This is a genomic window from Vibrio paracholerae (assembly GCF_037672085.1).
Classification (GTDB): Bacteria; Pseudomonadota; Gammaproteobacteria; order Enterobacterales; family Vibrionaceae; genus Vibrio; species Vibrio cholerae.
The window spans coordinates 516156-624365 of sequence record NZ_JBBHLM010000001.1; the positions used below are offsets into that span (position 1 = coordinate 516156).

A 108210-nucleotide genomic window follows, 5' to 3' on the forward strand; every position below is an offset into this window, starting at 1 on the left:
TACGTTTCCGCTGGCACAAGGTAAGCCGCTGGCTTGTTGTGGTTTAAAATTGCAATTGCAGACCCATCAGCCTCATTCAACAAAGCTGTTGGGTTCTTCTTTAACTCTGAAATACTTGCAGAGCAATTCGCTAAAACTTGTCTCATAAAACACCATATAAGCATCAAAATAAGACCTAATTTTAGACCTTAATTTAATTCTGTGATAGTTGTTTTTTTGCGATTGCGGCACAACGCCCGCCTAAGGGGCTGGAAACGCATTACCACCAAACTCAAACACAACAACCGTAACCACCGCGGCTCAATGGGACTGGAAACGCCGCGCGTTGACAGTCCCTCTTGAGGCGTTTGTTAGGGCGCAAATTCTTTAAGGTTGACCACAAAGTCCAATTGAGCCAATATGTATAGACCATATGAACCAAAAGGATCACTATTATGGCTAATACTACACTCAAAAGCTTTAAACCTAAGCCATCTTACCAACCTAACTTTTGGTATACACTTGGCATTGAAGACGAAGACACATCAAAGAATACCGCTATACATCAAGGTTTTAAACCGATTGTCTATCGCAATATTGTTGAGAAAGCCAAATTGTCTCAGAGCGAGTTTCATAACGTTACTCTTATCCCAATCAGCACAATAAAGCGTAGACTCAAGAATGAAGAGCGGTTCAGCACTCAAGAGAGTGATGTTATGTATCGCCTTGCCATGCTTATCAAACTTGCCACTGACCTTTTTGGTAATGAACAGCGCGCATTAGAATGGATGCGTGAGAATATCTATGGTCTTAACGGAAAGCGTCCACTAGATATGATTGCAACAACTGTCGACTTCGAAACCGTTAAAGATCTCATTGGTCGTGTTGAGCATGGAGTCTTCTCTTAATGAAGATGTACAGGCTCACTCAGAAGAAATTTGCAGACACGCCTTTTAATCCCATGGGAGCAAAGCTATTCGGAGGACGATGGAATTCAAAAGGGATTGAAGCGCTTTATTTTGCTGAGTCGGAATCGTTGTGTGTTCTTGAGGTGTTTGTGCACATAAACAATGATCCGGAACTCATTCATAAATATGACCTTTATCGAATTGATGTGCCTGATGAGCTGATTGTGCAACTAGAAAATGAGGATCTACCAAACAACTGGAGGGCAATACCCGCCAATGAACAAACGCAAGAGATTGGAGACCAGTTTTTAAAGGCAGAAAACCCTGAATTTGCAGCACTTCAAGTTCCATCAACGATCTCCCCCAGAGACCGCAACTATGTCGTTAATCCAAATCATCCACTTATGTCCGAGATATTTAACAAAGCCGAGAAACTGGATTTCAGCTTTGATCAACGGATCTTCAAGTAGAAGATTTGAGCCCTAACGCCCGCCTAAGGGGCTGACAACGCATTAACACTAAACTCAAACACAACAACTGCAACCACCGCGGCTCATTGGGACTGGAAACGCCACGCGTTGACAGTCCCTCTTGAGGCGTTTGTTAGCTTCGTAGCCCATTGTTTACCAATGACTTTTTAAACACATTTGCTTGAAAGCAAAAGCATCACTCAAACACACGTCCAACGCCAAAAGCTGTGAAGTGAGCTGCCAAAACTTGCAGCGATCAAGGTTAAGTTGGCCACTTACTGCATTTCCGACAAAGAACGTGCGATTTCAGCGACGATGCTGCTTTTTGTGAAACCAAGCTGCCAGTGTTGAACATCCAACAACATTGAAGCATCGAGACTTGATGGTTTTCAGCGACTTTGAAACTGCTGAGCATTCAACACTTTCTACCAAGTCAGAATCAGACAAACTCGGAAGCCAACTTGTGCAATTTGAACGCTAAAAGCTTATTTTTCAGAACGATTGAGTTTGGATTTTGATGATTCCAGCCTTTAAGAAGCTAACGCCCGCCTAAGGGGCTGGCAACGCATTACCACTAAACTCAAACACAACAACCGTAACCACCGCGGCTCAATGGGACTGGAAACGCCACGCGTTGACAGTCCCTCTTGAGGCGTTTGTTATATTCGTAGCCTATTGATTAAAAAGTTGTTCTACCGTTTTCATCGGTAAGAACATACGAATACGCTCATTATGTTCGCACAATACTTCAAAGCCGAACTTCGTATAGAACGCTTGAGCGCAATCTGTCAGACAATCCACAACTATTGCGTATGCCCTCATGTGATGATTCACTTCCCATAAGTACTTCAGCGCACGAATTAGGCTGACCTTTCCAAGTCCAGAACCGTGAAATTCTTTGTGCACAGCTAACTGAGCCAACAGAAAAACAGGGATTGGATACCTCGGTAGTTTCTTTGCTAATTGTGCCGGTAATGTTTCTCGGCAGATTGAGCTCGGTGCAACACTATAAAAGGCACAAATAGCGAATTTTTGATTTAACAGTGGTTGAGCACTAGGTAAAACCATTGTTCGGCTAATACCTGCTTGCATGTGCTTTGCAGCTTGAGTTTTGATAAATGTGTTTAGCTCTTGCTCACCACAGTCAAATGAGTCGCGGTCATGCTTTGATTTACTAAGTTCTACAAACTCTTTGCCCCAACTCACTTGATACCGCTCTTCTCTGTAAATTTAACAGCTTCAAGCAAAGCTTGATTCGGTGCTTTTACTTTATTACACGCAGCAATAAACTCGTCAAAAACACTGTCTTTAACCATAATACTTTCATGCTCCTCAATAACATGAGTCGCATCTTCGTCCATAAGTCTCACCACATATTCAGTGAGACTTTTTAAACCAAGTAAAGCCGATGCCTTTTCGGCTTTTGCCTTGATCTCTTCATCAAGGCGGATATCTAAACGTGCCGTTGCCACAAACCCCTCCTACGTACGGATACATTCCGTCAGTTGGGCGATTATAGGCCAAACTTAAAGCACATTCAATTCGTACGGAAGGTTTACGGAACGAGAGAGAATATAACGCCCGCCTAAGGGGCTGACAACGCATTACCACTAAACTCAAACACAACAACCGAAACCACTGCGGCTCATTGGGACTGGAAACGCCACGCGTTGGCAGTCCCTTTGAGGCGTTTGTTATGCTTAAGCTTCAACACTTTACACTTGAAACAACTCAAAAATAAACCATTGAAATTATTAGCCAAACCATAGAGTTTCTCGAATTGGAACTGAATCAAAGTTTACTTATGAACTGACCAATGCAGAGTTTCATCCTACAAATCAGCCAATGTGGAAACCCTCTCCGACAAACCAACTCACCACACATGAGCACAACAACTCAATGAGGCAATGACACTGAAATTTACAGCGACAGACACATTGCCGTTTCATTAGGCAGCGAAAAACAATGCTCAATTGCCGACAGACTTTCAGCCCATAAGTAAAGGCACCAAATTGCTCAAAGCGACTTGAGAGAGCAAAACTCACCTCGTGTGGACGCAAAAACCCAATGAGGCAATCACTCAGAATTTACAACGCCAGACACATTGCTGCTTCATTAGGCAGCGAAAAACAATATTGAATTGCCGACAATACCTGAACGAAATGCCAGAGGAATCGACAGCGGCAAACTGCTGATTTTTATGGATTAAGCATAACGCCCGCCTAAGGGGCTGACAACGCACAAAAGCACTCAATGCATAGCAAATTCATCACAAAAACAAACGCATGGCAAAAATGCCACGCGTTGTGAGTCCCTCTTAAATGCTTTGTTAGCCGTTTATCTCACACTTGAATGATGAGACACGCTCTCTAACCTTTCTGCCAACCAAATTTTAATGATTGATTGACGTGTTACACCAATACGACTCGCTTCTCTGTCCAAGGACTCAAGCATCCAGGCTGGAAAATCCACATTGACTCGTTTTTGCTTATGCATCGGTCTTTTAGCTTGCGATAGATCCAAGTCCATTACGATATCATCGTCGTCACTTTCAAACTTGGCATCAAATTCATGCGCTTTCATAAAGGCTTACCTCCGCTTTCCGTGAACGCCGAACTGAGATGATCCTGATATTCGTACCTCGGTAGGTAATTACTCCTGACCAATGCTTACCGTTTAGTAAGCCGACAACCAAATATCTGGGCTCATCACTCGTGTTAGCAGGGATCTCGATAAGATCTGAATCATTCCACAACCCTTGAGCTGTATGAAAATCAATACCGTGCTTTTCGAGATTACTTCTGCTTTTGTTTTCATCAAATTCAAATTTAATCATGAGTAAAAACTACACCCTTTTTACTCATTAGGCAAACTTTGTTTATTGATGACGGCTAACGCCCGCCTAAGGGGCTGACAACGCATTACCACAAAACTCAAACACAACAACCGTAGCCACCGCGGCTCAATGGGACTGGAAACGCCACGCGTTGACAGTCCCTCTTGAGGCGTTTGTTAGTTTGCTTTCACCCAAATCATGCGATTTAATCATTTTAAACACTTCGCACCATGAGCTATACTCTTTCAAACTTTGAGTGAGGAGCCTAGCTATGCACACACTAACAGCAAATGATGCTAAACGAAATTTTGGTGAACTTCTTCTAAGCGCACAGCGCGAACCTGTCATCATCAGCAAAAACAGTAAAAATACTGTCGTTGTCATGTCCATTAAGGATTTTGAAGAACTTGAAGCCATGAAACTCGATTATCTCAAACACTGCTTTGAGTCTGCTCAGAAAGACTTAGATAATGGTGAAACCGTTGATGGTGCCGCTTTTCTAAACACCCTTTGATGGAGCGTTTACCTCGATATGCAAAGTAAACAATATAATCTCAGCCAATTAGCCCAAGAGCACTTACTCAAAATTAAACACTACACCATTGAAAATTTCGCTGAAGCGCAGTGGCAAAAATATAAGTCGACCTTGCTTTCAGGTTTCCAAACTCTAGCGGATAACCCAGGACTAGGAAAAAGCTGTGAAGATATTTACCAAAATGGTTTTTACTTTCCAGTTGGGAAACACATGGCTTATTACACCAAAGAAGCAGACTTCATTCTCATTGTTGCAGTATTAGGGCAATCACAGCTGCCCCAAAAGCATCTCAAACAGTCACGCTTTGTTTCTTAGTCTCCGATTGCAAACTAACGCCCGCCTAAGGGGCTGACAACGCATTACCACTAAAGTCAAACACAACAACCGAAACCACCGCGGCTCAATGGGACTGGAAACGCCACGCGTTGACAGTCCCTCTTGAGGCGTTTGTTATATTTTCGTTCTCAACTCTAACGTGATAGAACGTTGAGCATTGCCAAAAATCATTAAATAACCGATATTTCTCGGCTCTCTAAAACAGTCGCAGCTTCTGCTCGCTCAATAATTTTCAACAATACCGATTGAATCGCTTCATCTTCACGGGCATCTTTGTCACTCGTAAATCTCTGAATTTGTGGTTCAGCGTTTTCTTCAGGAACGAAAGTGATGACTACTTCGGTCGCCAAATCGGTCGTTTCACCGAAATACTCTAATGATATTTGCGGATAACCTCTGAAACCTCTTTGTACTCGTTTCAATATGCGTTTTTTCGCTTTATCCACGTTCATGATGAATCCTTTTGATGGTTGAACTGAAAAGAAATATAACGCCCGCCTAAGGGGCTGACAACGCACACCACAAAACTCAAACACAACAACCGTAACCACCGCGGCTCAATGGGACTGGAAACGCCACGCGTTGACAGTCCCTCTTGAGGCGTTTGTTATGCAGTTGGTTTACATAAATGCTGCTATTTTACGGTAAAACCAAACTATCGCTTGGTGGCAACTGTCTTTGTTGAGACAATCCTCACCGTTATTTCTACATCAACGGACAACTATGAAACTCTTAGTTCGCAACCTTGCTCGCACCACAACTGAGCACGACATTCGTAAACTGTTTTCTGAACACGGCTCTGTGACCGAATGCACTCTCATTTTAGACCAAGAAACTGGTCTATCGAAAGGCTTTGCTTTCGTCGAAATGCCAGAGGCTTCAGAAGCAAAAACGGCAATTGCAGCACTGAATATGGCAAACGTTGCCAAAAGAGCATTTAACCAATCCATCTTTTCTGGGGTAAGCCAATTTTTCACTTCTGCAGTTAACTCCCAAACTAATGGAAGACCAAGCTCGTATGAAGCCCCTGCTCCTAACAATAATGCTTTCATAACAACCTTATTTTTATCGAGAAAACTTTAGGCACTTAACGCCCGCCTAAGGGGCTGGCAACGCATGACCACTAAACTCAAACACAACAACCGAAACCACCGCGGCTCAATGGGACTGGAAACGCTACGCGTTGACAGTCCCTCTTGAGGCGTTTGTTAGCCGTTTTTTTTACACAACCAAAGAAAAATGATGGCAACCAATAATAAATCCTTCTCGAAGGTAAAATTTGTGCGCTAAAAAACGCTGTACACCGGAATCAAGATGAATTTGGCCACAGCCTTCTTCTATTGCATAACTTTTAAACCAATCTATGAGCAGTTTGCCGACACCTTTTGAACGAACTTCTGAATTTGTAACCAAGTCATCAATATAGATATGTTTGCCCCAGGCCAACTTTTCACAAATACAAAATCCAGCAACACCCAATACAGCATCACCTGATTTTACATACGCAACTTTATAGCCATTCGACTGCTGTTTAAGTATTTGTGCAGACAGAGATTCCAAATCAAAATCTGGACGAAGTGTCAGTAGTACTTCTGCAACTGACCTCAAGTCAGTGCTATCTTTCAATAGATGAACTTTCATATTTCCTCGATGACGGCTAACGCCCGCCTAAGGGGCTGACAACGCATAACACAAAACTCAATCACGACAACCGAAACCACCGCGGCTCAATGGGACTGGAAACGCTACGCGTTGACAGTCCCTCTTGAGGCGTTTGTTAGCTTCGTAGCCCATTGTTTACCAATGATTTTTTAAACACATTTGCTTGAAATGCATTTTACGCAAAAGCATCACTCAACACACGTCCAACGCCAAAAGCTGTGAAGTGAGCTGCCAAAACTTGCAGCGTTCAAGGTTAAGTTGGCCACTTACCGCATTTCCGACAAAGAAAGCGCGATTTCAGCGACGATGCTGCTTTTTGTGAAACCAAACTTGCCTTGTGGAACATCCAACAACCTTGAAGCATCGAGGCTTGATGGTTTTCAGCGACTTTGAAACTGCTGAGCATTCAACACTTTCTACCAAGTCAGAATCCGACAAACTCGAAAGCCAACTTGTGCAACTTGAACGCTAAAAGCTGATTTTTCAGAACGATTGAGTTTGGATTTTGATGATTCCAGCCTTTAAGAAGCTAACGCCGCATTAAGGGGCAGCCAACGCGACTACCGAGCTTCCGCATAACACTGTACCCACAAGAACCAACGCATACTAAAAATGCCACGCGTTGGCTGTCCCTCTTAAATGCTTTGTTATGTTTACTTTCTTGGCCATGGATTATCAGGCTCAACGTGTATCATAGGTTTATCATTAGAGCCTTTACCCTGACTGCGCTCTCTACCACTTGGGCTGCCCCGCCAGTGACCTTTGTCTGAATCACCACGAGATGCTTCACCACGCCAAGCACCGTCTTTATCGCTACCCTTTGAGGAGCCTTTATCTACATTGTTACTTTCTTTTTTTGCCATTTCAGATACCTTGGGGAACAAAGAAATTTTCAGGTGGATAAGCTTTGAGAACCTCATCAACACACTTTGTTTTTACAGTTTTATTTTCGGTATTCTCAGGAGATTTACAGACTAGAGTCGCATGTTTTTCCATAATCTCATGGAACTTGTCTTTGTGAGTTTCATTGTATTCTCTAGCAGTACTGACACCGACTTTTAGTCGTATCAATTCATATGACAAAGCTCGATATTCACTGAGAACCTCTTCATATAGACGCACTCTTTTGGTAATACCTAGGATTGGTTTCGCAACAGATATAACTGCGGAGATAACCAAAAATGATTGCCAAAAATAGCCAGCAAAGCCCTCATGCCATAAAGTCAAACTAGCTATAGCAGATGTCGAGGCCGTTGCAGCGATTGTGAATTCCATGAAATTGTTAATTCGCACATATTTTTGGAGCCTGTATCCAAAATATTTTTCATTCAACTTTGCTGTTCTTAGCAAATCATAAACTTCCCAAACGGGATGATCCTGTTTCAAGTTACCTCCTGTAAACATAACGCCCGCCTAAGGGGCTGACAACGCATAACACTAAACTCAAACACAACAACCGTAACCACCACGGCGCAATGGGACTGGAAACGCCGCGCGTTGACAGTCCCTCTTGAGGCGTTTGTTATGCTTAAGCTTCAACACTTTACATTTGAGCCAACTCAAAAGTAAACCACTGAAAATATTGACCAAACTTCAAATTTTCTTGAGTTAGAACTGACTCAAATTTTACCTATGAACTGACCAAAGCAGAGTTTCATCTATCAACTCAGCTAATGTTGAAACCCTCTCCGACAAACCCACTCACCACACATTGGCACAACAACTCAATGAGGCAATAACACTGAAATTTACAGCGACAGACACATTGCCGTTTCATTAGGCAGCGAAAAACAATGTTCAATTGCCGACAGACTTTAAGCCTGTAAGTAAAGGCACCAAACTGCTCAAAGCGACTTGAGCCAACAATACTAACCCCGCGCAGACTCAACAACCCAATGAGGCAATCACTCAGAATTTACAGCGTCAGATACATTGCTGTTTCATTAGGCAGCGAAAAACAATATTGAATTGCCGACAAAACCTGAACGAAATGCCAAAGAAATCGACAATTACAACCTGCTGATTTTTATGGATTAAGCATAACGCCCGCCTAAGGGGCTGACAACGCATAACACTAAACTAAAACACAACAACCGAAACCACCACGGATCAATGGGACTGAAAACGCCGCGCGTTGACAGTCCCTCTTGAGGCGTTTGTTAGCTGCCTTTAGTCAGTTGGTTCAATAATGGTAGCGACACGAAATAACCGTTATTGCATTATCATCAACAGCATAAACCAGTCTATTTGTATCATCGATCCGTCGAGACCAAAAACCAGATAGATTTTCCTTTAGAGGCTCTGGTTTACCAATGCCTTCAAACGGTGAACGCTTAACATCATTGATGATTTTATTGATCCGCTTGAGTGTTTTTTTGTCTTGTGTTTGCCAGTACAAGTAGTCATCCCAGGACTCATCTGTCCATGACAGTAAACGACTACTCATCAATCAGATCTCTTTGGGTAACTTTTCCCGCTTTGAACTGGGCAATGGAACGGTTTAGATGTTCAGCGTTCGCTGGAGAGCGAAGCAAATGTACGGTTTCCATTAGACTATTGTAATAATCCAGCGACATAACCACGGCATCTTCTGAATCACGTCGAGTGATGACGGTTGTATCCGCATCATTCACAACGGCATCCAAGACTGCTTTTAAACTATTCCTAGCTTCTGTAAAAGAAACGATTCTCATAGAACCTCCCACATGTACTGTTTACGGAACAATTATAGTATTTAGAAATCAACTTGTACAGCTAAAGGAACATATTCGCCAGTAGGCAGCTAACGCCCGGTTAAGGGGCAACCAACGCTACTACCAACTTACCGCATAACACCGTAATCACAAAAACCAACGCACAATAAAAATGCCACGCGTTGGTTGTCCCTCTTGAACCGTTTGTTATATTTTTTGATCATACCCCTGTTTATGGCTATGTTTTTCAAAGGCAGAAATATTCTTCACTAAATAAACCGTGCTTTCATCTATATTTTGACCAATCGAGATTCTTTTCAGAAAAAACAATATATTCATCCATGTTTTCATATGATCATAGCTTAGTTCCGTACACAGTTGAGTTACGGCCATTAATAAATCCAATTCAAAACCAGCCAACTTTTTTGCTTCTTCGTAAAAGTGGCTATCAACACTTTCTTCGGCAATTTTAGCGCCAAGCAAGTCAAATAATCTTTGATTTTCTATATATTTATCCGCATGAAACTTAAATTCAGCACAAGTTTCATCATGCTCAATTTCAACATCCTCAAAAATTCGGCGAATTAAAATTCTTAGCTGATGCCTTAAACGGTGTTCAATTTCAACTTTTCTTTGGAAATCCAGACGCTTTTGTTCTTTTTCTATACGACTTCGCTCAACTTCCCTTATGACATCGATTACAAATAGAAATAGTAGAACTTCGATCACCATGCCAGACAGCTCTGGCAATAAATTTCCTGTAAAATATTCCCATAATGGGAAAGCATTTCTATCGTCAATTACTACAACTGTTGGATATATTTCCAACGTTATTCTAAGCAAGCTTAAAAAGAGTAAAATTAAACCTATGTAAACATTCTGCATTCCTCTACTTGAATCAAGGAATAAACGGAGAATCATTTTTCTCACCAATTTACCTCATATATAACACCGAAGGCTGAACAAAAATATAACGCCCGCCTAAGGGGCTGACAACGCATTACCACAAAACTTAAACACAACAACCATCACCACTGCGGCTCAATGGGACTAGAAACGCCACGCGTTGGCAGTCCCTTTGAGGCGTTTGTTAGCACACACTGGTTACATAACGCACTCTTTCGCCGTTTTAGCTTGTGCCACACCTTTTTCGATAATTGCTAACACTTGATCGTTCTTTACTGATGATACGATTTTATCTAGCAAGTTCTCCGCTGTTGCTTCCGAAGAAACGTCAACTAAGCAACTGTAGGAATTAGAAATTTTCTCTGTAGCGGCAACAACTGCTTGGTGATCGTTGAAATCGGTCTTAATCAACGAATCTATTGATTGAGTAAACTCTTGTGCTTTTTGAGTCGCATCACCAAGAACGTCAAGATTAAGATCTTGCAAATTTAGTGAGTCCGCTTTCTGCTGCAAGCTATCTACAGCTTTATTTGCTGCTGCTTGAGCTTCATCAATCGCTTTAGTTGCATCATCGCAACCCACTAAAGCAGTCATAACAGTCAGTACCATTAACGATTTTTTCATTTTCAGCCTCTCAAATAAAGGTTACGTCTCGATACTAAACCAAGGCAAAAAGCCATTGAACAGAAATACCGTAACAGAATACAAGCTCCGGCTTATGAGATGTGTGTGCTAACGCCCGCCTAAGGGGCTGACAACGCATTACCACAAAACTCAAACACAACAACCGTAGCCACCGCGGCTCAATGGGACTGGAAACGCCACGCGTTGACAGTCCCTCTTGAGGCGTTTGTTAGTTTGCTTTCACCCAAATCATGCGATTTAATCATTTTAAACACTTCGCACCATGAGCTATACTCTTTCAAACTTTGAGTGAGGAGCCTAGCTATGCACACACTAACAGCAAATGATGCTAAACGAAATTTTGGTGAACTTCTTCTAAGCGCACAGCGCGAACCTGTCATCATCAGCAAAAACAGTAAAAATACTGTCGTTGTCATGTCCATTAAGGATTTTGAAGAACTTGAAGCCATGAAACTCGATTATCTCAAACACTGCTTTGAGTCTGCTCAGAAAGACTTAGATAATGGTGAAACCGTTGATGGTGCCGCTTTTCTAAACACCCTTTGATGGAGCGTTTACCTCGATATGCAAAGTAAACAATATAATCTCAGCCAATTAGCCCAAGAGCACTTACTCAAAATTAAACACTACACCATTGAAAATTTCGCTGAAGCGCAGTGGCAAAAATATAAGTCGACCTTGCTTTCAGGTTTCCAAACTCTAGCGGATAACCCAGGACTAGGAAAAAGCTGTGAAGATATTTACCAAAATGGTTTTTACTTTCCAGTTGGGAAACACATGGCTTATTACACCAAAGAAGCAGACTTCATTCTCATTGTTGCAGTATTAGGGCAATCACAGCTGCCCCAAAAGCATCTCAAACAGTCACGCTTTGTTTCTTAGTCTCCGATTGCAAACTAACGCCCGCCTAAGGGGCTGACAACGCATAACACTAAACTCAAACACAACAACCGTAACCACCGCGGCTCATTGGGACTGGAAACGCCGCGCGTTGACAGTCCCTCTTGAGGCGTTTGTTATGCTTAAGCTTCAACACTTTACATTTGAACCAACTCAAGAATAACCCACTGAAATCATTGACCAAACTTCGAATTCTCTTGAACTAGAACTGGCTCAACTTTTACCTATGAACTGACCAATGCAGGCTTTCATTTAGCAACTAGGCCAATGTGGAAACCCTCTCCGACAAACCAACTCACCACGAATGGGCACGACAACTGAATGAGGCAATGACACTGAAATTTACAGCGACAGACACATTGCCGTTTCATTAGGCAGCGCAAAACAATGCTCAATTGCCGACAGACTTTAAGCCTGTAAGTAAAGGCACCAAACTGCTCAAAGCGACTTGAGCCAACAATACTAACCTCACGCAGACTCAACAACACAATGAGGCAATCACTGCGATTTTTCAGCGCCAGATACATTGCCACTTCATTAGGCAGCGAAAAACAATATTGAATTGCCGACAAAACCTGAACGAAATGCCAAAGGAATCGACAATCACAACCTGCTGATTTTTATGGATTAAGCATAACGCCCGCCTAAGGGGCTGACAACGCATTACCACTAAACTTAAACACAGCAACTGCAACCACCGCGGCTCAATGGGACTGGAAACGCCACGCGTTGACAGTCCCTCTTGAGGCGTTTGTTATATGCCGCTACGACTTTCCCAGATATGGATCTAAAAAAGCGCTAACCTGACTGCTACATAACCCAATATCTACTTGTATGCCGGCTTGCTCAAGAATTTGAATCCCGCGTCCACTATTGCGTAGATCTGGATCAAGTATTGAAACTACAACATGTTTAATACCTGACTTTACGAGAGTTGCTGCACAAGCAGGTGTTCTACCAATAAATGAACAGGGCTCTAGTGTTACATAGGCTGTCACACTGTCCATATCGCCTGAGTATGCTTCAAGTGCTTGCACCTCTGCATGGTTACCGCCAATTTTTTGAGTGAAGCCCTCGGCTACAATACTGCCGCCTTTAACTAACACACAACCAACTGGTGGATTAGGTAGGCAATTTGGTAAAGCAAACTTAGAAACTTCCAAAGCTCTAAGCATATGTTCTTCTGACATTATTTTGGAGTTCCCATTTCAGGCATATAACGCCCGCCTAAGGGGCTGGCAACGCATACCACTAAACTCAAACACAACAACTGCAACCACCGCGGCTCAATGGGACTGGAAACGCCACGCGTTGACAGTCCCTCTTGAGGCGTTTGTTAAACTGCATTTTCAAGACTATAATGACCCAATTAAAGACCACATAAAGGACCGATTAAATGACCACTAGAATCCTAGCTGATGTTGCAGCAAGCATTACCGAATTTAAAGCAAACCCAATGAAAGTTGCAACTAGCGCCTTCGGTGCTCCTGTTGCTGTACTCAACCGAAATGAGCCGGCTTTCTACTGCGTCCCTGCAAGCACCTATGAGATCATGATGGATAAGCTTGAAGATCTTGAGCTACTGGCTATTGCCAAAGAACGCTTAAGTGAAGACAGCGTATCGGTAAATATCGATGACCTATAAGCTTGAGTTCAAAAAGAGTGCTTTGAAGGAATGGAAAAAGTTAGCCGTACCACTCCAACAGCAGTTCAAGAAGAAACTAATAGAACGCCTTGAAAATCCACATGTTCCATCAGCCAAACTGTCTGGCGCTGAGAACATTTATAAAATAAAACTTCGGCAGTCTGGTTATCGCTTAGTCTATCAAGTTGAAAATGACATCATCGTAGTTACTGTTTTAGCTGTCGGTAAACGAGAACGCAGCGAAGTTTACACTAAAGCGCTGCAACGGCTAGACGACTGATGCAGTTTAACGCCCGCCTAAGGGGCTGGCAACGCATTACCACTAAACTCAAACACAACAACCGAAACCACCGCGGCTCAATGGGACTGGAAACGCCGCGCGTTGACAGTCCCTCTTGAGGCGTTTGTTATGCCACCGCCACTCCGTACTTAGAAGTAATATCTACCACCAAGATAACCATTGCCAAAACTGGTAGTTACGCTGTCAACTTCGACCTGAGCTGAGCGATAGCCAATCATGATGTCCATCGACCTGTTCACTTTAAAACCAAGCTCTATGCCCAATTGATAACCTAACTCGGTTTCAGACTCTGCAATATTATTTATGGGAGATTTGGCATCGACTTTCACTAAACCAACACCACCAAATGGAGCAAGATAAACATCACCAAATTCATAGTTCACAAATAGCTTCGGTTTAACGTTAACAAACACCCCACTACCCGAAACATCTAGAATATTTGAATAATTCACTTTACCAAGCTGACGATATTCAGCCTCTACGTCAATGCTAACCTGTTTGTGAGTCGTAAATTCATATCCAGCAGAAAGCCCAAAACCAGACTTACCAAAATCACTATTCTCTTCAAGTGATATTCCACCACTTTCCAACATAATAGTGTTCGCAAATGAAAGCCCCAGACCAATATAAAACTCTCGTTCTGGCTCGTTGATACTCGATTCTGTACTCGCGTACACATTTTGCGCAAAAACCATACAACTCAAAAACGCCAAATTTGATAATTTCATTTATTTCCTTATAGAAAAGTTAATTGAAGGTGGCATAACGCCCGCCTAAGGGGCTGACAACGCCTACAACTAAACTCAAACACAACAACCATAACCACCGCGGCTCATTGGGACTGGAAACGCCACGCGTTGACAGTCCCTCTTGAGGCGTTTGTTAGTTGCCCTACACCAACACCAGTGCTAACATTCGTACACACAACAAAGGAGCTCACCATGGATACTAGAATTCAATTTCGTGTAGACGAAGAAACAAAACGTTTAGCTCAACAAATGGCTGAAAGCCAAGGTCGAACTCTTAGCGATGCTTGTCGTGAACTCACTGAACAATTAGCTGAGCAGCAACGCAAGGCATTATCTCACGATGCATGGCTAACTGAACAAGTGAATCAAGCATTTGAGAAGTTCGACTCAGGAAAAGCAGTATTCATTGAACATGACATCGCCAAAGCACGAATGGCTGAACGTAAAGCTAAAATCCGAAATCGAGGCCACGCATGATTTTCTGGGAAGAAGCATCTCTCAATGATCGTGAGAAAATTTTCGAATTTCTCTACGACTTTAACCCAGCAGCCGCTGAAAAAACGGACGAGGTCATAGAAGCCAAAGTCGAAAATTTGCTTGAGCAACCACTAATGGGTGTTCAGCGTGATGGCATTAGAGGCAGATTGCTTATTATCCCTGAGATATCAATGATCGTTTCGTATTGGGTTGATGGTTCTAAAATTCGAATAATGCGTGTACTACATCAGAAACAAAAATTTCCAAACGACTGATTTGTTGCTGATTGGCAACTAACGCCCGCCTAAGGGGCTGGCAACGCATTAACACAAAACTCAAACACCACAACCGAAATCACTGCGGCTCAATGGGACTGGAAACGCCGCGCGTTGACAGTCCCTCTTGAGGCGTTTGTTATGTACGTGCGCTTTGTTCCAGCGAAACAAACAACGGCTTTACAAATTTTGCTTCTTCTTGATAACGATTTCTCGTGTCCCAAAGATCAACTGCATGTTGAATATTAAGCCAAAACTCTGGTGTATTACCTAGTGCCGCTGCTAACTTGATTGCTACCGGAGCTGTTAACACACCGCCATTAATCAAATTACTCACCGTATTTCTGTGTACGCCCATCGCTTCAGCGAGCGCTTTTGATGTGATGCCCATTGGTTCAAGAAATTCAACTTTTAACATTTCCCCAACGCTAACTGGACGACGTTTTGTCTTACGCATAGTCGTTACCTCAATACTTATGTGGGTCTAAGTAAGTATTTAGTGCAACACCATCAACCCACTGAAAAATCAAACGATACTGTTTGTTCACTCGAATTGAACACCAACCTTTAAGATTTCCTTCAAGATGTTCAAAACGATTACCCGGTGGAATTCTTAAGTCAGATTCAGCTTGGGCTGCATCTAAGATTTCCAGCTTCCGAAATAGAGCATTCTCTATGCTACTTGGAATTAAACGATGTCGTTTATCATCCTCGTAAAACTGCTCTAACCACTTATCTTTAAATTCTAATGCCATTGCAACTTGCACTGTCTCATTGTGCATCCATAGACAAAGACTAACGCATAATAACACTGTGCACAAGTTTGATTTGTAGGAAGGATTTTAGAAAAGTACATAACGCCCGCCTAAGGGGCTGACAACGCATTACCACTAAACTCAAACACAACAACCATAACCACCGCGGCTCAATGGGACTGGAAACGCCACGCGTTGACAGTCCCTCTTGAGGCGTTTGTTAGCCGATTTTCAGATCCAGTTTGAAATTACGGATGATTTTCTCATCCAAACAGCTTCGCAAAAACTTATTCATCGCTGTCATATCATTGGAGCTGTAAAAATCGAGCATCAGCGTATTAAACTCTTGTTGACGCTTTGCTTGAACATTGATGATCGGAAAACCATTAGCTAAAAGGATCCCATTCATCATAAAACGGCCAGTACGCTTATTGACGTCCCAAAAAAATTGGGCTCGGGCCATTTGTAAAAATGCAGTGATCGCCTGATCGTAAATATCAGCCTCATTGCCTACTTGTTGCTCAACCTCAATCCACTTTGCATCCAACTCATCCGGAGCTGGAGGTTCATACTCAGAGCCCGTTATAGAAACATAACCCGAACGGAATTTTCCCCACTCCAATGCCTCTTCTTGCCCGGCTATGTTGTGAATTTTTAAGGCTATTTCTTTATTAAATTTAAACTCTCCACGATCGACTAAAGCAAAGATAAATTCCCATGCTTTAGCTTGGTTCATGGCCATGTTTTGATCACTGATTCGATGACCACCGACAGTGATCCCATCAAGGATGGTTTGTACCTCTGGCAAAGTCATTGCAACACCTTCAAGGTTCACCGCATCATAAACCAGAGCAGGCACATCTCTTTTAGCAAGCTGCTTAGCCAAAGCTATATTTGGCTTCATATGCCAAGTGTTATCTGAAAATGCTGTCATAGCGATATTCTTCAATTTAAGTAAAACTAGGCCAAGTATACACTTGTGAGCAGACAAGGTGGTAGAAGTCGGCTAACGCCCGCCTAAGGGGCTGACAACGCACTACCACTAAACTCAAACACAACAACCGTAACCACCGCGGCTCAATGGGACTGGAAACGCCACGCGTTGGCAGTCCCTTTGAGGCGCTTGTTAGCTTCGTAGCTCATTGTTTAACAATGACTTTTTAAACACATTTACTTGAAATGCATTTTACGCAAAAGCATCACTCAAACACACGTCCAACGCCAAAAGCTGTGAAGTGAGCTGCCAAAACTTGCAGCGATCAAGGTTAAGTTGGCCACTTACTGCATTTCCGACAAAGAAAGCGCAATTTCAGCGACAATGCAGCCTTTGTGAAACGAAACTTTCCGTGTGGAGCATCCAACAACATTGAAGCATCGAGGTTTGATGGTTTTCAGCGACTTTGAAACTGCTGAACATTCAACACTTTCTGCCAAATCAGCATCTAGCAAAATTCAAATGCCAAATTGTGCAATTTGAACACTAAAAGCTGATTTTTAAGAACAAGAAGTTTGGATTTTGATGATTTTAGCCTTTAAGAAGCTAACGCCCGCCTAAGGGGCTGACAACGCACTACCACCAAACTCAAACACAACAACCGTAACCACCTCGGCTCATTGGGACTGGAAACGCTACGCGTTGACAGTCCCTCTTGAGGCGTTTGTTATATGCGTTCTTTCAAACCGTTATGAAATTTGTTGCCACAGACCTTACATAAATGAAGTGGGTAGTCCTGTTGGTTTTTTACAAATGCAGTACAAACAAGATGAATCAACTTACTATCGCTCTCATAACATACTGGGCAGTAAGGTGAATTATCACCATCAGCCCAATACAATTCACTTTCAGAGTCATATTGAATATTAACTTGTTGTTCCAAGGCTTGTTTTAGCTGACGAATCTCTTCATTTTTCTGTGCCAACAGTCCCTGTAACTGTGCTGCCTCAACCATCGTTAGCGACAACTGTTTAGTTAGTGTTGCTAAATGGAGCTGCATTTCATTCGAATTAGGGTTTTCTTGTTGTACTAATTTGAGTGTTTCAAGTGACTTATTTAAAAAGTCGATTAGCGTAACCCCGGCTGCCAATGTAATTGACATGAAAACTCCTCCAAACTATATATCTACCACTAGCATATAACGCCCGCTTAAGGGGCAGCCAACGCTACGACTAACTTTCCGCATAGCACCGTAATCACACAAATCAACGCATAGTAAAAATACCATGCGTTGGCTGTCCCTCTTGAAGCGTTTGTTATAACTTGGCTCTCGCGTATGTTTGTTTTATTAACTGATCATCTGGGTAGAGCAAAGTTAACAGATGGAAGATAGCGCGCTCTACATCCTTAACATAATCATTTGCTTTCTGAGTGTCTATGCTAGGGCTATCGTGTCGGTGAACTAATTTGTTCCTAATCTGAACACCTGTGTCTATCTGGTTTTTATAAGGGGATGACTCACCAAAATATTCAGCCATAATTTTGCCATACAGTTTGCTCAAAGGGGGGGATGGTAAATCAAGCAATAACGGCTCGAGTTCAGGTCGAGCTTTAGATAACGCTTCTTTTATAGCAAGTTCAGCTGCTATTGTGGCATCAATCCATTTGTGATGAGGCGAAAACTCTGTCTTTGCTCTATGCAAGTGCCTCATAGCTAATAAGGGCTCAACCTTGTTATCTACTGCAGACTGTATTAATTGCCCAATATCTTCTCGTAATGGACAAATAGAACTTGAGGAAACAGACACGCAATACTGGCTTGGAAGTTCATGCAGTTCTTTCTCATTGACTCCCCATAACTCTGACTTTATTGAGAACAGCTGTTCTTCTATATCATAGTGATTCAAGTGGTATTTAAGCATTGATAATACTTGTCGAGTAAAATGCTTCGCTTGATGAAATATTTCTGATACGGCAACCTTGCAATCCTTTGACAGCTTGTCGCCCTCAAAACGATTAAATGCAGCAAGTTCGGCAATAAAGCTATCTTCTAATTCAGCGCCTCGAACCTTAACCAGTACACAACTTTTGCTATAAGACACAGTCAAATCAATATCTAAACAACCAACTTTTTTGTGAAAAACAGCATCGAAATCGGACTCTGAAATAGGTCTTTTTTTTATTATTGTATATATACACTCAGCATATATCGATTTCATATATCACTCCAAGTTATAACGCCCGCCTAAGGGGCTGGCAACGCATAACACTAAACTCAAACGCAACAACTGAAACCACCGCGGCTCAATGGGACTGGAAACGCCACGCGTTGACAGTCCCTCTTGAGGCGTTTGTTAGCTTCGTAGCCTATTGTTTCACAATGACTTTTCAGACACATTTGCTTGAAAACGATTTTACGCAAATACATCAGACAAATACACGTCCAACACCAAAAGCTGTGACGTGAGCAGCCAAAACTCAAAACGATCAAGGTTGAGTTGACCACGGTTAAGAGTCCGCGACCAAGAAAACACACTTTCAGCGATGATGCAGCCTTTTGTGAAACCAAGCTTTCCGTGTGGAGCATCCAACAACATTGAAGCATCGAGGTTTGATGGTTTTCAGCGACTTTGAAACTGCTGAACATTCAACACTTTCTACCAAATAAACATCAGAAAAATTCAAGAGCCAAATTATGGAATTTGAGCGCTAAAAGCTGAATTTTCACAGCAAATGAGCTTAGATTCTGATGGTTCTAGCCTTTAAGAAGCTAACGCCGCATTAAGGGGTGAACAACGCCCAAACTAACTCAATGCAAACTACGCTCACCAAGATAGCTACTGCATGCTAAAAATGCTACGCGTTGTGAATCCCACTTAAATGCTTTGTTAGGTTACGATGTCTCATTTTGAGTGTGATTTTCACCGCACTACTATCCGATTTTCGTAATTCTTAGTCGTCAACTCGACCAATATCACAATTGCATAATACCAATAAATCAATAACTTATGCACCATTAAACATACGATAAAACTCACATTCTCTGGAAGCAATATAAGGATATAGAGAAATATGATTATTGGTGTATAAACTATGACTGAATCATCTCAAGATAAGACTAAGCGTAAGCTGATTAATCACATTAAAACCATCAAGCCCACGCATCAGACAGCGATATTTTTTAATAACTTTGATGATGCATTTCTGTTCAACAATTTGATGCAGGAAATTAAAAAACCTGTCAGTGCTGCATTCAAAAGTATCACTATGATTTGGGTGTTGAGATTAAAAAATCAGTTCAGATATGGCACTGTCGGATACATTCAAATTCTCACCTCTGCCGAACTTGATTTGAACTTGCTTAGCAAAGTGCTCTCTCGATACACCTATGACAGCCAAGTTAGAGTCGCACAACGTCCATTTGACCGAGAAAAATATACAGACACAGTATCAAAGCAAAGGCTTGCCAATTTAGCCGCCTATTTAGGCTCTGAGACAAGCCCAAGACGTTATGCCATAACCAACAAGCCTAGAGTGAATAGACACGCTCAGAATTGATTCTAGCGATAATGAGAAGCACTATCACCAAAACCAATTGGTTTCATATGTTACCCCGTGTTTCGATGAGAACTATTCTTCTGCAATTACCGAATCAGGCATAATCTCGCCATTTCCATTATAAATTACATGACTACCCGCTTTGATTAAATCGAAATCCCGCTGAAGCCAATGACCAATCTTTTGCTCCAAAGGCTTACTACCAATAGAATCTAATAAGCATGAAGGAAACGAAAAGTCATAATCTGCACTTATAAAGTTCAGATGTCGATGTGATGGAACAGGTTCAAACTCACAACCAAACTTTGTGGTCAGTACGTCTGCAATCAATTTTTCAGCTAAATTTACGTCCATTAGGTACTCCCTTTTGTGAAGCAACCTAACGCCCGCCTAAGGGGCTGACAACGCATTACACAAAACTCAAACACAACAACCGTAACCACAGCGGCTCAATGGGACTGGAAACGCCGCGCGTTGACAGTCCCTCTTGAGGCGTTTGTTAGCTTCGTAGCCTATTGTTTAGCAATGATTTTTCAAACACATTTGCTTGAAAGTCATTTTACGCAAAAGCATCATTTACGCAAAAGCATCAAGTAAACACACGTCCAGCGCCAAAAGCTGTGAAGTGAGCTGCCAAAAATTGCAGCGTTCAAGGTTAAGTTGGCCACTTACCGAATTTCCAACAAAGAAAGCGCCATTTCAGCGACAATGCAGCCTTTGTGAAACGAAACTTTCCGTGTGGAGCATCCAACAACATTGAAGCATCGAAACTTGATGGTTTTCAGCGACTTTGAAACTGCTGAGCATTCAACACTTTCTACCAAGTCAGAATCCGACAAACTCGGAAGCCAACTTGTGCAAGTTGAACGCTAAAAGCTGATTTTTCAGAACGATTGAGTTTGGATTTTGATGATTCCAGCCTTTAAGAAGCTAACGCCCGCCTAAGGGGCTGACAACGCATTAACACTAAACTCAAACACAACAACCGTCACCACCGCGGCTCAATGGGACTGGAAACGCCACGCGTTGACAGTCCCTCTTGAGGCGTTTGTTAGCTTCGTAGCCCATTGTTTAACAATGACTTTTTAAACACATTTGCTTGAAATGCATTTTACGCAAAAGCATCACTCAAACACACGTCCAACGCCAAAAGCTGTGAAGTGAGCTGCCAAAACTTGCAGCGTTCAAGGTTAAGTTGGCCACTTACTGCATTTCCGACAAAGAAGCACGATTTCAGCGACGATGTTGCTTTTTGTGAAACCAAGTTGACCGAATTGAACATTCAACGACTTTGAAGCATCGAGACTTGTTGACTTTCAGCGGCTTTGAAACTGCGGAACTTCCAACACTTTCTACCAAATCAGCATCTAGCAAAATTCAAATGCCAAATTGTGCAATTTGAACACTAAAAGCTGATTTTTCAGAACAAGAAGTTTGGATTTTGATGATTTTAGCCTTTAAGAAGCTAACGCCCGGTTAAGGGGCAGCCAACGCCACTGACAACTTAACGCATAACACCGTAAACCACAAAGACCAACGCATAGTAAAAATGCCGCGCGTTGGCTGTCCCTCTTGAACCGTTTGTTATGTGCACATATACTTTGTCTAGCTATGTAATACATTGTATGCACAAAGGTACTATTTATGAGAACAGAAATGCTGAGCACGCGCATTGACCACGACACGAAAATTGCGTTCACAAACGTCTGCGATGAGATGGGTCTAAGTACATCACAGGCCATAAAGTTATTTGCAAAAGCGGTTATTAATCATGGTGGAATCCCTTTTGAGCTGCGAGTTCCACAGCCTAATGAGGTTACTGAATCTGCAATTCAAGAGCTCGTTGAAGGAAAAGGACATAAAGCTGAATCCGTTGAAGCTATGCTGAATGAGCTTACTGAAGGCAAAGTTAAGCATGTATAAACTCGAATACTCAACACAGTTTAAGAAAGATTTCAAAAAGATAACTAAGATGCCGATTTCAGACATCATTGAAGTCGGCAATGTTATTTCTAAGCTGCAACGCGGCGAAAAGCTTGAACCCAAGAATGTTGACCATCCGTTAACTGGAAATTGGGTTGGATTTCGAGACTGCCACATTAAACCCGACCTAGTGTTAATCTATCGAGTTTTTAACGATCAACTACAACTAGCGCGCATTGGTTCACATAGTGATTTATTCTAATGAGTCAATTGTGCACATAACGCCCGCCTAAGGGGCTGGCAACGCACAACAACCAAACTCAAACACAACAACCGAAACCACCGCAGCTCATTGGGACTGGAAACGCCACGCGTTGACAGTCCCTCTTGAGGCGTTTGTTATGCAGTTGGTTGCCATAAATGCTGCTATTTTACGGTAAAACCAAACTATCGCTTGGTAGCCACTGTCTTTGTTGAGACAATCCTCACCGTTATTTCTACATCAACGGACAACTATGAAACTCTTAGTTCGCAACCTTGCTCGTACCACAACTGAGCACGACATTCGTAAACTTTTTTCTGAACACGGCTCTGTTACCGAATGCACTCTCGTTTTAGACCAAGAAACCGGTCTATCGAAAGGCTTTGCTTTCGTCGAAATGCCAGAGGCTTCAGAAGCAAAAACTGCAATTGCAGCACTGAATATGGCAAACGTTGCCAAAAGTAAGATTCGAGTCAAAGCAGCTCAATAAAGCAACTTCTAAAGCCAGCTGAAAATGCTGGTTTTTATTGCCCAAAAACTGCATAACGCCCGCTTAAGGGGCAGACAACGCTTCTACCAACTTATTGCATAACACCGTAACCACAAAAACCAACGCATAGTTAAAATGCCACGCGTTGGCTGTCCCTCTTGAAGCGTTTGTTAGCCGAACATTCACCAACGAAATTGTGGCCGTTGGCCTTCTGCTTGCTTAAACTCTGCCCCTAGGCTTTTGTAGAATTCCTGAGCCTTGGTATTTTTAGCACTAACTGTCCAACTTATGTATGACGCTGACGATAATTTGGCTTGTGTTTTTAAAGCCAACATGAGTTTACGACCATAACCTTTCGACCTGTGCTTTTCGACAACAAAAAGATCATCAAGCCAAATTGATATTTCATTGCCAAAAGATAAGCGCTTATAGCGAAACAATGCAAACCCCAAAGCCTTACCATTAACTTCCAATAATAAGACATGTGCATATGGATGTTCAGAAAACAACCTACGTTCAATTTTTTCCACAAACGTAGTAACCTCACCTCGAAAACTTTTCATCCTTCGATCAAACTCAACTTTTTGCTCGATAAGCCCCAACAATACATTTAGGTCTTTCTTTGTAGCCGCTCTTATGACCACTGTAAAACTATCTCCTGTCGGCTAACGCCCGCCTAAGGGGCTGACAACGCATTACCACTAAAATCAAACGCAACAACTGTAACCACCGCGGCTCAATGGGACTGGAAACGCCACGCGTTGACAGTCCCTCTTGAGGCGTTTGTTAGCACACACTGGCTACATAACACACTCTTTCGCCGTTTTAGCTTGTGCCACGCCTTTTTCGATAATTGCTAACACTTGATCGTTCTTTACTGATGATACGATTTTATCTAGCAAGTTTTCCGCTGTTGCTTCCGAAGAAACGTCAACTAAACAACTGTAGGAATTAGAAATTTTCTCTGTAGCGGCAACAACTGCTTGGTGATCGGTGAAGTCGGTATTGATCAACGAATCTATTGACTGAGTAAACTCTTGTGCTTTTTGAGTCGCATCACCAAGAACGTCAAGATTAAGGTCTTGCAAATTTAGTGAGTCCGCTTTTTGCTGCAAGTTATCTACGGCTTTATTCGCTGCAGCTTGAGCCTCATCAATCGCTTTAGTTGCATCATCGCAACCCACTAAAGCAATCATTACAGTCAGTACCATTAACGATTTTTTCATTTTTCAGCCTCTCAAATAAAGGTTACGTCTCGATACTAAACCAAGGCAAAAGACCATTAAACAGAAATACCGTAACAGGATACAAGCTCCGGCTTATGAGATGTGTGTGCTAACGCCCGCCTAAGGGGCTGGCAACGCATTACCACTAAACTCAAACACAACAACCGTAACCACCGCCGCTCAATTGGACTGGAAACGCCACGCGTTGACAGTCCCTCTTGAGGCGTTTGTTATGCGCGTGCTTCAGACCAAACAGCAAATTCATTACCACTTGGCTCTGTAAAATGAAAACGACAACCACCAGGAAACTCAAAGATAGGACGGATGATATGACCGCCATTTTTCACGACTTTTTCTAAAGTGGCTTCAATGTCTGAACTGTAGAAAATTAACAGTGCGCCACCATTTTCAGTCCGACTAGAAAACTCAGCCTTGAAAAAACCACCGTCTAAGCCTTCATTTGAGAAAGCTGTATATTCAGGTCCATAGTCAACAAAGTTCCAGCCAAAAACCTTTGAAAAGAACGCTTTCGTTGACTCTAAGTCTTTCGCTGCAAACTCCACATAATTAAGCTTTTCATGCTGGTTCATTGTTAACTCCTGTCAATTTTTCCAATTAGCGCATAACGCCCGCCTAAGGGGCTGGCAACGCATTACTACTAAACTCAAACACAACAACCATAACCACCGCGGCTCAATGGGACTGGAAACGCTACGCGTTGACAGTCCCTCTTGAGGCGTTTGTTATATTTTCGTTCTCAACTATAACGTGATAGAACGTTGAGCATTGCCAAAAATCATTAAATAACCGATATTTCTCGGCTCTCTAAAACAGTCGCAGCTTCTGCTCGTTCAATGATTTTTAGCAATACCGATTGAATCGCTTCATTTTCACGGGCATCTTTGTCACTCGTAAATCTCTGAATTTGTGGTTCGGCGTTTTCTTCAGGAACAAAAGTGATGACGACTTCGGTCGCCAAATCGGTCGTTTCACCGAAATACTCTAATGATATTTGCGGATAACCTCTGAAACCTCTTTGTACTCGTTTCAATATGCGTTTTTTCGCCTTATCCACGTTCATGATGAACCCTTTTGATGGTTGAACTGAAAAGAAATATAACGCCCGCCTAAGGGGCTGGCAACGCATTACCACTAAACTAAAACACAACAACCATAACCACTGCGGCTCAATGGGACTGGAAACGCCGCGCGTTGACAGTCCCTCTTGAGGCGTTTGTTATGCTTAAGCTTCAACACTTTACATTTGAATCAAACCAATAATAACCCACTGAAATCATTGGCCAAACCTCGAGTTTCTTGAATTTGAACTGGCTCATTTTTTACCTATGAACTGACCAATGCAGGCTTTCATTTAGCAACTAGGCCAATGTGGAAACCCTCTCCGACAAACCAATTCACCACGCATGAGCACAACAACTCAATGAGGCAATGATACTGAAATTTACAGCGACAGACAGATTGCCGTTTCATTAGGCAGCGCAAAACAATGCTCAATTGCCGACTGACTTTCAGCCTATAAGTAAAGGCACCAAACTGCTCAAAGCGACTTGAGAGAGCAAAACTCACCTCGCGTGGACTCAAAAAACCAATGAGGCAATAACACAGAATTTACAGCGCCAGACACATTGCCGCTTCATTAGGCAGCGACAAATAATATTGAATTGCCGAAAAAACCTGAACGAAATGCCAAAGAAATCGATAACACAACCAACTGATTTTTATGGTTTAAGCATAACGCCCGCCTAAGGGGCTGACAACGCATAACGCTAAACTCAAACACAAAAACCGAAACCACCGCGGCTCATTGGGACTGGAAACGCCGCGCGTTGACAGTCCCTCTTGAGGCGTTTGTTATGCTTAAGCTTCAACACTTTACATTTGAACCAAACCAAGAATAACCCACTGAAATCATTCACCAAACTTCGACTTTCATTGAACTAGAACTGGCTCAACTTTTACCTATGAACTGACCAATGCAGGCTTTCATTTAGCAACTAGGCCAATGTGGAAACCCTCTCCGACAAACCAACTCACCACGAATGGGCACGACAACTGAATGAGGCAATGACACTGAAATTTACAGCGACAGACACATTGCCGTTTCATTAGGCAGCGCAAAACAATGCTCAATTGCCGACAGACTTTAAGCCTGTAAGTAAAGGCACCAGACTGTTCAAAGCGACTTGAGCCAACAATACTAACCTCGCGCAGACTCAAAAACCTAATGAGGCAATAACTCAGAATTAACAGCGCCAGACACATTGCCGCTTCATTAGGCAGCGAAAAACAATATTGAATTGCCAACAAAACCTGAACGAAATGCCAAAGGAATCGACATTCACAACCTACTGATTTTATGGATTAAGCATAACGCCCGCCTAAGGGGCTGGCAACGCATTACCACTAAACTCAAACACAACAACCGTAACCACCGCGGCTCATTGGGACTGGAAACGCCACGCGTTGACAGTCCCTCTTGAGGCGTTTGTTATATGCCATTTTTACCACTATAATCAATGCGCATTTAAAATACGCACGGAGTGACTTCATGAGAACCACGTTTAGTACACAAGCCCCCAAAAAGGCTACCAATCTTAGCTTAAACAGTGAGTTACTTGCTGAAGCTAAACGCCTTAATATCAATCTATCCGCTACGATGGAAAAAGCCTTAGAAAAAGAAGTTTCCTCTAGATTGAAAGCTGAATGGCTAGAACAAAATGCCGAAGCCATTGAAGCTTGTAACGAACTTACTGAGAAACATGGCCTTTTTTCTGATTCATACCGAGTATTCTGATGTCTCAATTTACCCTTTACCAAAATCTCGACAAAAGTACGTCTACCGCTTATCCCTATTTTGTTGACGTACAAAGTGAGCTGCTCAATACGCTAAATACTCGATTGGTGATCCCACTTACACCACTTGATTTACTAGAAAAGAAAGCACCAAGCCATTTGTGCCCAACGATCCATATTGAACAAGGTGACTTTGTCATTCTTACTCAACAGATGGCAAGTGTACCAACCAAAATCTTAGTTGAGCCCGTCGCAGACTTAAGCACTTTCAGAGATGAGATTATCGCTGCTATCGACTTTTTGATTACTGGCATATAACGCCCGCCTAAGGGGCTGGCAACGCATTACCACTAAACTCAAACACAACAACCGTAACCACGCGGCTCAATGGGACTGAAAACGCCACGCGTTGGCAGTCCCTTTGAGGCGTTTGTTAGCTTCGTAGCCCATTGTTTACCAATGATTTTTAAACAAATTTGCTTGAAATGCATTTTACGCAAAAGCATTACTCAAACACACGTCCAACACCAAAAGCTGTGAAGTGAGCAACCAAAACTCGCAGCGATCAAGGTTAAGTTGGCCACTTACCGAATTTCCGACAAAGAAAGCGCGATTTCAGCGACAATGCAGCCTTTGTGAAACGAAACTTTCCGTGTGGAGCATCCAACAACATTGAAGCATCGAAACTTGATGGGTTTCAGCGACTTTGAAACTGCTGAGCATTCAACACTTTCTACCAAGTCAGAATCCGACAAACTCGAAAGCCAACTTGTGCAATTTGAACGCTAAAAGCTGATTGTTCAGAACGATTGAGTTTGGATTTTGATGATTCCAGCCTTTAAGAAGCTAACGCCCGCCTAAGGGGCTGGCAACGCATTACCACTAAACTCAAACACAACAACCGTCACCACCGTGGCTCAATGGGACTGGAAACGCCGCGCGTTGACAGTCCCTCTTGAGGCGTTTGTTATGCAGTTGGTTGCCCTAAATGCCGCTATTTTACGGTAAAACCAAACTATCACTTGGTGGCAACTGTCTTTGTTGAGACAATCCTCACCGTTATTTCTACATCAACGGACAACTATGAAACTCTTAGTTCGCAACCTTGCTCGTACCACAACTGAGCACGACATTCGTAAACTGTTTTCTGAACACGGCTCTGTTACCGAATGCACTCTCGTTTTAGATCAAGAAACCGGTCTATCGAAAGGCTTTGCTTTCGTCGAAATGACAGAGGCTTCAGAAGCAAAAACGGCAATTGCAGCACTGAATATGACAAGCGTTGCCAAAAGCAAGATCCGAGTCAAAGCTGCTCAATAAAGCAAATTCTAAAGCCAGCTGAAAATGCTGGTTTTTTATTGCCCAAAAACTGCATAACGCCCGCCTAAGGGGCTGGCAACGCATACCACCAAACTCAAACACAACAACCATAACCACCGCAGCTCAATGGGACTGGAAACGCCGCGCGTTGACAGTCCCTCTTGAGGCGTTTGTTAGGTTTGTGCGCTGAAGCTCATGTAGTAATAACCACCCAATTCATCATCCACTTTCGACACAATTTCAAAACCTTGCGACAAATAAAAGTTGAGTGCCTTTTGATTTTGAACCATGCACTTAAGGCTTAAGTTGCCATATTTCATTTTTGCGCCGTTAAGCAGCATCAAGCCCACACCTTGCCCCTGATATTCGGTTGCGACATAGAGATGATGAATAAAATTGTCAGGCTCCCAAATGGAAATGAAGCCGGCAACATTCCCTAAAACCTCAGACAACCAAATTCGTTCACCTTGACTATCGCGGTCGAAGTCTTCTATCCGAAAACTATCCGCCTTGAGCCATGGGAAACTATCTCGTCTAGAGTCCAAGTAGAGCTTTCTCAACGATTCGAGATTACAGGCACTAAACTCTTTGATTTCCATGAACAACCTTAAACCTAACGCCCGCCTAAGGGGCTGGCAACGCATGACCACTAAACTCAATCACAACAACCGTAACCACCGCGGCTCAATGGGACTGGAAACGCTACGCGTTGACAGTCCCTCTTGAGGCGTTTGTTAGCTTCGTAGCCAATTGTTTTCTAATGACTTTTAAAACAAATTTGCTTGAAATGAATTTTACGCAAAAGCATCACTCAAACACACGTCCAACGCCAAAAGCTGTGAAGTGAGCTGCCAAAACTCGCAGCGCTCAAGGTTAAGTTGGCCACTTACCGCATTTCCGACAAAGAAAGCACGATTTCAGCGACGATGCTGCTTTTTGTGAAACCAAGTTGACCGTGTTGAACATCCAACAACGTTGAAGCATCGAGACTTGTTGGCTTTCAGCGACTTTGAAACCACGGAACTTTCAACACTTTCGACCAAATCAGCATCAAGAAAAAACGCAAAAGCAAACTTGTGCAATTTGAACGCTAAAAGCTGATTTTTCAGAGCGATTGAGTTTGGATTTTGATGATTCCAGCCTTTAAGAAGCTAACGCCCGCCTAAGGGGCTGACAACGCAAAACACTAAACTCAAACACAACAACAGTAACCACCGCGGCTCATAGGGACTGGAAACGCCGCGCGTTGACAGTCCCTCTTGAGGCGTTTGTTAGCCTTATCAACGCGACTGTGATGTATAAACTTCAAAAATTGAACGACCAATCTTAACTATCGCATCATTTCGTTCTGCCATTGAAGCCTCGGTTTGAGCTAGATAAATACTTACGATAATCGGTTTTTTTTCTTCACTCCACACAATCGCTGTAATACTCCTAGCACCAAATCCACCTGCTCCTGAGCGATCAGCAATACTCCACTTCACTGGCAATACTGACCTCAATAAATTACCCGTAACTTGATTGTTCACCATCCAAGACTCTAATTTTTTCTGACTAGCTTCAGATAATGTGGAACCAAATAATAATTGATTTAACGTGCTGGTTATTGCATTAGGCGTTGTCGTATCCCTCAAATCACCGAGTTTACCTTCATTGAGCTCAGGCTCGACACGATCTAGACGAGTTTCTTTGTCACCAATTTGTCTCAGAAAATCAGTAATTCTTTTAGGATCACCGACAGCATTTATAACAATATTGGCTGCTGTATTGTCGCTTGTTGTCATAGTAGCAAAGCATGCATCAGAGAGCGTTATTGGTTTACCTACTTGCTTTTCTAATACAGGCGAATACGTAACAAGATCTGCTTTCTTAACCTCAACTGTACTATTGAGATTAACTTTTCCATGCTCTGCATCATACAGCAACTTAGCACAAGCTATTGTTTTGAAAGTACTTGTTAATGGAAATCGTTGATCACCATTATAATCCCAGCTTTCGCCATTTTGAGTATCCAAAATGGCGACTCCTATACGAGCAGAGAGTGAAGACTCAATTCCCTTAATTTCTTGTTCAACTGATTGAAATTTTGAACTGCTTGCAAAAACTACAGATGGCATTAAAAGCGCAAATACCAACAAAGACTTCATGTATGTGACCCCATAATATTGATTGGCATACATCTTAACTTAAAGCATTAGGCACTGAAATAAGGCTAACGCCCGCCTAAGGGGCTGACAACGCATTACCACCAAACTTAAACACAACAACTGCAACCACCGCGGCTCATTGGGACTGGAAACGCCGCGCGTTGACAGTCCCTCTTGACACGGAAACCGCATGAACATCACCGTCACGTAAGGCTTTCAAGAACCTTACTTAGGTACTTTTCGTCCATTGCGCAGTTCATCCGTTTACGTTTGATACCACCTTTAAACGTGGTTTCACTCTTTAATAGGTTCAAACATATCTGCCTGATCCTTGCAAAAGCCTCTGCTCGATCGTCCGCTCTAATACGCGAATTGTCCTCACAAAATGCAGTATCAAGTGACCAATGCATGACCTCTACACCCCAGTGAGAACGTGTCGCTTCAAGTAACGTTTGAGCTTCCAATTCTTTAGAGCATATGTAGTAACGAATACTCACATCTTGCTCTGTTGCTACTGCCGATTCTTGTCGAATTGAAGCCACGATGCCCATTGATTTAAGCCCAGGCCATTCATGTTCAATATCACCCAAAACCGACAAATCGCGATTCACTAAAGCCACTCTCGTTTCTATTCTTCCGTGACTTTTTTCTTGAGTACTATAAGAACTACCGTCGAAATCTTGAAGCATGTCCATTCGAAAATAATCATCAAAGGCTTGCTCAAGCATTCCCTGATTGCCTTTGACCGCCAATAAATAATCCGCTTCTTTATCAAGGATTTTCTGCGCTATTTTCTTTTGGCAGCCCATTGCATCAATTGTAATCAAGCAGCCTTTTACATCCAGCAAGTCAAGTAGCTTGGGGATCGCGGTAATCTCGTTACTCTTAGAATCAACCTTCAGTTGCCCAATGCTCATTCCATTTGCTGTAGCAAAAGCGTTCACCATATGGATCGTTCCCTTGCCTTTTGAGCGGTCATAAGAGCCGCGTAATGTTTTACCGTCGATGGCAATCACTTCACCATCCGTCAGTGTATGGCAGTCCTTCATCCAGGCAATGAAGCTTCTTTGCAAAGCGACAGGATTAATCATACCCATCACGCGAGACAGGGTATCCGCAGAAGGAATTCCAGCTTCAAAGTGACCATATCGTTTAAGGAAATCTAAGCGAGCATTACCAAAATCGATAATGCCATCCCAGCCATCGTGACCCGACAAAACACCACAAATTGTCAGCAAAATAATGTCTGATAATTTGTGTTCTACTTTGCTTTCTTGTCGGTAGTCTTTAATGATTTGGAAATGCATAAATGGGTTGATTAACTCGCTCATATTTAGGCTCCTGTATTGTCTAGGAGCAATTACAAAACAACTGAAATGATCTACAAGGTGATCTTAAATTTCATCGGGTTACATCAAAAAACTGAGATTAAGGAAGCATTGGTTGCTAATTCTAAGCATCACCGCAGCCCTTATATATCAACGACCTTCATGCGGTTTCCCTGATGTACTTTGGTAAGGATTGTCGCCATTTTGTAAGTGCATCTTGGCTTGATTTTTCACTTGCCAATTGAGTTGGGGCATTTGCTCCGACAACTTGAGTTCAAGTAATTTTTCATAATCTGAATCTAAACAATCGGCATCGAAGAAAATGACATCAATGTCGTTTAATGGCGTCAGTGTTACGTTGTGATGTAAAGAGTCCCAAACAAGGTTTCGCACAAAACCTGCGGCTATGTAGCATTGAGGCAATTCAAGCTGGCAAACACATTCCAGTGCTTCAAGTCGAATGGGATCTTTTCTAATTAAATCAACGATGGCTTTCATTTTCACCTTGCGCCATAACGCCCGCTTAAGGGGCTGACAACGCTACTACCAACTTTCCGCATAACACCGCAGCCACAAAAACCAACGCATAGTAAAAATGCCACGCGTTGGAAGTCCCTCTTGAAGCGTTTGTTAGGGGAAATTTTTATTTCCAGTAAATAATTCAACCAGTAACTAAAATTTAAATTTCAGTTTTAACCAATTTATAGTAATGCGTAGTTTGTATTTTACTAAATCCAAGACTTTGATATAATTTTAATGCTTTTTCATTCCATTCTACTACGTTTAATTCAATTCTATTAGCACCCTGGCTTATTGCTTTATTGATCGCAAATTGTGTTATTATTTTCCCATAACCTTTTCCTTGATAGAATGGAGTAACAAATATATCATCTAATAAACCATTATTAGTAACCATTGCAGATGCTATAAGCTTTTCGTTATTTAACAAGAGAAATATTTTTTCCTTGTTTTTCAAAAATTCCGATCTTTTTTCATCGCTTAACTCACAGCAAATATGTGGTTGGAAATCATGCGCTTTTCTCATTTCATAAAAACTTGACCTTAATCCCTCTGCGTATTGTTCAAAATATCTATCCTCATATGCTATAATTTTTAGCTCTGACTTAGGTTGAGCCGATCCATTATATAATAAATCATGCACCCCATACCATTTTTGATAGCCTAAACTTTTATAAAATGGTGTAACATCCTCTTTGCCAATACGAAATTGTGTTACTATAAAAGTAAAGTTTAATGTATACTTCTGTTTCATTATTTGAGTATAAAGCAATGTCCCAATGCCTTTTCTTCTTTCATTCGGAACAACATACACTAACACATCTGCTTTTTTCTTATTATTCCACGGTTTTACACAACTGAAGCCTTGTATTTTTTCACCATTATCAAATACAATTATTTGATAATTTTTAGCATCAAAACACTCAGAAATTTCTTCTTCTGTAATTAAAAAATCCTGCTTTACTAATTTTATTAATTTTATTAATTCGTTTTTATCTTCAAGTTTAAAGTCACGTATCATTATTCCTCCCCCTCATGTGAATAATATTACTACATTTTTCGCTTTTCCGTGGAAGTACTTACGGGAAAAATTATAGAATCTGTAAGCATTTCTATTGATTTGCATTTTTGCAACAACACTTACAGCAAATGCCATGATAGACTTTAATCAAAAATAACAATTTAATAGCATTTTAAGTTCAATTTTTAAAACCAATCTTGTTAGAGAAAGCTATCTATTCTGCGCCGAAGGCGTCCCCCTAACGCCCGCCTAAGGGGCTGGCAACGCATTAACACTAAACTCAAACACAACAGCCGAAACCACCGCGGCTCAATGGGACTGGAAACGCCACGCGTTGACAGTCCCGCTTGAGGCGTTTGTTAGGTTTGTGCTACGAAGCTCATATAGTAATAACCACCCAATTCATCATCCACTTGCGACACAATTTCAAAACCTTGCGACAAATAAAAGTTGAGTGCTTTTTGATTTTGAACCATGCACTTAAGGCTTAAGTTGCCATATTTCATTTTTGCGCCGTTAAGCAGCATCGAGCCCACACCTTGCCCCTGATATTCGGTTGCGACATAGAGATGATGAATAAAATTGTCAGGCTCCCAAATGGAAATGAAGCCAGAAACATTCCCTAAAACCTCAGACAACCAAATTCGTTCACCTTGACTATCGCGGTCGAAGTCTTCTATCCGAAAACTATCCGCCTTGAGCCATGGGAAACTATCTCGTCTAGAGTCCAAGTAGAGCTTTCTCAACGATTCGAGATTACAGGCACTAAACTCTTTGATTTCCATGAACAACCTTAAACCTAACGCCCGCCTAAGGGGCTGGCAACGCATTAACACTAAACTCAAACACAGCAACTGCAACCACCGCGGCTCATTGGGACTGGAAACGCCGCGCGTTGACAGTCCCTCTTGAGGCGTTTGTTATAACACAGTTTCACACATCATGTTCCGTGAGCAATTGACGACAGTTACGAACTGTTAGAACGCGGATTTCGTGGCTCAAACTATAAATAATGCGGTAATGACCGAAAATGATTTCACGGTAGTTCGTATGAGGCATTTCAGGAACCATGCGGCCCATTTCTGGCATTGAGCCGAGCAATTCCGTTTTGTCGAATACTTCATTCACCCACTTTTCTGCAGCTGATGGGTTATCCAAAGCAATAAACTCTGCGGCATCACCCAGTTTTTGTAACGCTAGAGGTGACCAAACTACTTTCATTTGATGATGCGCCCCAGAACTTGTGAACGAGCATCTTCGTTTGATATACCTAAACCTGCAGCCAATTGAGCTTCTGCAGTACGCATTTCTTCGAGTAATTCGATTTTCTCTTGCATTGCTTCATACTCCGCAACGTCAAGAACAACGGCTACACCTTTACCTCGTTGTGTAATAACCAATGGTCGACGAGTCTCATTGATCTGTTTGATAAATGATGCAACGCCAGCACGGAACTCAGACAAAGGCTGAATATCTTGATCAAGGTGAATACGGCTCATAATGAACTCCATTTAGTACAATTTAATGTACAAATAGTAGTTCAATTGAGATTTACGAGCAAGGAATTGATTCTGTGTTATAACGCTTTCTAGACAGCTTCTTACCTTTCCAATAGGTAGGCTACCGCTTTCTAATTAATAGACCACCACGGAAACCGCATGAACATCACCGTCACGTAAGGCTTTCAAGAACCTTACTTAGGTACTTTTCGTCCATTGCGCAGTTCATCCGTTTACGTTTGATACCACCTTTAAACGTGGTTTCGCTCTTTAATAGGTTCAAACATATCTGCCTGATCCTTGCAAAAGCCTCTGCTCGATCGTCCGCTCTAATACGCGAATTGTCCTCACAAAATGCAGTATCAAGTGACCAATGCATGACCTCTACACCCCAGTGAGAACGTGTCGCTTCAAGTAACGTTTGAGCTTCCAATTCTTTAGAGCATGTTGCAGCTTCCATTAACAAATCTGGATCGTCATTTTTATTAGCAAAAAATGCATAAAATGAAACGCCTACATTATCACCCTTCTGTTCAATCTTCTTGGAACAAACTTGAATTACCTTTTTTCTCAATGAACTACGCACTTGTTAATTGCCTGCTTTGTTAGAAAATGATGGGTAACTTATACAGATTAAAGCATGAACACAAGAAAAACTGTTTTTATATACAGCCCCAGCCAATTGAATGAGCCATAACGCCCGCCTAAGGGGCTGGCAACGCATTACCACTAAACTCAAATACAACAACTGCAACCACCGCGGCTCAATGGGACTGGAAACGCTACGCGTTGACAGTCCCTCTTGAGGCGTTTGTTAGCTGAATTTTTCCATGACAAAGTTGCACAGCTTTTGACCGCGGACTTCTATGGTTTGCTCTTGTGTAACCTTGAACCCAAATCTCTCATAAAACGGACGAGCTGTAATACTCACCTCAGAGTAAAACCTAGTAATTCCTTGTAACTTACCCATTCTGAGTACATGTTCCATTAACTGTCGCCCGACTCCTCGACCTTGATGTTCATGGTGACAAAAGAAATGATCAATTAATCCATTTTCTTGAAGATCACTATAACCAACAATTTTTCCATCAATTTCAGCCACAAAAGGTGACAGCAAGTTCATTTTTCGTTGCCAAATCTCTGAAGAAAAATCATCTGGAGCCCATGCTTCAACTTGGGCTTGCGAATAATCACGTAAGTTCACATTACGAACCGTATGATAAAAAATAGCCCATAAATCATGCGCATCTGATTCTTGATACTTTCTAATTTCGATCATGCTGATATTTACCACCATTCAGCTAACGCCCGCCTAAGGGGCTGACAACGCACAACAACTAAACTCAAACACAACAACCGTAACCCCCGCGGCTCATTGGGACTGGAAACGCTACGCGTTGACAGTCCCTCTTGAGGCGTTTGTTATGTGTTTATTTCGACCAGTCCCAATTTCCTTGCTCCTTGACCAAAACTCTTTGATCTTGGGTCACTGTCAACAATCCTGAATCTGAAATTATGTAAACAAAATCGCCATTTACAAACTCATAACCAATAAATCTTGATGGTGTACCATCTGATAAATATGTATGTAACGTATGACCATTGAGAATAATCTTATTGCCAGAACTCTTTGATTTACCAGTATAAGTTACGTCATCACAAGTCACGTTACCTTCAATGCAATTTGACTCAATCAAAACCACATAGTTTTCTGTCACCAACGTCGCTGAAATACTCGAAAAACTCGTACAAAATAGTACACACAATAGACCAAATTCACGCACGATAATCTCCAAAACACATAACGCCCTGCTAAGGGGTGAGCAATGCACTACAAAAGCTACCGCACACCGCCTTAACCACAAAACCCGCCGCATGCTAAAAATGCCACGCATTGCGAATCCCGCTTAAGCAGTTTGTTAGCTTAAATTTCAGCACCTTAGATTTGCTAAGCCCGAGATTAACCTGATTTGGAAAACCGACAAACTACCTGAGCTTTAAAACCCGCATTGACTCAAACTTTGTGACCTTTCATGCGATTTGAAAAACCGAAAATTTTGACAAATCATTTTCGCAAAACTCAAAGCGAAAGCGACACTTCCAAAGCGACTTTGCGGCAAAATGGCTCACCTCGCGCAATCCCAAAACTCAATTGAGGCAACTGCTCAAAACTCGTGTTGGCAAACAATGCTGATTTGCCGAGAAACCAGAACGAATGGCCAAAGGAAGAAGGAAAAAACCACAACCAATTGATTTTACGTGTTTTAAGCTAACGCCCGCCTAAGGGGCTGGCAACGCCACGCGTTGGCAGTCCCTTTGAGGCGTTTGTTAGTTTCGTAGCCTATTGTTTAACAATGACTTTTTAAACTCATTTGCTTGAAAGTCATTTTACGCAAAAGCATCACGCAAACACACGTCCAACGCCAAAAGCTGTGACGTTGGCCGCCAAAACGTTAAGAGTCCGCGACAAAGAAAGCCAGATCACAGCGATGATTCAGCCTTTTATGAAACCAAACTGATCAAGTTGAACGTCCGACAACATTGAAGCATCAAAGCTTGTTGGTTATCAGCGATTTTGAAACCGCTGAACTTTCAACGCTTTCTACCAAATCGGCATCAGGAAAAACCCAAAAGCTAAATTGTGCAGCTTGAACGATAAAGGCTAAATTTTCAGAACCTTGTGCGTGAATTTTTGATGGTTTTCCTGAGAGAAACTAACGCCCGCCTAAGGGGCTGACAACGCATTACCACTAAACTCAAACACAACAACCATAACCACCGCGGCTCAATGGGACTGGAAACGCCACGCGTTGACAGTCCCTCTTGAGGCGTTTGTTATGCTTAAGCTTCAACACTTTACATTTGAACCAACTCAAGAATAACCCACTGAAATCATTGACCAAACTTCGAATTTCCCTGAATTAGAACTGGCTCAACTTTTACCTATGAACTGACCAATGCAGGCTTTCATTTAGCAACTAGGCAAATGTAGAAAACCTCTCCGACAAACTCACTCACCACGCATGGGCACGACAACTCAATGAGGCAATAACACTGAAATTTACAGCGATAAACACATTGCCGTTTCATTAGGCAGCGCAAAACAATGCTCAATTGCCGACAGGCTTTAAGCCCATAAGTAAAGGCACCAAACTGCTCAAAGCGACTTGAGCCAACAATACTAACCTCGCGCAGACTCAACAACACAATGAGGCAATCACTCAGAATTTACAGCGTCAGATACATTGCTGTTTCATTAGGCAGCGAAAAACAATATTGAATTGCCGACAAAACCTGAACGAAATGCCAAAGAAATCGACAATTACAACCTGCTGATTTTTATGGATTAAGCATAACGCCCGCCTAAGGGGCTGGCAACGCAATACCACTAAACTCAAACACAACAACTGCAACCACCGCGGCTCATTGGGACTGGAAACGCCACGCGTTGACAGTCCCACTTGAGGCGTTTGTTAGCTTCGTAGCCCATTGTTTGCTAATGACTTTTTAAACAAATTTGCTTGAAATGTATTTTACGCAAATGCATCACACAAACACACGTCCAACGCCAAAAGCTGTGAAGTTGGCTGCCAAAACTTATAACGATCTAGGCTAAGTTGGCCACGGTTAAGAGTCCACGACAAAGAAAACCAGATCACAGCGATTATGCAGCATTTGTGAAACCAAATTTGCCGTGTTGAATATCCGACAACATTGAAGCTTCAGGCTTGTGGATTTTAGCGACTTGATATCGCTGAGCTTTCAACACGTTCTACCAAATTAGCATCAGGAAAACTCGAAAGCCAAGTTGCGATATTTGAATGCTAAAAGCTGAGTTTTCAAAACAATTAAACCCAGATTTTGGTGATTTTCGCTTTAAGAAGCTAACGCTGCGTTAAGGGGTGAATGCCGCATAAACCAACCTTCCGCAAACCACTTTCACCACCAAAAGTCGCCGCAAACCAAAAATGCCACGCGGCATGAATCCCTCTTGAACGCCTTGTTATAAGTAATTTTCCTCTAGCGCGACATTTTGCTTAAAATCTTATCTGCTTGCTTTCTTGCTTCTTGGATACCTTTAGCGACCCAAATTTTACTTTTTTCTTCATCAAGGTTTCGATCCGAACATCGTGAAGTAAGAACCAAAACACTTTCTGCTTCTGGGCCTGGATGAGTTTCATAAGCTACGTAATGATGTCCATTCGTAAAAATCATGCCATTCGCCAGATTGTAACCACCATCTTCGTCGGTCGTATTTATCCGGAAATCATACGCTTGCTGAATCCTGTCTACTGCTGTACCTGCATTCGTATCTATATAAACTTTGTTTGTATATTTTCCAGCAGGTGTAGCATGCATTTGCACAGTTGCATTAATTGCATAAACTTTCATAATCTTTTCAAACATATACTTTCCTTTTTACCAAACTGTCATCTGATTACTTATAACGCCCGCCTAAGGGGCTGGCAACGCATTACAACCAGACTCAAACACAACAGCCGTAACCACCGCGGCTCAATGGGACTGGAAACGCCACGCGTTGACAGTCCCTCTTGAGGCGTTTGTTATGTGAATTTGAGCCTAGTGAGCTAACCATTTACAAGGCTCCAGGCTCATTTCGGTAAATTTTGCTGTAAACGATGATTCTGAAGGACTACACGCATAAACTCCAAAACTGGCCACTTTTTGTGTCGGCAAAGGGGGATTACATTTACCCATATCTATCGTAGTCTCTCCCAACTGATGTAAGTGAAAGATACGCATCTGGTTAAAAACCAAGCCATCAAACGAGGATTCGATAAGAAAATCTGGCCCTCTACGACTTAAACGATACCAAATCTCTTTAGGAAGCGGGATATCGGTAGTTGCCCAATCTGAATACCCTAAATTTGTAACTACACTACCAAGTCTAGAAAATGATTGATTTTCGTACTCTATCGAAGCTTTAAACCAATTTTCATTATCGATATAAACGATCAATCCACATTGATCAAACAGCTGTTGATAAGCAAAACTTACCTTAGCGGTAAATGTGAAATTGTCTTTTGAGTCAATCAATAATGCAGGAGCATTTTCATTACGAAAACCATAATAAGAACGTTGCCAAAAATCTGTTTTCGGCTCAGTAGTTATCGACACAAACTCTGAAGTGACTTCACTCACTTTCGGTTCAGAAATCCACTTCCCAGCAGTAAAATTTACCATTACCAATCTCTTTGTTGTTCACAAAATTCACATAACGCCCGCCTAAGGGGCTGGCAACGCATTACCATAAAACTCAAACACAACAACCGAAACCACCGCGGCTCAATGGGACTGGAAACGCCACGCGTTGACAGTCCCTCTTGAGGCGTTTGTTATAAGCCCGAACCCTAGACTTCTGGGTTACTCGAACTGTTGTACGAAAACATTCGGATTTCATCTCTCGGATACCAATCTAACTTGGTATAGAAGTCCTGTGCCGCAACATTCTCAATCAACACAAACAAATGCGTCTTAGAAATGCCTATTCTTGATAATGCATCTGTCGCTTTTTGAATTAAAGACTTACCAATCCCTTGGCCTCGGAAGTCAGATGAGACGGCCAGATGTTGTACGTAACCTCGCCTACCGTCCGTACCAACCAAAACAGCACCAATCACAAGAGAGTCTGAAACTGCGACAAAGCTTAAACCTTGATTTCTTTTCAAATAAGCTTCGATGTTTGGCCGAGAATCAGCATCTCTGAGAGATAGGTTTTCAGTAGTAGCCCATAAAGCAATCACTTCGTTGTAATCTGAAATATCCATTTCCCTAAATGTAACCACAACTTCTCCTTGGCTTATAACGCCCGCCTAAGGGGCTGACAACGCATTACCACTAAACTTAAACACAACAACTGCAACCACCGCGGCTCATTGGGACTGGAAACGCCACGCGTTGGCAGTCCCTTTGAGGCGTTTGTTATGCTTAAGCTTCAACACTTTACACTTGAACCAACTCAAGAATAACTCACTGAAATCATTGACCAAACTTCGAATTTCCTTGAGTTAGAACTGACTCAAATTTTATCTATCATATGAACTGATCAATGCAGAGTTTCATCCTACAAATCAGCCAATGTGGAAACCCTCTCCGACAAACCAACTCACCACGCATGAGCACAACAACTCAATGAGGCAATGACACTGAAATTTACAGCGACAGACACATTGCCGTTTCATTAGGCAGCGCAAAACAATGCTCAATTGCCGACAGACTTTAAGCCTGTAAGTAAAGGCACCAAACTGCTCAAAGCGACTTGAGCCAACAATACTAACCCCGCGCAGACTCAACATTTCAATGAGGCAATAACACAGAATTTACAGCGCCAGACACGTTGCCGCTTCATTAGGCAGCGACAAACAATATTGAATTGCCGACAAAACCTAAACGAAATACCAAAGGAATCGACAACCTCAACCTGCTGATTTTTATGGATTAAGCATAACGCCCGCCTAAGGGGCTGGCAACGCATAAGACTAAACTCAAATACAACAACCGAAACCACCGCGCTCAATGGGACTGGAAACGCCACGCGTTGACAGTCCCTCTTGAGGCGTTTGTTATGGCGCAATTCTCAAATTAGGCCACATAGCCAACCAACCCTTTGACTTTACTCGATTTTCAAAAGTTCCATATGCTCGTTTAGGATTATGTGTGATGAATCCTTGAAATAAACTCTCGAAACCAAAGGCTGATATACATTCGTAACGATCGTTCTCGACTTTTCTTACTGCTACCGCCGTTTCTTTTTCAGGCCAATAGCTCATGGCATCCAATGTACTTTGGTAAGGATTGTCGCCATTTTGTAAGTGCATCTTGGCTTGATTTTTCACTTGCCAATTGAGTTGGGGCATTTGCTCCGACAACTTGAGTTCAAGTAATTTTTCATAATCTGAATCTAAACAATCGGCATCGAAGAAAATGACATCAATGTCGTTTAATGGCGTCAGTGTTACGTTGTGATGTAAAGAGTCCCAAACAAGGTTTCGCACAAAACCTGCGGCTATGTAGCATTGAGGCAATTCAAGCTGGCAAACACATTCCAGTGCTTCAAGTCGAATGGGATCTTTTCTAATTAAATCAACGATGGCTTTCATTTTCACCTTGCGCCATAACGCCCGCCTAAGGGGCTGACAACGCATTACCACTAAACTTAAACACAACAACCGAAACCACCGCGGCTCAATGGGACTGGAAACGCCACGCGTTGACAGTCCCTCTTGAGGCGTTTGTTAGTTTGCGTGCCAAAGTGACACAAAGATTGCTTGTTGAACACTTTAACACCATAATACCGATGTGACAGTTTGACACAACAGGAGATAAAACCATGGCAACGACTTTGCCTCGCATCACCGCTAGAGTTGATGTCGATACTCAAGATTTACTCACTAAGGCTGCTGCTCTTGCTGGTATGTCTAGCATTAACTCATTTGTTTTGAATGCAGCAATCGAAAAAGCAAAACAAGTCATTGAACGTGAGCAAGCTCTAAAGCTTAGCCAAGCTGATGCCGTATTGCTGATGGAAGCTCTTGATAATCCAGCGGTAGTAAATGCAAAGCTCAAATTGGCATCCGAACGTTATGAGAGCAAAACTCAATGATGAATACGGTACTTCTCGATAAAGATAAGCACGATAGGAACCGTTTCAATTGTGGCATTGAAGCCCTCAACAATTACTTAAAAGTAATGGCGAGTCAGCAAGCCAAAAAAGACAACACCAGAACCTTCGTTTTGGAAGATGACAATAACAGTGCTTATATCATCGGCTTTTACACTCTGACTATGACACCCATTGATTTGAAAGCCTTGCCCGACAAGTTACAAAAGAAGCACCAATCTTCAACCTCTGGAGGGCTCATTGCTCGTTTAGCTGTCGACGATAGATACAAAGGAAAAGGTTTTGGTGAGTGGCTACTCATTGACGCTCTCAGAAAGCTACTCGCAGCCAGTGACAGCGTAGCGTTCCCTGTTGTGATCGTTGATGCCAAAGATGGTGCAAAACATTTCTATGAGCGCTATGGATTTCAAGCATTTCAAGATGCTGAAAACAAACTCTTCATCACCATTGCTGATATCAGAGCAAGCTTAGGCTAGTTATCCACTACCTTTAGCAAACTAACGCCCGCCTAAGGGGCTGGCAACGCATTACACTAAACTCAAACAAAACAACCATAACCACCGCGGCTCATTGGGACTGGAAACGCCACGCGTTGACAGTCCCTCTTGAGGCGTTTGTTAGTTTCGTAGCCTATTGTTTAACAATGACTTTTTAAACTCATTTGCTTGAAAGTCATTTTACGCAAAAGTATCACGCAAACACACTTCCAACGCCAAAAGCTGTGAAGTTGTCTACCAAAACTTAAAACGAACAAGGTTAGCTTGGGCACAGTTAAGAGTCCGCGACAAAGAAAGCCAGATCACAACGATGATTCAGCCTTTTATGAAACCCAACTGATCAAGTTGAACGTCCGACAACATTGAAACATCAAAGCTTGTTGGTTATCAGCGATTTTGAAACCGCAGAACTTTCAACTCTTTCTACCAAATCAGCATCAGGAAAAACCCAAAAGCCAAAATGTACAGTTTGAACGATAAAGGCTGAATTTTCAGAACCTTGCGCGTGAATTTTTGATGATTTTCCTGAGAGAAACTAACGCCCGCCTAAGGGGCTGACAACGCATAACAACCAAACCCAAACACAACCACCGAAACCACCGCGGCTCAATGGGACTGGAAACGCCACGCGTTGACAGTCCCTCTTGAGGCGTTTGTTAGCTTTATTTTTTGTCGTCACTTTTTGGTGGCTTCACTTTGGGCATAACATTTTTTGTATTTGTAGGAGGTAACTGCCTATTTAATGCGGTATCTCTTTCATGGTCAGTAACAGGACGTCGGTTTCTGTTTTCATTTTCATTACTCATTATAATCTCCGGTATTGTAGGTGGATGTAAAATACAGTTCAGCTTCACTCTCAGCTTGCTTAAGTGCTTTTTTGTTTCGAGGAAGAGTCAGGTTACCTAAACATTTTTTTTCGGCAGCCAATGACTTTTCGCGTAGTTCTGCCCATTTAGTATGAATATCGTGCTCAGTCCATTGACCTTCAGCAACATAGTACCAATCTCGTTCAGCAACCAACGACAACTTCGCTATCGAATCACCCAAAGAATTCAATGCATCTAAGCGCTTTTTGTAAGGAAGAATTGGTTTTACAGCTGTAATTACTTGAGAGATAGCGATAATCACTCCCCAAACAAATGCATAATCTTTCCAAATAGCCCACGCTGCAATACTAGTAGATGACGTAATTGCTAATATGATATTCAACGTCTGGTCTTTTCTACTTTGCTCGATTGCAAAGTTTTGAATGTACAACGAATGAGTTTTAAGTTCTTTTAACAAGTTCCAATATTTCTGTTGATACAACGAATATCTCCTATAAAGCTAACGCCCGCCTAAGGGGCTGACAACGCATTACCACTAAACTCAAACACAACAACTGCAACCACCGCGGCTCATTGGGACTGGAAACGCCGCGCGTTGACAGTCCCTCTTGAGGCGTTTGTTAGCTTCGTAGCCTATTGTTTCACAATGACTTTTCAGACACATTTGCTTGAAAATGATTTTACGCAAATGCATCGAGCAAGCACACGTCCAACGCCAAAAGCTGTGAAGTAAGCTACCAAAACTCATAGCGTTCAAGGTTAAGTTGGCCAATAACCGAATTTCCAACAAAGAAAGCACGATTTCAGCGACGATGCAGCCTTTTGTGAAACCAAGCTGACCGCGTTGAACATCCAACAACATTGAAGCATCGAAACTTGTTTGTTTTCAGCGCCTTTGAAATTGCTGAATTTTCGACGTTTTCTACCACGTAAATATTCGATTAAAACGCAAAGGCCGATTCATGAACTTTCAAAATATGATGCTGATTTTTCAAGTACATTGAACTCAAGATTTTGATGATTCTTGCTTCAAGAAGCTAACGCCCGCCTAAGGGGCTGGCAACGCACTACCACTAAACTCAAACACAACAATCGAAACCATCGCGGCTCAATGGGACTGGAAATGCTACGCGTTGACAGTCCCTCTTGAGGCGTTTGTTATGTTGCGGTGCTAACTATTATGAATGTTAGAAATGCAGGTAACCCTGAAACAAAAAGTTTGATACAAAGCATCGTGTTTGATGAAAAACGCTCACTGTCAATTTCATTAGCCACCGAGCTATCCACCATTGAACCCGCTACACTCTCTGCCCTATCACCACCAAAACCGCCTTCTGGTGGGTACATAAAAAATAAGGCTGCTAACCCCCAAAGGATCACCACAACAAAGAATGCATAATCGGGCCAAGACCTCAGGCCAAAGAAACCCATAGATTTCTCAAACATGACCACAACTGCTGATGCAGTGAGATTGCTTATGAGAAAAAACCTCAATAAATTTAGCATGTTATTCCAAAGTCCATCCTTAGCAACATAACGCCCGCCTAAGGGGCTGACAACGCATTAACACTAAACTCAAACACAACAGCCGAAACCACCGCGGCTCATTGGGACTGGAAACGCCACGCGTTGACAGTCCCTCTTGAGGCGTTTGTTATGCTTAAGCTTCAACACTTTACATTTGAACCAACTCAAGAATAACCCACTGAAATCATTGACCAAATTTCGAATTTCCCTGAATTAGAACTGGCTCAACTTTTACCTATGAACTGACCAATGCAGGCTTTCATTTAGCAACTAGGTCAATGTGGAAACCCTCTCCGACAAACCAACTCACCACGCATGGGCACAACAACTCAATGAGGCAATGACACTGAAATTTACAGCGACAGAAACATTGCCGTTTCATTAGGCAGCGCAAAACAATGCTCAATTGCCGACAAACTTTAAGCCTATAAGTAAAGGCACCAAACTGCTCAAAGCGACTTGAGAGAACAAAACTCACCTCGCGTGGACTCAAAAACCTAATGAGGCAATCACTCAGAATTTACAGCGCCAGGCACATTGCCGCTTCATTAGGCAGCGAAAAACAATATTGAATTGCCGAAAAAACCTGAACGAAATGCCAAAGAAATCGATAACACAACCAACTGATTTTTATGGATTAAGCATAACGCCCGCCTAAGGGGCTGGCAACGCACACCACAAAACTCAAACACAACAACCGAAACCACCGCGGCTCATTGGGACTGGAAACGCCGCGCGTTGACAGTCCCTCTTGAGGCGTTTGTTATGCTTAAGTTTCAACACTGTACATTTGAAACAACTCAAAAATAAACCATTGAAATAATTAGCCAAACCATAGAGTTTCTTAAATTGGAACTGAATCAAACTTTACCTGCGAACTAACCAATGCAGAGCTTCATCCTACAAATTAGCCAATGTGGAAACCCTCTCCGACAAACCCAGTCATCACACATGGGCACAACAACTCAATGAGGCAATGACACTGAAATTTACAGCGACAGACACATTGCCGTTTCATTAGGTAGCGAAAAACAATGCTCAATTGCCGACTTACTTTCAGCCTGTAAGTAAAGGCACCAAACTGCTCAAAACGACTTGAGCCAACAACACTAACCTCGCGCAGACTCAACAACACAATGAGGCAATCACCGCGATTTTTCAGCGCCAGATACACTGCCGCTTCATTAGGCAGCGACAAACAATATTGAATTGCCGACAAAACCTGAACGAAATGCCAAAGGAATCGACAATCACAACCTGCTGATTTTTATGGATTAAGCATAACGCCCGCCTAAGGGGCTGACAACGCATAACACAAAACTCAAACACACCAACCGTAACCACCGCGGCTCAATGGGACTGGAAACGCCACGCGTTGACAGTCCCTCTTGAGGCGTTTGTTAGTTTACAGTTTTCCACATTGTTTTTGACTGCTCTTCAAAGCCTAGTTTTACATAAAAGCTTTGCGCACGCTTGTTGAAAGCCATGACCTCTAGTCTAATTTGCTCAGCACCCTGAGATTTAGCCCAGTCATTACATCGAGCCATGAGTTGAGTACCAATACCAGAAACTCTAGCATTTTCATCAACTACGATTGTGCCGACACGACAAATGGGTGTTTTAACTAAAAACGGGATAGCTTCATTTTGAGTTACCGTAGCTGTTACGAAGCCAACAACATCACCAGAGATTTCTGCAACAAGAAACAGCCTTGATTGATCATTTAGAGCCTTAAGAAGGAACTCTTTTTCTTCAGATGACGGTTTAACAAATGCTTCAGGTGCATTTTCAAAGTGCATAACTCCAATCTGATAATTAAGACGCAAAAGTGAGTCTAAATCTGACGCATCTGCTGATCTAATTTTCATTTTCGTCCTCTGAATCTGATATGTAAACTAACGCCCGCCTAAGGGGCTGACAACGCATTACCACTAAACTCAAACACAACAACTGTAACCACTGCGGCTCATTGGGACTGGAAACGCCGCGCGTTGGCAGTCCCTTTGAGGCGTTTGTTATGCTTAAGCTTCAATACTTTACATTTGAACCAACTCAAGAATAACCAACTGAAATTATTGACCAAACTTCGAATTATCTTGAATTAGAACTGGCTCAACTTTTACCTATGAACTGACCAATGCAGGCTTTCATTTAGTAACTAGGCCAATGTAGAAAACCTCTCCGACAAACCCACTCACCACACATGGGCACGACAACTCAATGAGGCAATGACGCTGAAATTTACAGCGACAGACACATTGCTGTTTCATTAGGCAGCGCAAAACAATGCTCAATTGCCGACAGGCTTTAAGCCCATAAGTAAAGGCACCAAACTGCTCAAAGCGACTTGAGCCAACAATACTAACCTCGCGCAGACTCAAAAACCTAATGAGGCAATCACTCAGAATTTACAGCGCCAGACACATTGCCGCTTCATTAGGCAGCGAAAAACAATATTGAATTGCCAACAAAACCTGAACGAAATGCCAAAGGAATCGATAACCACAAACTACTGATTTTTATGGATTAAGCATAACGCCCGCTTAAGGGGCAGCCAACGCTACTACCAAACTTCCGCATAACACCATAACCACAAAAACCAACGCATAGTAAAAATGCCGCGCGTTGGCTGTCCCTCTTGAAGCGTTTGTTATGCGTGTATATCTGGTTTAGTACAGAGTTTAATCAACCTATCTCCTATTGGAGTAATTGTATAAAACAAGCTTGCGCCGAATCCTGAAATATCAGATTTAACAAGATTATAGTTGGCTAAGCTTCTAATTATTTGATCTTCATTGCTTCCTGGATCGTAGCGTTTTCTGTCTGGATCAGATTCTTCTTTGTCATATTGTTCATCCATCACCAAAATTGTTTTATGCTTAGTCATTGATACAAGAAACTTAAATTCCCAACACGATAAGTCACGTAACACCCGAGAAAGAACAATACTTTCATGTTCAGCAATATCTCTTTCAAACACCGTATTGATAATAGAGTTCTGTAGTAAGTCGATCTTGTCATCACTAAAGGTTTGGAACATAACCATTGATGAATCAACAATTAATTGAAGTTGACTATCTGTTAACCCATCAATTTTATCTTGATGGCTTGCAAGTAAAGCCTCTATCTCATTAATTGCCTTTTCTAATCTTTTTTGCTGCCTCGCTGTTGCTAAGCTAGAAGTAAATACAGGTATTAAAGGGGCGAATAAACTACCTGACGCGAAAGACGATGCGGCCACTAAAGTACCTGCGACTGTCACGCCCAAGCTACCAAAAAATTTTTCAAGTTTGTCTGGTTTTTCCATCTCTAAAACTCCAAATACGCATAACGCCCGCCTAAGGGGCTGGCAACGCATAACACTAAACTCAAACGCAACAACCGTAACCACTTCGGCTCAATTGGACTGGAAACGCCACGCGTTGACAGTCCCTCTTGAGGCGTTTGTTATGAGCCACTTTCCGCTAAAAGCAAATCTAATTCATTGTGTGTTATTGCTTTTAGGTTTTCCGTTATTTTCTCCGCACTCCAATCCCACCATGCAATTGCTAACAATTTATCTACGACATGTGGCTCAAAACGATGTTTCAAAACCTTTGCGGGATTTCCGCCAACAATGCTATAAGGCGGCACATCTTGTGTTACTACTGACTTACTAGCAACGATTGCACCATCACCAATCGTTATTCCAGGCATAATAGTTGACTCATACCCCAACCAGACGTCATTACCAATTACAGTATCTCCCTTATAAGGTAACTCACCAACTTGTGGGGCTGACGTTTCCCAACCATTGCCAAAAATGAAAAAGGGGTAAGTTGAGAAACCTGACATACTGTGATTTGCACCATTCATAATGAACTTAACGTCTTTAGCAATAGCACAAAATTTTCCAATCTTTAACTTATCCCCAATAAAAGGAAAATGATAAAGCACATTACTTTCAAAATTCTCAGGCCCATTAGGATCGTCGTAATACGTATAATCACCAACTTCAATATTTGGAGACTTAATATAGTTTTTTAGATAGCCGACTTGAGGAAAACCTTTCATTGGCTCTTTATCATTTGGATTTGGACCGTACAAATTAATTTCTCCATATTGGCTCATAACGCCCGCTTAAGGGGCTGACAACGCTACTACCAAGTTTCCGCATAACACCGTAACCACAAAAGCCAACGCATAATAAAAATGCCACGCGTTGGAAGTCCCTCTTGAAGCGTTTGTTAGCCCTTTTTTCCCAGTAAATCAATTAGTAAACTCGAAAACTTTTCTGGATTTTCTTGAGGTAACATGTGGGATTCATTTTCAATAACCACCAATTTTGAGTGTCTTGAAGCTCGTGCATCACTCTGTGTTGCCAGCTTAAATAAGTCTCGTGTTTTATCGCCATGCCCAAATATCAAAGACAGATCGATATTCGATAAACTTTGGGCATCAATCGATGGATGTTCTTGCTGATTTAGTTGCAAAGGCAATGTATAAGCTTGCTTTAACTGTAAACTCTTCACCTCAGTTGGTTGCTTATCGAAGTAACCATGACAATTCCCAGAACCGTCAATCAATGATTCAACAGCTAAACTCAAATTCCCCTGATGTACATGATTAAAAACAGGCTCAAACATTGACTCTGCATCCGCAACCCAAGTTTTCATTTCATCTTCTTGAACACAACCGGGATATCCCAGCTCATACAAAAATACCTTAGACAATGGCAATTGAGACGATGCTATCATGTTCAATACAACATCTGCACCATAAGACCAGCCAACAACATTCACGGGCTTATCTGAAACTAACTTTTTCACAAGCTCACATAGTTCTTGAGCGTGTGAGTTCAGACCAAAAATTAAGTTATCATCATTGTCAAAATGACTTAAAGTCACTGAAACCACATCAAAATATTGAGACAACGAATCTGTATGAGGGAGCCACATAGAACCATCTGTTAATGCTCCATGAACCAAGACTAAATATTCACCACTACCTTTTTGAAAATATTTCACATGATATTCCTATTAAGGGCTAACGCCGCGTTAAGGGGTGAGCAACGCAACGACCAACTTACCGCATTGCACTAAAAACCAATAAAATCAATGCATAATGAAAATGCTACGCGTTGCGAATCCCTCTTAAACGCTTTGTTAACTGGCCGATCCCAAATGCCAAACTTACCAATATTTTTAAGCTGCCTGTGCGGCAGTGAACAAATTTCATAGGATTATCTCCAACTGATTTAATTTCTAAGCTGCCTGTGCGGCAGTGAACAAAAATTGGGTTGTTGATTTCAAATTACAAAATTTCTAAGCTGCCTGTGCGGCAGTGAACGAATTCTCAGCATAACTGACACAGCCCCCACATTTCTAAGCTGCCTGTGCGGCAGTGAACTCTAAGGCCGCCATAATCGAATAATCGATACTTTTCTAAGCTGCCTGTGCGGCAGTGAACTTGAAGAACAAGCGATCGCGCTGATCCGTTCATTTCTAAGCTGCCTGTGCGGCAGTGAACTCTTTCACGAATGAGGATTTTAAAACATTAAATTTCTAAGCTGCCTGTGCGGCAGTGAACGAACGACTTTCATGCTTCATCCTTACTTTTGGTTTCTAAGCTGCCTGTGCGGCAGTGAACCTGCACGATTTATACCCACTGTAGAGCCATCATTTCTAAGCTGCCTGTGCGGCAGTGAACTTGCTGCTTTAGTCGCTTACGATTTTGTTAAGTTTCTAAGCTGCCTGTGCGGCAGTGAACGCCTTGTGCTCATGCCTCTACCTGATGAGCTGTTTCTAAGCTGCCTGTGCGGCAGTGAACTGAAAACCAAATACTTGATGAATCCAGCTACTTTTCTAAGCTGCCTGTGCGGCAGTGAACGGCGTGTTTGAGCCAGTAGGCGGCGGGGAGTGTTTCTAAGCTGCCTGTGCGGCAGTGAACATAAAGGGGTGTCGCTGACTTGGTTCCCTGACTTTTCTAAGCTGCCTGTGCGGCAGTGAACGAAAAACGTGGCTACTTTGGTTATTCCCAAGGTTTCTAAGCTGCCTGTGCGGCAGTGAACATTTCACTAAGCGAGATATCGCAGAAATGGATTTTCTAAGCTGCCTGTGCGGCAGTGAACGAAGTGATTAGGATATGCAGTAGCACAAGATATTTCTAAGCTGCCTGTGCGGCAGTGAACTAGTAAGCGCAGAGTCAGGCAAGTTATTCATCGTTTCTAAGCTGCCTGTGCGGCAGTGAACAATCGGCCAATGTAGATGAGCAACTTTAAGCATTTCTAAGCTGCCTGTGCGGCAGTGAACGATAGACAGCTTGTCACCGGGCATAAGGTGAGTTTCTAAGCTGCCTGTGCGGCAGTGAACTATGAAACTTTATCAGTAACCTATTGTTAATAAAAGTAATTACATCAAATTTCTCAAAATAACCTTTTATTTTTCACTCGATTTATTATTAATATAAATCAATAACTTAAAATCCAACGAAAAAAGATGGGTAATTTTATTGCCAGTTAACGCCCGCCTAAGGGGCTGCCAACGCATTACCACCAAACTCAAACACAACAACTGCAACCACCGCGGCTCAATGGGACTGGAAACGCCACGCGTTGACAGTCCCTCTTGAGGCGCTTGTTATGCAGTTGGTTGCTATGAATGCTGTTATTTTACGGTAAAACCAAACTATCGCTTGGTAGCCACTGTCTTTATTGAGACAATCCTCACCGTTATTTCTACATCAACGGACAACTATGAAACTCTTAGTTCGCAACCTTGCTCGCACCACAACTGAGCACGACATTCGTAAACTGTTTTCTGAACACGGCTCTGTTACCGAATGCACTCTCGTTTTAGACCAAGAAACCGGTCTATCGAAAGGCTTTGCTTTCGTCGAAATGCCAGAGGCTTCAGAAGCAAAAACTGCAATTGCAGCACTGAATATGGCAAACGTTGCCAAAAGTAAGATTCGAGTCAAAGCGGCTCAATAAAGCAAATTCTAAAGCCAGCTGAAAATGCTGGTTTTTTATTGCCCAAAAACTGCATAACGCCCGCCTAAGGGGCTGGCAACGCATTACCACTAAACCCAAACACAACAACTGCAACCACCGCGGCTCATTGGGACTGGAAACGCTACGCGTTGACAGTCCCTCTTGAGGCGTTTGTTATGCTTAAGTTTCAACACTGTACATTTGAAACAACTCAAAAATAAACCATTGAAATAATTAGCCAAACCATAGAGTTTCTTAAATTGGAACTGAATCAAACTTTACCTGCGAACTAACCAATGCAGAGCTTCATCCTACAAATTAGCCAATGTGGAAACCCTCTCCGACAAACCCAGTCATCACACATGGGCACAACAACTCAATGAGGCAATGACACTGAAATTTACAGCGACAGACACATTGCCGTTTCATTAGGTAGCGAAAAACAATGCTCAATTGCCGACTTACTTTCAGCCTGTAAGTAAAGGCACCAAACTGCTCAAAACGACTTGAGCCAACAACACTAACCTCGCGCAGACTCAACAACACAATGAGGCAATCACCGCGATTTTTCAGCGCCAGATACACTGCCGCTTCATTAGGCAGCGACAAACAATATTGAATTGCCGACAAAACCTGAACGAAATGCCAAAGGAATCGACAATCACAACCTGCTGATTTTTATGGATTAAGCATAACGCCCGCCTAAGGGGCTGGCAACGCATTACCACTAAACTCAAACACAACAACTGCAACCACCGCGGCTCATTGGGACTGGAAACGCCGCGCGTTGACAGTCCCTCTTGAGGCGTTTGTTAGTTTCGTAGCCCATTGTTTAACAATGACTTTTTTAACACATTTGTTTGAAGATCATTTTACGCAAATGCATCAAACAAACACACGTCCAACACCAAAAGCTGTGAAGTTGGCAGCCAAAACTCAAAACGATCAAGGTTAAGTTGGCCACGGTTAAGAGTCCGCGACAAAGAAAACCAGATCACAGCGATGATGCTGCCTTTTGTGAAACCAAACTGGCCGTGTTGAACATCCGACAACATTGAAGCTTCAAGACTTGTTGGTTTTCAGCAACTTTGAACTAGCTGAGCTTTCAACACTTTCTACCAAATCAGCATCAGGCAAAACTCAAAAGCCAAATTGTGCGACTTGAACGCTTAAGGCTGAATTTTCAGAACCTTATGCGTGAATTTTTGATGATTTTTTTCTGAGAGAAACTAACGCCCGCCTAAGGGGCTGGCAACGCATTACCACTAAACTCAAACACAACAACCGAAACCACCGCGGCTCATTGGGACTGGAAACGCCACGCGTTGACAGTCCCTCTTGAGGCGTTTGTTAGCTGATTATTTAAAGAAATCGCTCATTAAGCCACTGATAACTGAAAATGGAACCGATTTTACTCCATCTGTAAAATACTCACCGAATGATTTCTTCTGACTGTCAGCAAATGAAGGGATTGCATTTAATGCATTTAAACCTTTTTGAGTAAGTATCACACTACTCTCGCCACTTCTAAGCTCCTGTTTAATAATAAGAAAACGCTCTTGTTCAAGCCATTTCACCGTACTGTAACATGTCATAAACAGTTCCCTTTCAGTCAAATCTTCTAATGATTGTTTATCAAAATACTCAGTAACAGCTTTCGCTATTTTTTGCGGATCAATGCTTGTTATTAATGGGAACTTTTCCAAGCTAGCATTCATTATTTCCAATGCAGCACAATTAAATATATCCAAATTACGCATTTTCAATCCTTAATAATTACCCAAGAACAAAACTCGTTATCAGCTAACGCCCGCCTAAGGGGCTGGCAACGCATACCACTAAACTTAAACACACCAACTGCAACCACCGCGGCTCAATGGGACTGGAAACGCCACGCGTTGACAGTCCCTCTTGAGGCGTTTGTTATGCTTAAGCTTCAACACTTTACATTTGAACCAACTCAAGAATAACCCACTGAAATCATTGACCAAACTTCGAATTTTCTTGAACTAGAACTGACTCAACTTTTACCTATGAACTGACCCAATGCAGGCTTTCATTTAGCAACTAGGCCAATGTAGAAAACCTCTCCGACAAACTCACTCACCACGCATGGGCACGATAACTCAATGAGGCAATCACACTGAAACTTACAGCGACAGACACATTGCCGTTTCATTAGGCAGCGCAAAACAATATTCAATTGCCGACAGACTTTAAGCCTGTAAGTAAAGGCACCAAACTGCTCAAAACGACTTGAGCCAACAACACTAACCTCGCGCAAACTCAACAACACAATGAGGCAATCACCGCGATTTTTCAGCGCCAGATACACTGCCGCTTCATTAGGCAGCGATAAACAATATTGAATTGCCGACAAAACCTGAACGAAATTCCAAAGGAATCGATAATAACAACCTACTGATTTTTATGGATTAAGCATAACGCCCGCCTAAGGGGCTGACAACGCATAACAACCAAACTCAAACACAACAGCCGTAACCACCGCAGCTCATTGGGACTGGAAACGCCACGCGTTGGCAGTCCCTTTGAGGCGTTTGTTAGCTTCGTAGCCTATTGTTTAACAATGGCTTTCTAACACTTTTGCTTGAAATGCATTTTATGCAAAAGCATCTCTCAAACACACGTCCAACGCCAAAAGCTGTGAAGTTGGCTGCCAAAACTTAAAACGATCTAGGCTAAGTTGGCCACGATTAAGAGTCCGCGACAAAGAAAGCAAGATCACAGCGATGATGCAGCCTTTTGTGAAACCAAACTTGCTGTGTGGAACATCCAACAACCTTGAAGCATCGAGGCTTGTGGGTTTTCAGCGGCTTTGAACCTGCTGAACTTTCAACACTTTCTACCAAATCGGCATCAGAAAAACTCGAAAGCCAAGTTGTGAGATTTGAATGCTAAAAACTGATTTTCACAACAAATGAAATTAGATTTTGATGATTCTAGCCTTTTTAAGAAGCTAACGCCCGCCTAAGGGGCTGACAACGCATAACAACCAAACTCAAACACAACAACTGCAACCACCACGGCTCATTGGGACTGGAAACGCCACGCGTTGACAGTCCCTCTTGAGGCGTTTGTTATGTGTGTGAATTTAAAGGGAGCTCCATTTCAATCAACCCTTTGATTTCAGATACTCTAACAAACCCCTTTGACTCATACAGATTGATTGCTGGATTTTCACTAAACACACGCAGAACTAGCTTCGTGGATTGTCTGTCGAGCGCATGTCTAACAACTAGCTCAAGGCACTTAGACCCAATTCCGCATCCCTGAAACTCGGGCAAAATTTGAAAATCTCTCAAGAAGGTCACATCGTTACTGTAGCTCAAACGCAACACACCAACACGAGCTAGGCCTAGATAGATTTCGTAGTTGTCTAACTCATCCCAACTACTTAGGAACCGATTATGATCCCAGGTTAGCCCACGGGCTTGATAGTAACTTGCCATATTTGACTTTGTTAAGGACTCTGCAAACAAGAGGTCACTACTAACTTTCAGACTTACTTCCATGCATTTTCCTCTGCTTACACATAACGCCCGCTTAAGGGGCAGCCAACGCCACTACTAACTTACCGTATAACACCGTAATAACAAAAACCAACGCATAGTAAAAATGCCGCGCGTTGGCTGTCCCTCTTGAAGCGTTTGTTATATTCGTAGCCTATTGATTAAAAAGTTGTTCTACCGTTTTCATCGGTAAGAACATACGAATACGCTCATTATGTTCGCACAATACTTCAAAGCCGAACTTCGTATAGAACGCTTGAGCGGAATCTGTCAGACAATCCACAACTATTGCGTATGCTCTCATGTGATGATTCACTTCCCACAAGTACTTCAGCGCACGGATTAGACTGACCTTTCCAAGTCCAGAACCGTGAAAATCTTTGTGCACAGCTAACTGAGCCAACAGAAAAACAGGGATTGGATACCTCGGTAGTTTCTTTGCTAATTGTGCCGGTAATGTTTCTCGGCTGATTGAGCTCGGTGCAACACTATAAAAGGCACAAATAGCGAATTTTTGATTTAACAGTGGGTGAGCACTAGGTAAAACCATTGTTCGGCTAATACCTGCTTGCATGTGCTTTGCAGCTTGAGTTTTGATAAATGTGTTTAGCTCTTGCTCACCACAGTCAAATGAGTCGCGGTCATGCTTTGATTTACTAAGTTCTACAAACTCTTTGCCCCAACTCACTTGATACCGCTCTTCTCTGTAAATTTAACAGCTTCAAGCAAAGCTTGATTCGGTGCTTTTACTTTATTACACGCAGCCATAAACTCGTCAAAAACACTGTCTTTAACCATAATACTTTCATGCTCCTCAATAACATGAGTCGCATCTTCGTCCATAAGTCTCACCACATATTCAGTGAGACTTTTTAAACCAAGTAAAGCCGATGCCTTTTCGGCTTTTGCCTTGATCTCTTCATCAAGGCGGATATCTAAACGTGCCGTTGCCATAACACCTCCTGCGTACGGATACATTCCGTCAGTTTAGCGATTATAGGCCAAACTTAAAGCACATTCAATTCGTACGGAAAGTTTACGGGGCGAGGGAGAATATAACGCCCGCCTAAGGGGCTGGCAACGCATAACACTAAACTCAAACACAACAACCGAAACCACCGCGGCTCAATGGGACTGGAAACGCCGCGCGTTGACAGTCCCGCTTGAGGCGTTTGTTAGTTGCGTTCTTCCCATTCGCTTCGAATCACACCATATTTCACTGAATCATAATAGATCCCTTGGTAATAACGAACTTTGCGCAGCCGTGCCTCTTGCTTCAAACCTAGCTTTGTCGCTAATGACATCATGCGATCATTTCCCGACCATGTTGTCATGCCTACCCGCTCTATTTCTTGTGTTTCGAACAGATACGAAATCCATTGAGATAATGCTATTGATGCGATCCCTTTTCCCCAATAACTTTCGTCATAAATGACAATACCAGCTTCAAGCCAACGGGTTTCCTCACATTCCCAATAACAACTCACCGTCCCAACGGGTAATTCATTACAAATGACTAACTGCATATCTGAACCAACCAATAACCGTTGGAAGGTTGAATCCGCAAAATCAGCCAAAGTCGGATGAGAATACGGAAAGTAAGGAGCATTAAATCGAGTCCATTCGTTATGCTCAGTCATCAGCTTAAACACACGCTCTAACTCATTTTCCTGTGCTGGCCTAACATCGACTGATAAGTCATGTTTCATAGTGATTTTTCCAAAGAGCAACTAACGCCCGCCTAAGGGGCTGGCAACGCATAACACTAAACTCAAACACAACAACCGTAACCACCGCAGCTCAATGGGACTGGAAACGCCGCGCGTTGACAGTCCCTCTTGAGGCGTTTGTTATGGCTCAGTTCACTAAATACCAGATTTCACCATCGATATGATCTTATGAGCTTTCTCGAAATGATCTAATTTGTGCTCTTGAATCCACCATGTTGCTGCTTCCATCAACAAATCTGGATCGTCATTTTTGTTAGCAAAAAACGCATAAAATGAAACGCCAACATTATCACCCTTCTGCTCAATCTTCTTAGAACAAACTTGAATTACCTTTTCTCTCAATGAACTACGCACTTGTTAGTCGCCTACCTGATTTAAAGATGACAAATAACTTATACAGACGAAAGCATGAAAACAAGAAGAACTGTTTTTATATACAGACCAGATCAAATGAATGAGCCATAACGCCCGCCTAAGGGGCTGGCAACGCACTACCACTAAACTCAAACACACCAACCATAACCACCGCGGCTCATTAGGACTGGAAACGCCACGCGTTGACAGTCCCTCTTGAGGCGCTTGTTATGCAGTTGGTTGCTATGAATGCTGTTATTTTACGGTAAAACCAAACTATCGCTTGGTAGCCACTGTCTTTATTGAGACAATCCTCACCGTTATTTCTACATCAACGGACAACTATGAAACTCTTAGTTCGCAACCTTGCTCGCACCACAACTGAGCACGACATTCGTAAACTGTTTTCTGAACACGGCTCTGTTACCGAATGCACTCTCGTTTTAGACCAAGAAACCGGTCTATCGAAAGGCTTTGCTTTCGTCGAAATGCCAGAGGCTTCAGAAGCAAAAACTGCAATTGCAGCACTGAATATGGCAAACGTTGCCAAAAGTAAGATTCGAGTCAAAGCGGCTCAATAAAGCAAATTCTAAAGCCAGCTGAAAATGCTGGTTTTTTATTGCCCAAAAACTGCATAACGCCCGCCTAAGGGGCTGGCAACGCATACCACTAAACTCAAACACAACAACTGCAACCACCGCGGCTCATTGGGACTGGAAACGCCACGCGTTGACAGTCCCTCTTGAGGCGTTTGTTATGCTTAAGCTTCAACACTTTACATTTGAACCAACTCAATGATAACCAACTGAAATTATTGGCTAAACTTCGAGTTTCTTTGAATTAGAACTGGCTCAATTTTTACCGATGAACTGACCAATACAGGCTTTCATTTAGCAACTAGGCCAATGTGAAGACCCTCTCCGACAAACTCACTCACCACGCATGGGCACAACAACTCAATGAGGCAATCACTCTGAAACTTACAGCGACAGACACATTGCCGTTTCATTAGGCAGCGCAAAACAATGCTCAATTGCCGACTGACTTTCAGCCTGTAAGTAAAGGCACCAAACTGCTCAAAACGACTTGAGCCAGCAAAACTCACCTCGCACAGACTCAACATTCCAATGAGGCAATCACTCAGAATTTACAGCGTCAGATACATTGCTGCTTCATTAGGCAGCGAAAAACAATATTGAATTGCCAACAAAACCTGAACGAAATGCCAAAGGAATCGACAACCACAAACCACAGATTTTTATGGATTAAGCATAACGCCCGCTTAAGGGGCAGCCAACGCTTTACGAACTGTCCGCATAACACCGTAAACACACAAACCAACGCATGATAAAAATGCCGCGCGTTGGCTGTCCCTCTTGAAGCGTTTGTTATGTCACTTTTCCGATTAGTCGTCGAGCATAGCTTTCGCCATGCCTTCATCAAACTCTCTGGAACATTCAGGACAGAAAGATTCTTCAAAGTCAGAGCGCCAAACAAGATTTTCAGAAAAGTGTCCACAATGTGTAGCAGTATGGGCATCTATATAATTTTTCGTAAGCGCGTCATAAACCCCGCATTCTAATCGTCTAGCCCGAATAATAAGATCAAACCTCCAACCCAAAGGCGATTTGAAATGGCTAAACGACGCACTCACCAAGAATGGCGAACCCTGTTCGAACACTATGAATCCAGCCAGTTATCACAACGATTATTCTGTGAACGTAACGGACTGAGCCTCTCCACTTTTTACGCTAAGCGCCAACAGTTAAAGCACATCGAAAAACCGAACACGATTGGCTTTGTTAAAGCAGAAGTCGTTGAAAAGAGGACAAAGTATCAAGCCACTCACCTTGTCGTTGCCAACATGACACTACTTGTAAACAATGTTGAACTGATCATTCCGCAAGGCACGCCAACAACCTATCTTGCAGAACTTATCGGTGCGCTGTCATGAAACGCATGCTCAGTGCTCCCGAAATCTATCTCTATCGTGAAAGCGTCGATTTTAGAAAGTCCATCAACGGTCTCGCGGCCATGATTGAAAGTGACACCGACTTACCGTTAGGAAGTGGTGCACTGTTCCTGTTCACCAACAAACAGCGCGACAAAATCAAAGTGCTGTACTGGGATAAGACAGGCTTTGCTCTTTGGTACAAGCGCCTTGAAAAAGCCAAGTACAAGTGGCCATCAAAAGAGCAAAACGACGTGTTTACCCTAACTCAATTCGAGCTTGATAGACTGCTTTCTGGCTTCACGATTATCGGCCACAAACCCGTTATAATAAATGATTTTACAATGACTTAAGCGATAATAAAGTCTTATCCACCAAGCATTAATGGCATAATTTTAGTATAATCAATGCCATGAAAAAGACGCCAAATATCAATCCAGAAAGCCAAGATGTTGCCGAGCTACAAGCGATGGTGAAAGCGCTGTTGGCGTCAGAAACCCAATTGAAACAAGAGCGCCAGTCGCTGCTTGAACAACTCAAACTTGCCTTCGACCGTCAGTTCGCTAAACGCTCGGAGGCGTTAAAGCCTTACAATGAATCACAAGGTGACCTCTTCAACGAAGCGGAATGTGAAGCCGCTAAGGAAGAAGAGGTTGAGGTCACGACGACCAACACAACCAAGAAACGTGGTAAACGCAAGCCACTGCCAAAGAGCCTGCCTCGTGAAGTTATCGAACTTGATTTAGACGACCATGAAAAGCAGTGCACTTGCTGCCAACATAGTCTGCATAAAATCGGTGAAGACCGTAGCGAGAAACTTGAGTTCACGCCAGCGGTACTAAAAGTGTTGGAATATGTTCGTCCTAAATATGCTTGCCGCCAATGCGAACAAACAGAAGACAAAAACCACGTCGTTCAAAAGCCAGCGCCGCAAAGCATTATCCCTAAAAGCTTCGCCACAGAAAGCTTACTGGCCAATATCATCCTCGGCAAATACCAATACGCGATGCCACTGTATCGTCAAGAATCCCTGTTTACCCAGTCGGGTATCGAACTCTCACGCACCACCATGGCAAGGTGGGTTATCCAAGTCAGTGAGAAGTTCGCCCCACTTTACGCGGCCTTAAAAACGCACCTACTTGAGCAAGTGGTGGTTCAGGCGGATGAAACGCCGCTCAATGTCCTCAAGGAAGACAAGCAATGCTACATGTGGCTCTACTGCTCGGGCGCGGACTCGCCAGGTGCCGCACTCCCTAATGTGAAAAATATCGTCTTGTACGACTATCAAAACAGTCGCGCGAGGTCGTGCCCTGTTGCCTTCTTGGGGGATTACAGTGGTTATCTGCAAACCGATGGCTATGGTGCTTATGATGGGCTTCATCGAGTCACCAATGTCGGTTGCTTCGCGCATGCTCGGCGTAAGTTCATGGACGCGAAAAAGCTTCAAGGCAAAGGTAAGTCAGGTAAAGCGGATAAAGCGCTTGCCAAAATCCAAAAGCTTTATGGGATAGAATCACGCTTAAAATGTGAGTCTGCGGAAAAACGAAAAGCAGAACGCCAGCAGCATGCCAAACCGATACTGGATGAGTTATACGAATGGATGACGACTCAACAGATGCTTGAGTCTAGCCCGCTGGGTAAGGCGATAAAATACACGCTCGGCCAATGGTCAAAGTTAATCCTCTATATCGATGACGGTCACTTATCGATAGACAATAACCGTGCTGAACGCGCCATTAAGCCGCTGGTTATTGGTAGAAAGAACTGGCTCTTCTCGACCAATCCCAATGGAGCTGAAGCGAGTGCGATGCTTTACAGCATCGTTGGGACAGCGAAAGCCAACGGTCTCATCCTCTACGACTACATGGTCAAGTGCATGAAAGAGCTAGCGAAAGCAGAGCCAGATATCGATGCACTCCTGCCTTGGAACTTCAAACACTAACAATATCGCCCTGTGGGATCATGGGGCGGATACAATTTTTCCACTCAACCATATCAACTAATTGTCTTTCGATATCATCCACACTGCTTTTTAGGGAAACCACATAATCCTTGTAAGCTTTGAGACTTTCTAGGTTCTCTTCATAGTTTTCAAGAAAGTCATCAATTTCAAACTCATCATGACTAGTTAACCCCTGTGCAATTCTCCCTTTGATTTCAGAGTATTCTATATGCGCAGTATGACTTTTATATTGTGCCCACGAATCAACAAATTGGATCTTATCGGAAAAACCACCAAGTATTACTTGAAGTTCTAATTGCTCTTCTTTGGGACAACAAATTATTTCGATGGCATCAAAATCAAAGTAAAAACCACAATCATCAACATACCTCCATTCCCTTTCCCAAGTGAAGCCTTGTCGGTATGTTTTTTCACCCAACGGGTGAGCAAGTGATTTGATTGAATCCACTAATGAACTTACTTGTTCGTCCTCAGAAGCATCGGAAATTGAGAACAATTTTCCAAGTACATCATTGTCTAGGTAAATTGTCGGTCTAACATTATGCTTAACCATATAAGATTTACGAAAGCCAATGCCATAGTGCATATTTTGCTCTCTACGCCTTTCTGATATTGCAACAAAACCACCCAAAGCAAAAATCGGGGTTTCAGTGAAACAGGCGATTTTATGGGTAAAGTTACTCGATGTTGAACCATTTGGGTTTTGAGCCTTGATAAAACCTTCATTATCTGTTTTTCCACCAGTCAAGATACTCTTTATGGCAGATTTACCCGTCATATGAATGAGATACCTTGACATATCAGGCTTTAACTTAGGTTCAATTTCGAATGCTTTCATTAAAAAACTCCACTGAGGATTTCATTTTAACGCTTGTGACATAACGCCCGCCTAAGGGGCTGGCAACGCATAACACTAAACTCAAACACAACAACTGCAACCACCGCGGCTCAATGGGACTGGAAACGCCGCGCGTTGACAGTCCCTCTTGAGGCGTTTGTTATAAGGTGGATAACCACTTAATTAGATTGAGTATTTCTTTAAACTCTGCCGCTCTACAATCTTTAACCAGTTCATAAAGACTCATTTCTAAACCTGTTATTTCAACACCAGCCCCTGCTAGCTTTGTAATTGCTAGCTCCTTGTTTGATTCATCACGTGAAGACACGCAATCACTCACTAAATGTATGTCGTAACCTAGATTTTTGAGATGAATAGCCGTTTGATAAACACATATGTGAGCTTCGATACCACATATTAACCAAGACGTTTTCTTTGATTTTTGGATAGTTCCGATGAAACGAGGCTCACCACAAGCATCAAAACTGAACTTGCTAATCGGTTGTTGATTACTCAATAACACTCTGAGCTCTTCGATGGTTTGACCTAATTTATCTGGATTTTGCTCAAGCCAAACTATTGGCAATCCTAGCAATTGAGCTCTTTTAATTAGTTTTATGCAGTTTGAAACAAGCTCATTACTGTCAGAAACCAATCGAGCCAACTTGCCTTGGATATCAACGATAATCAGACCAGTATTTTCCTTGTCAAGCATACAGACTCCTTTGCTAAAACACCTTATAACGCCCGCCTAAGGGGCTGGCAACGCATTACCACTAAACTCAAACACAACAACCGAAACCACCGCGGCTCAATGGGACTGGAAACGCCACGCGTTGACAATCCCTTTGAGGCGTTTGTTATAAAGCTACTTGATAAATGCTTCTAGTTTTTTTGTAAGGTCAGCTATCTGATTATGAATAACAGCTTTATCGAATTCATAGCTATTGGATTTAGACTTATAGAAATCACACATTTTATCTCTTTCTTTGAGGGCATCTAAGGTATCCGCCCCATGATCCCACAGGGCGATATTGTTAGTGTTTGAAGTTCCAAGGCAGGAGTGCATCGATATCTGGCTCTGCTTTCGCTAGCTCTTTCATGCACTTGACCATGTAGTCGTAGAGGATGAGACCGTTGGCTTTCGCTGTCCCAACGATGCTGTAAAGCATCGCACTCGCTTCAGCTCCATTGGGATTGGTCGAGAAGAGCCAGTTCTTTCTACCAATAACCAGCGGCTTAATGGCGCGTTCAGCACGGTTATTGTCTATCGATAAGTGACCGTCATCGATATAGAGGATTAACTTTGACCATTGGCCGAGCGTGTATTTTATCGCCTTACCCAGCGGGCTAGACTCAAGCATCTGTTGAGTCGTCATCCATTCGTATAACTCATCCAGTATCGGTTTGGCATGCTGCTGGCGTTCTGCTTTTCGTTTTTCCGCAGACTCACATTTTAAGCGTGATTCTATCCCATAAAGCTTTTGGATTTTGGCAAGCGCTTTATCCGCTTTACCTGACTTACCTTTGCCTTGAAGCTTTTTCGCGTCCATGAACTTACGCCGAGCATGCGCGAAGCAACCGACATTGGTGACTCGATGAAGCCCATCATAAGCACCATAGCCATCGGTTTGCAGATAACCACTGTAATCCCCCAAGAAGGCAACAGGGCACGACCTCGCGCGACTGTTTTGATAGTCGTACAAGACGATATTTTTCACATTAGGGAGTGCGGCACCTGGCGAGTCCGCGCCCGAGCAGTAGAGCCACATGTAGCATTGCTTGTCTTCCTTGAGGACATTGAGCGGCGTTTCATCCGCCTGAACCACCACTTGCTCAAGTAGGTGCGTTTTTAAGGCCGCGTAAAGTGGGGCGAACTTCTCACTGACTTGGATAACCCACCTTGCCATGGTGGTGCGTGAGAGTTCGATACCCGACTGGGTAAACAGGGATTCTTGACGATACAGTGGCATCGCGTATTGGTATTTGCCGAGGATGATATTGGCCAGTAAGCTTTCTGTGGCGAAGCTTTTAGGGATAATGCTTTGCGGCGCTGGCTTTTGAACGACGTGGTTTTTGTCTTCTGTTTGTTCGCATTGGCGGCAAGCATATTTAGGACGAACATATTCCAACACTTTTAGTACCGCTGGCGTGAACTCAAGTTTCTCGCTACGGTCTTCACCGATTTTATGCAGACTATGTTGGCAGCAAGTGCACTGCTTTTCATGGTCGTCTAAATCAAGTTCGATAACTTCACGAGGCAGGCTCTTTGGCAGTGGCTTGCGTTTACCACGTTTCTTGGTTGTGTTGGTCGTCGTGACCTCAACCTCTTCTTCCTTAGCGGCTTCACATTCCGCTTCGTTGAAGAGGTCACCTTGTGATTCATTGTAAGGCTTTAACGCCTCCGAGCGTTTAGCGAACTGACGGTCAAAGGCAAGTTTGAGTTGTTCAAGCAGCGACTGGCGCTCTTGTTTCAATTGGGTTTCTGACGCCAACAGCGCTTTCACCATCGCTTGTAGCTCGGCAACATCTTGGCTTTCTGGATTGATATTTGGCGTCTTTTTCATGGCATTGATTATACTAAAATTATGCCATTAATGCTTGGTGGATAAGACTTTATTATCGCTTAAGTCATTGTAAAATCATTTATTATAACGGGTTTGTGGCCGATAATCGTGAAGCCAGAAAGCAGTCTATCAAGCTCGAATTGAGTTAGGGTAAACACGTCGTTTTGCTCTTTTGATGGCCACTTGTACTTGGCTTTTTCAAGGCGCTTGTACCAAAGAGCAAAGCCTGTCTTATCCCAGTACAGCACTTTGATTTTGTCGCGCTGTTTGTTGGTGAACAGGAACAGTGCACCACTTCCTAACGGTAAGTCGGTGTCACTTTCAATCATGGCCGCGAGACCGTTGATGGACTTTCTAAAATCGACGCTTTCACGATAGAGATAGATTTCGGGAGCACTGAGCATGCGTTTCATGACAGCGCACCGATAAGTTCTGCAAGATAGGTTGTTGGCGTGCCTTGCGGAATGCTCAGTTCAACATTGTTTACAAGTAGTGTCATGTTGGCCACTGCAATATGAGTGGCTTGATACCTCGTGGTTTTTTCAACGACTTCTGCTTTAATGAAGCCAACCGTGTTCGGTTTTTCGATGTGCTTTAACTGTTGTCGCTTAGCGTAAAAAGTGGAGAGGCTCAGTCCGTTACGTTCACAGAATAATCGTTGTGATAGCTGGCTGGATTCATAGTGTTCGAACAGGGTTCGCCATTCTTGGTTAGTGCGACGTTTGGCCATTTCAAATTTCCATTGGGTCGGAGGTTTGATCTTATTATTCGGGCTAGACGATTAGAATGCGGGGTTTATGACGCGCTTACGATGTTTCATAGCGACCAGGGGAGTCATTATACAAGTCGAGCTTATCGGCGCTTACTTGGGCGTTATCAGGTAAAACAAAGCTTATCACGTAGAGGAAATTGCTGGGATAACAGCCCGATGGAGCGTTTTTTTAGAAGTTTAAAGACAGAGTGGGTACCCGCCAGCGGTTATTATAGTTTTGGCCAAGCGGTGCAGGAAATCGTTCGTTATATTATTGGTTACTACAGCCAACGGAGGCCACATTGGTATAACGGTGGTCTAACGCCCAATGAGTCAGAGCGACGGTATTGGGTAAACGCTAAAAACGTGGCCAATTTTAGTTGACCACTACACTCACGCGTTAACTTCAACTCATCTCGCTGTAGAGATAGCTCTTTCATCTGTAAAAATATTGTATAAATTAATCCAAGGAAGGCTAATCCTGAAAATAAAGCACTGCTGGCACCAAACATACTACCAAACGCGCTTTGACCTATTGGATCCTTATCAAGGAGAAACCAATAATTAGAAAACAAAATGATGACCAATAATGTCACGGCTAACCCTAGAAATAGGTACTCTTTTTTCATTATATCTCCGATTTAAATTGCTTTATAACGCCCGCCTAAGGGGCTGGCAACGCATTACCATCAAACTCAAACACAACAACCGAAACCACCGCGGCTCAATGGGACTGGAAACGCCACGCGTTGACAGTCCCTCTTGAGGCGTTTGTTATACCGTTGATTCACGCTGCTGCTCTTTAAATTTATCTATTGAAGCTTGAATCGTTTTTTTTGACTCAAACTCTGGAATACAAGAATAGATCAGCCACTTATGAATAAGGCTAGGCTTCCCTTTGAAGGCAACAAATGAGCGTATTTTTGCGTACCGTTGAAGTTGTTTAGAGTCAGTATAGATATGAGTTATAACAAACGCTCTCTCGTAAGCCAAAAAATAATAAAACAGATACACATATGGTAGTAAAGATACCGACAACAACATCGGAACCAAGAAATCCCGGAATGTATCAACACTGATAAACTTACCTGGTTCATTATATATATTTAAGATTGAGTCGATGAAAATCAAGGTTCCCATTATGGCTAAAATATAGTCCGATATTTTTTGTGCTTGCTTATACTCTGGTTTACCTTTGGCAAAAGCACTACAACACGCAAATAGTGTAGCTGTCGTTACTAGAAATAATTCCGTTATAAAGCCGTAAGAATGAAACGCTACTAGGAACTCAATTAGTACAATCAGCTTAACCTGAGAATTTAACGATGCTTTCAAGTACTCTTTGGGTTCGGTGATCTTAGTCGTATTCATAAGCTGAACAAAGCCAATAAACACAAACCACAGTATCGTATTTTTAAGTTGCCCTGCATTCCAAACATCGATGCTATAAAGTAAATATACGACAATTGAAATATATAAAAGCAGAGTGCTAGTGGTTATCAGTATGGCTTTTTGGCAAAAGGATTTTAGGACTAACTCTATAGCAGGTAGAACCTCCTTACTTTTTATGGAAACCCAAATGAAGACAACAATGACCAGAGTAGCGGTAGCTAACTCTCGATTATTAAAAATATCCAAATGCCCTCCTGAGCCTAAAAACGGTATAACGCCGCGTTAAGGGGTGAGCAACGCAACTGCCAACTCACCGCATTGCACTAAAAACCAATAAAATCAATGCATAACAAAAATGCCGCGCGTTGTGAATCCCTCTTGAACGCCTTGTTATAGCGCTTTTCCATTTACTAACGACCAATGGTGAGGCATTAATTCACGGAGAGTCTTAAACACCAACTCATTCTTTTCGGTTGAAATTGCTGCTCTTACATCGCCACCCCAATGAACCAAACGTTCTTGGCAAATACCACACGGAGATAGAACCAAAAACTCTCCATGTTCATCTTCACGGCATATGCATAACGAATGCGTTACCACTTCATTTAATTTATGAGCTTCCAAATAAGCACCGACTTCCATACAAAGTGACAATGCATCATTTTTCACGTCTGGAGCAACACTAGTTAGAATTTTTCCCGATTGGGTTCGCACTGCTGCCGCACCGCCCCACCCCGTCGGATATCGTTTCACTATTAATTGTGCTGCTGCGTCATAAAGATCTTTTTCTATACTTTCCATTTCATCGATTCCGAATATTCGAGTGCGCTATAACGCCCGCCTAAGGGGCTGGCAACGCATTACCACTAAACTCAAACACAACAACAGTAACCACTGCGGTTCAATGGGACTGAAAACGCCACGCGTTGGCAGTCCCTTTGAGGCGTTTGTTAGGGCGTACTTTCATTACACCTTAGGGCTTCTAATATTCTTAACCCATCACTTTTTGTGCCACTATAACCACCAAAAAAACTTGGATATTTCATTGGTGCTAAAGTAAGAACTAATTGAAACACCGTGAAGTAAAAACCAAAGCTTGCTAAAAAAGTGAACCATTGACCCGCGTCAACCATTCTTAGCTCATTTAATAACATGGCTAAAAGTAATGTTACTAGTGGGCCACCAAGCAACGTGAACACCAAACCGACTCTCGACAGCCTTGAACTTATGCTACAAAAGCCATGAAAAGTAGAAAATGGCGCAATTCTGATAAACAAGCGGCTCACTTTTATTATCGGGATTAGGCTCGAGCCACCCAAATCAATGACAACTTTCTTTTTCATACACAACTGAGGTATCGCATGACCAAGCTCATGCATGAGCGTCAGTAACGGCATCAACACCAAAAATCCCAGTGCGTAGCCAAAAACAAGCTCCATTGTTTCCTTTCTCCATTAAGCCCTAACGCCCGCCTAAGGGGCTGGCAACGCATTACCACTAAACCCAAACACAACAACTGCAACCACCGCGGCTCATTGGGACTGGAAACGCTACGCGTTGACAGTCCCTCTTGAGGCGTTTGTTATGCTTAAGTTTCAACACTGTACATTTGAAACAACTCAAAAATAAACCATTGAAATAATTAGCCAAACCATAGAGTTTCTTAAATTGGAACTGAATCAAACTTTACCTGCGAACTAACCAATGCAGAGCTTCATCCTACAAATTAGCCAATGTGGAAACCCTCTCCGACAAACCCAGTCATCACACATGGGCACAACAACTCAATGAGGCAATGACACTGAAATTTACAGCGACAGACACATTGCCGTTTCATTAGGTAGCGCAAAACAATGCTCAATTGCCGACAGACTTTAAGTCTGTAAGTAAAGGCACCAAACTGCTCAAAGCGACTTGAGAGAGCAAAACTCACCTCGCGTGGACTCAAAAACCCAATGAGGCAATCACTCAGAATTTACAGCGCCAGAGACATTGCCGCTTCATTAGGCAGCGAAAAACAATATTGAATTGCCGAAAAAACCTGAACGAAATGCCAAAGAAATCGACAATCACAACCTGCTGATTTTTATGGATTAAGCATAACGCCCGCCTAAGGGGCTGACAACGCATAACACCAAACTCAAACACAACAACCGTAACCACCGCGGCTCAATGGGACTGGAAACGCCGCGCGTTGACAGTCCCTCTTGAGGCGTTTGTTATGCTTAAGCTTCAACACTTTACATTTGAACCAACTCAAGAGTAACTAACTGAAAATATTGACCAAATATCGAATTCCCTTGAATTAGAACTGGCTCAACTTTTACTTATGAACTGACCAATGCAGGCTTTCATTTAGTCACCAGGCCAATGTGGAAACCCTCTCCGACAAACTCACTCACCACGCATGGGCACAACAACTCAATGAGGCAATGACACTGAAATTTACAGCGACAGACAGATTGCCGTTTCATTAGGCAGCGAAAAACAATGCCTAATTGCTGACAAACTTTAAGCCCATAAGTAAAGGCACCAAACTGCTCAAAGCGACTTGAGCCAACAATACTAACCTCACGCAGACTCAACAACACAATGAGGCAATCACTGCGATTTTTCAGCGCCAGATACATTGCCACTTCATTAGGCAGCGAAAAACAATATTGAATTGCCGACAAAACATGAACGAAATGCCAAAGGAATCGACAACCACAAACTACTGATTTTTATGGATTAAGCATAACGCCCGCTTAAGGGGCTGACAACGCTACTACCAAGTTTCCGCATAACATCGTAATCACAAAAGCCAACGCATGGTAAAAATGCCACGCGTTGGCTGTCCCTCTTGAAGCGTTTGTTATGTTTAGAGAGCTGAATTTTGTTCTTTTGCGTATTGTGCGTAGAGAATGTCGGCAAAATCTGTTTCGTTGATAATGCCGATAACAAGATCTCGAACTGCATCCGCAAGCAAATCGTTTTCCTGCGTAAGCTCAAAATCGTTAAGTGATAAATATTCAAGTGCCACAGCCAAACCTGTGCGTTTGTTCGCATCAGGTAGCGCATGTGAAACCGCTATACAAGCAGTGTATTTAGCAGCGATTTCAAAAACATCATCCAGTCCTTCATAAACGATGGCATTATCGATTCGACCTAATGCCCCCTGAAGCTTGGGAATATCAACGGCTCCTTTCATTCCTGGTTCTGTTTTTAGGATGAAAGCATTAATCTCGATCACTCGTTCAAAAGGAAAACAGATGATATCCATTACATATCAGCCAATTTAGTGAATGTCTTCTGATGGGTACGCAAAGCAAGTTTAGTTTCAGACTTCACAATTTGACGACCAGCATCACCAGTCAAATCAAGCTTTTTACTAGCCTTAATTTTCGGTCTTTCAACAGCATCAACGCCGTAAGCTTCAACTTTTCGATTCATATCACACCTACTATCAATAAAGGTTAGGCCGATTATAGCCCCAAAACGTGATAAAAAACATAACGCCCGCCTAAGGGGCTGACAACGCATTACCACTAAACTCAAACACAACAACCGTAACCACCGCGGCTCAATGGGACTGGAAACGCCGCGCGTTGACAGTCCCTCTTGAGGCGTTTGTTAGCTCTCTGCTTGGCGAATAGGTTACTGAAATTGTTCACCATGATTTTCTAAAGTTGTGCTACCACAGATAGCACAAACAACATATCTATCTGTTAATTCTAACGAAACGCCACCAGGTAAAGAGGCTGCCGAACTACTAAAAAATCCATCTAGAAATGCTTTGAACTGCTCTCTTTTGGACTTACCGTACTTTGATGGCTTTTGCTTCATCACTTCTTTATGTTCAGTGTTCTTCCCACACTTTTCACAAAACCTTGTGCTCATACTATCTCCTGAAATATTGCTAAAAAGAACTTCAAATCCAGCTTGGCTTTTTGGACTCTGCGATGAACTTTGAAAGAGAGCTAACGCCCGCCTAAGGGGCTGGCAACGCATTACCACTAAACTCAAACACAACAACCGTAACCACCGCGGTTCAATGGGACTGGAAACGCCGCGCGTTGACAGTCCCTCTTGAGGCGTTTGTTAGTTTCGTAGCCCATTGTTTAACAATGATTTTTAAACACATTTTCTTGAAAGTCATTTTACGCAAAAGCATCAAGCAAACACACGTCCAACGCCAAAAGCTGTGAAGTTGGCTGCCTAAACTCAAAACATTCAAGGTTAAGTTGGCCACGGTTAAGAGTCCGCGACAAAGAAAGCACACTTTCAGCGATGATGAAGCCATTTGTGAAACCAAACTTTGAGTGTTGAACATCCAACAACATTGAAGCTGCGAGGCTTGTTGGTTTTCAGCGACTTTGAAACTACTGAACTTTCAACGCTTTCTACCAAATTAGAATCAAGCAAAACTCAAAAGCCAAATTGTGCAGCTTGAACGCTAAATACTGAATTTTCAGAACCTTGTTCATGAGTTTTTGAGAGTTTTCCTGAGAGAAACTAACGCCCGCCTAAGGGGCTGACAACGCATTACCACAAAACTCAAACACAACAACTGCAACCACCGCGGCTCATTGGGACTGGAAACGCCGCGCGTTGACAGTCCCTCTTGAGGCGTTTGTTAGTTTCGTAGCCCATTGTTTAGCAATAAATTTTTAAACACATTTGCTTGAAAGTGATTTTACGCAAATGCATCAAACAAACACACGTCCAACGCCAAAAGCTGTGAAGTTGGCAGCCAAAACTCAAAACGATCAAGGTTAAGTTGGCCACTTACCGAATCAACGACAAAGAAAGCACGCTCACAGCAATGATGCCGCTTTTGTGAAACCAAACTTCCAGTGTTGAGCATCCAACAATGTTGAAGCATCGAGGCTTGCTAGTTTTCAGCAACTTTGAGACTGCTGAACTTTCAACACGTTCTACCAAATCAGCATCAAGAAAAACGCAAAAGTCTAATTGTGCGGTTTGAAAACTAAAGGATTATTTTTCAGAGTCTTACGTTTGAATTTTTGATGACTTTTCCTGAGAGAAACTAACGCCCGCCTAAGGGGCTGGCAACGCATTACCACCAAACTCAAACACAACAACTGTAACCACCGCGGCTCAATGGGACTGGAAACGCCGCGCGTTGACAGTCCCTCTTGAGGCGTTTGTTATTTTGCTTTTACCCAACTATCTTCTAGCTTAAAGGTATGATTGTCGAAATCGATTGTACCTCGCACACCTAATGGTGTGACGAGCATCGGATGCGTATGACAACTATCAAAGCCATAAAATATAGGTACATTTTTATCCGCTAATACTTCGTTTAAAACGTCCAGCGGTGTTCTACCTGTACCTTTGTTGTCAAATAACTCATGCTTCCCCAAAATGATCGCACTCACCCGCTCAAAAACGTCACAAGCTGCGAGATGTGCAAACGAACGTTCGATATTTTCGATGCCTTTCAGAGAATCCTCTATGAGTAAAATATCGCCAACTTTAATCTCTGGCATGTATCGACTGCCCCAGATCCCAGCCATGGTATTGAGGTTCCCGCCAATAATTCTGCCTGTCACTTTGCCTTTACCGATAAACTGCCATTCATTCGGATAAACGGGCTTAGCTGAATGCTGAGTTTCCCAATCGTGCTTAATATCTGTCCATGACGAGGGCATAGTGTATTGATATTGATTCGTCTCTGAACACAACAGATCGATAAACGAATGAAAGGTTTCATCAACCAATGGAGGATACTCACCAAACGAAGCGACTAAGGCTGGGCCATAAAATGTGATGAGTCCTGTTTGAGCATAGATCCCGAGCAATAAAGCTGTGACATCTGAATAACCAATGATGATCTTTGGATCGTTTCTTAAGGCTTCATAATCAATATACGGCAACAGTGAATTGCTATTACTGCCTCCAATAGTAGACATGATGCAACGGACATTCGGATCCCGAATAAGCTGATTCAACTCTTCAGCACGCTCTCGAATCGAGCCTGAGCGGTAATAATCAGATTTTCCCGTAAGCGAACCTTCAACTAACTCAAATCCCTGAGCCTTAAGGTAAGCTTTGGCTCTTTGAAATCGATTTGGAGCAAAAGCTGTAGCCGGTGAAGATGGTGAGAAAAAACCAATTTTGTCTCCAATACTTAAAGCTTTGGCATATAACACTTACCGCTATCCTCCATAATTTGAATAAGCAAAATAACGCCGCATTAAGGGGTGAACAACGCCCAAACTAACTCAATGCAAACTACGCTCACCAAGATAGCTACTGCATGCTAAAAATGCCATGCGTTGTGAATCCCACTTAAATGCTTTGTTAGGTTACGATGTCTCATTTTGAGTGTGATTTTCACCGCACTACTATCCGATTTTCGTAATTATCAGTCGTCAACTCGACCAATATCACAATTGCATAATACCAATAAATCAATAACTTATGCACCATTAAACATACGATAAAACTCACATTCTCTTGTGCTAGTTATAAGGATATAGAGAAATATGATTATTGGTGTATAAACTATGACTGAATCATCTCAAGATAAGACTAAGCGTAAGCTGATTAATCACATTAAAACCATCAAGCCCACGCATCAGACAGCGATATTTTTTAATAACTTTGATGATGCATTTCTGTTCAACAATTTGATGCAGGAAATTAAAAAACCTGTCAGTGCTGCATTCAAAAGTATCACTATGATTTGGGTGTTGAGATTAAAAAATCAGTTCAGATATGGCACTGTCGGATACATTCAAATTCTCACCTCTGCCGAACTTGATTTGAATTTGCTTAGCAAACTGCTCTCTCGATACACCGATGACAGCCAAGTTAGAGTCGCACAACGTCCATTTGACCGAGAAAAATATACAGACACAGTATCAAAGCAAAGGCTTGCCAATTTAGCCGCCTATTTAGGCTCTGAGACAAGCCCAAGACGTTATGCCATAACCAACAAGCCTAGAATGAATAGACACGCTCAGAATTGATTCTAGCGATAATGAGAAGCACTATCACCGAAACCAATTGGTTTCATATGTTACTCCGTGTTTCGATGAGAACTTATATCAGTAACCTAACGCCCGCCTAAGGGGCTGACAACGCATTACCACTAAACTCAAACACAACAACCGAAACCACTGCGGCTCATTGGGACTGGAAACGCCGCGCGTTGACAGTCCCTTTGAGGCGTTTGTTATGCTTAAGCTTCAACACTTTACATTTGAACAAGCCCAAGAGTAAATCACTGAAATCATAGGCTAAACTTCGAATTCCCTTGAATTAGAACTGGCTCAACTTTTACCTATGAACTGACCAATGCAGGCTTTCATTTAGCAACTAGGTCAATGTGGAAACCCTCTCCGACAAGCCAACTCACCACGAATGGGCACGACAACTCAATGAGGCAATAACACTGAAAGTACAGCGGCAAACACATTGCTGTTTCATTAGGCAGCGAAAAACAATGCTCAATTGCCGACAGACTTTAAGCCTGTAAGTAAAGGCACCAAACTGCTCAAAGCGACTTGAGCCAACAATACTAACCCCGCGCAGACTCAACATTTCAATGAGGCAATAACACAGAATTTACAGCGCCAGACACGTTGCCGCTTCATTAGGCAGCGACAAACAATATTGAATTGCCGACAAAACCTAAACGAAATGCCAAAGGAATCGACAACCTCAACCTGCTGATTTTTATGGATTAAGCATAACGCCCGCCTAAGGGGCTGGCAACGCATAACACTAAACTCAAACACAACAACTGCAACCACCGCGACTCATTGGGACAGGAAACGCCGCGCGTTGACAGTCCCTCTTGAGGCGTTTGTTATGCATTACAAACCACCGGCTAAATCCAGAAAGTTACCTGTGGAAAATGATGATTTTTCAGACGATAACCAATAAATTGCCTCAGCGACTTCATCAGGCAAACCACCACGTTGCATTGGGATTTTATTTTTGAGTCGTTCTATACGGTCAGGCTCTCCACCGTCAGCGTGCATATCGGTATAAATCAATCCTGGGCGAACACAGTTAACTCTGATACCTTCCGCGGCAACTTCCAACGACAGACCTTTTGTTAACGTGTCAATTGCACCTTTTGACGCTGCATAATCGATGTATTCATTCGGTGAACCTGTTCGAGCGGCTCCCGAAGAAACATTAACTATGACACCACCGAAACCACCATGACGAGTTGACATTCGTTTCACTGTTTCACGACAACACAAGAAATAACCTGTCACATTGTTGATGAGAATTGAGTTAATCCTCTCTGCACTCATTTCGTCTAAGCGCATCTGCTTCTTTAAGATACCAGCATTGTTGACAAGAACAGAAACAACACCAAGCTCTTGGTCAACGGTTTCAAACAGTTTAACAACATCACTTTCTTTGGAAACGTCAGCTTGAACCGCAATACAATGACCACCTAACGCTTTGATTTCTTCAACGAGAGTATTAGCAGCCTCAGCATTAGATTTGTAATTTATGCATACGGAAAAACCGTTTTGAGCAAAAAGTTTTGCTGTCGCCGCACCAATCCCTCGGCTACCGCCAGTAATAACAACTACTTTTTGAACGCTCATTATTCATCCTTTTAACGCTGAATTTGATGTAATGCATAACGCCCGCCTAAGGGGCTGACAACGCATAACAACCAAACTCAAACACAGCAACCGTAACCACCGCGGCTCAATGGGACTGGAAACGCCACGCGTTGACAGTCCCTCTTGAGGCGTTTGTTATGCTTAAGCTTCAACACTTTACATTTGAATCAAATCAATGATAACCAACTGAAATCATTGGCCAAACTCCGAGTTTCCTTGAATTAGAACTGGCTCAACTTTTACCTATGAACTGACCAATGCAGGCTTTCATTTAGCAACTAGGCCAATGTGGAGACCCTCTCCGACAAACCAACTCACCACGCATGGGCAAGACAACTCAATGAGGCAATAACACTGAAATTTACAGCGACAGACACATTGCCGTTTCATTAGGCAGCGAAAAACAATGCTCAATTGCCGACTGACTTTCAGCCTGTAAGTAAAGGCACCAAACTGCTCAAAACGACTTGAGCCAACAATACTAACCCCGCGCAGACTCAACATTTCAATGAGGCAATAACACAGAATTTACAGCGCCAGACACGTTGCCGCTTCATTAGGCAGCGACAAACAATATTGAATTGCCGACAAAACCTAAACGAAATGCCAAAGGAATCGACAACCTCAACCTGCTGATTTTTATGGATTAAGCATAACGCCCGCCTAAGGGGCTGGCAACGCATTAACACTAAACCCAAACACAACAACCGAAACCACCGCGGCTCATTGGGACTGGAAACGCTACGCGTTGACAGTCCCTCTTGAGGCGTTTGTTATAGGGATTTTGCCAGCTTATTCAAACCATTACCTTCAAATCGGTAATACTCTTTTTCTCTAATCAAACTGGCTCCGATTGATTTGTAAAACTTTCCTGCTGTCGGATTCGTACTCTCTGCTGTCCAGTCTAGGCGCTGACAGTTATGCGTAATAGCGATAGTAGCCAAGTGTTTCATCAATTGAAGTCCGATACCTTTACCACGAGCAGAGGAAGATACAAACAGGTCTTTCATATACATCTGGCCTGATAATTTTGGTGCCGGAAACATTATTGTGTAAGTTGCAAACCCCAAAACCTTATCGTGTTCAACGGCTGCGATCACTTTTACGCCTGAGTGCTCAGAAAATACTTGATGACTAAGATAGTTGGCTAAGTCCTGCTCTGATGCAGCATTATCACCGAAATAGTACTGCTCAAGTTCAATGAAGATCTCAACTAAATCAAGGCAATGGTGTTTATCAACTCTTTTGATTTCTACAGACATTTACATCCCTATAACGCCCGCCTAAGGGGCTGGCAACGCATTAACACTAAACTCAAATACAACAACTGCAACCACCGCGGCTCAATGGGACTGGAAACGCCGCGCGTTGACAGTCCCTCTTGAGGCGTTTGTTAGCTTCGTAGCCTATTGTTTCACAATGGCTTTTAACAAATTTGCTTGAAATGCATTTTACGCAAAAGCATCACTCAAACACACGTCCAACACCAAAAGCTGTGAAGTGAGCAGCCAAAACTCGCAGTGATCAAGGTTAAGTTGGCCACTTACCGAATTTCCAACAAAGAAAGCGCCATTTCAGCGACAATGCAGCCTTTGTGAAACGAAACTTTCCGTGTGGAGCATCCAACAACATTGAAGCATCGAAACTTGATGGTTTTCAGCGACTTTGAAACTGCTGAGCATTCAACACTTTCTACCAAGTCAGAATCCGACAAACTCGGAAGCCAACTTGTGCAAGTTGAACGCTAAAAGCTGATTTTTCAGAACGATTGAGTTTGGATTTTGATGATTCCAGCCTTTAAGAAGCTAACGCCCGCCTAAGGGGCTGGCAACGCATTACCACTAAACTCAAACACAACAACTGCAACCACCGCGGCTCATTGGGACTGGAAACGCCACGCGTTGACAGTCCCTCTTGAGGCGTTTGTTAGGTCATTTCTTGAGGCTTGGTAAATTCAGAAGCCCAAAGCTGCTGAGCCCAATTAAGTTGCCCTTTCCCTAACTCAGGACAAACCTCTAAAGCTTGCTGCAATTCGTCTAACTTGTGCTCTAGTTCAGGTTGGCTTACGTTATTTGTAATGATTTTACCCAGAGTCCAACTAAGCAAGATATGAATCAACGTGATTCTGGTAGCTTTATTTGAATCGTAAGTATCAAAACCGAACTTCATATTAAGAGTAATGCTGCCGCAGTCTTCCAATGTTGCATTATCGATCACTTCAAGTTGCCATCCTTGCAATTCTCGAGTGTAGTGGGCATATGGTTGTATTGAAGAACAGAACTCTCCAAAATATTCTCCCCAGCCTTGTGACCACAAGGATTTACTATAATGTTGCCAAACATTCTGACTTAATCTTTTTCTGATTGCCCCAGAACTTTTTGATCCTTGGACCCATGCGGTAACTAATTCTGACGAAAGGCTTCGATCTTTTAAGAAGCCGCATTCAATTAAAGTTAACGCTTCGACACTTTGCCGAGTTAAGCTTAACGCTATTGCATGTTTGCCCTCACGATTTGCGTCTGCGCTTGCCATTAAGCATTGAACGTAATGAAGAACTGAACATTGAACCGAAGTTTTACTGTCCAATGACAAGTCTGATAATTGATCTGCCAGTTGCATAGCTACACCAGACACCTCGCCAATTAACTGGCTACCAACTTCAAACCATTTTGGTGTATTACTCAAATTTTTCTCCTCTGACCTAACGCCCGCCTAAGGGGCTGGCAACGCACTACCACTAAACCCAAACACAACAACCGTAACCACCGCGGCTCAATGGGACTGAAAACGCCACGCGTTGACAGTCCCTTTGAGGCATTTGTTATGCTTAAACTTCAACACTTTACATTTGAACCAACTCAAGAATAACCCACTGAAATCATTGACCAAACTTCGAATTCCCTTGAACTAGAACTGGCTCAACTTTTACCTATGAACTGACCAATGCAGGCTTTCATTTAGCAACTAGGCCAATGTGGAAACCCTCTCCGACAAACTCACTCACCACGCATGGGCACGACAACTCAATGAGGCAATAACACTGAAATTTACAGCGACAAACACATTGCTGTTTCATTAGGCAGCGCAAAACAATGCTCAATTGCCGACTAATTTTCAGCCTATAAGTAAAGGCACCAAACTGCTCAAAGCGACTTGAGCCAACAATACTAACCTCGCGCAGACTCAAGAACCCAATGAGGCAATCACTCAGAATTTACAGCGACAGACACATTGCCGCTTCATTAGGCAGCGAAAAACAATATTGAATTGCCGAAAAAACCTGAACGAAATGCCAAAGGAATCGACAACCACAAACTACTGATTTTTATGGATTAAGCATAACGCCGCATTAAGTGGTGAGCGACGCTAAACACCAACGCCTCGACAAACCACTTAAAACACAAAAACTGAATTTAGACTAAAAACACCAAGCGTTGCGAATCCGTCTTAAATGCTTTGTTATGCAAATTCAATAAGATAAACATAAAGTTACACCAAATTTGATTAAGAAAAAAGTCGAAATATTGGTTAAGTGAACCAAGAATCAACCCAAGCCCGAACCGTGATAAATAAGCCGCCAAAACAAAGTCCACCTTTCAGCAACAAACTAAGCTTTTGAATCAGGAAAACTCAACGAGCGAAACCTTTAGCAAAAGCAAAATGATCGATTAACTTGCCCTTTCCACACTTTGCGCCCGCAAAATTAACAACGCGCCAACGCTAAAACTGATTGAGGCAAGCAAAGAATCTTGCCTGTTTTACGGTCTGAGTTGACCACGAATTTGAAGCCGAAAATGCTCATTTGCCGACAACATAAAACGAATGGCCTGAGAAATCCAAAAAGATTAAACCCCTAAATTTACCTGAGTTGCATAACGCCCGCCTAAGGGGCTGACAACGCATTACCACTAAACTCAAACACACCAACCATAACCACCGCGGCTCATTGGGACTGGAAACGCCACGCGTTGACAGTCCCTCTTGAGGCGTTTGTTAGCCCGATGCCTAAAGTATGAATACCCGCTCGTGCTTGGTACGTAACGCTTTTAAACCTTTACAGGCCGATATTGTCAGGAAGCCCAACCTATATGTAACCGTACCATCGTAACGGTCACCTAAAGGTATCGTGCCTACTTTTTTAATAACAAAACGTTCCTTTTTAATCGCTTTAGAAGTTGATTCAAACTCAATGCAGCTATCCGCCATTACAGTTACAAGTAGCAGCGAATGGAAATAGCCGCCACCTCCGTAGTTAGAAACTAACTTCAAGATATGAACACCACTAAACGAACAACCAACATACTGGTAACTCAAATATTTATCGTCACTTTTATAGTCAACTACGGGAAAAGTGCCAGAAACATGCCGCGTATCAACTTTACCAAAATATCGATTACTCTGGTTGGCGTCAGAGATATTGATAGAAACAATTTGGTCGCCAACATCAGAAATCCAACCATTAAGATCATCTAATATCGCGGGTGATATGTAGTTATCAGAAACAAATGAATATTTGTAGTGCTGAAAATCACGTATTGGAGCCGCTCGTGATGAGAGAGATACAAATTTAGCACCAATGATGCCATGAACTTCGTCTCTAAAGAATGCAGCGAGACTAGCAACAAACACGACTGCAGGCTCTGGACTAGGCTCACTTATGAACCACAAAACGCTACCAATTATTGCTAGTATGCTTAACGTCCGAAATATCACTTTTTTCCTCTTGAGGGCTAACGCCCGCCTAAGGGGCTGGCAACGCATAACACTAAACTCAATCACAACAACTGCAACCACCGCGGCTCAATGGGACTGGAAACGCCGCGCGTTGACAGTCCCTCTTGAGGCGTTTGTTAGTTTCATAGCCCATTGTTTAACAATGACTTTTTAAACACATTTGCTTGAAAGTCATTTTACGCGAAAGCATCAAGCAAGCGCACGTCCAACGCCTAAAGCTGTGAGGTTGGCAGCCAAAACTTAAAACGATCAAGGTTAAGTTGACCACGGTTAAGAGTCCGCTACAAAGAAAGCCAGATCACAGCGATGATGCAGCCTTTTATGAAACCAAACTGACCGTGTTGAACAACCAAAAGCATTGAGGCATTGAGGCATTGAGACTTGTTGGCTTTCAGCAACTTTGAAATAGCTGAACTTTCAACACTTTCTACCAAATCAGCATCAGGCAAAACTCAAAAGCCAAATAGTTCGACTTGAACGCTTAAAGCTGATTTTTCAGAGCGTTGAACCTGAGCTTTATGATTTTTCTAGATAGAAACTAACGCCCGCCTAAGGGGCTGGCAACGCATAACACTAAACTCAAACACAACAGCCGAAACCACCGCGGCTCAATGGGACTGGAAACGCCACGCGTTGACAGTCCTTCTTGAGGCGTTTGTTATGCTTAAGCTTCAACAATTTACATTTGAACCAACTCAAGAATAACCCACTGAAATCATTGACTAAACTTCGAATTCTCTTGAACTAGAACTGGCTCAACTTTTACCTATGAACTGACCAATGCAGGCTTTCATTTAGCAACTAGGCCAATGTGGAAACCCTCTCCGACAAACTCACTCACCACGCATGGGCGCGACAACTCAATGAGGCAATAACGCTGAAATTTACAGCGACAGACACATTACTGTTTCATTAGGCAGCGCAAAACAATATTCAATTGCCGACAGACTTTAAGCCTGTAGGTAAAGGCACCAAACTGCCCAAAGCGACTTGAGCCAACAACACTAACCTCGCGCAGACTCAACAACACAATGAGGCAATCACCGCGATTTTTCAGCGCCAGATACACTGCCGCTTCATTAGGCAGCGAAAAACAATATTGAATTGCCGACAAAACCTGAACGAAATGCCAAAGAAACCGATAATACAACCTACTGATTTTTATGGATTAAGCATAACGCCCGCCTAAGGGGCTGGCAACGCATTACCACCAAACTCAAACACAACAACTGCAACCACCGCGGCTCAATGGGACTGGAAACGCCACGCGTTGACAGTCCCTCTTGAGGCGTTTGTTAAGTGCCTGTTAATCAGACTGACAGCTGTCAATATTTTTTACATAGTCGATCAGCAAGTTTTTACCGTAGCCTGCCATTTTAGGACATGCAACTAGACCCATTGGCTTAATTACAAAGTGATAATTAGCATAGTTTATACCTGCCCCCAAAAAACCCATAAGCATTGCCGGTATTAACACAAACTTTGCTGAACGCATAATTTGCTGACCTTGCATCAATGACAATATTAATGCGACAACGACTGCACCAAATAATCCAGTGAACGCAAAAGCACCAATAATAGGTAGACCTAACCAACTAAACCTGACTATTTCTAGATTTGACTCAACGGTAAATAATGGCATTGCCATACTGATGGAAAGCCATAAGCCACCAATGAAAAATACCAATGAACCGAGCAATCCCTTTTTGAGTTTATTTACCATCAAAAGTATCAACCACAACTTCGATTAGTTTTGATTCAAAACCAGTCCATTTATCTACCCCCCAAACAGTTAAGTTTGAAAGAACCAAGATACTACTACCGACTAAAAAGGTTACAGGTGTTACAAGTGCTACTAGTGAACCAGCGGCTAGAGATACTCCTGCAACAGTTAATGCATGAACAAATAGTTTGGCCTCATCAACACCTAATTTAGCTAACGTATATTCGTCGTTGACGATGAATTGAAGCACATTGATCGCTGAACCCACTAAAATCTCCATGGGTGCGCTGACTCTAACGTAACGAACCATTCCTTTTGCAGAGTCTAAAGCACCTAAACCTAGCTTGACGACTCGTGCATTATCGGCTTTAAACACACCACCATGTAATAGGGTTTGAGACCAATATTCATAATTTTTTAGGATAACGTAATCAACCCCATCAATCGTTCTGACAAACGCAGTTACACCGACCCCACCTAAGGCTTTTGCTGTCTCTCTTGCATTGTATAACCCTGTTGCTGTGTCTTTTAAATTCTTGACCACATCAAATCTATCAAAGAATGCTGTCCACTCTTTCGGCTCTAATACCGCAAATTTCACAATTTCTTGCGTGTATTCTAACTTGATTTCTTTTTCACCCTCTGGAGCTAATGGGTTATAGGGCGGCCAATACATGTTATTAGGATTAATTTTAGGAACCGTTGCACCTGCCACAGAACTCGAATTCGATGCTGCACTCGATGCGGAAGCCGCTGAATTCATACTCGATAGTGAACGCTGCGCTGGTGTAACATTAGCTGAAACGGACGAACTACCGATTTGAACACTACTAGAGCCAACCAAAACATTTGAACCAGGAGGACATACCTCCACGAACTAAAGAAAACTGAGTGAAGAACGCTTTGTTGTTTTGCGCCAGCTTTTCACTAAACAACGAAACAGTTCCTAAAAACATCGCACTTGAATGTCGACCTGTAGGACCATAAAAATAGATTGCGGGATGGAGTCCTAAGCTCCCTCTATCATTTCCCGTTACCCTAGATGCTAATGCGATAGTTTTTTTTAACACCGTCACTGTATCTTGACCTGTCAGGTCATCCGAGAAGCTATCAATTTTGAGTACTCCTTTTTGCTGTGTAGTATTGGCAATAAGAATAAACTCAATAAGAATTTGAATTGCCGTTCTAATCCCTTTTGAACCACTCAATGGTAGGTCTAATGTCTTAATCGGTGTTTTTATCTCGGGATCAAAAAGCAATCGATGCACCTTGAGGGACATCGACTCTATAGATTCTGTCATTTCAGGAGCAAATGAGGACCAATATCTATGTCCTTTACCTGCTCGTATGATTGCTCTAGCAGCTATTGGTACTGGTTTTTTCCTATTTTTCAACAACAGCTCTTCAACTTCATCAAGTGGTGTACCCTTCATATTGATGTTAAAAAACGACGTTTCAGCTTTATCTGTGTCCCCTTTGACCCACTGAACTGGTAAACCTCTTGCTGTCAATGTGCTCAATTTTTTCCGTTGTTCCGGTGTGATACCTTCATTGTCATTATCGTCTAGCAAGCTCTTGAAGTAATTCCACGTACCAACACGCTCTTTGACAAGTTTTCTAGTTTTTTCCGCGGCTTTTTTTTGCTCGGCAGAAATGTCGTGCCCAAAGAGCTTGTGTGATATTTGTCCATCACCATAGTCATCTTCCATCCAGGCTCTAATGACACTCAAGCGATGACCACCGTCAATCACAAATAAGTAAGAAGGAGACATCCAAAGAATGACTGATGGTATCAAGTCGCCGTTGATATAACATTCCAATAGCGACACTACTTGTTCAGGGGTCCAGTGATTCGTTTCTCGCTGAAAATCGGGTTTTCTCAAAAGAGCAACTATAGGGCTACCTGACGCTAGTTCACGTGCGGGTATACTGTTAAACGTTTCGAATGATGTATTTTCATCTTGTTGGTGTGCGAAATCTGCTCGCTTTATCATAGCGTCCAGATTAACTAAATTTGATTTTGCTGCCACTAGAATTTACTCCTAACCTTGTTTCTTTATATAACATTATTTCTTTATCTTAAGGGATGTGCACTTGAACGACAGGTAAGCTGTATAACGCCCGCCTAAGGGGCTGACAACGCATTACACTAAACCCAAAAACAACAACCAAAACCACCGCGGCTCAATGGGACTGGAAACGCCACGCGTTGACAGTCCCGCTTGAGGCGTTTGTTAGGTTTGTGCTACGAAGCTCATATAGTAATAACCACCCAATTCATCATCCACTTGCGACACAATTTCAAAACCTTGCGACAAATAAAAGTTGAGTGCTTTTTGATTTTGAACCATGCACTTAAGGCTTAAGTTGCCATATTTCATTTTTGCGCAGTTAAGCAGCATCGAGCCCAAACCTTGCCCCTGATATTCGGTTGCGACATAGAGATGATGAATAAAATTGTCAGGCTCCCAAATGGAAATGAAGCCGGCAACATTCCCTAAAACCTCAGACAACCAAATTCGTTCACCTTGACATATCGCGGTCGAAGTCTTCTATCCGAAAACTATCCGCCTTGAGCCATGGGAAACTATCTCGTCTAGAGTCCAAGTAGAGCTTTCTCAACGATTCGAGATTACAAGCACTAAACTCTTTGATTTCCATGAAAAACCTTAAACCTAACGCCCGCCTAAGGGGCTGACAACGCATAACACTAAACTCAAACACAACAACTGCAACCACCGCGGTTCATTGGGACTGAAAACGCCACGCGTTGGCAGTCCCTTTGAGGCGTTTGTTATGCGCAACTCACCGTAACTTCATAATTACGTTCAACATTAGCGGAAACTTTACCCCACGTAGAAGATTTAACTCTTAGCTGATGCTTATCAAAAGCAGCTTGATCTCTAAACTCTTCATACACATCGAATCGATATGGGTTTTCTTCGTTTTGCGTGACTTCAAAAATCAGACAACCATCTTCTAATCTCGTGAAACGAATATGATTGTCTAGCTCATTGATAACAGCAGTTAGCTCTGCTTTGGGCACAACAATGAAGCCTTTTAGAATTACCTTGCTCAATTTCTATCCTTTTAAATTTTGCAAATGTGGCTGATTTTTTATGTTAGGCGCATAACGCCCGCCTAAGGGGCTGGCAACGCATTACCACTAAACTCAAACACAACAACTGCAACCACCGCGGCTCATTGGGACTGGAAACACCACGCGTTGATAGTCCCTTTGAGGCGTTTGTTATGCGTATTTTTCAACGTGTTTGCAAATACTCTAAAGTGTAAAAAACATAATATACGAGACTTAAAGACTTTATACTGTTGATTTCTGAGCCATAGTTATCCGATTGCCCGTGTATGATTAAGTGTCGATTAAGCAGTTTTTTTTGATGTGCCGTAGGGTTAGAGCAATTTTTGGTCAAGCTAGACCTTTTCCTTAAAGGAATAAACAAGACTTCTTCTAGCTGATCAATATCGTCCATATTGTCAAATAGATCATCTGTAAGTGGCTTATGTGCTTTGTTAGACCCTTGTTTGTGTTTACTGTACAAACCTAAATTGCCAGATAAATCACGACAAACGCTTTCTGCTAGGATGAGTAAAGCTGGAATTGATAAGTAATATAGTTGTTCTCGATAAGCGATAAATGCTTGTTTTATCTGACTTTCTCTTCTGGGTAGCTTTTCCAGTAGTATCCTCTCTATTTCTTCAGCCTTAGAATTAAAGTACTCCATTAAGAATTTGTCTTTGTAGGCGTCCTTTTGCCTGGTTAAGTTTTCTTCTAGCTGGTGGTGACTATCAAAATAATCATCAAAAAATACGACAAACCAACCTTTGTTCATAAGTTGATCAGTTGTTTTCTGTAATTCTTTAGGCAAGGACTCGAAGTAACTATGAATTTTTATTGCGATACTTTGCAATGTATCAAGAAATGTATTCGTCTCTTGATTTGTCAGGTTATTATCAAGTTTAGTCGCAGCACCTTGCAACTTCTGAAACAGAGCTTCCTTTAAATTTTTCGTAAGCGCGTCATAAACCCCGCATTCTAATCGTCTAGCCCGAATAATAAGATCAAACCTCCGACCCAATGGAAATTTGAAATGGCCAAACGTCGCACTCACCAAGAATGGCGAACCCTGTTCGAACACTATGAATCCAGCCAGCTATCACAACGATTATTCTGTGAACGTAACGGACTGAGCCTCTCCACTTTTTACGCTAAGCGACAACAGTTAAAGCACATCGAAAAACCGAACACGGTTGGCTTTGTTAAAGCAGAAGTCGTTGAAAAGAGGACAAAGTATCAAGCCACTCACCTTGTCGTTGCCAACATGACACTACTTGTAAACAATGTTGAACTGATCATTCCGCAAGGCACGCCAACAACCTATCTTGCAGAACTTATCGGTGCGCTGTCATGAAACGCATGCTCAGTGCTCCCGAAATCTATCTCTATCGTGAAAGCGTCGATTTTAGAAAGTCCATCAACGGTCTCGCGGCCATGATTGAAAGTGACACCGACTTACCGTTAGGAAGTGGTGCACTGTTCCTGTTCACCAACAAACAGCGCGACAAAATCAAAGTGCTGTACTGGGATAAGACAGGCTTTGCTCTTTGGTACAAGCGCCTTGAAAAAGCCAAGTACAAGTGGCCATCAAAAGAGCAAAACGACGTGTTTACCCTAACTCAATTCGAGCTTGATAGACTGCTTTCTGGCTTCACGATTATCGGCCACAAACCCGTTATAATAAATGATTTTACAATGACTTAAGCGATAATAAAGTCTTATCCACCAAGCATTAATGGCATAATTTTAGTATAATCAATGCCATGAAAAAGACGCCAAATATCAATCCAGAAAGCCAAGATGTTGCCGAGCTACAAGCGATGGTGAAAGCGCTGTTGGCGTCAGAAACCCAATTGAAACAAGAGCGCCAGTCGCTGCTTGAACAACTCAAACTTGCCTTCGACCGTCAGTTCGCTAAACGCTCGGAGGCGTTAAAGCCTTACAATGAATCACAAGGTGACCTCTTCAACGAAGCGGAATGTGAAGCCGCTAAGGAAGAAGAGGTTGAGGTCACGACGACCAACACAACCAAGAAACGTGGTAAACGCAAGCCACTGCCAAAGAGCCTGCCTCGTGAAGTTATCGAACTTGATTTAGACGACCATGAAAAGCAGTGCACTTGCTGCCAACATAGTCTGCATAAAATCGGTGAAGACCGTAGCGAGAAACTTGAGTTCACGCCAGCGGTACTAAAAGTGTTGGAATATGTTCGTCCTAAATATGCTTGCCGCCAATGCGAACAAACAGAAGACAAAAACCACGTCGTTCAAAAGCCAGCGCCGCAAAGCATTATCCCTAAAAGCTTCGCCACAGAAAGCTTACTGGCCAATATCATCCTCGGCAAATACCAATACGCGATGCCACTTTATCGCCAAGAATCGCTGTTTACCCAGTCGGGTATCGAGTTATCACGCACCACTATGGCAAGGTGGATTATCCAAGTCAGTGAGAAGTTCGCACCACTCTACGGCGCGCTGAAAGAACACCTACTTGAACAAGTGGTGGTTCAGGCGGATGAAACGCCGCTCAATGTGCTCAAGGAAGACAAGCAATGCTACATGTGGCTCTACTGCTCTGGCGCGGACTCGCCAGATGCCGCACTCCCTAATGTGAAACACATCGTCTTGTATGACTACCAAAACAGTCGCGCGAGGTCGTGTCCTGTTGCCTTCTTGGGCAACTATGATGGTTATCTGCAAACCGATGGCTATGGTGCTTATGATGGGCTTCATCGAGTCACCAATGTCGGTTGCTTCGCGCATGCTCGGCGCAAGTTCATGGACGCGAAAAAGCTTCAAGGCAAAGGTAAGTCAGGTAAAGCGGATAAAGCGCTTGCCAAAATCCAAAAGCTTTATGGGATAGAATCACGCTTAAAATGTGAGTCTGCGGAAAAACGAAAAGCAGAACGCCAGCAGCATGCCAAACCGATACTGGATGAGTTATACGAATGGATGACGACTCAACAGATGCTTGAGTCTAGCCCGCTGGGTAAGGCGATAAAATACACGCTCGGCCAATGGTCAAAGTTAATCCTCTATATCGATGACGGTCACTTATCGATAGACAATAACCGTGCTGAACGCGCCATTAAGCCGCTGGTTATTGGTAGAAAGAACTGGCTCTTCTCGACCAATCCCAATGGAGCTGAAGCGAGTGCGATGCTTTACAGCATCGTTGGGACAGCGAAAGCCAACGGTCTCATCCTCTACGACTACATGGTCAAGTGCATGAAAGAGCTAGCGAAAGCAGAGCCAGATATCGATGCACTCCTGCCTTGGAACTTCAAACACTAACAATATCGCCCTGTGGGATCATGGGGCGGATACAATTTTTCAAACGTCATCCTATTTTCAACATACGCATAACGCCCGCCTAAGGGGCTGGCAACGCATAACACCAAACGCAATCACAACAACTGTAACCACCGCGGCTCATTGGGACTGGAAACGCCGCGCGTTGACAGTCCCTCTTGAGGCGTTTGTTATGTGATTAGAGCCCAAAATCGCTTAAATTCACGCCAAAATAAGGAATCAAAATTTCTAATTCAAATTGTTCAACTTCATGTTCAGGCACACGTGTAAACGTAGAATTATCATTAGGAGTCCACCATTTGTGTTCACCAGAGTAACTACTGCGATTGTTGGAAGCAAAGATGAACTTAAACTCTCTTTCTAACCAACCATCACCATACTTTGAAAATAGGTTTGCTGGCCCAATAAACTGGCCAAGAAGGTAAATGCCTTCATTCCCATGAGTGAGATAAAAGTAATCACCAGTATTTGCATTAATAAAATCTTCTGCTTGAGATGTAGAGGACGTACCTTTACCTCGAGTATCTTTATGAACATAAACCAGTCCAGAACTGATAGATTCAATAATATCTCGAAATTCAAACTCACGCGTACCTTGGGATAACTTCCAAAATTTAGGTTGCATTATTCATCTCCATTAAAATCAATCACAAAAATTTAAAAATCACATAACGCCCGCCTAAGGGGCTGGCAACGCACTACCACTAAACTCAAACACAACAACTGCAACCACCGGGGCTCAATGGGACTGGAAACGCCACGCGTTGACAGTCCCTCTTGAGGCGTTTGTTATAAAGCGGACTCTACGTTAAGCGCTTTTTCTAACCACACCGAGCTGATGTACTGCCCATGTTTCTTGGCATATTCGTTGAAAATGCCGACTTCTCGGAAACCAAACCGTTTATGTAATGCTACTGATGCGTCGTTTGGTAATGCAACACCCGACAATATACGATGGACGCCATAAGCACGAATGGATGAAAACAGCTGAGTATAAAGCTTCGAACCTAAACCTTTCCCTTTAGCTTCTTGTGCCAGATAAACGCTCACCTCTACAGTGTCATCAAAAGCTGGTATTGCTCTGTACTTTTGGGAACATGCAAAACCTTGCAACACCCCGTTTTCTACAGCCACATATATTTGATATTTGGTGGTTCTAGAGAACTGAGAGAACCATTCCTCACGATTTTCCAGAGTAAATGGAAATTCCTCAAAGCGTGCATTGGTATGTTCAATATAAAAGTTAAAGATGTCGGTAATGCCCGCAACATCTTCAAATTCACCTGTTCGAATTTCCACAAAATGTCCTCTTTCTTCGAGCTTTATAACGCCCGCCTAAGGGGCTGACAACGCATTACCACTAAACTTAAACACAACAACTGCAACCACCGCGGCTCATTGGGACTGGAAACGCCACGCGTTGACAGTCCCTCTTGAGGCGTTTGTTATGCTTAAGCTTCAACACTTTACATTTGAACCAAACCAAGAATAACTCACTGAAATCATTGACCAAAATTCGAATTATCTTGAATTAGAACTGGCTCATTTTTTACCTATGAACTGACCAATGCAGGCTTTCATTTAGCAACTAGGCCAATGTGGAAACCCTCTCCGACAAACCCACTCACCACACATTGGCACTACAACTCAATGAGGCAATGACGCTGAAATTTACAGCGACAGACAGATTGCCGTTTCATTAGGCAGCGAAAAACAATGCCTAATTGCTGACAAACTTTAAGCCCATAAGTAAAGGCACTAGACTGTTCAAAGCGACTTGAGCCAACAATACTAACCTCGCGCAGACTCAAAAACCCAATGAGGCAATCACTCAGAATTTACAGCGCCAGATACATTGCCGCTTCATTAGGCAACGAAAAACAATATTGAATTGCCGACAAAACATGAATGAAATGCCAAAGAAATCGACAATTACAACCTGCTGATTTTTATGGATTAAGCATAACGCCCGGTTAAGGGGCTGACAACGTAAAACACCGAACCTAAAATAACAACCGTAATCACAAATGTTGATTTAAGCAAAAACCGCCACGCGTTGGCAGTCCCTCTTAAACCGTTTGTTATGGCTCAGTTCACTAAATATCAGATTTTACCATTGCCATGATTTTATGAGCTTTTTCAAAATGATCTAATTTGTGTTCTTGAATCCACCATGTTGCAGCTTCCATTAACAAATCTGGATCGTCATTTTTATTAGCAAAAAATGCATAAAATGAAACGCCTACATTATCACCCTTCTGTTCAATCTTCTTGGAACAAACTTGAATTACCTTTTTTCTCAATGAACTACGCACTTGTTAATTGCCTGCTTTGTTAGAAAATGATGGGTAACTTATACAGATTAAAGCATGAACACAAGAAAAACTGTTTTTATATACAGCCCCAGCCAATTGAATGAGCCATAACGCCCGCCTAAGGGGCTGGCAACGCATGACCACTAAACTCAAACACAACAACCGAAACCACCGCGGCTCAATGGGACTGGAAACGCTACGCGTTGACAGTCCCTCTTGAGGCGTTTGTTAGCCGTTTTTTTTACACAACCAAAGAAAAATGATGGCAACCAATAATAAATCCTTCTCGAAGGTAAAATTTGTGCGCTAAAAAACGCTGTACACCGGAATCAAGATGAATTTGGCCACAGCCTTCTTCTATTGCATAACTTTTAAACCAATCTATGAGCAGTTTGCCGACACCTTTTGAACGAACTTCTGAATTTGTAACCAAGTCATCAATATAGATATGTTTGCCCCAGGCTAACTTTTCACCCTTCAAAACTAAAAGAAAAGAAATCTCGGGAGCTAAAACAACTGACTGAACTCACTAATTCAATTTTAGCGGCCAGCGAACAAGTCAGCTCTCTAGTTTGTGAAATGATTAATGAATCTAAAGCTAAACTAGAATCAGCAAAAAAAATAGCGGAGCAAGGTGCTAAAGCCCTCTCTGACGAGAACTTGCTGAATGGCATCGGAAGTCAAACTTGGAAAGCTCTTTGGGTTGCTGCGAAAGAATACTCTATGAAAGAAGCATACCCAGATGGATCATCCCCTTTTGTTGGAAATGACGCTCAGTGTGTACTATGTCATCAACCACTTTCGAATGCAGCTAAACAACGCTTTAAGTCTTTTGAGGAACACATCCAAGGAAGCCTTGAGAAAGAAGTTAAAGCTGCGCAGCTACACTTTGACAACCTAGTTAAGAAGTTACCATCAATACCATCGAAAGATATCTTAAAGACTCAAATAGCAGCATCAAACCTTGCCGAAGAAGAATGGCTCCCAGTCTTAAGCAAAATATGGGGTGAAATCGAAAAAGTCTCTGAGGCTCTTGCTAAGCACCCTGAGATTCCGAATCAAGGATTCATATTCGATACTTCACTTATTGCGGCACTATCAGAAAAAAAAGAGGTGTTAGCAAAAGAAATAGAAAACCACCAAAAAGACGTAATTGCTTTCAACAAAGAGAAACTAACCAACGAGCTGAATGATTACAAAGCAAAACAATGGGCTTCAGGTTACATTGACGCAATTATTAAAGAGGTCAAAAGGCTTGAGAAGTATAGGCAATATGAAGAGTGGGGCAAATTGTTAGGTACCTCAAAGTTCACACGCAAAGCTGGCGAAGTATCAAAGCAAGTCATAACAGATGCTTATGTTAAGCGTTTCAACGATGAACTAGATAATCTTGGTGCAAAAAAAATCAATGTTCAGTTGTCCAAAACGCGTGTATCAAAAGGAAAAGTGATGCACAAACTGCATTTGATGGGTGTGAACCAAAATTTCTCCCTTAGTAAGTCCCATGACATTTTAAGTGAGGGTGAACAGCGAATTGTAAGCCTTGCCGCTTTCTTAGCAGATACTAATAGTAAACCTCAAACTACTCCGTTTATTTTTGATGACCCGATATCATCGCTAGACCAGTCATATGAGCTGTGTGTTGCAAAACGACTTGTTGAGTTATCAGAACATAGGCAAGTTATTGTTTTTACGCATCGAATTAGTTTGTTAGGAGCCTTAAATGACCTTGGGAATCCTACATGTGTACACATAAGACGTGAACATTGGGGCTGTGGAGAGCACGGAGTTGTACCATTGTTTGCGAAAAAACCACTTAATGCTTTAAATGAATTGAAGAATCAAAGGTTAGCTCAAGCTAGAAAACTATTGGATTCAGACGGCTCTGAAGTTTACGCCCCTCTGGCGAAGTCAATTTGCAGTGACTTCAGAATTCTACTTGAAAGAGTTGTTGAAGTTGAGCTTCTAGCAGATGTGGTTCAACGTCATCGTAGAGATGTCCAAACAAAAAATAAAATTAGTAACTTAGCGAAGATAACAATCGAGGACTGCAACCTTATTGAGCGCCTTATGGGGATATACTCTGCGCATGAACATAGCCAGCCAACTGAGTCACCAGTAGAGCCACCTACACCAGAGCAGCTAGATGCTGATATTAGTGCCGTTATTGACTGGCACGCTGATTTTAAATCTCGCAAGAACTAATAACAGATATGGGGGTAGGTGAATAGATTCGCTTACCTTCCTCCCCCTAAACTTGCAAGTAAAAAGTATAATTGCGCTTCAGAGAAATGCTATTTTTGGGGTGCTTAAACTCATTTCGGGGCACTTCTGAGCTAACCACTAGCTAGCTCTTACCCAAGAATCCCATCACCTCCCCCTCAACTCCTCCAACTGCTTTTTCAGCATGGCGGGCAGTGAGTAGAGCAACAACAGGCGCAGAGCGTGGTTAATCATCACAAACGCCGGTTCCATGCCGAGTAACAAGGCGACGGCGGTCATGGCTTCTACACTGCCGGGAACCCAAGAAAGCAGCAACACTACCCATGATTTATCGATCAAAATAGAAAAGACGCCGGAGACACCCACCGCGACCAAAAGGCCAATCATGGTGACCATCACCCCTGCGCGGGAATACGCCATGGCTTCGCGCAGTGTGGTATCGGCAATGCGTGAGCCGATCAAAATGCCGAGTAAAGCGGTGGCGAATATCACCATCCATTTTGGCAGTTGCATATCAATACCGGTGGCAAAGCCATTAAAGCTGGCGGTGATGAGTAACGCAGCCAACATATAAGGCGCAGGAATGCCGAGTAAGGTGGAAGCTTTACCCAGTAGCAAGCTCATCAGCGCCAGAGCCAAGAAAATAAGCCAAGCGTAAACGGTCAATCTGCCGTCTACGGATGCGCTATCCGGCGCGCTGTTAGAGATCAACAGTGCCAACAAAGTGAGGATCATCAGGCGCACAGAATGGGAATAGACCACTTTGGCGGAAGGTTTTTCGCTTGATTCGCTGATCACCAAAATCGCGGCCATCGCACCCGGTACGGCACCGAGTAGAGATTCAAACGGCGTCCAGCCCTCTTTTTTGGTGAGCCACAAATAGCTACTGATGATTTGCAGCGTTAAACAGCACACCAAACCCACGATCACCGGCAAGGTTAAGGTGGTACCTAGCTCACTCAAACTGATGGTCGCGCCGACACTGATCCCAAGCACGACTTGCACAAACAGCAGCAGCCACGGCGGCGTATGAATGGTTAGCCAACGCTTCTTGTGCAGCACAATAACCAAACCCGCGGCAATAAACATTTCAGAAAGTGGGATGGAGAGTAGCGTCCCTGCCCCCGCAGACACGGCGGCGATAATCAAGATTTGAATAAAGAGTGTGAAAGAAGCTCTTTCGGACATGCTGTGTTTCCTTTAGGCCTTATCGCTCAGTGACGCTTTCGCGGCGTGGCCTATGATTGAGCGCGAATTTAAAGCGCCAGATAGCATGGATACAGGCGTTGGAACTCTTGAATCGCGATTTTATCGGCAATGGTTTCCACCGCACTTGGCGCAATCGGCGTCCAAAAAACTTCGTCCGCTTCGTGGCAGGCAATCTCACCTTGCCATTGATCCACCACGTAATAGTGCAGCAGTTGCAGCTCAAATTCTGTCGGATGATAGAGCGAGCAGAGATAAACGCTGCGCGTAGCGTCCACGCCTAACTCTTCTTGCACTTCACGCTGCAACGCTTGCGCTTGGTTTTCTCCCGCTTCGATATGCCCACCGGGGATCGCGATGATATTGGGATCGCTCGCTTTGGTTGCTGAGCGACGTTCGAGCAGACAACTACCCTCTTTGACCAGCAAAAAAGAGACACATTCGGCCACGGGCAATCTTGTTGGCGTTTTCTCTACAGACACGTTTTTTTCTACAGGCTCGTTTTTTTCTACAGACACAGCTTTCTCCTTAAATCCGTTTCATGATGGCGAGTGAGCTTAGACCATGCTCGGGTGTAAACGAGTCCACCCCACCAGTAAAAGTGCAGCAAATACCAGCCAAACCAAGGTGGCACAAACCAGAGTGCCAGTAAGGCTCAGGCGGTAACTAAAGTAATACACAGCAAGAAGATACGCCGCATACGGGATAAGCGAATACAGCCCAAACAGCGCGGTAGTGCGCAGATCTTCCATGGTGCGTTCGGTGCCAACAATGTAATGGGCGATTAAAGCAAAGGTGGGAAACAGTGGTACAAGGCCAGAAATAAAAAAGCTTTTGGTTTTGGATAACAGGGCAATGATCAACACCGCAAGCGCTCCAAGCAAGCACTTGAAAAACAAAGCCGCCATGACATTTCCTTTTGTCAGAACAGGTTACAGGCAACCACTATAAATCACTCTCCCGTTAAGAAGAACTGCTCATTAACCAGTTTGTTATTTTCTCTGCAACATTTTTCCGAACCTGAGTAAAATGGCCGCCTCTGTTTTAATTCGGCGGCCGATAGCGGCGGCTTCTTTTAGTTACCGCATGTAGGTACGGCATGAAATTAGGAAAACGGCTGACTCAGTTAGTCCAACACGTAAAGCGCGACTACGACCATATTTGGGATTGCTGCTGCGACCACGGCTTACTCGGCGCAGCGTTGCTCAAACAGCACCCAAACAGCACAGTGCATTTTGTCGATATCGTTCCTTCTTTGATTGAGAAGGTGACGCTCGATTTAACCCGCTATTTTCCTGCCACAACCGATTCACCGCGCTGGCGCACTTACTGCCTTGATGTGCGCGATTTGCCACTCGAAGCCAACGCCGGATCGCATCTAATCATCATCGCCGGTGTGGGCGGAGATTTGATGACGGAATTTATTGCCGAGCTTGCCAAGCGTCACCCAAGCATGACGTTTGATCTGCTGCTGTGCCCTGTTCACCACACTTATACCTTGCGCGAGCAGTTAATCGCGCTGAATGCGGAGCTGAAATGCGAACTTCTAGTGGAAGAGAATCAGCGCATTTATGAGCTGCTGCATGTGCAGATCCTTCCCAGTTCGGGGGCTTGCTCTCACCCTCTCTCTTTGGTCGGTGAATCGCTGTGGCAAGTCAGCGGCACAGATCAATCAAAGATCGCGCAGCGTTATTTAAAGCAGTTGCAGCAGCACTATCAGCGCAAAGCGCAAGGCGGTGATGCGGGCGCAGAGCAGCGTTGGCAAGCGTATCAGGCCGTGGATATCCTTCAATCGATGGATGCCACTCTAGAACTCAACCCAAACGACATGGCGTTACAGGTAGAAGTTAAATGAGCGAATGCTGCCAACACCGCGGCAGCTTCAAGTAGGAAGGGGATACCTATTTTTCGCCACTCAATACTAAGCTTGGCTAATATGCCGCAAAGCGTTTACGCATCACCACGTAATAGAGCACCGGAATCACCAACAAGGTCAGCACAGTGGAGACAAAAATCCCGAAGATCAAGCTGATCGCCAAGCCATTAAAGATAGGATCATCGAGGATAAATACTGCGCCAATCATGGCCGCCAAGGCGGTCAGCATGATCGGTTTGGCTCGCACTGCCGCCGACTGAATCACGGCTTCTGAGAAGGCCATGCCCTGCTCGACCTGTTGGTTAATAAAGTCCACCAACAAGATGGAGTTACGCACAATGATCCCCGCCAGCGCGATCATCCCAATCATGGAGGTGGCGGTAAATTGCGCGCCCAACAACGCATGGCCGGGCATGACGCCAATGATGGTCAGTGGGATTGGAGCCATAATAATCAGCGGCACCAGATAAGATTTAAACTGCGCAACCACCAACAGATAAATCAGCACCATACCCACGGCGTAAGCAATACCCATATCGCGGAAGGTTTCGTAAGTCACCGTCCATTCACCATCCCACGCCACCGCAACACCGCTTAGGCCATCGGGTTGATGGATGTAGTACTGCGCCAATCCCATTTGCTCATCCAGCGCAAAACCAATCTCAAACATGCCGTACAGTGGGCTATCCAGCTCGCCTGACATATCGCCGACCACCATCACCATAGGCACCAAGTTTTTGTGGACGATGTAATCATCCATGCGGGTTTGGCGCACCTCAACCAGATCGGAAAGCGGATAAGCGTGACCGTTTGGGCTACCGACTTTCATATTCAGCACCTGCTCTAAACGCACCTTGGCGGTTTCGGTAGCTTGAATCTGGATCGGAATCGGGTACTTGCTGTGTTCACTGTGCAAATAAGTGATGGGTTTGCCGCCCACCGCGGTCGCCAGCGCATCGACAATTGAGGCATAAGGCACTTGCAGATGCGCAGCCTTGCTGCGATCAATCACCACCTGCCATTTCTCATGCCTTTCCGGCAAGTACATATCCACATCAACAATATCTTTTGTTTCACGGAAAATTTCACGCACTTGGCGTGCGGCTTCGTTACGAATTTCTTGAGTTGGGCCATACACTTCCGCCAGAATCGGCGACCAAACTGGTGGCCCCGGCGGCACTTCCACCACTTTCACTTTGCCGCCAAAGCGCTGCGCTATTTCGTTCAGTTGTGGGCGAAGTTGGCTGGCGATGGTGTGGCTATCTCTGTCGCGCTCTTTACGCCCGAGTAAGTTGACTTGAATATCGCCTTGGTGCGCTTGGTTACGCATAAAGTAGTGGCGCACTAAGCCGTTGAAGTTAATCGGTGCGGCCGTTCCGGCATAGATTTGGTAATCCCGCACTTCAGGAACGTCATTCAGTGCCGCGCCCATCTCAAACAAGACCCGCTGCGTTTTTTCTAGCGAACTGCCTTCGGGCATATCCAGCACAATCTGAAATTCCGACTTGTTATCAAACGGCAGCATTTTCAACACCACGGCTTGGAACACTGGCAGCAGTACGGAGCCTGCAATCAGCGCCAAAATGGTCAGCAGCAAAAACAGCCGGTTACGCCCCTGCTTTGGCGCAGTGACAAACGGCGACATGATTTTGTGGAAAATGCCATTCGCCGCTTTGCCTTCTTCTTGATGATGCTCCGCTTTAAGGAATTTACCCGCCAGCCAAGGGGAAAGCACAAAGGCCACGGCCAAAGAAATCAGCATGCCCATTGAGGCGTTGATTGGAATTGGGCTCATGTACGGCCCCATCAAACCCGACACAAACGCCATCGGCAGCAAAGCCGCAATAACAGTTAGGGTAGCAAGAATGGTTGGCCCACCGACTTCATCCACCGCAGGGGGAATGAGTTCCGATAACTTGCGTTTGCCCATCGCCATATGCCGGTGAATGTTCTCCACCACCACAATCGCATCATCGACCAAGATACCGATGGAGAAAATCAGCGCGAACAGCGACACACGATTGAGGGTAAAACCCCATGCCCAAGAGGCGAATAGGGTAATCATCAGGGTGACAATGATAGCCATACCGACCACCAGCGCTTCACGCCAGCCCATGGTCAGCAGCACCAAAATCACCACCGCGGTCGTGGCGAAAGCGAGTTTCCCCATCAAGGTGTTGCTTTTATCGGCGGCGGTTTGCCCGTAATCGCGAGTAATATCGACATCAATTCCTTGTGGGATCAGCTGATTTTCAAGGCTGACTAAACGCGCTTCCACCGCTCTAGCGACATCGACTGCGTTTTCCCCACCTTTTTTAGCAATTGCAATGGTGACCGCTGGATGAATACCGTCACGATCGCCTGTCCACACATTTTGAGTAGGCGTGTTAACCCCAAAGGATACGCTCGCAATATCTTCCAGATAAACGGGCTTGCCGTTATGTAACCCAACCACCAGTTGCTTGACCTCTTCCACCCGAGTTAAAAACTGGCCAACTTGCACCGGAAACTCTTGGTTATCATGGGTTAAACGCAGCATCGGTGAGCTTTGATTCGCCGCCGGCAGACTTTGATTGAGTTGATCTAAGGTGATGCCAAAGCCGTTCATTTTGGCGGGGTCAAGACGCACATCGACAATGGTGTTCTGTCCACCGATGGTATAAATATCGCGTGTACCGGGAATGCGCTTGAGCTCGGTTTCTAAACCGTGCGCCACTTGCGTCAGTTGCTGCTGATCGAAGCGATCACTCTTATCCGCCAAGGTGATGGTGACAATCGGTACATCTTCAATTCCTTTCGGTTTGATAATGGGCTCACCCACGCCAACGCCTTGCGGCATCCAATCTTTATTGGAATAGAGTTTGTTGTAGATGCGCACCACCGCATCATTACGTGACACACCCACTTTGAAAATGGCAACGATCATCGCGCCATCCGGTTGAGAGAATGAGTAGATTTTATCAATCCCTTCAATCTCAGAGATCACTTGCTCTGCTGGCGTTGTCACCAAACTTTCCACTTCACGAGGAGAAGCGCCGGGAAACGGAATATAGACATCCGCAAACGTCACATCAATCTGCGGCTCTTCTTCTTTCGGCGTCACCATGACTGCAAATAACCCCATCAGCAAACCGACTAAGGCAAGCAGTGGTGTCATGGCTGAATTTTGAAAGGCCGCAGCGATGCGACCCGAAATACCGAGTCGACTTTCCATATCATTCACCTTTTGCTGTGACGGCCTGTGTAGCGACCACATCACCTAGTTCAAGCCCAGAGAGCACTTCAACGTAGTCACCATAGACTTGCCCCAAACGTACCGGATTCAGTGCACGTTGGCCGTTATTGACTCGGTACACCGCGCTCAATTCGGCACGACGTAACACGGCGCTGCTCGGCACCACTAAGACTTCACGCTGACCATAGTTAAATTCAGTTTTTACCCACATACCCGGCACCAGAGCAGCGCTGTTTTGCGGCAGTTCAAGGCGAGTTTTAAAGGTGTGCGATTGCGGATCGGCGTAGCTAAACAAGCTCAATTCGACGGGTTTCAGCTGCTCACCTTGCGCAGGGCGCACGGTAAATTGAGAGACATCTGCCACATAAGGCTGATAACGCTGCGGAATTTCTGTTTCAACCCGTAATTCATCGAGCGAAAAACCGCGGAGCAGTGGCGTACCCGGTGCAACAGTTTCACCCAGTTCCACCATGCGCTGAGTAACAATGCCATCATAAGGTGCGGTGATGTTGGTGTAACCTAGCGATTCTTTGGCTTGTTCTACCGCCGCTTGTGCCGATTTCACTGCGGCATCGGCACTGCGTGCCCGCGCTTCGGCGCTGTCCATTTGATCTTTGGAAATCGCGCCTTTGGGGAACAGTTGACGAAAACGATTGAGCTGGGCTTGTGCTTCACGGTTTTGCGCCGTGGCACTCGCCAATTGAGCTTGCGCGGCATCCAATGCGGCAGATTGCTGAACCGCCGAGATCTCCAAAAGCACCTGATCTTTTTTTACGAAATCATTCACATCGACGTATAAGCCAACCACTCGCCCTGAGGTTTGCGCGGCTAACGAGCCTTGATTGACCGGCTGCACCACACCGTCCAATTCGACTATCTGCGAGATCGACACTGTTTTCACGGTAAACCGTTCGTTACTGTCCTGATTTTGAGCATAGGCCGAACTGGCAAGCACCAGTGCGATACTCCAACTTAACGCTTTCATCCTCTTCCCTCGCAGATTCTACTTTCCCGCTTGTTGCCACACGGTATCGCGAACGCGTCAAGCGGGTCAGAGAGTGATTGCCTAGATACTGCCTAATAGCCTAGTTGCATTAGGCGGTTTGTGTTTGGCTTTCTTTACGATTTCTAATACAGATCAATAAATTAGTTGCACCTAAGCCAACCATCATCGCAGGGAAAAATACCCATGCACCGAGATTGCCTAACGCAAGACTTGAGACAACGGGCCCCGGACAGATGCCGACCAAACCCCACCCTAAACCGAAGATCACTGAGCCTGAGATCAAGCGACGATCAATCTTGGTGTTGTTGGCCAAACAAAACACTTCTGCGTTAACAGGCTTGGCTTTGGGTTTGATGAGGAAGAAATAAGCAGGCATGAATACCGCTAACGCGCCGCCCATCACAAACATCAAACTGGGGTCCCAAGTGCCTGCCACATCCAAAAAGCCGATCACTTTAGCGGGATCCGCCATGCCAGATACCACCATTCCTAAGCCAAATAACAGGCCAGCGACGAGCGAAGTTGCTCGAAACAACAGCTTATTCATAACCACTCACTTACATCAGATGAAGACGAACGAAAACAGTGATAGCAGCAACCACCATAAACACACAAGTCGCCACGATGGATCGCTTAGAGAAGCGACCAATGCCGCAGATCCCGTGTCCACTGGTGCAGCCATTGGCCAGTCGTGTCCCCACGCCCACCAATAAACCTGCCGTCGCAAGCACAATACCGCTCACACCAAAATCGGTCGGCACATCATGGCCTAAGAGCTTTACGCCGATCACACCACCGCAAATCATGCCGACCACAAACAGCAGTCGCCATGCAAAATCCCGCGATTTAGGCGTTAACAAGCCCGTCAAAATACCACTGATGCCGGCGATTTTTCCGTTCATAAGCAACATCAATGTCGCTGAAATCCCTAGAATCATCCCTCCAATTAACGAATCCCAAGGAATAGAAAACGTCATACTTTCCTCTACTTATTTATCGACAAAACACATTCTGTAAACTTTGAATCAACGCCGTGATCCGACTGTCCGCCAAGCGATAAAACACCTGTTGCGATTCTTTGCGCGCTTGGATAATGCCGTGCTTTCGCAGCACAGTAAGGTGTTGTGAAAAGGCCGATTGACTCAACGTCGAACCTTGTTGAAGCTGCCCGACGCCCATCTCACTCTGCGTCAATTGGCACAGCACCATTAATCGTTCTGGATGAGCCATCACACGCAGTAATTCAGCCACTTCTTCGGCATTTTTCTTCATTTCATCCATTTCAATCTTGATGGTGGTGGGTTCTGGCATGGCGAATCCTCTAACTAAAATTTAACGAGATAATACAAAAATAATTATATTAGTCAATTCTTATTTAGTCATTTTGAATTTAGTTAAATTTACATTAGACAAAGCTAATTCTCAGGCGTATAGTTCTGAACAAACAACAACGGAGGTTAGCAACATGACGATTGAAAACGGTGTAAGAGTATTAGCTGGCAGCATGGTTCTGCTCTCAGTCATTCTCACTTGGTTTGTCCACCCCAACTTTCTGTGGTTAACAGTATTTGTGGGTGTAAACCTGATCCAAAGCGCATTCACGGGCTTTTGTCCTGCCGCATTCTTTCTCAAGAAACTAGGATTACGTTAATGACAGCCCTACCCCTTTCCATCCTGAAACGGTGTAGGGTTTTAGCAACTGACTTGGAGTAACTCATGACGAAAATAGTGATTATTGGTGGTGTTGCAGGTGGAGCCTCGGCGGCGGCTCGTGCGCGTCGACTCAGCGAAGACGCTGAAATCATCATGTTCGAGCGTGGCCCCTACGTTTCCTTTGCCAACTGCGGCTTGCCATATCACATCGGTGGTGACATCAAAGAGCGCAGCAATTTGCTGCTGCAAACACCGGAAAGCTTTTTAGCGCGTTTTAACGTGGATGTGCGTACCATGAATGAAGTGTTGCGCATTAATCGTGCGGCAAAGACCATCACTGTGCGTAATCTGCTCGATCAATCTGAGTATGATGAAAACTATGATTTTCTGCTGCTCTCTCCCGGTGCAGGTCCAGTCATCCCGCCGATTCCGGGGATTCAAAACCCACTGACCCATTCACTGCGCAATATTCCGGACATGGATAAGATCATCCAGACGCTGCAAATGAATAAGCCTGAACATGCTACCGTGGTTGGCGGGGGTTTTATCGGTTTAGAAATGATGGAAGCCTTCCATCACCTTGGGATCAAAACCACGCTGATTGAAATGGCCGATCAAGTGATGACACCGGTCGATCGCGAAATGGCGGGCTTTGCTCACGCTGAAATCCGTGCCAAAGGCATCGATTTACGATTAGGTGCAGCTTTGAAATCGGTCGAATACAGACCCGCCGCCACCTTACCTAGCACGGAATCGGGGGAATCCCTTGAGCATAAACACGTGGAAGGCGAATTGGATTTGGTGCTCAGCAATGGTGACACGCTAACTACCGACATTCTGATCATGGCGATTGGTGTACGCCCAGAAACCAAACTGGCTGCGGAAGCCGGTTTGCAGCTCGGAGAACTCGGTGGTATTTGGGTTAACGAGCAGATGCAAACCAGCGATCCGGCGATTTACGCGGTCGGTGATGCGGTTGAAGAGAAAGACTTTGTCACAGGCAAACAAACGCTGGTGCCACTGGCAGGACCTGCCAACCGCCAAGGTCGTATGGCCGCAGATAACATGCTTGGCCGCAACGAAAGCTACCAAGGCACACAAGGTACTGCGATTTGTAAGATTTTTGATTTAGCGGTCGCTTCGACCGGTAAAAATGAAAAGCAACTTAAGCGTGAAGGCATTGCTTATGAAAAAGTGTATGTGCACACCGCAAGCCATGCGAGCTACTACCCGGGTGCGGAAGTGGTGTCGTTCAAGATGTTGTTTGATCCCCAGACAGGCAAAATCTTCGGCGCACAAGCCGTAGGTAAAGATGGCATCGATAAACGCATCGACGTGATGGCTGTTGCGCAGCGTGCAGGTATGACGGTTGAGCAGTTACAGCACCTTGAACTGACCTACGCTCCACCGTTTGGTAGCGCGAAAGATGTGATTAACCAAGCCGCCTTTGTCGCCACCAACCTGATGAAAGGTGATGCGAAAGCGATCCATTTTGATGAGATTGATAACCTCACCGATGAGCAAGTGCTGCTCGATGTGCGTAACCCGATGGAGTTACAAAACATGGGTTATTTGCCCGGCGCAATCAATATTCCTGTTGACCAGTTGCGCCAGCGCATGAACGAGCTGCCAAAAGACAAAGAGATTGTGATTTATTGCCAAGTTGGGTTACGCGGTAACGTAGCGTACCGTCAACTGGTCAATAACGGCTTTAAAGCACGCAACCTGATTGGTGGTTACCGTACTTATAAGTTTGCTAAGGCTTAAAGTTAAGGTTCCCAGACAGAATCGGAACACAGAAAGTCAAAAGAGATGGCATATGCCATCTCTTTTCAATTGAACTATGCCGTTGGCTGCATTTACTGCATCGAATGCAAACCAAACAGATTACCTTCGGTATCGACCGCTAAAGTAATGAAGCCATACTCGCCGATCGACATTTTTGGTGTATGGATTTGACCACCTGCTGCAACAATTCGCTCTTGTTCCACGGCACAGTCGTCGCTCGAAAAATAAATCAGTGTACCGCCACCACCAGCGCAAATGCCTTCCATTTTGACCAACGCGCCGGATGCCCCGTACTTTTCCATATTGGAAGGAAAAGCGAGCATTTTAATCGGCATCGACGTGGGATTAGGCATTTCTTCCAAAGAAACCTTCAAAACCGTCTCATAAAACGTTTTTGCACGTTCCAAATCATTTACATAAATTTCAAACCAACCTACCGGATTATTGAGCATGATGTCACCTTTATTTGGAGTGTCACAATCCTGTAGAAAAACAGAGAATCCACGGGACCGAATCTATTCTCAATCACCATAGTCAAACTCTGCGGATTTTGCTGTCTTATGCTTGTTACGAGATTATCAACACAACATAAGAGAACGGTGGAAAAATCAGCGTCAAACGTGCTCCCAACAGCAATTTATCGTTGTTGTATTGACATTTTGGGATAAGTTTTTAGCATGGCGTTTTTTACTCTAATGAGAATTTTCCATGTCTGAGACAAACCAAACCGAAACACCAAAAGTGGATCTCGAATCCATCTCTCCTGAACTGCGTCAGGTTCTAGAGTTTGATCAGGTGCCTGAAGCGATGTTCCATATGGTGACTTCAATCCATGAAGTCTCTGAAGAAGTGGTTCGCGAAGCATGGGATTCACTGCCAGCGAGCGCGCAAAACATTCTGGATAACTTTGAACAGTTCCACGCACTGATCTCGGTAAGCCAAGCATTTGCTGGTCTAAACGTGATGGAAGAGTTCCCAACACTGAACCTTCCTAAAGAGATGAGCGAAGAAGATAAAGACGCGTACCGCGCTCAACTGCTTGATCAAGTGCTACACAACTGTGTGAAAGACATGGTTAAGCAGATCAAAAAAGCCCGCCGCGACCCAATTCTGAAGCGTGACTTCAAAGACGTGTTTGTTAAGTAAGTAAACCTAGCCCTCATTCACATCCGTGTTTGAAAGGCAAAAAGATAACTAAGGAGCGCCAAAGCGCTCCTTTCGTTTTTCTATCTTCCAGAGATTCACTTCGGTATTGAACTATCAAAAAAGCCCACTCAAAGAGTGGGCTGCGTAGCCAATATAGGGGGAGGCAGTTACGCTGTTACCTGAGCAGCTTGTTTGGTTTTTTCACGCATCGCAAGCAGGACAGTCAACGCAAAGGCGGCCACAAATGAGATCGCCATACCCATGATGTAGTAGCCAATTTGCTGTGGATTAATCGAAATGATCCCTGGCAAACCAGCCGCACCTAGTGCTTGTGCTTTCACATTGAATAAGGTGATGAAAGCACTGGCTAAAGCCGCACCACAGATGGCAGCAATAAACGGATAACGCAATTTCAAATTCACGCCAAACATGGCAGGTTCAGTGATCCCTAGCAGCGCCGTCACACCTGAAGGAATCGCGACTCCTTTAAGTTTGGTCTCTTTCGTCATCACACCCACAGCTAAAGCCGCGGCGCCCTGCGCAATGTTAGACATCGCAGCGATAGGGAAAATAAAGGTGCCGCCCGTGGTCACGATATCAGCAAGTAGCTGAGTTTCTATCGCAATAAAGCTATGGTGCATTCCGGTGATCACAAAAGGAGCATAGATAAAGCCAAACAGTGCGCCACCGACAAACCCTGCCGAGTCATACAGCCAGTTCAGCACATCTCCCAACATGAAGCCGACATCACGCGTTAGGGGGCCAACCAAAGTAAAGGTCAGAAAACCCGTGATAAAAATCGCCAGCATTGGGGTGAGCAAATTATCCAGTACAGACGGTACGATTTTGCGTAAGCCATTTTCAATTTTGGCCAGAATGTAAGCGGAAACCAGCACGGGCAATACCGAGCCTTGATAACCCACTTTTTCGATTTCAAAACCGAGAATATTCCAAGTTGGAACGGTGCCAGATACAGATGCACTGCCAAAACCCCAGCCATTCAAGAGATCGGGATGCACCATCAGCATACCGAGCGCAGCGCCCAAAAAGGGGTTACCGCCAAACTTACGCGAGGCAGAAAAAGCCAATAACACGGGCAAATAGACAAAAGGGGCATTCGCGAAGGTGTTGATCATGCTCGCGAGATCAGCCAATCCAGGATTGGCATCAATCAAAGATTGGCCTTCAATAAACAGTCCCGGTGCAGTCAAGACATTGAACAGTCCCATCAATAAACCACCGGCCACGATCGCGGGGATGATAGGGACAAAAATATCGGACAATCCCTTTACTGCGCGCTGTGCCCAATTCTGCTTCTCGCTACCTGCGGAAGCGACATCATTGGTTGACATCTCGACCAAACCGGTCAATTTCGCCATCTCGGCATAGACTTGGTTGACAATGCCAGAGCCGAAAATGATTTGATACTGCCCTGCGACCTTAAATTGTCCTTTGACACCTTGCAGTGATTCAATGGCGCTCTCATTAATTTGCGTTTCATCGTTAAGCACTAAGCGTAAACGAGTCGCGCAGTGCGCGAGTGCCTGGATATTACTTTTGCCACCCAAGCTCTCGAGAAGTTGTTTTGCTATGACTGGATAGTCCATAACTCACCCCGGTAGTTATCCCCTTTCAACTGAAGCTGTAGCAGAGAGGTTTACCTGCTGCTCCAAGTTGTTTGGATATTGTTGTGTAATTGAATGATTCGTCGATTTTGATATTAAATTGGGAACGTTTGCAAAACTAATTCTTGTCTGTTTCGGAGTAATGGTCAAAATCAACACAGTGAAAATGTGAATAGGATCGACAAATTTCGTGAGGATAAACCTTAGAACGGGGGTAAAATCCGATCATTCGTTTGATTGCCGTACTGATTTCTGCAATCCATCCCAGATTTTGAGCCTACAGGATACGTTATGGCCAGTTTGCATGATGTCGCCCGTTTAGCGGGTGTCTCTAAGTCCACCGTCTCACGCGTCATCAATGATGAATATGGCGTGAAAGAGTCTACAAAAATCAAAGTGTTAAAGGCGGTTGAGCAGTGTGGCTATATGGTCAATCAAGTCGCTAAAGACCTCAAATCACAAAAAACCAACTTAATTGGCGTGATTGTGCCGCGCGTGTCCTCTCACGCAACAGCGCAAGGCGTGGATGGACTTACCGCCATTTTTGAGCAAGCAGGTAAACATGTTTTATTGGCCAACACTCATCAAGTCCATGCAAAAGAAATTGAATATATTCAGATATTTAATCAAAAGCGGGTGGAAGGTATTGTGTTTTACGCCACTCATCTTGATCAGCCGCTGATTCATGCGATTCAACACTCTGCGGTACCTGTGGTTTTAGTTGGCCAAGATGGCTCTTTGTATAACATTCCCAGTATTGTGCATGACGATCACCGTGTCGGCTTCGAAGCGGGACAACGCTTAGTCAAAGCAGGCTGCAAACAGATCGGCTTTATTGGGGTACAAAGTGATGACATAGCGGTTGATGTGCTGCGTTCACAAGGCTTGCAGCAAGCACTGGGGTTCCATCAACAAACCTTGCTGTTTCATGCGCGCGGTAATTTTTCAATAGAATCGGGCTACCAAATGGCAAAACAAGCCTACCTTGACTACCCGCAGCTCGATGGCCTTTTCTGTGCCACCGACAGGTTAGCGGTTGGC

At 43.5% G+C, this 108210-nt stretch carries 145 protein-coding genes, 22 pseudogenes and 1 CRISPR repeat array (2 of these 168 running past the window's edge); of the genes and pseudogenes, 36 read left to right on the plus strand and 131 right to left on the minus strand.

Going from position 1 to position 108210, the window contains the following annotated elements; translation table 11 throughout:
- Window positions 1-146, minus strand: partial view of a type II toxin-antitoxin system Phd/YefM family antitoxin gene (locus R4537_RS02420; protein ID WP_001250180.1) — the 5' portion only. Its footprint begins 106 nt before the window's first position; only the first 146 of its 252 coding nucleotides appear in the window; the start codon lies at window positions 144-146; its stop codon lies off the left edge, out of view.
- A gap of 288 nt (window positions 147-434) precedes the next feature.
- On the opposite strand from R4537_RS02420, the gene parS reads away from it, so the two are divergent.
- Window positions 435-887 (plus strand): type II RES/Xre toxin-antitoxin system antitoxin, encoded by a 453-nt coding sequence (parS, locus tag R4537_RS02425; RefSeq protein ID WP_071179045.1) that lies wholly within the window; start codon window positions 435-437, stop codon window positions 885-887.
- Window positions 887-1357, plus strand: a complete 471-nt coding sequence (locus tag R4537_RS02430) for an RES family NAD+ phosphorylase (RefSeq protein ID WP_071179046.1) — start codon at window positions 887-889, stop codon at window positions 1355-1357. Before parS ends, R4537_RS02430 begins: the two co-directional genes overlap by 1 nt.
- A gap of 153 nt (window positions 1358-1510) precedes the next feature.
- Here the strand turns inward: R4537_RS02430 and R4537_RS02435 are convergent.
- From R4537_RS02435 to R4537_RS02470, 7 genes and pseudogenes are all read right to left on the minus strand, one after another.
- Window positions 1511-1694, minus strand: a pseudogene (locus R4537_RS02435) (DUF645 family protein).
- Window positions 1678-1722: pseudogene (locus R4537_RS02440) on the minus strand (DUF645 family protein); the annotation flags it as partial. The pseudogenes R4537_RS02435 and R4537_RS02440, both read right to left, overlap by 17 nt.
- Before the next feature lie 307 nt (window positions 1723-2029).
- Window positions 2030-2563, minus strand: coding sequence for a GNAT family N-acetyltransferase (locus tag R4537_RS02445; protein WP_071179047.1), 534 nt, complete (start codon window positions 2561-2563; stop codon window positions 2030-2032).
- Window positions 2560-2829 (minus strand): type II toxin-antitoxin system TacA family antitoxin, encoded by a 270-nt coding sequence (locus tag R4537_RS02450; protein WP_148537861.1) that lies wholly within the window; start codon window positions 2827-2829, stop codon window positions 2560-2562. The genes R4537_RS02445 and R4537_RS02450 overlap by 4 nt, the downstream gene beginning before the upstream one ends.
- 366 nt (window positions 2830-3195) lie before the next feature.
- Window positions 3196-3417, minus strand: coding sequence for a DUF3709 domain-containing protein (locus tag R4537_RS02455; protein WP_071179063.1), 222 nt, complete (start codon window positions 3415-3417; stop codon window positions 3196-3198).
- A gap of 277 nt (window positions 3418-3694) precedes the next feature.
- Window positions 3695-3940 (minus strand): type II toxin-antitoxin system BrnA family antitoxin, encoded by a 246-nt coding sequence (gene brnA / locus R4537_RS02465; protein WP_000643598.1) that lies wholly within the window; start codon window positions 3938-3940, stop codon window positions 3695-3697.
- On the minus strand, window positions 3927-4193 hold the full coding sequence (locus tag R4537_RS02470; protein WP_000589156.1) for a BrnT family toxin: 267 nt from the start codon (window positions 4191-4193) through the stop codon (window positions 3927-3929). Before R4537_RS02470 ends, brnA begins: the two co-directional genes overlap by 14 nt.
- A gap of 271 nt (window positions 4194-4464) precedes the next feature.
- Between R4537_RS02470 and R4537_RS02475 the strand changes: the two genes are divergently transcribed.
- Window positions 4465-4707, plus strand: a complete 243-nt coding sequence (locus R4537_RS02475; protein WP_071179062.1) for a type II toxin-antitoxin system Phd/YefM family antitoxin — start codon at window positions 4465-4467, stop codon at window positions 4705-4707.
- 18 nt (window positions 4708-4725) lie between these two features.
- Window positions 4726-5043 carry a type II toxin-antitoxin system RelE/ParE family toxin gene (locus R4537_RS02480; RefSeq protein ID WP_071179061.1) on the plus strand — a complete coding sequence of 106 codons (318 nt, stop codon included), beginning with the start codon at window positions 4726-4728 and terminating at the stop codon, window positions 5041-5043.
- Between the two features lie 191 nt (window positions 5044-5234).
- Here R4537_RS02480 and R4537_RS02485 read toward each other — a convergent pair whose 3' ends face one another.
- Window positions 5235-5516: a hypothetical protein gene (locus R4537_RS02485; RefSeq protein WP_170826491.1), complete on the minus strand. Its 282-nt coding sequence runs from the start codon at window positions 5514-5516 to the stop codon at window positions 5235-5237.
- 271 nt (window positions 5517-5787) lie between these two features.
- Between R4537_RS02485 and R4537_RS02490 the strand changes: the two are divergent.
- A pseudogene (locus tag R4537_RS02490) lies at window positions 5788-5994 on the plus strand (RNA recognition motif domain-containing protein); the annotation flags it as partial.
- A 291-nt stretch (window positions 5995-6285) separates the two neighbouring features.
- On the opposite strand, the gene R4537_RS02495 reads toward R4537_RS02490, so the two are convergent.
- The 9 genes and pseudogenes from R4537_RS02495 to R4537_RS02540 all read right to left on the minus strand — a co-directional run bounded on the left by R4537_RS02495 (window position 6286) and on the right by R4537_RS02540 (window position 10949).
- A complete protein-coding gene (locus R4537_RS02495; RefSeq protein ID WP_042988309.1) occupies window positions 6286-6705 on the minus strand; it encodes a GNAT family N-acetyltransferase in 420 nt (139 codons plus the stop codon).
- 196 nt (window positions 6706-6901) lie between these two features.
- Window positions 6902-7054 (minus strand): annotated as a pseudogene (locus tag R4537_RS02500) (DUF645 family protein).
- 325 nt (window positions 7055-7379) lie between these two features.
- Window positions 7380-7589 (minus strand): hypothetical protein, encoded by a 210-nt coding sequence (locus R4537_RS02510; protein ID WP_071179362.1) that lies wholly within the window; start codon window positions 7587-7589, stop codon window positions 7380-7382.
- Between the two features lies 1 nt (window position 7590).
- A complete protein-coding gene (locus R4537_RS02515; protein ID WP_071179361.1) occupies window positions 7591-8130 on the minus strand; it encodes a hypothetical protein in 540 nt (179 codons plus the stop codon).
- Between the two features lie 262 nt (window positions 8131-8392).
- Entirely contained in the window at window positions 8393-8641 is a 249-nt protein-coding gene (locus R4537_RS02520) for a DUF3709 domain-containing protein (protein ID WP_230610801.1), read from the minus strand.
- A gap of 267 nt (window positions 8642-8908) precedes the next feature.
- Window positions 8909-9172, minus strand: coding sequence for a Txe/YoeB family addiction module toxin (locus tag R4537_RS02525; RefSeq protein ID WP_000098716.1), 264 nt, complete (start codon window positions 9170-9172; stop codon window positions 8909-8911).
- On the minus strand, window positions 9165-9419 hold the full coding sequence (locus R4537_RS02530) for a type II toxin-antitoxin system Phd/YefM family antitoxin (RefSeq protein WP_001223794.1): 255 nt from the start codon (window positions 9417-9419) through the stop codon (window positions 9165-9167). Before R4537_RS02530 ends, R4537_RS02525 begins: the two co-directional genes overlap by 8 nt.
- 207 nt (window positions 9420-9626) lie before the next feature.
- The gene (locus tag R4537_RS02535; protein ID WP_235859125.1) at window positions 9627-10340 is read right to left on the minus strand and encodes a hypothetical protein; all 714 of its coding nucleotides are present in this window, start codon (window positions 10338-10340) and stop codon (window positions 9627-9629) included.
- A gap of 183 nt (window positions 10341-10523) precedes the next feature.
- Window positions 10524-10949 carry a hypothetical protein gene (locus tag R4537_RS02540; protein ID WP_148494755.1) on the minus strand — a complete coding sequence of 142 codons (426 nt, stop codon included), beginning with the start codon at window positions 10947-10949 and terminating at the stop codon, window positions 10524-10526.
- Between the two features lie 324 nt (window positions 10950-11273).
- Here R4537_RS02540 and R4537_RS02545 point away from each other — a divergent pair, with 324 nt between their 5' ends.
- Both R4537_RS02545 and R4537_RS02550 read left to right on the plus strand, forming a co-directional pair.
- Window positions 11274-11516 (plus strand): type II toxin-antitoxin system Phd/YefM family antitoxin, encoded by a 243-nt coding sequence (locus R4537_RS02545; RefSeq protein ID WP_071179062.1) that lies wholly within the window; start codon window positions 11274-11276, stop codon window positions 11514-11516.
- Window positions 11517-11534: 18 nt separating this feature from the next.
- A complete protein-coding gene (locus R4537_RS02550) occupies window positions 11535-11852 on the plus strand; it encodes a type II toxin-antitoxin system RelE/ParE family toxin (RefSeq protein WP_071179061.1) in 318 nt (105 codons plus the stop codon).
- A gap of 266 nt (window positions 11853-12118) precedes the next feature.
- On the opposite strand, the gene R4537_RS02555 is transcribed toward R4537_RS02550, so the two are convergent.
- Window positions 12119-12397: a DUF3709 domain-containing protein gene (locus R4537_RS02555; RefSeq protein WP_217631775.1), complete on the minus strand. Its 279-nt coding sequence runs from the start codon at window positions 12395-12397 to the stop codon at window positions 12119-12121.
- Between the two features lie 237 nt (window positions 12398-12634).
- The gene (locus tag R4537_RS02560) at window positions 12635-13060 is read right to left on the minus strand and encodes a bifunctional diaminohydroxyphosphoribosylaminopyrimidine deaminase/5-amino-6-(5-phosphoribosylamino)uracil reductase RibD (RefSeq protein WP_001287986.1); all 426 of its coding nucleotides are present in this window, start codon (window positions 13058-13060) and stop codon (window positions 12635-12637) included.
- Window positions 13061-13266: 206 nt separating this feature from the next.
- On the opposite strand from R4537_RS02560, the gene R4537_RS02565 reads away from it, so the two are divergent.
- The gene (locus R4537_RS02565; protein WP_000213183.1) at window positions 13267-13515 is read left to right on the plus strand and encodes a type II toxin-antitoxin system Phd/YefM family antitoxin; all 249 of its coding nucleotides are present in this window, start codon (window positions 13267-13269) and stop codon (window positions 13513-13515) included.
- The gene (locus R4537_RS02570; RefSeq protein WP_000221352.1) at window positions 13505-13795 is read left to right on the plus strand and encodes a type II toxin-antitoxin system RelE family toxin; all 291 of its coding nucleotides are present in this window, start codon (window positions 13505-13507) and stop codon (window positions 13793-13795) included. The genes R4537_RS02565 and R4537_RS02570 overlap by 11 nt, the downstream gene beginning before the upstream one ends.
- 149 nt (window positions 13796-13944) lie before the next feature.
- On the opposite strand, the gene R4537_RS02575 is transcribed toward R4537_RS02570, so the two are convergent.
- Window positions 13945-14544, minus strand: a complete 600-nt coding sequence (locus R4537_RS02575) for an outer membrane beta-barrel protein (protein WP_001898552.1) — start codon at window positions 14542-14544, stop codon at window positions 13945-13947.
- A 213-nt stretch (window positions 14545-14757) separates the two neighbouring features.
- Here R4537_RS02575 and R4537_RS02580 point away from each other — a divergent pair, with 213 nt between their 5' ends.
- On the plus strand, window positions 14758-15042 hold the full coding sequence (locus tag R4537_RS02580) for a type II toxin-antitoxin system RelB/DinJ family antitoxin (RefSeq protein ID WP_000381183.1): 285 nt from the start codon (window positions 14758-14760) through the stop codon (window positions 15040-15042).
- Window positions 15039-15317, plus strand: a complete 279-nt coding sequence (locus tag R4537_RS02585; protein ID WP_000578475.1) for a type II toxin-antitoxin system RelE/ParE family toxin — start codon at window positions 15039-15041, stop codon at window positions 15315-15317. Before R4537_RS02580 ends, R4537_RS02585 begins: the two co-directional genes overlap by 4 nt.
- A 139-nt stretch (window positions 15318-15456) precedes the next feature.
- Here the strand turns inward: R4537_RS02585 and R4537_RS02590 are convergent, their stop codons facing one another.
- From R4537_RS02590 to R4537_RS02620, 7 genes and pseudogenes are all read right to left on the minus strand, one after another.
- Window positions 15457-15774, minus strand: a complete 318-nt coding sequence (locus R4537_RS02590; protein ID WP_001232701.1) for a HigA family addiction module antitoxin — start codon at window positions 15772-15774, stop codon at window positions 15457-15459.
- 10 nt (window positions 15775-15784) lie between these two features.
- Window positions 15785-16072 (minus strand): type II toxin-antitoxin system RelE/ParE family toxin, encoded by a 288-nt coding sequence (locus R4537_RS02595; RefSeq protein WP_001162670.1) that lies wholly within the window; start codon window positions 16070-16072, stop codon window positions 15785-15787.
- A gap of 220 nt (window positions 16073-16292) precedes the next feature.
- Window positions 16293-17006, minus strand: coding sequence for a Fic family protein (locus R4537_RS02600; protein WP_210942360.1), 714 nt, complete (start codon window positions 17004-17006; stop codon window positions 16293-16295).
- A 252-nt stretch (window positions 17007-17258) separates the two neighbouring features.
- Window positions 17259-17447: pseudogene (locus R4537_RS02605) on the minus strand (DUF645 family protein).
- Window positions 17448-17733: 286 nt separating this feature from the next.
- Window positions 17734-18168, minus strand: a complete 435-nt coding sequence (locus tag R4537_RS02610; RefSeq protein ID WP_042989409.1) for a hypothetical protein — start codon at window positions 18166-18168, stop codon at window positions 17734-17736.
- Between the two features lie 154 nt (window positions 18169-18322).
- Entirely contained in the window at window positions 18323-19225 is a 903-nt protein-coding gene (locus tag R4537_RS02615) for a hypothetical protein (RefSeq protein ID WP_071179110.1), read from the minus strand.
- 195 nt (window positions 19226-19420) lie between these two features.
- The gene (locus R4537_RS02620; RefSeq protein ID WP_113610321.1) at window positions 19421-19603 is read right to left on the minus strand and encodes a DUF645 family protein; all 183 of its coding nucleotides are present in this window, start codon (window positions 19601-19603) and stop codon (window positions 19421-19423) included.
- 496 nt (window positions 19604-20099) lie between these two features.
- Here R4537_RS02620 and R4537_RS02625 point away from each other — a divergent pair, with 496 nt between their 5' ends.
- On the plus strand, window positions 20100-20564 hold the full coding sequence (locus R4537_RS02625; RefSeq protein ID WP_069648540.1) for a hypothetical protein: 465 nt from the start codon (window positions 20100-20102) through the stop codon (window positions 20562-20564).
- Between the two features lie 72 nt (window positions 20565-20636).
- Here R4537_RS02625 and R4537_RS02630 read toward each other — a convergent pair whose 3' ends face one another.
- The 3 genes and pseudogenes from R4537_RS02630 to R4537_RS02640 all read right to left on the minus strand — a co-directional run bounded on the left by R4537_RS02630 (window position 20637) and on the right by R4537_RS02640 (window position 21846).
- Window positions 20637-20918 (minus strand): hypothetical protein, encoded by a 282-nt coding sequence (locus tag R4537_RS02630; RefSeq protein ID WP_148495036.1) that lies wholly within the window; start codon window positions 20916-20918, stop codon window positions 20637-20639.
- 222 nt (window positions 20919-21140) lie between these two features.
- Window positions 21141-21329: pseudogene (locus R4537_RS02635) on the minus strand (DUF645 family protein).
- A gap of 346 nt (window positions 21330-21675) precedes the next feature.
- Window positions 21676-21846 carry a DUF645 family protein gene (locus R4537_RS02640; protein WP_000483444.1) on the minus strand — a complete coding sequence of 57 codons (171 nt, stop codon included), beginning with the start codon at window positions 21844-21846 and terminating at the stop codon, window positions 21676-21678.
- Window positions 21847-22208: 362 nt separating this feature from the next.
- Here R4537_RS02640 and R4537_RS02645 point away from each other — a divergent pair, with 362 nt between their 5' ends.
- The 3 genes from R4537_RS02645 to R4537_RS02655 all read left to right on the plus strand — a co-directional run bounded on the left by R4537_RS02645 (window position 22209) and on the right by R4537_RS02655 (window position 23239).
- Window positions 22209-22487: a type II toxin-antitoxin system RelB/DinJ family antitoxin gene (locus R4537_RS02645; protein ID WP_071179049.1), complete on the plus strand. Its 279-nt coding sequence runs from the start codon at window positions 22209-22211 to the stop codon at window positions 22485-22487.
- Window positions 22480-22749: a type II toxin-antitoxin system YafQ family toxin gene (locus R4537_RS02650; RefSeq protein ID WP_000277238.1), complete on the plus strand. Its 270-nt coding sequence runs from the start codon at window positions 22480-22482 to the stop codon at window positions 22747-22749. Before R4537_RS02645 ends, R4537_RS02650 begins: the two co-directional genes overlap by 8 nt.
- A 253-nt stretch (window positions 22750-23002) precedes the next feature.
- Entirely contained in the window at window positions 23003-23239 is a 237-nt protein-coding gene (locus R4537_RS02655) for an RNA recognition motif domain-containing protein (protein WP_000772130.1), read from the plus strand.
- A gap of 182 nt (window positions 23240-23421) precedes the next feature.
- Here the strand turns inward: R4537_RS02655 and R4537_RS02660 are convergent, their stop codons facing one another.
- From R4537_RS02660 to R4537_RS02685, 7 genes and pseudogenes are all read right to left on the minus strand, one after another.
- A complete protein-coding gene (locus tag R4537_RS02660; protein WP_071179048.1) occupies window positions 23422-23883 on the minus strand; it encodes a GNAT family N-acetyltransferase in 462 nt (153 codons plus the stop codon).
- 156 nt (window positions 23884-24039) lie between these two features.
- A complete protein-coding gene (locus tag R4537_RS02665) occupies window positions 24040-24465 on the minus strand; it encodes a hypothetical protein (protein WP_032473260.1) in 426 nt (141 codons plus the stop codon).
- A 230-nt stretch (window positions 24466-24695) separates the two neighbouring features.
- A complete protein-coding gene (locus tag R4537_RS02670) occupies window positions 24696-25055 on the minus strand; it encodes a VOC family protein (RefSeq protein ID WP_019830329.1) in 360 nt (119 codons plus the stop codon).
- Window positions 25056-25264: 209 nt separating this feature from the next.
- Window positions 25265-25546: a hypothetical protein gene (locus R4537_RS02675; protein ID WP_175463861.1), complete on the minus strand. Its 282-nt coding sequence runs from the start codon at window positions 25544-25546 to the stop codon at window positions 25265-25267.
- A gap of 287 nt (window positions 25547-25833) precedes the next feature.
- Window positions 25834-26067 (minus strand): DUF3709 domain-containing protein, encoded by a 234-nt coding sequence (locus R4537_RS02680; RefSeq protein ID WP_071179117.1) that lies wholly within the window; start codon window positions 26065-26067, stop codon window positions 25834-25836.
- Window positions 26064-26114: pseudogene (locus tag R4537_RS18675) on the minus strand (hypothetical protein); the annotation flags it as partial. The gene R4537_RS02680 and the pseudogene R4537_RS18675, both read right to left, overlap by 4 nt.
- 355 nt (window positions 26115-26469) lie before the next feature.
- On the minus strand, window positions 26470-26793 hold the full coding sequence (locus R4537_RS02685; RefSeq protein ID WP_080483555.1) for a DUF3709 domain-containing protein: 324 nt from the start codon (window positions 26791-26793) through the stop codon (window positions 26470-26472).
- Between the two features lie 241 nt (window positions 26794-27034).
- Here R4537_RS02685 and R4537_RS02690 point away from each other — a divergent pair, with 241 nt between their 5' ends.
- Window positions 27035-27280 (plus strand): type II toxin-antitoxin system CcdA family antitoxin, encoded by a 246-nt coding sequence (locus R4537_RS02690; protein WP_001260801.1) that lies wholly within the window; start codon window positions 27035-27037, stop codon window positions 27278-27280.
- The gene (locus tag R4537_RS02695; protein WP_053034821.1) at window positions 27280-27597 is read left to right on the plus strand and encodes a CcdB family protein; all 318 of its coding nucleotides are present in this window, start codon (window positions 27280-27282) and stop codon (window positions 27595-27597) included. The genes R4537_RS02690 and R4537_RS02695 overlap by 1 nt, the downstream gene beginning before the upstream one ends.
- A 174-nt stretch (window positions 27598-27771) precedes the next feature.
- Here the strand turns inward: R4537_RS02695 and R4537_RS02700 are convergent.
- Window positions 27772-27952 (minus strand): annotated as a pseudogene (locus R4537_RS02700) (DUF645 family protein).
- A gap of 410 nt (window positions 27953-28362) precedes the next feature.
- Here R4537_RS02700 and R4537_RS02705 point away from each other — a divergent pair.
- The gene (locus tag R4537_RS02705) at window positions 28363-28599 is read left to right on the plus strand and encodes an RNA recognition motif domain-containing protein (protein ID WP_071179254.1); all 237 of its coding nucleotides are present in this window, start codon (window positions 28363-28365) and stop codon (window positions 28597-28599) included.
- A 173-nt stretch (window positions 28600-28772) separates the two neighbouring features.
- Here the strand turns inward: R4537_RS02705 and R4537_RS02710 are convergent, their stop codons facing one another.
- The 20 genes and pseudogenes from R4537_RS02710 to R4537_RS02815 form a co-directional block, all read right to left on the minus strand.
- Window positions 28773-29198: a GNAT family N-acetyltransferase gene (locus tag R4537_RS02710; RefSeq protein ID WP_001903098.1), complete on the minus strand. Its 426-nt coding sequence runs from the start codon at window positions 29196-29198 to the stop codon at window positions 28773-28775.
- A 195-nt stretch (window positions 29199-29393) separates the two neighbouring features.
- A pseudogene (locus tag R4537_RS02715) lies at window positions 29394-29547 on the minus strand (DUF645 family protein).
- Window positions 29548-29879: 332 nt separating this feature from the next.
- Window positions 29880-30746 (minus strand): PSE family carbenicillin-hydrolyzing class A beta-lactamase, encoded by an 867-nt coding sequence (gene blaPSE, locus R4537_RS02720; RefSeq protein ID WP_071179255.1) that lies wholly within the window; start codon window positions 30744-30746, stop codon window positions 29880-29882.
- 203 nt (window positions 30747-30949) lie between these two features.
- A complete protein-coding gene (locus R4537_RS02725; protein ID WP_071179253.1) occupies window positions 30950-32077 on the minus strand; it encodes an ISAs1-like element IS1358 family transposase in 1128 nt (375 codons plus the stop codon).
- Between the two features lie 174 nt (window positions 32078-32251).
- Window positions 32252-32572 (minus strand): annotated as a pseudogene (locus R4537_RS02730) (nucleotidyltransferase family protein); the annotation flags it as partial.
- A gap of 181 nt (window positions 32573-32753) precedes the next feature.
- Window positions 32754-33614 carry a GNAT family N-acetyltransferase gene (locus R4537_RS02735; protein WP_071179115.1) on the minus strand — a complete coding sequence of 287 codons (861 nt, stop codon included), beginning with the start codon at window positions 33612-33614 and terminating at the stop codon, window positions 32754-32756.
- Window positions 33615-33973: 359 nt separating this feature from the next.
- Complete coding sequence (locus R4537_RS02740) at window positions 33974-34399, minus strand: GNAT family N-acetyltransferase (RefSeq protein ID WP_338953069.1); 426 nt, start codon at window positions 34397-34399, stop codon at window positions 33974-33976.
- A 148-nt stretch (window positions 34400-34547) separates the two neighbouring features.
- Complete coding sequence (locus R4537_RS02745) at window positions 34548-34835, minus strand: type II toxin-antitoxin system RelE/ParE family toxin (RefSeq protein ID WP_000869999.1); 288 nt, start codon at window positions 34833-34835, stop codon at window positions 34548-34550.
- Window positions 34832-35113 (minus strand): type II toxin-antitoxin system Phd/YefM family antitoxin, encoded by a 282-nt coding sequence (locus R4537_RS02750; protein WP_000086649.1) that lies wholly within the window; start codon window positions 35111-35113, stop codon window positions 34832-34834. The genes R4537_RS02745 and R4537_RS02750 overlap by 4 nt, the downstream gene beginning before the upstream one ends.
- A gap of 172 nt (window positions 35114-35285) precedes the next feature.
- Window positions 35286-35699, minus strand: coding sequence for a DUF6500 family protein (locus tag R4537_RS02755; protein WP_080483426.1), 414 nt, complete (start codon window positions 35697-35699; stop codon window positions 35286-35288).
- Between the two features lie 228 nt (window positions 35700-35927).
- Window positions 35928-36392: a GNAT family N-acetyltransferase gene (locus tag R4537_RS02760; protein ID WP_002033245.1), complete on the minus strand. Its 465-nt coding sequence runs from the start codon at window positions 36390-36392 to the stop codon at window positions 35928-35930.
- A gap of 151 nt (window positions 36393-36543) precedes the next feature.
- Window positions 36544-36897 carry a hypothetical protein gene (locus tag R4537_RS02765; RefSeq protein ID WP_080483425.1) on the minus strand — a complete coding sequence of 118 codons (354 nt, stop codon included), beginning with the start codon at window positions 36895-36897 and terminating at the stop codon, window positions 36544-36546.
- Between the two features lie 604 nt (window positions 36898-37501).
- A pseudogene (locus R4537_RS18715) lies at window positions 37502-37655 on the minus strand (DUF645 family protein).
- 425 nt (window positions 37656-38080) lie between these two features.
- Window positions 38081-38314, minus strand: a complete 234-nt coding sequence (locus R4537_RS02775; protein WP_080483272.1) for a DUF3709 domain-containing protein — start codon at window positions 38312-38314, stop codon at window positions 38081-38083.
- Between the two features lie 332 nt (window positions 38315-38646).
- Window positions 38647-38828 (minus strand): annotated as a pseudogene (locus tag R4537_RS18685) (DUF645 family protein).
- 305 nt (window positions 38829-39133) lie between these two features.
- Window positions 39134-39520: a hypothetical protein gene (locus R4537_RS02795; RefSeq protein WP_045612997.1), complete on the minus strand. Its 387-nt coding sequence runs from the start codon at window positions 39518-39520 to the stop codon at window positions 39134-39136.
- A gap of 174 nt (window positions 39521-39694) precedes the next feature.
- Window positions 39695-40318: a DUF1349 domain-containing protein gene (locus tag R4537_RS02800; protein ID WP_071179589.1), complete on the minus strand. Its 624-nt coding sequence runs from the start codon at window positions 40316-40318 to the stop codon at window positions 39695-39697.
- 167 nt (window positions 40319-40485) lie between these two features.
- Window positions 40486-40920, minus strand: coding sequence for a GNAT family N-acetyltransferase (locus R4537_RS02805; protein ID WP_000256034.1), 435 nt, complete (start codon window positions 40918-40920; stop codon window positions 40486-40488).
- 285 nt (window positions 40921-41205) lie between these two features.
- Window positions 41206-41430 carry a DUF3709 domain-containing protein gene (locus R4537_RS02810; RefSeq protein ID WP_080483422.1) on the minus strand — a complete coding sequence of 75 codons (225 nt, stop codon included), beginning with the start codon at window positions 41428-41430 and terminating at the stop codon, window positions 41206-41208.
- 267 nt (window positions 41431-41697) lie between these two features.
- The gene (locus R4537_RS02815; RefSeq protein ID WP_005526589.1) at window positions 41698-42234 is read right to left on the minus strand and encodes a nucleotidyltransferase family protein; all 537 of its coding nucleotides are present in this window, start codon (window positions 42232-42234) and stop codon (window positions 41698-41700) included.
- A 230-nt stretch (window positions 42235-42464) separates the two neighbouring features.
- Between R4537_RS02815 and R4537_RS02820 the strand changes: the two genes are divergently transcribed.
- Together R4537_RS02820 and R4537_RS02825 are read left to right on the plus strand one after the other, a co-directional pair.
- On the plus strand, window positions 42465-42737 hold the full coding sequence (locus tag R4537_RS02820) for a type II toxin-antitoxin system TacA family antitoxin (protein WP_000246255.1): 273 nt from the start codon (window positions 42465-42467) through the stop codon (window positions 42735-42737).
- Window positions 42734-43231 (plus strand): GNAT family N-acetyltransferase, encoded by a 498-nt coding sequence (locus tag R4537_RS02825; protein ID WP_000982256.1) that lies wholly within the window; start codon window positions 42734-42736, stop codon window positions 43229-43231. The genes R4537_RS02820 and R4537_RS02825 overlap by 4 nt, the downstream gene beginning before the upstream one ends.
- A gap of 258 nt (window positions 43232-43489) precedes the next feature.
- Here R4537_RS02825 and R4537_RS18690 read toward each other — a convergent pair.
- From R4537_RS18690 to R4537_RS02890, 12 genes and pseudogenes are all read right to left on the minus strand, one after another.
- Window positions 43490-43567: pseudogene (locus tag R4537_RS18690) on the minus strand (DUF645 family protein); the annotation flags it as partial.
- A 347-nt stretch (window positions 43568-43914) separates the two neighbouring features.
- Window positions 43915-44058, minus strand: a complete 144-nt coding sequence (locus tag R4537_RS02835; protein ID WP_187372226.1) for a hypothetical protein — start codon at window positions 44056-44058, stop codon at window positions 43915-43917.
- The gene (locus R4537_RS02840; protein ID WP_071179590.1) at window positions 44051-44560 is read right to left on the minus strand and encodes a hypothetical protein; all 510 of its coding nucleotides are present in this window, start codon (window positions 44558-44560) and stop codon (window positions 44051-44053) included. The genes R4537_RS02835 and R4537_RS02840 overlap by 8 nt, the downstream gene beginning before the upstream one ends.
- Window positions 44561-44875: 315 nt before the next feature.
- Window positions 44876-44941: pseudogene (locus R4537_RS02845) on the minus strand (DUF645 family protein); the annotation flags it as partial.
- A 296-nt stretch (window positions 44942-45237) separates the two neighbouring features.
- Window positions 45238-45585, minus strand: coding sequence for a hypothetical protein (locus R4537_RS02850; RefSeq protein WP_071179363.1), 348 nt, complete (start codon window positions 45583-45585; stop codon window positions 45238-45240).
- A gap of 280 nt (window positions 45586-45865) precedes the next feature.
- Complete coding sequence (locus R4537_RS02855) at window positions 45866-46099, minus strand: DUF3709 domain-containing protein (protein ID WP_080483215.1); 234 nt, start codon at window positions 46097-46099, stop codon at window positions 45866-45868.
- A gap of 414 nt (window positions 46100-46513) precedes the next feature.
- On the minus strand, window positions 46514-46780 hold the full coding sequence (locus R4537_RS02860) for a DUF3709 domain-containing protein (protein WP_181725189.1): 267 nt from the start codon (window positions 46778-46780) through the stop codon (window positions 46514-46516).
- A gap of 226 nt (window positions 46781-47006) precedes the next feature.
- Complete coding sequence (locus tag R4537_RS02865; RefSeq protein ID WP_057552714.1) at window positions 47007-47474, minus strand: GNAT family N-acetyltransferase; 468 nt, start codon at window positions 47472-47474, stop codon at window positions 47007-47009.
- Window positions 47475-47753: 279 nt separating this feature from the next.
- Entirely contained in the window at window positions 47754-47987 is a 234-nt protein-coding gene (locus R4537_RS02870; RefSeq protein WP_148494601.1) for a DUF3709 domain-containing protein, read from the minus strand.
- A gap of 269 nt (window positions 47988-48256) precedes the next feature.
- Complete coding sequence (locus tag R4537_RS02880) at window positions 48257-48913, minus strand: hypothetical protein (RefSeq protein WP_071178889.1); 657 nt, start codon at window positions 48911-48913, stop codon at window positions 48257-48259.
- Window positions 48914-49053: 140 nt separating this feature from the next.
- Window positions 49054-49716 (minus strand): Vat family streptogramin A O-acetyltransferase, encoded by a 663-nt coding sequence (locus R4537_RS02885; protein WP_000084914.1) that lies wholly within the window; start codon window positions 49714-49716, stop codon window positions 49054-49056.
- A gap of 116 nt (window positions 49717-49832) precedes the next feature.
- Window positions 49833-50612 carry an alpha/beta fold hydrolase gene (locus R4537_RS02890; RefSeq protein WP_071178888.1) on the minus strand — a complete coding sequence of 260 codons (780 nt, stop codon included), beginning with the start codon at window positions 50610-50612 and terminating at the stop codon, window positions 49833-49835.
- A 174-nt stretch (window positions 50613-50786) separates the two neighbouring features.
- A CRISPR array of direct repeats spans window positions 50787-51956; the repeat unit is 28 nt; unit sequence TTTCTAAGCTGCCTGTGCGGCAGTGAAC.
- Between the two features lie 383 nt (window positions 51957-52339).
- Between R4537_RS02890 and R4537_RS02895 the strand changes: the two genes are divergently transcribed.
- Window positions 52340-52576 (plus strand): RNA recognition motif domain-containing protein, encoded by a 237-nt coding sequence (locus R4537_RS02895; protein ID WP_000772130.1) that lies wholly within the window; start codon window positions 52340-52342, stop codon window positions 52574-52576.
- A 318-nt stretch (window positions 52577-52894) separates the two neighbouring features.
- Here R4537_RS02895 and R4537_RS02900 read toward each other — a convergent pair whose 3' ends face one another.
- The 10 genes from R4537_RS02900 to R4537_RS02945 all read right to left on the minus strand — a co-directional run bounded on the left by R4537_RS02900 (window position 52895) and on the right by R4537_RS02945 (window position 58190).
- A complete protein-coding gene (locus R4537_RS02900; protein ID WP_181725189.1) occupies window positions 52895-53161 on the minus strand; it encodes a DUF3709 domain-containing protein in 267 nt (88 codons plus the stop codon).
- A 287-nt stretch (window positions 53162-53448) separates the two neighbouring features.
- Window positions 53449-53631, minus strand: coding sequence for a DUF645 family protein (locus R4537_RS02905; protein ID WP_000947617.1), 183 nt, complete (start codon window positions 53629-53631; stop codon window positions 53449-53451).
- A 303-nt stretch (window positions 53632-53934) separates the two neighbouring features.
- Window positions 53935-54336 carry a hypothetical protein gene (locus tag R4537_RS02910; protein ID WP_055032881.1) on the minus strand — a complete coding sequence of 134 codons (402 nt, stop codon included), beginning with the start codon at window positions 54334-54336 and terminating at the stop codon, window positions 53935-53937.
- Window positions 54337-54632: 296 nt separating this feature from the next.
- A complete protein-coding gene (locus tag R4537_RS02915; RefSeq protein WP_148495197.1) occupies window positions 54633-54956 on the minus strand; it encodes a DUF3709 domain-containing protein in 324 nt (107 codons plus the stop codon).
- 240 nt (window positions 54957-55196) lie between these two features.
- On the minus strand, window positions 55197-55376 hold the full coding sequence (locus R4537_RS02920) for a DUF645 family protein (RefSeq protein ID WP_071177908.1): 180 nt from the start codon (window positions 55374-55376) through the stop codon (window positions 55197-55199).
- A 298-nt stretch (window positions 55377-55674) separates the two neighbouring features.
- On the minus strand, window positions 55675-56109 hold the full coding sequence (locus R4537_RS02925) for a GNAT family N-acetyltransferase (RefSeq protein ID WP_000453958.1): 435 nt from the start codon (window positions 56107-56109) through the stop codon (window positions 55675-55677).
- Window positions 56110-56260: 151 nt separating this feature from the next.
- On the minus strand, window positions 56261-56794 hold the full coding sequence (locus R4537_RS02930) for a GNAT family N-acetyltransferase (protein WP_258503780.1): 534 nt from the start codon (window positions 56792-56794) through the stop codon (window positions 56261-56263).
- Window positions 56791-57060, minus strand: a complete 270-nt coding sequence (locus R4537_RS02935; RefSeq protein ID WP_000179600.1) for a type II toxin-antitoxin system TacA family antitoxin — start codon at window positions 57058-57060, stop codon at window positions 56791-56793. The genes R4537_RS02930 and R4537_RS02935 overlap by 4 nt, the downstream gene beginning before the upstream one ends.
- 221 nt (window positions 57061-57281) lie before the next feature.
- Complete coding sequence (locus R4537_RS02940) at window positions 57282-57815, minus strand: GNAT family N-acetyltransferase (protein ID WP_071177738.1); 534 nt, start codon at window positions 57813-57815, stop codon at window positions 57282-57284.
- Window positions 57816-57971: 156 nt separating this feature from the next.
- A complete protein-coding gene (locus tag R4537_RS02945; RefSeq protein WP_042988285.1) occupies window positions 57972-58190 on the minus strand; it encodes a DUF6500 family protein in 219 nt (72 codons plus the stop codon).
- Window positions 58191-58534: 344 nt separating this feature from the next.
- Here R4537_RS02945 and R4537_RS02950 point away from each other — a divergent pair, with 344 nt between their 5' ends.
- On the plus strand, window positions 58535-58771 hold the full coding sequence (locus R4537_RS02950) for an RNA recognition motif domain-containing protein (RefSeq protein WP_000772130.1): 237 nt from the start codon (window positions 58535-58537) through the stop codon (window positions 58769-58771).
- 305 nt (window positions 58772-59076) lie between these two features.
- Here the strand turns inward: R4537_RS02950 and R4537_RS02955 are convergent, their stop codons facing one another.
- Window positions 59077-59313 (minus strand): DUF3709 domain-containing protein, encoded by a 237-nt coding sequence (locus R4537_RS02955; RefSeq protein WP_080483598.1) that lies wholly within the window; start codon window positions 59311-59313, stop codon window positions 59077-59079.
- Window positions 59314-59823: 510 nt separating this feature from the next.
- Between R4537_RS02955 and tnpA (R4537_RS02960) the strand changes: the two genes are divergently transcribed.
- The 3 genes from tnpA (R4537_RS02960) to tnpC (R4537_RS02970) are packed head-to-tail and all read left to right on the plus strand — an operon-like array spanning window position 59824 to window position 62083.
- Complete coding sequence (tnpA, locus tag R4537_RS02960) at window positions 59824-60144, plus strand: IS66 family insertion sequence element accessory protein TnpA (RefSeq protein WP_114813763.1); 321 nt, start codon at window positions 59824-59826, stop codon at window positions 60142-60144.
- Window positions 60141-60494, plus strand: a complete 354-nt coding sequence (gene tnpB, locus R4537_RS02965) for an IS66 family insertion sequence element accessory protein TnpB (RefSeq protein ID WP_071178690.1) — start codon at window positions 60141-60143, stop codon at window positions 60492-60494. The genes tnpA (R4537_RS02960) and tnpB (R4537_RS02965) overlap by 4 nt, the downstream gene beginning before the upstream one ends.
- 59 nt (window positions 60495-60553) lie before the next feature.
- Window positions 60554-62083 (plus strand): IS66 family transposase, encoded by a 1530-nt coding sequence (gene tnpC / locus R4537_RS02970; RefSeq protein ID WP_114813761.1) that lies wholly within the window; start codon window positions 60554-60556, stop codon window positions 62081-62083.
- Here the strand turns inward: tnpC (R4537_RS02970) and R4537_RS02975 are convergent.
- From R4537_RS02975 to tnpA (R4537_RS02995), 5 genes are all read right to left on the minus strand, one after another.
- Window positions 62073-62942, minus strand: coding sequence for a hypothetical protein (locus R4537_RS02975; RefSeq protein ID WP_338952400.1), 870 nt, complete (start codon window positions 62940-62942; stop codon window positions 62073-62075). The two genes, tnpC (R4537_RS02970) and R4537_RS02975, sit on opposite strands and share 11 nt — an antisense overlap.
- Before the next feature lie 160 nt (window positions 62943-63102).
- Complete coding sequence (locus R4537_RS02980; RefSeq protein WP_071177740.1) at window positions 63103-63657, minus strand: hydrolase; 555 nt, start codon at window positions 63655-63657, stop codon at window positions 63103-63105.
- A gap of 322 nt (window positions 63658-63979) precedes the next feature.
- Window positions 63980-65509 (minus strand): IS66 family transposase, encoded by a 1530-nt coding sequence (tnpC, locus tag R4537_RS02985; RefSeq protein WP_114813761.1) that lies wholly within the window; start codon window positions 65507-65509, stop codon window positions 63980-63982.
- Between the two features lie 59 nt (window positions 65510-65568).
- On the minus strand, window positions 65569-65922 hold the full coding sequence (gene tnpB / locus R4537_RS02990; protein WP_071178690.1) for an IS66 family insertion sequence element accessory protein TnpB: 354 nt from the start codon (window positions 65920-65922) through the stop codon (window positions 65569-65571).
- Window positions 65919-66239, minus strand: coding sequence for an IS66 family insertion sequence element accessory protein TnpA (tnpA, locus tag R4537_RS02995; protein ID WP_338952405.1), 321 nt, complete (start codon window positions 66237-66239; stop codon window positions 65919-65921). The genes tnpB (R4537_RS02990) and tnpA (R4537_RS02995) overlap by 4 nt, the downstream gene beginning before the upstream one ends.
- An 81-nt stretch (window positions 66240-66320) precedes the next feature.
- Between tnpA (R4537_RS02995) and R4537_RS03000 the strand changes: the two are divergent.
- A pseudogene (locus R4537_RS03000) lies at window positions 66321-66644 on the plus strand (integrase core domain-containing protein); the annotation flags it as partial.
- Here the strand turns inward: R4537_RS03000 and R4537_RS03005 are convergent.
- The 12 genes from R4537_RS03005 to R4537_RS03060 form a co-directional block, all read right to left on the minus strand.
- Window positions 66542-66889 (minus strand): hypothetical protein, encoded by a 348-nt coding sequence (locus R4537_RS03005; RefSeq protein ID WP_175463860.1) that lies wholly within the window; start codon window positions 66887-66889, stop codon window positions 66542-66544. The pseudogene R4537_RS03000 and the gene R4537_RS03005 overlap by 103 nt on opposite strands.
- A 145-nt stretch (window positions 66890-67034) precedes the next feature.
- Window positions 67035-67898 carry a hypothetical protein gene (locus R4537_RS03010; RefSeq protein WP_071179109.1) on the minus strand — a complete coding sequence of 288 codons (864 nt, stop codon included), beginning with the start codon at window positions 67896-67898 and terminating at the stop codon, window positions 67035-67037.
- 144 nt (window positions 67899-68042) lie between these two features.
- The gene (locus R4537_RS03015; RefSeq protein WP_069213263.1) at window positions 68043-68453 is read right to left on the minus strand and encodes a cytidine deaminase; all 411 of its coding nucleotides are present in this window, start codon (window positions 68451-68453) and stop codon (window positions 68043-68045) included.
- A gap of 149 nt (window positions 68454-68602) precedes the next feature.
- Window positions 68603-69091, minus strand: coding sequence for a hypothetical protein (locus R4537_RS03020; protein WP_033933186.1), 489 nt, complete (start codon window positions 69089-69091; stop codon window positions 68603-68605).
- Window positions 69092-69378: 287 nt separating this feature from the next.
- Window positions 69379-69600, minus strand: a complete 222-nt coding sequence (locus R4537_RS03025; protein ID WP_080483247.1) for a DUF3709 domain-containing protein — start codon at window positions 69598-69600, stop codon at window positions 69379-69381.
- A 403-nt stretch (window positions 69601-70003) separates the two neighbouring features.
- The gene (locus tag R4537_RS03030; RefSeq protein ID WP_071178225.1) at window positions 70004-70282 is read right to left on the minus strand and encodes a DUF3709 domain-containing protein; all 279 of its coding nucleotides are present in this window, start codon (window positions 70280-70282) and stop codon (window positions 70004-70006) included.
- A 230-nt stretch (window positions 70283-70512) separates the two neighbouring features.
- On the minus strand, window positions 70513-70914 hold the full coding sequence (locus R4537_RS03035) for a type II toxin-antitoxin system death-on-curing family toxin (RefSeq protein ID WP_000351248.1): 402 nt from the start codon (window positions 70912-70914) through the stop codon (window positions 70513-70515).
- A complete protein-coding gene (locus tag R4537_RS03040) occupies window positions 70914-71084 on the minus strand; it encodes a hypothetical protein (RefSeq protein ID WP_001080654.1) in 171 nt (56 codons plus the stop codon). The genes R4537_RS03035 and R4537_RS03040 overlap by 1 nt, the downstream gene beginning before the upstream one ends.
- Before the next feature lie 204 nt (window positions 71085-71288).
- Entirely contained in the window at window positions 71289-71531 is a 243-nt protein-coding gene (locus R4537_RS03045; protein ID WP_000107462.1) for a hypothetical protein, read from the minus strand.
- Window positions 71532-71791: 260 nt separating this feature from the next.
- Window positions 71792-71974, minus strand: coding sequence for a DUF645 family protein (locus tag R4537_RS03050; protein WP_069648806.1), 183 nt, complete (start codon window positions 71972-71974; stop codon window positions 71792-71794).
- Window positions 71975-72327: 353 nt separating this feature from the next.
- On the minus strand, window positions 72328-72480 hold the full coding sequence (locus tag R4537_RS03055) for a DUF645 family protein (protein WP_080285828.1): 153 nt from the start codon (window positions 72478-72480) through the stop codon (window positions 72328-72330).
- Between the two features lie 322 nt (window positions 72481-72802).
- Window positions 72803-73807, minus strand: a complete 1005-nt coding sequence (locus tag R4537_RS03060; RefSeq protein ID WP_071179247.1) for a S66 family peptidase — start codon at window positions 73805-73807, stop codon at window positions 72803-72805.
- Window positions 73808-74164: 357 nt separating this feature from the next.
- On the opposite strand from R4537_RS03060, the gene R4537_RS03065 reads away from it, so the two are divergent.
- Window positions 74165-74629, plus strand: a complete 465-nt coding sequence (locus R4537_RS03065) for a hypothetical protein (RefSeq protein WP_338952415.1) — start codon at window positions 74165-74167, stop codon at window positions 74627-74629.
- A 338-nt stretch (window positions 74630-74967) separates the two neighbouring features.
- On the opposite strand, the pseudogene R4537_RS03070 reads toward R4537_RS03065, so the two are convergent.
- From R4537_RS03070 to R4537_RS03150, 17 genes and pseudogenes are all read right to left on the minus strand, one after another.
- Window positions 74968-75203: pseudogene (locus tag R4537_RS03070) on the minus strand (DUF3709 domain-containing protein).
- Window positions 75204-75478: 275 nt separating this feature from the next.
- Entirely contained in the window at window positions 75479-76231 is a 753-nt protein-coding gene (locus tag R4537_RS03075) for an SDR family oxidoreductase (RefSeq protein WP_000116045.1), read from the minus strand.
- 288 nt (window positions 76232-76519) lie between these two features.
- Entirely contained in the window at window positions 76520-76756 is a 237-nt protein-coding gene (locus R4537_RS03080) for a DUF3709 domain-containing protein (protein WP_071179364.1), read from the minus strand.
- 269 nt (window positions 76757-77025) lie between these two features.
- On the minus strand, window positions 77026-77514 hold the full coding sequence (locus R4537_RS03085; protein WP_044128169.1) for a GNAT family N-acetyltransferase: 489 nt from the start codon (window positions 77512-77514) through the stop codon (window positions 77026-77028).
- Window positions 77515-77703: 189 nt separating this feature from the next.
- Window positions 77704-77874, minus strand: a pseudogene (locus R4537_RS03090) (DUF645 family protein).
- 304 nt (window positions 77875-78178) lie between these two features.
- On the minus strand, window positions 78179-78937 hold the full coding sequence (locus tag R4537_RS03095) for a hypothetical protein (RefSeq protein WP_071179250.1): 759 nt from the start codon (window positions 78935-78937) through the stop codon (window positions 78179-78181).
- Window positions 78938-79205: 268 nt separating this feature from the next.
- Complete coding sequence (locus R4537_RS03100; protein ID WP_422641471.1) at window positions 79206-79466, minus strand: DUF3709 domain-containing protein; 261 nt, start codon at window positions 79464-79466, stop codon at window positions 79206-79208.
- Window positions 79467-80257: 791 nt separating this feature from the next.
- Window positions 80258-81046 (minus strand): hypothetical protein, encoded by a 789-nt coding sequence (locus R4537_RS03110; protein WP_338952426.1) that lies wholly within the window; start codon window positions 81044-81046, stop codon window positions 80258-80260.
- Between the two features lie 152 nt (window positions 81047-81198).
- Window positions 81199-81345 (minus strand): annotated as a pseudogene (locus tag R4537_RS03115) (DUF645 family protein).
- A 431-nt stretch (window positions 81346-81776) separates the two neighbouring features.
- A pseudogene (locus tag R4537_RS03120) lies at window positions 81777-82055 on the minus strand (DUF3709 domain-containing protein).
- A pseudogene (locus R4537_RS18720) lies at window positions 82041-82162 on the minus strand (DUF3709 domain-containing protein); the annotation flags it as partial. The pseudogenes R4537_RS18720 and R4537_RS03120, both read right to left, overlap by 15 nt.
- Before the next feature lie 130 nt (window positions 82163-82292).
- A complete protein-coding gene (locus tag R4537_RS03125) occupies window positions 82293-82709 on the minus strand; it encodes a hypothetical protein (RefSeq protein ID WP_071178890.1) in 417 nt (138 codons plus the stop codon).
- Window positions 82699-83424 carry a hypothetical protein gene (locus R4537_RS03130; protein WP_235859113.1) on the minus strand — a complete coding sequence of 242 codons (726 nt, stop codon included), beginning with the start codon at window positions 83422-83424 and terminating at the stop codon, window positions 82699-82701. The genes R4537_RS03125 and R4537_RS03130 overlap by 11 nt, the downstream gene beginning before the upstream one ends.
- A gap of 115 nt (window positions 83425-83539) precedes the next feature.
- A complete protein-coding gene (locus R4537_RS03135) occupies window positions 83540-84739 on the minus strand; it encodes a DUF262 domain-containing protein (protein ID WP_071178891.1) in 1200 nt (399 codons plus the stop codon).
- A 204-nt stretch (window positions 84740-84943) separates the two neighbouring features.
- Window positions 84944-85222, minus strand: coding sequence for a GNAT family N-acetyltransferase (locus tag R4537_RS03140; RefSeq protein WP_080483420.1), 279 nt, complete (start codon window positions 85220-85222; stop codon window positions 84944-84946).
- Window positions 85223-85503: 281 nt separating this feature from the next.
- Entirely contained in the window at window positions 85504-85788 is a 285-nt protein-coding gene (locus R4537_RS03145) for a putative quinol monooxygenase (RefSeq protein ID WP_000048762.1), read from the minus strand.
- A gap of 184 nt (window positions 85789-85972) precedes the next feature.
- Window positions 85973-86839 (minus strand): hypothetical protein, encoded by an 867-nt coding sequence (locus R4537_RS03150; protein ID WP_338952437.1) that lies wholly within the window; start codon window positions 86837-86839, stop codon window positions 85973-85975.
- Between R4537_RS03150 and tnpA (R4537_RS03155) the strand changes: the two genes are divergently transcribed.
- The 3 genes from tnpA (R4537_RS03155) to tnpC (R4537_RS03165) are packed head-to-tail and all read left to right on the plus strand — an operon-like array spanning window position 86819 to window position 89078.
- On the plus strand, window positions 86819-87139 hold the full coding sequence (gene tnpA, locus R4537_RS03155; protein WP_338952440.1) for an IS66 family insertion sequence element accessory protein TnpA: 321 nt from the start codon (window positions 86819-86821) through the stop codon (window positions 87137-87139). The two genes, R4537_RS03150 and tnpA (R4537_RS03155), sit on opposite strands and share 21 nt — an antisense overlap.
- Window positions 87136-87489 carry an IS66 family insertion sequence element accessory protein TnpB gene (gene tnpB / locus R4537_RS03160; protein ID WP_071178690.1) on the plus strand — a complete coding sequence of 118 codons (354 nt, stop codon included), beginning with the start codon at window positions 87136-87138 and terminating at the stop codon, window positions 87487-87489. Before tnpA (R4537_RS03155) ends, tnpB (R4537_RS03160) begins: the two co-directional genes overlap by 4 nt.
- Window positions 87490-87548: 59 nt before the next feature.
- A complete protein-coding gene (gene tnpC / locus R4537_RS03165; protein WP_338952443.1) occupies window positions 87549-89078 on the plus strand; it encodes an IS66 family transposase in 1530 nt (509 codons plus the stop codon).
- A gap of 196 nt (window positions 89079-89274) precedes the next feature.
- On the opposite strand, the gene R4537_RS03170 is transcribed toward tnpC (R4537_RS03165), so the two are convergent.
- The 5 genes and pseudogenes from R4537_RS03170 to R4537_RS03190 all read right to left on the minus strand — a co-directional run.
- Window positions 89275-89721 carry a hypothetical protein gene (locus tag R4537_RS03170; RefSeq protein ID WP_055035811.1) on the minus strand — a complete coding sequence of 149 codons (447 nt, stop codon included), beginning with the start codon at window positions 89719-89721 and terminating at the stop codon, window positions 89275-89277.
- A 164-nt stretch (window positions 89722-89885) separates the two neighbouring features.
- On the minus strand, window positions 89886-90395 hold the full coding sequence (locus R4537_RS03175) for a GNAT family N-acetyltransferase (RefSeq protein WP_000405988.1): 510 nt from the start codon (window positions 90393-90395) through the stop codon (window positions 89886-89888).
- A gap of 278 nt (window positions 90396-90673) precedes the next feature.
- Window positions 90674-90907, minus strand: a pseudogene (locus R4537_RS18695) (DUF3709 domain-containing protein).
- Between the two features lie 285 nt (window positions 90908-91192).
- A complete protein-coding gene (locus R4537_RS03185) occupies window positions 91193-91411 on the minus strand; it encodes a DUF6500 family protein (RefSeq protein ID WP_017049924.1) in 219 nt (72 codons plus the stop codon).
- A gap of 241 nt (window positions 91412-91652) precedes the next feature.
- Window positions 91653-91886: pseudogene (locus R4537_RS03190) on the minus strand (GNAT family N-acetyltransferase); the annotation flags it as partial.
- Window positions 91887-91990: 104 nt separating this feature from the next.
- On the opposite strand from R4537_RS03190, the gene R4537_RS03195 reads away from it, so the two are divergent.
- Entirely contained in the window at window positions 91991-93616 is a 1626-nt protein-coding gene (locus R4537_RS03195; RefSeq protein ID WP_235859104.1) for an AAA family ATPase, read from the plus strand.
- 165 nt (window positions 93617-93781) lie between these two features.
- On the opposite strand, the gene R4537_RS03200 is transcribed toward R4537_RS03195, so the two are convergent.
- From R4537_RS03200 to R4537_RS03210, 3 genes are all read right to left on the minus strand, one after another.
- Complete coding sequence (locus R4537_RS03200) at window positions 93782-94822, minus strand: AbrB family transcriptional regulator (RefSeq protein ID WP_071178740.1); 1041 nt, start codon at window positions 94820-94822, stop codon at window positions 93782-93784.
- A gap of 68 nt (window positions 94823-94890) precedes the next feature.
- Entirely contained in the window at window positions 94891-95358 is a 468-nt protein-coding gene (locus tag R4537_RS03205) for an NUDIX hydrolase (protein WP_071178741.1), read from the minus strand.
- Between the two features lie 39 nt (window positions 95359-95397).
- Complete coding sequence (locus R4537_RS03210) at window positions 95398-95748, minus strand: GlpM family protein (protein ID WP_055049905.1); 351 nt, start codon at window positions 95746-95748, stop codon at window positions 95398-95400.
- A gap of 191 nt (window positions 95749-95939) precedes the next feature.
- Between R4537_RS03210 and R4537_RS03215 the strand changes: the two genes are divergently transcribed.
- The gene (locus R4537_RS03215) at window positions 95940-96695 is read left to right on the plus strand and encodes a tRNA (adenine(22)-N(1))-methyltransferase (protein WP_071178742.1); all 756 of its coding nucleotides are present in this window, start codon (window positions 95940-95942) and stop codon (window positions 96693-96695) included.
- A gap of 76 nt (window positions 96696-96771) precedes the next feature.
- Here R4537_RS03215 and R4537_RS03220 read toward each other — a convergent pair whose 3' ends face one another.
- From R4537_RS03220 to R4537_RS03240, 5 genes are all read right to left on the minus strand, one after another.
- Entirely contained in the window at window positions 96772-99930 is a 3159-nt protein-coding gene (locus R4537_RS03220; RefSeq protein WP_071178743.1) for an efflux RND transporter permease subunit, read from the minus strand.
- 1 nt (window position 99931) lies between these two features.
- Window positions 99932-100936, minus strand: a complete 1005-nt coding sequence (locus R4537_RS03225) for an efflux RND transporter periplasmic adaptor subunit (RefSeq protein WP_071178744.1) — start codon at window positions 100934-100936, stop codon at window positions 99932-99934.
- 109 nt (window positions 100937-101045) lie between these two features.
- The gene (locus R4537_RS03230; protein WP_032472689.1) at window positions 101046-101504 is read right to left on the minus strand and encodes a YeeE/YedE family protein; all 459 of its coding nucleotides are present in this window, start codon (window positions 101502-101504) and stop codon (window positions 101046-101048) included.
- A 10-nt stretch (window positions 101505-101514) separates the two neighbouring features.
- Window positions 101515-101934 carry a YeeE/YedE family protein gene (locus R4537_RS03235; protein ID WP_071178745.1) on the minus strand — a complete coding sequence of 140 codons (420 nt, stop codon included), beginning with the start codon at window positions 101932-101934 and terminating at the stop codon, window positions 101515-101517.
- 16 nt (window positions 101935-101950) lie between these two features.
- Entirely contained in the window at window positions 101951-102268 is a 318-nt protein-coding gene (locus R4537_RS03240) for an ArsR/SmtB family transcription factor (protein ID WP_001114934.1), read from the minus strand.
- Window positions 102269-102422: 154 nt separating this feature from the next.
- On the opposite strand from R4537_RS03240, the gene R4537_RS03245 reads away from it, so the two are divergent.
- Both R4537_RS03245 and R4537_RS03250 read left to right on the plus strand, forming a co-directional pair.
- Window positions 102423-102608: a YgaP family membrane protein gene (locus R4537_RS03245; RefSeq protein WP_000151363.1), complete on the plus strand. Its 186-nt coding sequence runs from the start codon at window positions 102423-102425 to the stop codon at window positions 102606-102608.
- A 65-nt stretch (window positions 102609-102673) separates the two neighbouring features.
- Window positions 102674-104377 (plus strand): FAD-dependent oxidoreductase, encoded by a 1704-nt coding sequence (locus tag R4537_RS03250; RefSeq protein ID WP_000161807.1) that lies wholly within the window; start codon window positions 102674-102676, stop codon window positions 104375-104377.
- Window positions 104378-104469: 92 nt separating this feature from the next.
- On the opposite strand, the gene R4537_RS03255 is transcribed toward R4537_RS03250, so the two are convergent.
- Window positions 104470-104850, minus strand: a complete 381-nt coding sequence (locus tag R4537_RS03255) for a VOC family protein (protein ID WP_057558480.1) — start codon at window positions 104848-104850, stop codon at window positions 104470-104472.
- Between the two features lie 256 nt (window positions 104851-105106).
- On the opposite strand from R4537_RS03255, the gene R4537_RS03260 reads away from it, so the two are divergent.
- Window positions 105107-105544: a DUF3069 domain-containing protein gene (locus tag R4537_RS03260; RefSeq protein WP_000005283.1), complete on the plus strand. Its 438-nt coding sequence runs from the start codon at window positions 105107-105109 to the stop codon at window positions 105542-105544.
- Between the two features lie 167 nt (window positions 105545-105711).
- Here R4537_RS03260 and R4537_RS03265 read toward each other — a convergent pair whose 3' ends face one another.
- On the minus strand, window positions 105712-107151 hold the full coding sequence (locus R4537_RS03265; RefSeq protein WP_071178746.1) for a sucrose-specific PTS transporter subunit IIBC: 1440 nt from the start codon (window positions 107149-107151) through the stop codon (window positions 105712-105714).
- A gap of 309 nt (window positions 107152-107460) precedes the next feature.
- Between R4537_RS03265 and R4537_RS03270 the strand changes: the two genes are divergently transcribed.
- On the plus strand, window positions 107461-108210 hold the 5' portion of the coding sequence (locus tag R4537_RS03270) for a LacI family DNA-binding transcriptional regulator (RefSeq protein WP_000157568.1). The gene runs 243 nt beyond the window's last position; only the first 750 of its 993 coding nucleotides appear in the window; the start codon lies at window positions 107461-107463; its stop codon lies off the right edge, out of view.

What these genes read in the sequence shown, in the direction of transcription:
- parS (WP_071179045.1), top strand. Translation starts at nt 435, where the DNA reads ATGGCTAATACTACACTCAAAAGCTTTAAACCTAAGCCATCTTACCAA.
- R4537_RS02430 (WP_071179046.1), top strand. Translation starts at nt 887, where the DNA reads ATGAAGATGTACAGGCTCACTCAGAAGAAATTTGCAGACACGCCTTTT.
- brnA (WP_000643598.1), bottom strand. Translation starts at nt 3,940, where the DNA reads ATGAAAGCGCATGAATTTGATGCCAAGTTTGAAAGTGACGACGATGAT.
- R4537_RS02470 (WP_000589156.1), bottom strand. Translation starts at nt 4,193, where the DNA reads ATGATTAAATTTGAATTTGATGAAAACAAAAGCAGAAGTAATCTCGAA.
- R4537_RS02475 (WP_071179062.1), top strand. Translation starts at nt 4,465, where the DNA reads ATGCACACACTAACAGCAAATGATGCTAAACGAAATTTTGGTGAACTT.
- R4537_RS02480 (WP_071179061.1), top strand. Translation starts at nt 4,726, where the DNA reads ATGCAAAGTAAACAATATAATCTCAGCCAATTAGCCCAAGAGCACTTA.
- R4537_RS02485 (WP_170826491.1), bottom strand. Translation starts at nt 5,516, where the DNA reads ATGAACGTGGATAAAGCGAAAAAACGCATATTGAAACGAGTACAAAGA.
- R4537_RS02495 (WP_042988309.1), bottom strand. Translation starts at nt 6,705, where the DNA reads ATGAAAGTTCATCTATTGAAAGATAGCACTGACTTGAGGTCAGTTGCA.
- R4537_RS02510 (WP_071179362.1), bottom strand. Translation starts at nt 7,589, where the DNA reads ATGGCAAAAAAAGAAAGTAACAATGTAGATAAAGGCTCCTCAAAGGGT.
- R4537_RS02515 (WP_071179361.1), bottom strand. Translation starts at nt 8,130, where the DNA reads ATGTTTACAGGAGGTAACTTGAAACAGGATCATCCCGTTTGGGAAGTT.
- R4537_RS02525 (WP_000098716.1), bottom strand. Translation starts at nt 9,172, where the DNA reads ATGAGTAGTCGTTTACTGTCATGGACAGATGAGTCCTGGGATGACTAC.
- R4537_RS02530 (WP_001223794.1), bottom strand. Translation starts at nt 9,419, where the DNA reads ATGAGAATCGTTTCTTTTACAGAAGCTAGGAATAGTTTAAAAGCAGTC.
- R4537_RS02535 (WP_235859125.1), bottom strand. Translation starts at nt 10,340, where the DNA reads ATGATTCTCCGTTTATTCCTTGATTCAAGTAGAGGAATGCAGAATGTT.
- R4537_RS02540 (WP_148494755.1), bottom strand. Translation starts at nt 10,949, where the DNA reads ATGAAAAAATCGTTAATGGTACTGACTGTTATGACTGCTTTAGTGGGT.
- R4537_RS02545 (WP_071179062.1), top strand. Translation starts at nt 11,274, where the DNA reads ATGCACACACTAACAGCAAATGATGCTAAACGAAATTTTGGTGAACTT.
- R4537_RS02550 (WP_071179061.1), top strand. Translation starts at nt 11,535, where the DNA reads ATGCAAAGTAAACAATATAATCTCAGCCAATTAGCCCAAGAGCACTTA.
- R4537_RS02555 (WP_217631775.1), bottom strand. Translation starts at nt 12,397, where the DNA reads ATGTATCTGGCGCTGAAAAATCGCAGTGATTGCCTCATTGTGTTGTTG.
- R4537_RS02560 (WP_001287986.1), bottom strand. Translation starts at nt 13,060, where the DNA reads ATGTCAGAAGAACATATGCTTAGAGCTTTGGAAGTTTCTAAGTTTGCT.
- R4537_RS02565 (WP_000213183.1), top strand. Translation starts at nt 13,267, where the DNA reads ATGACCACTAGAATCCTAGCTGATGTTGCAGCAAGCATTACCGAATTT.
- R4537_RS02570 (WP_000221352.1), top strand. Translation starts at nt 13,505, where the DNA reads ATGACCTATAAGCTTGAGTTCAAAAAGAGTGCTTTGAAGGAATGGAAA.
- R4537_RS02575 (WP_001898552.1), bottom strand. Translation starts at nt 14,544, where the DNA reads ATGAAATTATCAAATTTGGCGTTTTTGAGTTGTATGGTTTTTGCGCAA.
- R4537_RS02580 (WP_000381183.1), top strand. Translation starts at nt 14,758, where the DNA reads ATGGATACTAGAATTCAATTTCGTGTAGACGAAGAAACAAAACGTTTA.
- R4537_RS02585 (WP_000578475.1), top strand. Translation starts at nt 15,039, where the DNA reads ATGATTTTCTGGGAAGAAGCATCTCTCAATGATCGTGAGAAAATTTTC.
- R4537_RS02590 (WP_001232701.1), bottom strand. Translation starts at nt 15,774, where the DNA reads ATGCGTAAGACAAAACGTCGTCCAGTTAGCGTTGGGGAAATGTTAAAA.
- R4537_RS02595 (WP_001162670.1), bottom strand. Translation starts at nt 16,072, where the DNA reads ATGGCATTAGAATTTAAAGATAAGTGGTTAGAGCAGTTTTACGAGGAT.
- R4537_RS02600 (WP_210942360.1), bottom strand. Translation starts at nt 17,006, where the DNA reads ATGACAGCATTTTCAGATAACACTTGGCATATGAAGCCAAATATAGCT.
- R4537_RS02610 (WP_042989409.1), bottom strand. Translation starts at nt 18,168, where the DNA reads ATGTCAATTACATTGGCAGCCGGGGTTACGCTAATCGACTTTTTAAAT.
- R4537_RS02615 (WP_071179110.1), bottom strand. Translation starts at nt 19,225, where the DNA reads ATGAAATCGATATATGCTGAGTGTATATATACAATAATAAAAAAAAGA.
- R4537_RS02620 (WP_113610321.1), bottom strand. Translation starts at nt 19,603, where the DNA reads ATGTTGTTGGATGCTCCACACGGAAAGCTTGGTTTCACAAAAGGCTGC.
- R4537_RS02625 (WP_069648540.1), top strand. Translation starts at nt 20,100, where the DNA reads ATGACTGAATCATCTCAAGATAAGACTAAGCGTAAGCTGATTAATCAC.
- R4537_RS02630 (WP_148495036.1), bottom strand. Translation starts at nt 20,918, where the DNA reads ATGGACGTAAATTTAGCTGAAAAATTGATTGCAGACGTACTGACCACA.
- R4537_RS02640 (WP_000483444.1), bottom strand. Translation starts at nt 21,846, where the DNA reads ATGTTCAATTCGGTCAACTTGGTTTCACAAAAAGCAACATCGTCGCTG.
- R4537_RS02645 (WP_071179049.1), top strand. Translation starts at nt 22,209, where the DNA reads ATGAGAACAGAAATGCTGAGCACGCGCATTGACCACGACACGAAAATT.
- R4537_RS02650 (WP_000277238.1), top strand. Translation starts at nt 22,480, where the DNA reads ATGTATAAACTCGAATACTCAACACAGTTTAAGAAAGATTTCAAAAAG.
- R4537_RS02655 (WP_000772130.1), top strand. Translation starts at nt 23,003, where the DNA reads ATGAAACTCTTAGTTCGCAACCTTGCTCGTACCACAACTGAGCACGAC.
- R4537_RS02665 (WP_032473260.1), bottom strand. Translation starts at nt 24,465, where the DNA reads ATGAAAAAATCGTTAATGGTACTGACTGTAATGATTGCTTTAGTGGGT.
- R4537_RS02670 (WP_019830329.1), bottom strand. Translation starts at nt 25,055, where the DNA reads ATGAACCAGCATGAAAAGCTTAATTATGTGGAGTTTGCAGCGAAAGAC.
- R4537_RS02675 (WP_175463861.1), bottom strand. Translation starts at nt 25,546, where the DNA reads ATGAACGTGGATAAGGCGAAAAAACGCATATTGAAACGAGTACAAAGA.
- R4537_RS02690 (WP_001260801.1), top strand. Translation starts at nt 27,035, where the DNA reads ATGAGAACCACGTTTAGTACACAAGCCCCCAAAAAGGCTACCAATCTT.
- R4537_RS02695 (WP_053034821.1), top strand. Translation starts at nt 27,280, where the DNA reads ATGTCTCAATTTACCCTTTACCAAAATCTCGACAAAAGTACGTCTACC.
- R4537_RS02705 (WP_071179254.1), top strand. Translation starts at nt 28,363, where the DNA reads ATGAAACTCTTAGTTCGCAACCTTGCTCGTACCACAACTGAGCACGAC.
- R4537_RS02710 (WP_001903098.1), bottom strand. Translation starts at nt 29,198, where the DNA reads ATGGAAATCAAAGAGTTTAGTGCCTGTAATCTCGAATCGTTGAGAAAG.
- blaPSE (WP_071179255.1), bottom strand. Translation starts at nt 30,746, where the DNA reads ATGAAGTCTTTGTTGGTATTTGCGCTTTTAATGCCATCTGTAGTTTTT.
- R4537_RS02725 (WP_071179253.1), bottom strand. Translation starts at nt 32,077, where the DNA reads ATGAGCGAGTTAATCAACCCATTTATGCATTTCCAAATCATTAAAGAC.
- R4537_RS02735 (WP_071179115.1), bottom strand. Translation starts at nt 33,614, where the DNA reads ATGATACGTGACTTTAAACTTGAAGATAAAAACGAATTAATAAAATTA.
- R4537_RS02740 (WP_338953069.1), bottom strand. Translation starts at nt 34,399, where the DNA reads ATGGAAATCAAAGAGTTTAGTGCCTGTAATCTCGAATCGTTGAGAAAG.
- R4537_RS02745 (WP_000869999.1), bottom strand. Translation starts at nt 34,835, where the DNA reads ATGAAAGTAGTTTGGTCACCTCTAGCGTTACAAAAACTGGGTGATGCC.
- R4537_RS02750 (WP_000086649.1), bottom strand. Translation starts at nt 35,113, where the DNA reads ATGAGCCGTATTCACCTTGATCAAGATATTCAGCCTTTGTCTGAGTTC.
- R4537_RS02760 (WP_002033245.1), bottom strand. Translation starts at nt 36,392, where the DNA reads ATGATCGAAATTAGAAAGTATCAAGAATCAGATGCGCATGATTTATGG.
- R4537_RS02795 (WP_045612997.1), bottom strand. Translation starts at nt 39,520, where the DNA reads ATGTTTGAAAAGATTATGAAAGTTTATGCAATTAATGCAACTGTGCAA.
- R4537_RS02800 (WP_071179589.1), bottom strand. Translation starts at nt 40,318, where the DNA reads ATGGTAAATTTTACTGCTGGGAAGTGGATTTCTGAACCGAAAGTGAGT.
- R4537_RS02810 (WP_080483422.1), bottom strand. Translation starts at nt 41,430, where the DNA reads ATGTTGAGTCTGCGCGGGGTTAGTATTGTTGGCTCAAGTCGCTTTGAG.
- R4537_RS02815 (WP_005526589.1), bottom strand. Translation starts at nt 42,234, where the DNA reads ATGAAAGCCATCGTTGATTTAATTAGAAAAGATCCCATTCGACTTGAA.
- R4537_RS02820 (WP_000246255.1), top strand. Translation starts at nt 42,465, where the DNA reads ATGGCAACGACTTTGCCTCGCATCACCGCTAGAGTTGATGTCGATACT.
- R4537_RS02825 (WP_000982256.1), top strand. Translation starts at nt 42,734, where the DNA reads ATGATGAATACGGTACTTCTCGATAAAGATAAGCACGATAGGAACCGT.
- R4537_RS02835 (WP_187372226.1), bottom strand. Translation starts at nt 44,058, where the DNA reads ATGAGTAATGAAAATGAAAACAGAAACCGACGTCCTGTTACTGACCAT.
- R4537_RS02850 (WP_071179363.1), bottom strand. Translation starts at nt 45,585, where the DNA reads ATGCTAAATTTATTGAGGTTTTTTCTCATAAGCAATCTCACTGCATCA.
- R4537_RS02865 (WP_057552714.1), bottom strand. Translation starts at nt 47,474, where the DNA reads ATGAAAATTAGATCAGCAGATGCGTCAGATTTAGACTCACTTTTGCGT.
- R4537_RS02880 (WP_071178889.1), bottom strand. Translation starts at nt 48,913, where the DNA reads ATGGAAAAACCAGACAAACTTGAAAAATTTTTTGGTAGCTTGGGCGTG.
- R4537_RS02885 (WP_000084914.1), bottom strand. Translation starts at nt 49,716, where the DNA reads ATGAGCCAATATGGAGAAATTAATTTGTACGGTCCAAATCCAAATGAT.
- R4537_RS02895 (WP_000772130.1), top strand. Translation starts at nt 52,340, where the DNA reads ATGAAACTCTTAGTTCGCAACCTTGCTCGCACCACAACTGAGCACGAC.
- R4537_RS02905 (WP_000947617.1), bottom strand. Translation starts at nt 53,631, where the DNA reads ATGTTGTCGGATGTTCAACACGGCCAGTTTGGTTTCACAAAAGGCAGC.
- R4537_RS02910 (WP_055032881.1), bottom strand. Translation starts at nt 54,336, where the DNA reads ATGCGTAATTTGGATATATTTAATTGTGCTGCATTGGAAATAATGAAT.
- R4537_RS02925 (WP_000453958.1), bottom strand. Translation starts at nt 56,109, where the DNA reads ATGGAAGTAAGTCTGAAAGTTAGTAGTGACCTCTTGTTTGCAGAGTCC.
- R4537_RS02935 (WP_000179600.1), bottom strand. Translation starts at nt 57,060, where the DNA reads ATGGCAACGGCACGTTTAGATATCCGCCTTGATGAAGAGATCAAGGCA.
- R4537_RS02940 (WP_071177738.1), bottom strand. Translation starts at nt 57,815, where the DNA reads ATGAAACATGACTTATCAGTCGATGTTAGGCCAGCACAGGAAAATGAG.
- R4537_RS02950 (WP_000772130.1), top strand. Translation starts at nt 58,535, where the DNA reads ATGAAACTCTTAGTTCGCAACCTTGCTCGCACCACAACTGAGCACGAC.
- R4537_RS02955 (WP_080483598.1), bottom strand. Translation starts at nt 59,313, where the DNA reads ATGTTGAGTCTGTGCGAGGTGAGTTTTGCTGGCTCAAGTCGTTTTGAG.
- tnpA (WP_114813763.1), top strand. Translation starts at nt 59,824, where the DNA reads ATGGCTAAACGACGCACTCACCAAGAATGGCGAACCCTGTTCGAACAC.
- tnpB (WP_071178690.1), top strand. Translation starts at nt 60,141, where the DNA reads ATGAAACGCATGCTCAGTGCTCCCGAAATCTATCTCTATCGTGAAAGC.
- tnpC (WP_114813761.1), top strand. Translation starts at nt 60,554, where the DNA reads ATGAAAAAGACGCCAAATATCAATCCAGAAAGCCAAGATGTTGCCGAG.
- R4537_RS02975 (WP_338952400.1), bottom strand. Translation starts at nt 62,942, where the DNA reads ATGAAAGCATTCGAAATTGAACCTAAGTTAAAGCCTGATATGTCAAGG.
- R4537_RS02980 (WP_071177740.1), bottom strand. Translation starts at nt 63,657, where the DNA reads ATGCTTGACAAGGAAAATACTGGTCTGATTATCGTTGATATCCAAGGC.
- tnpC (WP_114813761.1), bottom strand. Translation starts at nt 65,509, where the DNA reads ATGAAAAAGACGCCAAATATCAATCCAGAAAGCCAAGATGTTGCCGAG.
- tnpB (WP_071178690.1), bottom strand. Translation starts at nt 65,922, where the DNA reads ATGAAACGCATGCTCAGTGCTCCCGAAATCTATCTCTATCGTGAAAGC.
- tnpA (WP_338952405.1), bottom strand. Translation starts at nt 66,239, where the DNA reads ATGGCCAAACGTCGCACTAACCAAGAATGGCGAACCCTGTTCGAACAC.
- R4537_RS03005 (WP_175463860.1), bottom strand. Translation starts at nt 66,889, where the DNA reads ATGAAAAAAGAGTACCTATTTCTAGGGTTAGCCGTGACATTATTGGTC.
- R4537_RS03015 (WP_069213263.1), bottom strand. Translation starts at nt 68,453, where the DNA reads ATGGAAAGTATAGAAAAAGATCTTTATGACGCAGCAGCACAATTAATA.
- R4537_RS03020 (WP_033933186.1), bottom strand. Translation starts at nt 69,091, where the DNA reads ATGGAGCTTGTTTTTGGCTACGCACTGGGATTTTTGGTGTTGATGCCG.
- R4537_RS03030 (WP_071178225.1), bottom strand. Translation starts at nt 70,282, where the DNA reads ATGTATCTGGCGCTGAAAAATCGCAGTGATTGCCTCATTGTGTTGTTG.
- R4537_RS03035 (WP_000351248.1), bottom strand. Translation starts at nt 70,914, where the DNA reads ATGGATATCATCTGTTTTCCTTTTGAACGAGTGATCGAGATTAATGCT.
- R4537_RS03040 (WP_001080654.1), bottom strand. Translation starts at nt 71,084, where the DNA reads ATGAATCGAAAAGTTGAAGCTTACGGCGTTGATGCTGTTGAAAGACCG.
- R4537_RS03045 (WP_000107462.1), bottom strand. Translation starts at nt 71,531, where the DNA reads ATGAGCACAAGGTTTTGTGAAAAGTGTGGGAAGAACACTGAACATAAA.
- R4537_RS03050 (WP_069648806.1), bottom strand. Translation starts at nt 71,974, where the DNA reads ATGTTGTTGGATGTTCAACACTCAAAGTTTGGTTTCACAAATGGCTTC.
- R4537_RS03065 (WP_338952415.1), top strand. Translation starts at nt 74,165, where the DNA reads ATGACTGAATCATCTCAAGATAAGACTAAGCGTAAGCTGATTAATCAC.
- R4537_RS03075 (WP_000116045.1), bottom strand. Translation starts at nt 76,231, where the DNA reads ATGAGCGTTCAAAAAGTAGTTGTTATTACTGGCGGTAGCCGAGGGATT.
- R4537_RS03080 (WP_071179364.1), bottom strand. Translation starts at nt 76,756, where the DNA reads ATGTTGAGTCTGCGCGGGGTTAGTATTGTTGGCTCAAGTCGTTTTGAG.
- R4537_RS03085 (WP_044128169.1), bottom strand. Translation starts at nt 77,514, where the DNA reads ATGTCTGTAGAAATCAAAAGAGTTGATAAACACCATTGCCTTGATTTA.
- R4537_RS03125 (WP_071178890.1), bottom strand. Translation starts at nt 82,709, where the DNA reads ATGGTAAATAAACTCAAAAAGGGATTGCTCGGTTCATTGGTATTTTTC.
- tnpA (WP_338952440.1), top strand. Translation starts at nt 86,819, where the DNA reads ATGGCCAAACGTCGCACTCACCAAGAATGGCGAACCCTGTTCGAACAC.
- tnpB (WP_071178690.1), top strand. Translation starts at nt 87,136, where the DNA reads ATGAAACGCATGCTCAGTGCTCCCGAAATCTATCTCTATCGTGAAAGC.
- tnpC (WP_338952443.1), top strand. Translation starts at nt 87,549, where the DNA reads ATGAAAAAGACGCCAAATATCAATCCAGAAAGCCAAGATGTTGCCGAG.
- R4537_RS03170 (WP_055035811.1), bottom strand. Translation starts at nt 89,721, where the DNA reads ATGCAACCTAAATTTTGGAAGTTATCCCAAGGTACGCGTGAGTTTGAA.
- R4537_RS03195 (WP_235859104.1), top strand. Translation starts at nt 91,991, where the DNA reads ATGATTAATGAATCTAAAGCTAAACTAGAATCAGCAAAAAAAATAGCG.
- R4537_RS03200 (WP_071178740.1), bottom strand. Translation starts at nt 94,822, where the DNA reads ATGTCCGAAAGAGCTTCTTTCACACTCTTTATTCAAATCTTGATTATC.
- R4537_RS03210 (WP_055049905.1), bottom strand. Translation starts at nt 95,748, where the DNA reads ATGGCGGCTTTGTTTTTCAAGTGCTTGCTTGGAGCGCTTGCGGTGTTG.
- R4537_RS03215 (WP_071178742.1), top strand. Translation starts at nt 95,940, where the DNA reads ATGAAATTAGGAAAACGGCTGACTCAGTTAGTCCAACACGTAAAGCGC.
- R4537_RS03220 (WP_071178743.1), bottom strand. Translation starts at nt 99,930, where the DNA reads ATGGAAAGTCGACTCGGTATTTCGGGTCGCATCGCTGCGGCCTTTCAA.
- R4537_RS03225 (WP_071178744.1), bottom strand. Translation starts at nt 100,936, where the DNA reads ATGAAAGCGTTAAGTTGGAGTATCGCACTGGTGCTTGCCAGTTCGGCC.
- R4537_RS03230 (WP_032472689.1), bottom strand. Translation starts at nt 101,504, where the DNA reads ATGAATAAGCTGTTGTTTCGAGCAACTTCGCTCGTCGCTGGCCTGTTA.
- R4537_RS03235 (WP_071178745.1), bottom strand. Translation starts at nt 101,934, where the DNA reads ATGACGTTTTCTATTCCTTGGGATTCGTTAATTGGAGGGATGATTCTA.
- R4537_RS03240 (WP_001114934.1), bottom strand. Translation starts at nt 102,268, where the DNA reads ATGCCAGAACCCACCACCATCAAGATTGAAATGGATGAAATGAAGAAA.
- R4537_RS03245 (WP_000151363.1), top strand. Translation starts at nt 102,423, where the DNA reads ATGACGATTGAAAACGGTGTAAGAGTATTAGCTGGCAGCATGGTTCTG.
- R4537_RS03250 (WP_000161807.1), top strand. Translation starts at nt 102,674, where the DNA reads ATGACGAAAATAGTGATTATTGGTGGTGTTGCAGGTGGAGCCTCGGCG.
- R4537_RS03255 (WP_057558480.1), bottom strand. Translation starts at nt 104,850, where the DNA reads ATGCTCAATAATCCGGTAGGTTGGTTTGAAATTTATGTAAATGATTTG.
- R4537_RS03260 (WP_000005283.1), top strand. Translation starts at nt 105,107, where the DNA reads ATGTCTGAGACAAACCAAACCGAAACACCAAAAGTGGATCTCGAATCC.
- R4537_RS03265 (WP_071178746.1), bottom strand. Translation starts at nt 107,151, where the DNA reads ATGGACTATCCAGTCATAGCAAAACAACTTCTCGAGAGCTTGGGTGGC.